General features: G+C 36.3%; 93 protein-coding genes (2 of these 93 cut by a window edge). 72 read left to right on the top strand and 21 right to left on the bottom strand.

The genetic code is table 11. The features are described from left to right. On the bottom strand, positions 1–742 hold the 5' portion of the coding sequence (locus EZV73_RS07645) for a methyl-accepting chemotaxis protein (RefSeq protein WP_240839665.1). Its footprint begins 737 nt before the window's first position; only the first 742 of its 1,479 coding nucleotides appear in the window; its start codon is at positions 740–742; its stop codon lies off the left edge, out of view. Between the two features lie 169 nt (positions 743–911). Here EZV73_RS07645 and EZV73_RS07650 point away from each other — a divergent pair, with 169 nt between their 5' ends. The 3 genes from EZV73_RS07650 to EZV73_RS07660 are packed head-to-tail and all read left to right on the top strand — an operon-like array spanning position 912 to position 4,049. Beyond that, the gene (locus tag EZV73_RS07650; RefSeq protein ID WP_240839666.1) at positions 912–2,207 is read left to right on the top strand and encodes an amidohydrolase family protein; all 1,296 of its coding nucleotides are present in this window, start codon (positions 912–914) and stop codon (positions 2,205–2,207) included. 8 nt (positions 2,208–2,215) lie between these two features. Next, positions 2,216–3,481 carry an MFS transporter gene (locus EZV73_RS07655; protein ID WP_240839667.1) on the top strand — a complete coding sequence of 422 codons (1,266 nt, stop codon included), beginning with the start codon at positions 2,216–2,218 and terminating at the stop codon, positions 3,479–3,481. A gap of 19 nt (positions 3,482–3,500) precedes the next feature. Then, complete coding sequence (locus EZV73_RS07660) at positions 3,501–4,049, top strand: TetR/AcrR family transcriptional regulator (RefSeq protein ID WP_240839668.1); 549 nt, start codon at positions 3,501–3,503, stop codon at positions 4,047–4,049. A 45-nt stretch (positions 4,050–4,094) separates the two neighbouring features. On the opposite strand, the gene EZV73_RS07665 is transcribed toward EZV73_RS07660, so the two are convergent. After that, positions 4,095–4,826, bottom strand: coding sequence for a type II toxin-antitoxin system prevent-host-death family antitoxin (locus tag EZV73_RS07665; RefSeq protein WP_240839669.1), 732 nt, complete (start codon positions 4,824–4,826; stop codon positions 4,095–4,097). Between the two features lie 381 nt (positions 4,827–5,207). On the opposite strand from EZV73_RS07665, the gene EZV73_RS07670 reads away from it, so the two are divergent. The 10 genes from EZV73_RS07670 to flgL (EZV73_RS07715) all read left to right on the top strand — a co-directional run bounded on the left by EZV73_RS07670 (position 5,208) and on the right by flgL (EZV73_RS07715) (position 16,003). Beyond that, positions 5,208–5,630, top strand: a complete 423-nt coding sequence (locus EZV73_RS07670; RefSeq protein WP_240839670.1) for a hypothetical protein — start codon at positions 5,208–5,210, stop codon at positions 5,628–5,630. Between the two features lie 152 nt (positions 5,631–5,782). Then, positions 5,783–6,196, top strand: coding sequence for a flagellar hook capping FlgD N-terminal domain-containing protein (locus EZV73_RS07675; RefSeq protein ID WP_240839671.1), 414 nt, complete (start codon positions 5,783–5,785; stop codon positions 6,194–6,196). Further along, positions 6,193–7,530, top strand: a complete 1,338-nt coding sequence (locus EZV73_RS07680) for a flagellar hook protein FlgE (protein WP_240839672.1) — start codon at positions 6,193–6,195, stop codon at positions 7,528–7,530. The genes EZV73_RS07675 and EZV73_RS07680 overlap by 4 nt, the downstream gene beginning before the upstream one ends. 2 nt (positions 7,531–7,532) lie before the next feature. After that, positions 7,533–8,912 carry a flagellar hook-associated protein FlgK gene (gene flgK / locus EZV73_RS07685; protein ID WP_240839673.1) on the top strand — a complete coding sequence of 460 codons (1,380 nt, stop codon included), beginning with the start codon at positions 7,533–7,535 and terminating at the stop codon, positions 8,910–8,912. Positions 8,913–8,916: 4 nt separating this feature from the next. Then, a complete protein-coding gene (flgK, locus tag EZV73_RS07690; protein WP_240839674.1) occupies positions 8,917–10,341 on the top strand; it encodes a flagellar hook-associated protein FlgK in 1,425 nt (474 codons plus the stop codon). Position 10,342: 1 nt separating this feature from the next. Next, complete coding sequence (gene flgL, locus EZV73_RS07695) at positions 10,343–11,374, top strand: flagellar hook-associated protein FlgL (protein ID WP_240839675.1); 1,032 nt, start codon at positions 10,343–10,345, stop codon at positions 11,372–11,374. Between the two features lie 130 nt (positions 11,375–11,504). After that, positions 11,505–12,179: a response regulator transcription factor gene (locus EZV73_RS07700; protein WP_240839676.1), complete on the top strand. Its 675-nt coding sequence runs from the start codon at positions 11,505–11,507 to the stop codon at positions 12,177–12,179. A 10-nt stretch (positions 12,180–12,189) separates the two neighbouring features. Then, a complete protein-coding gene (gene fliD, locus EZV73_RS07705) occupies positions 12,190–14,052 on the top strand; it encodes a flagellar filament capping protein FliD (protein WP_240839677.1) in 1,863 nt (620 codons plus the stop codon). An 8-nt stretch (positions 14,053–14,060) separates the two neighbouring features. Next, on the top strand, positions 14,061–14,384 hold the full coding sequence (locus EZV73_RS07710) for a hypothetical protein (protein ID WP_240839678.1): 324 nt from the start codon (positions 14,061–14,063) through the stop codon (positions 14,382–14,384). 245 nt (positions 14,385–14,629) lie between these two features. Then, positions 14,630–16,003: a flagellar hook-associated protein FlgL gene (gene flgL, locus EZV73_RS07715; RefSeq protein WP_240839679.1), complete on the top strand. Its 1,374-nt coding sequence runs from the start codon at positions 14,630–14,632 to the stop codon at positions 16,001–16,003. Positions 16,004–16,092: 89 nt separating this feature from the next. Here flgL (EZV73_RS07715) and EZV73_RS07720 read toward each other — a convergent pair whose 3' ends face one another. Further along, complete coding sequence (locus EZV73_RS07720; protein WP_240839680.1) at positions 16,093–16,743, bottom strand: response regulator transcription factor; 651 nt, start codon at positions 16,741–16,743, stop codon at positions 16,093–16,095. Positions 16,744–16,873: 130 nt separating this feature from the next. On the opposite strand from EZV73_RS07720, the gene EZV73_RS07725 reads away from it, so the two are divergent. The 3 genes from EZV73_RS07725 to EZV73_RS07735 all read left to right on the top strand — a co-directional run bounded on the left by EZV73_RS07725 (position 16,874) and on the right by EZV73_RS07735 (position 19,633). Beyond that, on the top strand, positions 16,874–17,107 hold the full coding sequence (locus tag EZV73_RS07725) for an immunity 17 family protein (protein ID WP_240839681.1): 234 nt from the start codon (positions 16,874–16,876) through the stop codon (positions 17,105–17,107). A gap of 88 nt (positions 17,108–17,195) precedes the next feature. Further along, entirely contained in the window at positions 17,196–18,713 is a 1,518-nt protein-coding gene (locus EZV73_RS07730; protein ID WP_240839682.1) for a diguanylate cyclase, read from the top strand. 26 nt (positions 18,714–18,739) lie between these two features. Next, complete coding sequence (locus EZV73_RS07735; protein ID WP_240839683.1) at positions 18,740–19,633, top strand: HD-GYP domain-containing protein; 894 nt, start codon at positions 18,740–18,742, stop codon at positions 19,631–19,633. A gap of 37 nt (positions 19,634–19,670) precedes the next feature. On the opposite strand, the gene alr (EZV73_RS07740) is transcribed toward EZV73_RS07735, so the two are convergent. Genes alr (EZV73_RS07740) through lysA (EZV73_RS07755) form a run of 4 tightly spaced genes read right to left on the bottom strand, consistent with a single transcriptional unit; the run spans position 19,671 to position 23,783 of the window. Continuing rightward, positions 19,671–20,783 (bottom strand): alanine racemase, encoded by a 1,113-nt coding sequence (alr, locus tag EZV73_RS07740; protein WP_240839684.1) that lies wholly within the window; start codon positions 20,781–20,783, stop codon positions 19,671–19,673. Further along, positions 20,777–21,592, bottom strand: a complete 816-nt coding sequence (locus tag EZV73_RS07745; protein WP_240839685.1) for a serine hydrolase — start codon at positions 21,590–21,592, stop codon at positions 20,777–20,779. The genes alr (EZV73_RS07740) and EZV73_RS07745 overlap by 7 nt, the downstream gene beginning before the upstream one ends. Next, positions 21,589–22,506, bottom strand: coding sequence for an LD-carboxypeptidase (locus EZV73_RS07750; RefSeq protein WP_240839686.1), 918 nt, complete (start codon positions 22,504–22,506; stop codon positions 21,589–21,591). Before EZV73_RS07750 ends, EZV73_RS07745 begins: the two co-directional genes overlap by 4 nt. Further along, positions 22,506–23,783 carry a diaminopimelate decarboxylase gene (lysA, locus tag EZV73_RS07755; protein ID WP_240839687.1) on the bottom strand — a complete coding sequence of 426 codons (1,278 nt, stop codon included), beginning with the start codon at positions 23,781–23,783 and terminating at the stop codon, positions 22,506–22,508. Before lysA (EZV73_RS07755) ends, EZV73_RS07750 begins: the two co-directional genes overlap by 1 nt. A gap of 98 nt (positions 23,784–23,881) precedes the next feature. Here lysA (EZV73_RS07755) and EZV73_RS07760 point away from each other — a divergent pair, with 98 nt between their 5' ends. The 9 genes from EZV73_RS07760 to EZV73_RS07800 all read left to right on the top strand — a co-directional run bounded on the left by EZV73_RS07760 (position 23,882) and on the right by EZV73_RS07800 (position 35,170). Further along, complete coding sequence (locus EZV73_RS07760; protein ID WP_240839688.1) at positions 23,882–25,747, top strand: sigma-54-dependent Fis family transcriptional regulator; 1,866 nt, start codon at positions 23,882–23,884, stop codon at positions 25,745–25,747. 292 nt (positions 25,748–26,039) lie between these two features. After that, positions 26,040–27,980 (top strand): peptide ABC transporter substrate-binding protein, encoded by a 1,941-nt coding sequence (locus EZV73_RS07765; protein ID WP_240839689.1) that lies wholly within the window; start codon positions 26,040–26,042, stop codon positions 27,978–27,980. A gap of 93 nt (positions 27,981–28,073) precedes the next feature. After that, positions 28,074–29,021 (top strand): ABC transporter permease, encoded by a 948-nt coding sequence (locus EZV73_RS07770; protein ID WP_240839690.1) that lies wholly within the window; start codon positions 28,074–28,076, stop codon positions 29,019–29,021. After that, entirely contained in the window at positions 29,021–30,085 is a 1,065-nt protein-coding gene (locus EZV73_RS07775) for an ABC transporter permease (RefSeq protein ID WP_240839691.1), read from the top strand. The genes EZV73_RS07770 and EZV73_RS07775 overlap by 1 nt, the downstream gene beginning before the upstream one ends. An 8-nt stretch (positions 30,086–30,093) precedes the next feature. Beyond that, positions 30,094–31,158, top strand: a complete 1,065-nt coding sequence (locus EZV73_RS07780; RefSeq protein ID WP_240839692.1) for an ABC transporter ATP-binding protein — start codon at positions 30,094–30,096, stop codon at positions 31,156–31,158. Beyond that, a complete protein-coding gene (locus EZV73_RS07785; RefSeq protein ID WP_240839693.1) occupies positions 31,151–32,086 on the top strand; it encodes an ATP-binding cassette domain-containing protein in 936 nt (311 codons plus the stop codon). The genes EZV73_RS07780 and EZV73_RS07785 overlap by 8 nt, the downstream gene beginning before the upstream one ends. A gap of 1 nt (position 32,087) precedes the next feature. After that, positions 32,088–33,032, top strand: coding sequence for a C39 family peptidase (locus EZV73_RS07790; RefSeq protein ID WP_240839694.1), 945 nt, complete (start codon positions 32,088–32,090; stop codon positions 33,030–33,032). Continuing rightward, complete coding sequence (locus tag EZV73_RS07795) at positions 33,029–33,976, top strand: dipeptidase (protein WP_240839695.1); 948 nt, start codon at positions 33,029–33,031, stop codon at positions 33,974–33,976. The genes EZV73_RS07790 and EZV73_RS07795 overlap by 4 nt, the downstream gene beginning before the upstream one ends. A 15-nt stretch (positions 33,977–33,991) precedes the next feature. Then, a complete protein-coding gene (locus EZV73_RS07800) occupies positions 33,992–35,170 on the top strand; it encodes a C39 family peptidase (protein WP_240839696.1) in 1,179 nt (392 codons plus the stop codon). Positions 35,171–35,237: 67 nt separating this feature from the next. Here the strand turns inward: EZV73_RS07800 and EZV73_RS07805 are convergent, their stop codons facing one another. From EZV73_RS07805 to lysA (EZV73_RS07825), 5 genes are read right to left on the bottom strand one after another with little or no spacing between them, the layout of a single operon-like run. Next, a complete protein-coding gene (locus EZV73_RS07805) occupies positions 35,238–36,374 on the bottom strand; it encodes a M20 family metallopeptidase (RefSeq protein ID WP_240839697.1) in 1,137 nt (378 codons plus the stop codon). Further along, the gene (gene alr / locus EZV73_RS07810; protein ID WP_240839698.1) at positions 36,371–37,483 is read right to left on the bottom strand and encodes an alanine racemase; all 1,113 of its coding nucleotides are present in this window, start codon (positions 37,481–37,483) and stop codon (positions 36,371–36,373) included. The genes EZV73_RS07805 and alr (EZV73_RS07810) overlap by 4 nt, the downstream gene beginning before the upstream one ends. Continuing rightward, positions 37,477–38,304 (bottom strand): serine hydrolase, encoded by an 828-nt coding sequence (locus EZV73_RS07815; RefSeq protein ID WP_240839699.1) that lies wholly within the window; start codon positions 38,302–38,304, stop codon positions 37,477–37,479. The genes alr (EZV73_RS07810) and EZV73_RS07815 overlap by 7 nt, the downstream gene beginning before the upstream one ends. After that, positions 38,301–39,212, bottom strand: a complete 912-nt coding sequence (locus tag EZV73_RS07820; protein ID WP_240839700.1) for an LD-carboxypeptidase — start codon at positions 39,210–39,212, stop codon at positions 38,301–38,303. The genes EZV73_RS07815 and EZV73_RS07820 overlap by 4 nt, the downstream gene beginning before the upstream one ends. Beyond that, positions 39,212–40,486, bottom strand: a complete 1,275-nt coding sequence (lysA, locus tag EZV73_RS07825; protein WP_240839701.1) for a diaminopimelate decarboxylase — start codon at positions 40,484–40,486, stop codon at positions 39,212–39,214. The genes EZV73_RS07820 and lysA (EZV73_RS07825) overlap by 1 nt, the downstream gene beginning before the upstream one ends. A 107-nt stretch (positions 40,487–40,593) precedes the next feature. Here lysA (EZV73_RS07825) and EZV73_RS07830 point away from each other — a divergent pair, with 107 nt between their 5' ends. The 33 genes from EZV73_RS07830 to EZV73_RS07990 all read left to right on the top strand — a co-directional run bounded on the left by EZV73_RS07830 (position 40,594) and on the right by EZV73_RS07990 (position 93,396). Continuing rightward, positions 40,594–42,453, top strand: a complete 1,860-nt coding sequence (locus tag EZV73_RS07830) for a sigma 54-interacting transcriptional regulator (protein WP_240839702.1) — start codon at positions 40,594–40,596, stop codon at positions 42,451–42,453. A 242-nt stretch (positions 42,454–42,695) separates the two neighbouring features. Then, entirely contained in the window at positions 42,696–43,661 is a 966-nt protein-coding gene (locus EZV73_RS07835; protein ID WP_240839703.1) for a C39 family peptidase, read from the top strand. Next, positions 43,627–44,610: a dipeptidase gene (locus EZV73_RS07840; RefSeq protein WP_240839704.1), complete on the top strand. Its 984-nt coding sequence runs from the start codon at positions 43,627–43,629 to the stop codon at positions 44,608–44,610. Before EZV73_RS07835 ends, EZV73_RS07840 begins: the two co-directional genes overlap by 35 nt. A gap of 39 nt (positions 44,611–44,649) precedes the next feature. Next, entirely contained in the window at positions 44,650–46,191 is a 1,542-nt protein-coding gene (locus EZV73_RS07845; protein WP_240839705.1) for an amidohydrolase family protein, read from the top strand. Between the two features lie 56 nt (positions 46,192–46,247). After that, entirely contained in the window at positions 46,248–47,009 is a 762-nt protein-coding gene (locus EZV73_RS07850) for a PHP domain-containing protein (protein WP_240839706.1), read from the top strand. Continuing rightward, positions 46,985–47,827 (top strand): serine hydrolase, encoded by an 843-nt coding sequence (locus EZV73_RS07855; RefSeq protein ID WP_240839707.1) that lies wholly within the window; start codon positions 46,985–46,987, stop codon positions 47,825–47,827. Before EZV73_RS07850 ends, EZV73_RS07855 begins: the two co-directional genes overlap by 25 nt. A 49-nt stretch (positions 47,828–47,876) precedes the next feature. After that, positions 47,877–49,613, top strand: coding sequence for an ABC transporter substrate-binding protein (locus EZV73_RS07860; protein WP_240839708.1), 1,737 nt, complete (start codon positions 47,877–47,879; stop codon positions 49,611–49,613). A 133-nt stretch (positions 49,614–49,746) separates the two neighbouring features. Next, complete coding sequence (locus tag EZV73_RS07865) at positions 49,747–50,715, top strand: ABC transporter permease (protein WP_240839709.1); 969 nt, start codon at positions 49,747–49,749, stop codon at positions 50,713–50,715. A gap of 8 nt (positions 50,716–50,723) precedes the next feature. Next, on the top strand, positions 50,724–51,617 hold the full coding sequence (locus tag EZV73_RS07870) for an ABC transporter permease (RefSeq protein WP_240839710.1): 894 nt from the start codon (positions 50,724–50,726) through the stop codon (positions 51,615–51,617). A gap of 1 nt (position 51,618) precedes the next feature. Then, positions 51,619–52,596: an ABC transporter ATP-binding protein gene (locus EZV73_RS07875; RefSeq protein WP_240839711.1), complete on the top strand. Its 978-nt coding sequence runs from the start codon at positions 51,619–51,621 to the stop codon at positions 52,594–52,596. Further along, a complete protein-coding gene (locus tag EZV73_RS07880) occupies positions 52,589–53,596 on the top strand; it encodes an ABC transporter ATP-binding protein (protein ID WP_240839712.1) in 1,008 nt (335 codons plus the stop codon). The genes EZV73_RS07875 and EZV73_RS07880 overlap by 8 nt, the downstream gene beginning before the upstream one ends. Positions 53,597–53,602: 6 nt before the next feature. After that, entirely contained in the window at positions 53,603–54,598 is a 996-nt protein-coding gene (locus tag EZV73_RS07885) for a serine hydrolase (RefSeq protein ID WP_240839713.1), read from the top strand. A gap of 2 nt (positions 54,599–54,600) precedes the next feature. Further along, positions 54,601–56,019, top strand: coding sequence for a beta-N-acetylhexosaminidase (gene nagZ / locus EZV73_RS07890; protein WP_240839714.1), 1,419 nt, complete (start codon positions 54,601–54,603; stop codon positions 56,017–56,019). Next, positions 56,016–56,888 (top strand): N-acetylmuramic acid 6-phosphate etherase, encoded by an 873-nt coding sequence (murQ, locus tag EZV73_RS07895; RefSeq protein ID WP_240839715.1) that lies wholly within the window; start codon positions 56,016–56,018, stop codon positions 56,886–56,888. Before nagZ ends, murQ begins: the two co-directional genes overlap by 4 nt. 4 nt (positions 56,889–56,892) lie before the next feature. Then, positions 56,893–57,714 (top strand): N-acetylglucosamine kinase, encoded by an 822-nt coding sequence (locus EZV73_RS07900; RefSeq protein WP_240839716.1) that lies wholly within the window; start codon positions 56,893–56,895, stop codon positions 57,712–57,714. After that, a complete protein-coding gene (anmK, locus tag EZV73_RS07905) occupies positions 57,707–58,798 on the top strand; it encodes an anhydro-N-acetylmuramic acid kinase AnmK (protein WP_255813004.1) in 1,092 nt (363 codons plus the stop codon). Before EZV73_RS07900 ends, anmK begins: the two co-directional genes overlap by 8 nt. Before the next feature lie 400 nt (positions 58,799–59,198). After that, positions 59,199–60,707, top strand: a complete 1,509-nt coding sequence (locus EZV73_RS07910; RefSeq protein WP_240839717.1) for a sodium-dependent transporter — start codon at positions 59,199–59,201, stop codon at positions 60,705–60,707. Further along, positions 60,707–60,805, top strand: coding sequence for a MetS family NSS transporter small subunit (locus tag EZV73_RS07915; protein ID WP_240839718.1), 99 nt, complete (start codon positions 60,707–60,709; stop codon positions 60,803–60,805). Before EZV73_RS07910 ends, EZV73_RS07915 begins: the two co-directional genes overlap by 1 nt. Before the next feature lie 454 nt (positions 60,806–61,259). Beyond that, a complete protein-coding gene (locus EZV73_RS07920) occupies positions 61,260–63,257 on the top strand; it encodes a sigma-54-dependent Fis family transcriptional regulator (RefSeq protein WP_240839719.1) in 1,998 nt (665 codons plus the stop codon). 143 nt (positions 63,258–63,400) lie between these two features. Continuing rightward, positions 63,401–65,125, top strand: a complete 1,725-nt coding sequence (locus tag EZV73_RS07925) for an ABC transporter substrate-binding protein (RefSeq protein WP_240839720.1) — start codon at positions 63,401–63,403, stop codon at positions 65,123–65,125. An 83-nt stretch (positions 65,126–65,208) separates the two neighbouring features. After that, entirely contained in the window at positions 65,209–66,186 is a 978-nt protein-coding gene (locus tag EZV73_RS07930; protein WP_240839721.1) for an ABC transporter permease, read from the top strand. 10 nt (positions 66,187–66,196) lie between these two features. Continuing rightward, complete coding sequence (locus EZV73_RS07935) at positions 66,197–67,048, top strand: ABC transporter permease (protein ID WP_240839722.1); 852 nt, start codon at positions 66,197–66,199, stop codon at positions 67,046–67,048. Positions 67,049–67,050: 2 nt separating this feature from the next. Next, positions 67,051–68,052 carry an ABC transporter ATP-binding protein gene (locus EZV73_RS07940; protein WP_240839723.1) on the top strand — a complete coding sequence of 334 codons (1,002 nt, stop codon included), beginning with the start codon at positions 67,051–67,053 and terminating at the stop codon, positions 68,050–68,052. Further along, the gene (locus EZV73_RS07945) at positions 68,052–69,047 is read left to right on the top strand and encodes an ABC transporter ATP-binding protein (RefSeq protein ID WP_240839724.1); all 996 of its coding nucleotides are present in this window, start codon (positions 68,052–68,054) and stop codon (positions 69,045–69,047) included. The genes EZV73_RS07940 and EZV73_RS07945 overlap by 1 nt, the downstream gene beginning before the upstream one ends. Continuing rightward, positions 69,047–69,811, top strand: a complete 765-nt coding sequence (locus EZV73_RS07950; RefSeq protein WP_240839725.1) for a creatininase family protein — start codon at positions 69,047–69,049, stop codon at positions 69,809–69,811. Before EZV73_RS07945 ends, EZV73_RS07950 begins: the two co-directional genes overlap by 1 nt. Positions 69,812–69,814: 3 nt before the next feature. After that, the gene (gene ggt / locus EZV73_RS07955; protein ID WP_240839726.1) at positions 69,815–71,377 is read left to right on the top strand and encodes a gamma-glutamyltransferase; all 1,563 of its coding nucleotides are present in this window, start codon (positions 69,815–69,817) and stop codon (positions 71,375–71,377) included. Positions 71,378–71,387: 10 nt separating this feature from the next. Continuing rightward, entirely contained in the window at positions 71,388–72,986 is a 1,599-nt protein-coding gene (gene ggt / locus EZV73_RS07960; RefSeq protein ID WP_240839727.1) for a gamma-glutamyltransferase, read from the top strand. An 8-nt stretch (positions 72,987–72,994) separates the two neighbouring features. Further along, positions 72,995–74,128, top strand: a complete 1,134-nt coding sequence (gene alr / locus EZV73_RS07965) for an alanine racemase (RefSeq protein WP_240839728.1) — start codon at positions 72,995–72,997, stop codon at positions 74,126–74,128. A 1-nt stretch (position 74,129) separates the two neighbouring features. After that, positions 74,130–75,299, top strand: a complete 1,170-nt coding sequence (locus tag EZV73_RS07970; RefSeq protein WP_240839729.1) for a M20 family metallopeptidase — start codon at positions 74,130–74,132, stop codon at positions 75,297–75,299. Positions 75,300–75,486: 187 nt separating this feature from the next. Next, the gene (locus EZV73_RS07975) at positions 75,487–76,029 is read left to right on the top strand and encodes a hypothetical protein (protein WP_240839730.1); all 543 of its coding nucleotides are present in this window, start codon (positions 75,487–75,489) and stop codon (positions 76,027–76,029) included. Between the two features lie 58 nt (positions 76,030–76,087). Further along, positions 76,088–76,456: a zinc-ribbon domain-containing protein gene (locus EZV73_RS07980; RefSeq protein WP_240839731.1), complete on the top strand. Its 369-nt coding sequence runs from the start codon at positions 76,088–76,090 to the stop codon at positions 76,454–76,456. A gap of 254 nt (positions 76,457–76,710) precedes the next feature. Beyond that, positions 76,711–78,321 (top strand): hypothetical protein, encoded by a 1,611-nt coding sequence (locus EZV73_RS07985; protein ID WP_240839732.1) that lies wholly within the window; start codon positions 76,711–76,713, stop codon positions 78,319–78,321. A 330-nt stretch (positions 78,322–78,651) separates the two neighbouring features. Then, positions 78,652–93,396, top strand: coding sequence for an S-layer homology domain-containing protein (locus tag EZV73_RS07990; RefSeq protein WP_240839733.1), 14,745 nt, complete (start codon positions 78,652–78,654; stop codon positions 93,394–93,396). A 23-nt stretch (positions 93,397–93,419) separates the two neighbouring features. On the opposite strand, the gene EZV73_RS07995 is transcribed toward EZV73_RS07990, so the two are convergent. The 9 genes from EZV73_RS07995 to EZV73_RS08025 form a co-directional block, all read right to left on the bottom strand. Next, positions 93,420–94,220 (bottom strand): DUF3825 domain-containing protein, encoded by an 801-nt coding sequence (locus EZV73_RS07995; RefSeq protein WP_240839734.1) that lies wholly within the window; start codon positions 94,218–94,220, stop codon positions 93,420–93,422. A 443-nt stretch (positions 94,221–94,663) separates the two neighbouring features. Continuing rightward, a complete protein-coding gene (locus EZV73_RS08000; protein WP_240839735.1) occupies positions 94,664–96,145 on the bottom strand; it encodes a Na+/H+ antiporter NhaC family protein in 1,482 nt (493 codons plus the stop codon). Positions 96,146–96,183: 38 nt separating this feature from the next. After that, entirely contained in the window at positions 96,184–96,927 is a 744-nt protein-coding gene (locus tag EZV73_RS08005) for a sulfite exporter TauE/SafE family protein (RefSeq protein WP_240839736.1), read from the bottom strand. A 4-nt stretch (positions 96,928–96,931) separates the two neighbouring features. After that, positions 96,932–98,140: an aminotransferase class V-fold PLP-dependent enzyme gene (locus tag EZV73_RS08010; RefSeq protein WP_240839737.1), complete on the bottom strand. Its 1,209-nt coding sequence runs from the start codon at positions 98,138–98,140 to the stop codon at positions 96,932–96,934. A 131-nt stretch (positions 98,141–98,271) separates the two neighbouring features. Beyond that, complete coding sequence (locus tag EZV73_RS08015; RefSeq protein ID WP_240839738.1) at positions 98,272–98,640, bottom strand: helix-turn-helix transcriptional regulator; 369 nt, start codon at positions 98,638–98,640, stop codon at positions 98,272–98,274. 97 nt (positions 98,641–98,737) lie between these two features. After that, positions 98,738–98,869, bottom strand: a complete 132-nt coding sequence (locus EZV73_RS28630; RefSeq protein ID WP_255813010.1) for a hypothetical protein — start codon at positions 98,867–98,869, stop codon at positions 98,738–98,740. A 45-nt stretch (positions 98,870–98,914) separates the two neighbouring features. Next, entirely contained in the window at positions 98,915–99,049 is a 135-nt protein-coding gene (locus EZV73_RS28635; RefSeq protein ID WP_255813012.1) for a hypothetical protein, read from the bottom strand. 10 nt (positions 99,050–99,059) lie between these two features. Further along, the gene (locus tag EZV73_RS08020; protein ID WP_240839739.1) at positions 99,060–100,025 is read right to left on the bottom strand and encodes a permease; all 966 of its coding nucleotides are present in this window, start codon (positions 100,023–100,025) and stop codon (positions 99,060–99,062) included. 77 nt (positions 100,026–100,102) lie between these two features. Then, entirely contained in the window at positions 100,103–100,573 is a 471-nt protein-coding gene (locus tag EZV73_RS08025) for a MarR family winged helix-turn-helix transcriptional regulator (RefSeq protein WP_240839740.1), read from the bottom strand. A gap of 270 nt (positions 100,574–100,843) precedes the next feature. Here EZV73_RS08025 and EZV73_RS08030 point away from each other — a divergent pair, with 270 nt between their 5' ends. The 14 genes from EZV73_RS08030 to EZV73_RS08095 all read left to right on the top strand — a co-directional run. Continuing rightward, on the top strand, positions 100,844–102,139 hold the full coding sequence (locus EZV73_RS08030; RefSeq protein ID WP_240839741.1) for an ABC transporter substrate-binding protein: 1,296 nt from the start codon (positions 100,844–100,846) through the stop codon (positions 102,137–102,139). A gap of 50 nt (positions 102,140–102,189) precedes the next feature. Next, a complete protein-coding gene (locus EZV73_RS08035) occupies positions 102,190–103,086 on the top strand; it encodes a carbohydrate ABC transporter permease (RefSeq protein WP_240839742.1) in 897 nt (298 codons plus the stop codon). Between the two features lie 8 nt (positions 103,087–103,094). Then, positions 103,095–103,913: a carbohydrate ABC transporter permease gene (locus EZV73_RS08040; protein WP_240839743.1), complete on the top strand. Its 819-nt coding sequence runs from the start codon at positions 103,095–103,097 to the stop codon at positions 103,911–103,913. Between the two features lie 119 nt (positions 103,914–104,032). Then, positions 104,033–104,986 (top strand): alpha/beta fold hydrolase, encoded by a 954-nt coding sequence (locus EZV73_RS08045; RefSeq protein ID WP_240839744.1) that lies wholly within the window; start codon positions 104,033–104,035, stop codon positions 104,984–104,986. Further along, positions 104,979–105,803: a GTP-binding protein gene (locus EZV73_RS08050; protein WP_240839745.1), complete on the top strand. Its 825-nt coding sequence runs from the start codon at positions 104,979–104,981 to the stop codon at positions 105,801–105,803. The genes EZV73_RS08045 and EZV73_RS08050 overlap by 8 nt, the downstream gene beginning before the upstream one ends. After that, positions 105,781–106,761, top strand: coding sequence for an SGNH/GDSL hydrolase family protein (locus EZV73_RS08055; RefSeq protein WP_240839746.1), 981 nt, complete (start codon positions 105,781–105,783; stop codon positions 106,759–106,761). The genes EZV73_RS08050 and EZV73_RS08055 overlap by 23 nt, the downstream gene beginning before the upstream one ends. Further along, positions 106,745–108,322 (top strand): FAD-binding protein, encoded by a 1,578-nt coding sequence (locus tag EZV73_RS08060; protein WP_240839747.1) that lies wholly within the window; start codon positions 106,745–106,747, stop codon positions 108,320–108,322. Before EZV73_RS08055 ends, EZV73_RS08060 begins: the two co-directional genes overlap by 17 nt. A 279-nt stretch (positions 108,323–108,601) precedes the next feature. Beyond that, on the top strand, positions 108,602–110,314 hold the full coding sequence (locus EZV73_RS08065) for an ABC transporter substrate-binding protein (RefSeq protein WP_240839748.1): 1,713 nt from the start codon (positions 108,602–108,604) through the stop codon (positions 110,312–110,314). A gap of 50 nt (positions 110,315–110,364) precedes the next feature. Then, positions 110,365–111,324, top strand: a complete 960-nt coding sequence (locus tag EZV73_RS08070; protein WP_240839749.1) for an ABC transporter permease — start codon at positions 110,365–110,367, stop codon at positions 111,322–111,324. Positions 111,325–111,333: 9 nt separating this feature from the next. Further along, entirely contained in the window at positions 111,334–112,248 is a 915-nt protein-coding gene (locus EZV73_RS08075) for an ABC transporter permease (RefSeq protein WP_240839750.1), read from the top strand. A 9-nt stretch (positions 112,249–112,257) separates the two neighbouring features. Next, on the top strand, positions 112,258–113,259 hold the full coding sequence (locus tag EZV73_RS08080; RefSeq protein ID WP_240839751.1) for an ABC transporter ATP-binding protein: 1,002 nt from the start codon (positions 112,258–112,260) through the stop codon (positions 113,257–113,259). After that, positions 113,252–114,262 carry an ABC transporter ATP-binding protein gene (locus EZV73_RS08085; RefSeq protein WP_240839752.1) on the top strand — a complete coding sequence of 337 codons (1,011 nt, stop codon included), beginning with the start codon at positions 113,252–113,254 and terminating at the stop codon, positions 114,260–114,262. The genes EZV73_RS08080 and EZV73_RS08085 overlap by 8 nt, the downstream gene beginning before the upstream one ends. An 8-nt stretch (positions 114,263–114,270) precedes the next feature. Then, the gene (locus EZV73_RS08090; protein ID WP_240839753.1) at positions 114,271–115,197 is read left to right on the top strand and encodes a dihydrodipicolinate synthase family protein; all 927 of its coding nucleotides are present in this window, start codon (positions 114,271–114,273) and stop codon (positions 115,195–115,197) included. A gap of 72 nt (positions 115,198–115,269) precedes the next feature. Continuing rightward, a protein-coding gene (locus tag EZV73_RS08095; RefSeq protein WP_240839754.1) for a MurR/RpiR family transcriptional regulator crosses the window boundary here: on the top strand, positions 115,270–115,343 show its start. The gene runs 763 nt beyond the window's last position; the window shows 74 of its 837 coding nt (coding positions 1–74); the start codon lies at positions 115,270–115,272; the stop codon falls past the right edge of the window.

Genomic DNA, 115,343 nt, shown 5'->3' on the forward strand with positions numbered 1-115,343 from the left:
CATGCCATAGGTCTGTGATATGACTAGCACTGTCTTTGAGACCTACATTTGCTTCTGTTACTATGTGGACCAATTTGTCATTACTGGTATTAAGATCTGTAAAAGCATCGTCCATATAAGCGCTTTCTATGTTTAATGTATTGGCCGTTTCCAAAAGTGCTTGGTTTAGTTGAGTAGTCTTAGCAAGCGAATCATTTGTAAGTTGTGTTTGTGTTTCTGCTTCAACAATGAGTTTACTACCCCAAGAAACCTGAAAAAACATCAAAAGTGTGATGGTGTTTATGATGGTAATTAAGATTGTAAATACCAGCGGGGTAGGTGCTAAAAGATGAAAACCGTGAGGATTGATTATGTATATAGAAATCAATCCTAAATTGAAGATGACAGTGTGTATGATGCTTAGTGTTTTGTTGTAGTAAAGAGTAACCATTACAAAATAGATCAACAGCATGAAGACAACGATTAAATGAACATCACCCTGATACTGTGTATAAAAAAAATTAAGTAGAGGTATCAGGATGATTGAGTAAGCTTTTAAATAAAGTCTATTATTATCTACTTTTATGAAGTAGATGATAGTGATAATGAGTGAAGGCCCTATTAAGTTTAAAAAAGCTGTAGCCATCTGAGAACCTAATGATAATCCCATCATTTGGCTTCCAATTAGTAAATTAAAGATTAATACAAGTATGTAGTTTACTTTAATGGCTTTTTTTAAGGATGTTATTTTTTTTGGACTCATTTGACCTCCACCTATCACTAAAGAATATGAGTTGACTTATATTTTCATTATACACATGTTTTTTAGCTTGTAAAGGAATTTTTGAGTCAACTCAAAAATATCTTGTAATTTCAGAAGTGACCATATACAATAAAATTGAGTCGACTCAAATAAATGACTGGAGGAAAGAATGAAAAGAGCATATATCAATGCAAATATTATTACAGGTGATGCATCTGATGAAGTAATTAGAGATGGGTGTATCATTGTTAATGGCTTAGGTAAGCTGGCTTTTGTTGGTAGGACAAATGAAGCTGCATTAGGACAACTTGAAACCATTGATTTAAAGGGCAGGTATGTTATGCCAGGGCTAATCAACGCCCACATCCATATGTTTACACAGGGTGGACCTGTTAAAAATATGGATTCTAAACAAGCAGCAAAGTTTATGAAATTCTTAAAAACCCGTATAGGTCAGAGAGTGATGAAGAAACTTTATGCCTACAACACAAGTGCATTTATCAATGCAGGTGTCACCACAGTAAGAGATGTGGGATCTTTTATGAATTACGACTTGATGATGAAAGAACTTATTGAAAAGGGTGAAGTCGTTGGCCCTAGAATAATATGTTCTGGTGGCATCATTACACCAACAGGAGGACATGGTTGTGAAATGCCGGGTACTGTCGTTTGTGATGGTCCTATCGAGTTTGCCAAAGCAGTGAGACATCATTATCACTTAAAAACAGACTGGATAAAAATTTGTAATACCGGTGGGGTATCTGATGCTAAATATGTAGGTGAAGCTGGTATGCCGCATATGACCTTTGAAGAAATTCAAGCTGCATGCACAGAGGCTCATAAGAGAAACATGATGGTCGCCTCGCATTGTGAGAGTACAGAAGGCATCATTGATGCTTTAAGAGCTGGTGTTGATACCATTGAACATGGTGCAGATTTTGATGAAGAAATTGCCGAGATGTTTAAAAATAACAGGAAGGCCTTAAGAGGCTATACATCTTTGATTCCAACTTTAGCTGCTGCAGGTGGACTGGTTAATAACAAGGAAAAGTTTATTGATAACGAAGGCAACAGAATAGTGCTTGGCAATGCAGAAAGAATCAGTCAAGGATGTATTGATGGTTTTCAGAAGGCCCTAAAGTACGGTGTTAAGCTTGGTATGGGTACAGATGTTTCAGTTCCCAATGTTACCGCCTATAATACCTATCAAGAACTTCTCTTGTATAAGGACAACTCAGATTTGACCAATCTTGAAATCATTGAACTGGCAACCAAGGCCAATGCCGAAGTACTAGACATAGACCATCTTACAGGTTGTCTTAAGGTTGATTTGGATGCAGATTTTATTGTCCTTAAAGGCAACCCTTTAAAGGACTTAAACAACATAAAGGATCCTGTTCATGTAGTCACAAGAGGATACTTTATTGAAAAGCCAACTTACAAAACCGTTGAAGGTGTAGATTAGGGGGAATCATGAAAAAAAGATATTATGGATGGAATATAGCACTTGTATGTTTGGGATTGTTTTTAATTGGTGCTACACTTACGGTTACTTTAGGCGTATTCTTCCCTGCTATAACAGCCACACATGGCTTTACACAGGCTGAAGTCAGTCTGATTGTTTCTTTCTTTACATTGGGATCACTTGCTTCAGCAGCCATCTATAAAAAAGTTGTTTCAAAGATGAATCTGAAAGTAGCAGTCTTGCTATTTACATTATTCCAAGCAGCTGCAGTTGTTGGTATGTCAATGGCTGATAGCCTTCAAGGACTTTACTTGCTTGGATTTATAGCAGGCTTCTTCGGGTCCAACCTACCAATGTTTGGTCAGCTTCTAGTGACCAACTGGTTTGACAAGAAAAGAGGAACAGCTATGGCTGTTGTTATTTCTGGTGTAGGTATCAATCAAATAATAATCATGCCAATCCTTGTTAATTTAATTGCAGGATTTGATTATAAACTCGCCTTTTTATTTTATGCAGGACTCATGGTTGTTATAGGCGTGATAGGATTTCTTGTAATAAAAGAATCGCCTAAGGTCTTTGGTCTTGAAAAAGATGGTGTCATCAAGTTTGGTGGTAATGTTTCTAATGAAAAGAAACATAGTGATTCCATCAGTGTGCCATTAAAAAAAGCGATTTTTCATAAGTCATTTTTCTCTATCCAAATCATGCATCAATTGATAAATGTGGTTGGTATGGCAATTGGTCTTCAATTGACGACTTATTTGACAAATATTCAACTTACTACAACTGAGATTGCATCCTTTTTTGCCTTGCTTGGTGTGATTTCTTTCTTCTCTAGATTCCTTGTAGGTATCTTATTAGATGTACTAGGTCTAAAGAAATCCAACATCATTTGGGGAATCTCTGGTATCATAGCCATTGTATCGCTACTTCTTTTACCGATAAATCCAACTATGAAGTTTGTTTATATGATTTTCTCTGGTGGTGGTTTGGCTTATACACAAATTATGACGGCTATTGCCTATGCTAGATTCTATGGTGATGAAACATTTCCTCAAATACAGGCCGTTAGTAAGGTGATATCAAGTCTTTGTACGGCAGTAGGTGTTGTTGCTTCTGGTGTTTTAATTGACCAGTTAGGTTTTGCAAAGTTGTATCAGTTTGCCTTAATAGGTTTTGTTATTGCTGTCATCTTTGGTCATATCGCTATGACATCTGGTACAAATCTTCAAAAGAAGCTAAAGGCAGAAGGCAAGTTAAGAAAGATTGCTTAATTAGAATGTAGAGGTGACCATGGGTACAAGTTGTAAAAAAGCATTGATTTACGATACAACCCTTAAGATGTTAAAAAACAAAGATTACATGTCCATCACCATTAGAAAGATATGCGAATCAGCGGGTATCTCTGTTGGCACCTTCTACATCTACTACAAGTCAAAAGATGAGATTATAGAAGAACTTTTTGAAGAGATGACACATGAAATGAATTTTGATGTAACGTGTCAGCAAGTGAATCTTAGTGGCTTAAACCAAGTTTGTCACCAACTTATAGAAGTGATTATACAGAACAAGATTTTAGTTAAGGCCTTTTTTGTTTCAAAGTTATTTTATGAGAAAGAAGCATGCAAGGACCATATACAGGTCCTCATTGAACCTTTTATTATCAAGCATTTTAGTGAAGAGCTTGTCGACCTAGCAGTAAACTCTTTATCGCAACTGATAAAAGGACTTATTTATGAGTGGATAGTCTCTTATTGTGATGACGATATACTTTTAAGGGGAAAAGAAACCATAGACGACTATATATTATTTCTCTTAGATCGAAAAAATGTATCTGATTGAAAGTTGTGTGATATTGAAATACTTTTAGCCTAATAAACCTATCCATCAGGATAGGTTTAATAGTTTATCTGTATGAATGATCAAATCCTTGAAGTAAAAAGAATTAAATGATTGTCCAAACTCATGAACCTTTGCAAAAGTTGTTTCTTCTAATGTAAGATCATATTGTAAAATACTTTGTGCTTTTAAATCAACAATCCAATACTCCTTTACACCTGATTTTGCATATAACTGAGATTTGATGTAAATATCTTTTCTTCGAGTAGAAGGTGATAATACTTCAATGACAAGTGTAGGGATGCCTTCGTATCTATTATTGATGATGTTTTCTTGATCACAAATGACTAACAGATCAGGCTGTACTACGTTTGGATCATCTTTAAAGCATTCAGAATCATTGTAGAGTTTTACATCATATGGTGATGTTAAAGCGGTACACGATTTATCTTCAAAATACCGATATAACTGAACCAGTAGTTCAGTAACTGCTATCTGATGACTATGACTTGGTGCTGCAAGAAGATAGATGACACCATCAATTAATTCGTATCTTGCATCTGAGTTTTCACATATCTTTTGAAATTCTTCATAGGAAATGCGTTTATTCACAAAATAATCTGCAGCTTCTTCCTTTATTGATGATGGATACACTTCAGTGTATCTTTTAAGTTTGGCGACACCTTTTCCATTTTTAGTAATGATGACCTCGTTGCCTTCTAATGCTACATTTAGATACTTGCCAAATGCGTTTTTAAATTTTGTTGACGGTACTCTCATAAAACACCTCCTTAGCTCAATTGTATATCCAAAACAGCTGTTTGTAAAATTAAATAAGCTATAATTGATATAAAAATGGCTTGTTTGGTGTGTAACTCTTTTATAAAGTAGTTAAAGACGATTATGCGCTATAATATATGTATAAAAGTTTTACCTTGGCTTTTGCAGGTATAAGTATTTTGTATAAGTATTATGTTCAATTTTGTGTTTGATGTTTATCATGATTGGATCAATTATAGCTGAAGCTATAGAGTATTGAATATAAATAACCATTTAGTTAAATGAAAGCATTAATGGACTTGAATGTATGGTGTAAAGTGAATAGTTATGTGGATAAATAAGATATTTTAAACCTTGTCCACATGGAGAAAGGGACTTGTTATGGATATGTTAAAAAAAAGAGTAGAAAGAGCATTTCAGTTGACTTATGACTTAATTGATCATTTGGATCAAGAAGCACTGGGACTTCGTTTAGGAAGTTTACCTTCTAATAGCATTGGAGAACAGGCTTGGTGCATAATTGGTGCGAGAGAATCTTATTTAAAAGCAGTTGAGTTAGGTCAGTGGTCTGGTTTTTCATGCTCCTTAAAAGATACAAAAAATAAAAATCAGGTACTGGCTTCTTTAGAAAGGACCAATAAGTCTGCCTTAGAAATGATGGCCTTAGATTTAAAAGACAATCAACTAGAGTATCTTCTGGACCTTCTAGAACATGAAATACAACATCATGGTCAGCTTATTAGGTTTGTTTATGGTAATAAGCTGTCATTTCCAGAATCTTGGCATGGCCGTTATACAGTTTAAGTTTTAAGAAAATCCTTTGGGTTTTCTTTTTTTATGCATATTATTCTCATTTTTTCTTCATGATTTCACATACTTTATCACAGATTTCATAGATTTTAAGGCAGAATTTTCATAATTGATTCGTAAACTTGTATTAAAACAAGGAGGCGATTATGAGTAATGTAACTAATATTTCAAACGATTATATAATTCAACCGACCAATACAAAACCGGTCAATGACCCATCAACACTGAATTCACAAGACTTTATGGATCTGATGATCACACAGCTGCAGAACCAAAATCCTATGGAACCCATGGATAACAATGACTATATAGCCCAGATGGCAGAGTTTTCTGCATTAGAAGAAATGCAGAGCATGAACAATTCCATTAATACCATGTATGCATTTGGCTTAATGGGAAAAGAAGTGACCATTAATAATGCGGATGGGACGACCGTAACAGGTATTGTTGATTCTGTATCTATGAAAAATGGCGTTAACTATTTAGAAGTAGATGGTGTTCAGTACAACTCTCTGTTAGTTATTAGTGCTGGTGAACCTTCAGAGGAGGTTTCGTCATGATGTCTTCACTTTATACAGGAGTTTCGTCACTGTCTTCTAATCAAACCAAGATAGATGTGATATCAAATAATATAGCAAATGCTTCTACAATAGGTTATAAGTATCAAACAGTCACTTTCCAAGATACCATGTATCAGACGGTTAATGCTGCAACCGCTCCAACTGAATCAGTGGGGGGAATGGACCCTAAGCAGGTAGGTTTAGGTGTGACAGTGGCATCTATGACGACCATAAACACCATGGGTTCTTTACAGTATACAGGTAATCCAACAGATATGGCCATCAGTGGAGATGGTTACTTCGTAGTGAAAAATCCAAATGGTGAGTATAACTTCACACGTGCAGGCAACTTCGGCATTGATTCTTACGGCAACTTAGTGACAGCTGATGGTTATCAGGTATGTGGTTGGCAAGAGACAGAAATTCAACCAGACGGTTCTTATGTTTTTACAACATCTACAGAGCCTGAACCGATTAACATCTACAATATCGGTGGTGAATCTTCTTCCACAGTATCACCATCTGTTACAACCAAAGCGACATTAGCAGGTAACTTAAATGCTGCCAATGAAGCTCAAGGTGTTGGTATGCTTGATATTGGAACTGGCGATTTAGAAGCTGATTATATCATGCCAATGACAGTTTACGATTCTTTAGGTGCTGCTTATCAAGTCAATACAGAGTTTTATGAGTGCTACTCTGAAGTGAATGGTGATGGTGATATAGAAACGTCTTACTATTATAAGACTGTCGACGAAGATGGTAATGAGTTAAGCTCAGGCTACCTTAAATTTGATTCTGAGGGGCAATTGGTCACAGATGACACTGATTTTCCTGTTGAAAACTCTGTTACTTTGGACCCTGGTGCTACAACAGGGGCGAGTGAGTTTTCTTTTAATATGGATTTTTCAGGTCTTACCATGTATGGTGCTGAATCCAATGTTCAACCGACTTATGTAGATGGTAATGCAGCAGGTTCTTTACTAAACTTTTCTATTGATGCCAATGGCGTGGTTATGGGAACTTATTCAAATGGCGAGCAGCATCCACTTGGCATACTGTCTTTAGCTAATTTCGATAATCCTGCAGGTCTTCAAAAGACAGGTTCCAACCTATATGCTGCAACACCGAACTCAGGTGACTTTACAACTGGAAATCCAGCAGGAACGGGTGGTACTGGTCAGTTAAGTGTCGGCACACTTGAGATGTCCAATGTGGACTTATCTCGTGAATACAGTGAATTGATTGTTGCCCAGCGTGGCTACCAGGCTTCGTCATCGATTATCTCTACTGTGGATGAACTTTTACAAGAACTGATCAATCTTAAGAGGTAGTTATGAGTCTAAATTCCAGTTTATATACTTCTTATAGCGGTGTTTCTGCAAGTCAGGCATCCTTAACTGTAACAACCAATAATATGACCAATGCATCTACAAAAGGTTATACAAGACAACAGGCCATTCATACATCTATAAATCCGCCTCAATCATATACACTTTCTAGTGCGGGTTACGGTGTGAAAATCGGCCAAGTAAGACGTGTCAATGATCAATTTTTAAGGGAAAACTGCAGGGCTGGATACAATGAACTCTCTTACTTTGAAACCACAAAGAATTATCTTTATGAAGTGGAAACAGCCTTTGGAGATTTGTACGGTTACAATATGCAGACTTCCACAGACGAATTTTTTAATGCATGGGAGGAACTGGCTAAGAGTCCATCTGACCAGGCTGCGCGTGCTTTGGTTTATGAGAGTGGTGTTTCTTTTGTAGACACTTTAAACCAATATGATCATCAACTCGACGCCATTGAAGATTCTGTGATTATGGAAATTCAGAACACCGTATCAAGCATCAACAGCTTGTCGAATGAGCTTGCAAATGTGAATGCAAAAATCGCATCTTCAGTGGACCCACCAAATGAGCTTTTAGATTATCAGGATATGCTTTTAGATGACCTATCTAAGCTTGTTACATGTACATTTACGTATCAGCATGACGGAACGGTCGATGTGACGACCAAAAATGGCATATTAGTTGGGGGAAATTCAGCATATGAAATTGCATGTGTGAGTAAACCACCTAATGGTCTTCCTGAAGCAGAATGGGCTAATGGACAAGCCTTTGATAATCAAGGAGGTTCGCTTGGTGCATTAAACGATCTTTTGTACAATACATTACCAGAAGTGAAGGGTGTTATCAACGATGGCATGATGCAAGTAATTGACAAAGTCAATGAATTACATGCTTCTGGAACTGGATTAGATGGTTCTACTGGTCTAGACTTCTTTGTAGCGATTAATCCGAATGAAGCCTTTGAAATTGGCAATCTACAAGTCAATCCAGACTTGTCTGACTTCAATAAGATAGGAGCTTCTGTGACTGGAGAGCTTGGTGATGGCACTTTAGCAGATGAGATATCTCTTGTTCAAAATGAATCCTTTATCACATCGGGGGATGAAGAAGTCACCATAGATCAATATATTGCTGCTTATACTCAGTGGCTTGGAATCATTTCATCGGATGCACAGTTTGAATATGAAAACCAGCAAACACTCAGTTTGCAACTTGAAACTCAGTTGAGTGCTGTTTCGTCGGTATCTGTTGATGAAGAAATGGCAAACATGATGATGTTTCAGCAAGCCTACAATGCCAACATCAATGTGATGAACACAGTAGATGAACTTTTAGAAAACTTAATTAGAGAATTGGGGTGATATGATGGCATCAACTTTTGGAGGTATTTCACTTTGCTCTACAGGTCTTTATACATCTCAGACCAACTTATATACAACAAACAATAATATCAGTAATGCAGACACTGTAGGTTACACCAAACAGGCGGTTAATCAGAATCCAGGTTATACGACCACATTATCTGATGGTGGTATGGTAGTAGTTATCAATCCTGATGCAATGAGCATAGAGCAGGAACGATCTAAGTATTTGGATTTAAGATATTGGGAGTCCATGCCCTCTTATGGTGAGTGGCAGGTAAAATCAGACGGATTAAACCAGATGGAAACAATCTTAGGGGAACTAGATGAAACCGGCATTGTCAGTCAGTTAGATAGCCTTTTGACTTCAATGGAAGCTTTATCAACAGAACCTCAAAGTTCGGCACCATCTACAGCTGTTATTCAAGATGTCATAGCATTGTGTGACACCTTAAACAACACTGCAAAACAACTTTATGATATGCAAACCAGTGTTGAAGAGGAAATCTTTTACGAAGTCAATCAAATCAATCAAATCTCTGCTGAAATAGCTGGGCTAAATGACGAAATCTTAAATCTCTCTTTAAGTGGTGGCAATGCAAGTGTTTTGATAGATCAAAGAAACTTATTGGTGGATGAACTCTCTTCCATGATGGATATCACAGTTTCTGAAGTTGTTGTGGGAAGTGTGGATGGTGAAAACATCACAAGTTATAACATTATTTGCGACAATAACCTTTTGGTTAATGAAGGAGATTATCAAACGATTCATGCCAAGGAAGTAACTGTCGATGGCATCAGAAATGTTGAATTAGCTTGGTCTGGAGGACAAGTCTACGAACCCGCTAGTGGGAGTCTAAAGGGGCATATGGACTTAATGAATGATTCTGAGTATAAAGGGATTCCTTATTACATGAAATCTCTGGATGAGTTTACAGAAACACTTGTTTCAAATATGAATGCTGTTCATGAATCGGGTTATGGTCTAGATGGTTCTACAGGCATCCCGATGTTTGATCCAAATAAAACAGATGCAATGACCATTTCATTATCAGATGATTTACTAGAGCATCCTGAAAAACTTGCCATGTCTTCTAGTCCTGGTGAGGCAGGAAATGTTGAGAACCTATTTTCTATGATTGATGCCTTAAATGATCCGGATGCATTTTCTGAAGCTTCTTATAAAGATTACATCAGTAAGCTGTCAACGGAACTTCGTTCAGAAACGTCCTATGCAAACAATCAGGTGGAAGGCACGGGAAGTTTGTGCATGCAAATTGATTTGAACAGGATGTCAATCTCTGGTGTATCCATAGATGAGGAAATGACCACCCTTGTATATCAACAACAGATCTATGATGCTACAGCTAAAATGATGAATATATGGAGCGAAATCATTGCGACAACCATATCTCAGCTAGGAGGTTAATGTGCGAGTAACCAGTTCAATGATGATAAAGACCATGAATTATAATTTACAGAAGAATTTGACCAATATGAATGACATGTATAATCAGATGTCTACTGGCAAATCATTTAATGAGGCATCACAAAATCCAGTGGGTGCTGCTAAGTCAATTAAGTATACATCATACCTTATGGAGATAGAGCAGTATCAAGCCAATGCAAATGATGCAGTTTCAAGGTTGAGTGTGACTGAATCGTCCATCAACAGTGTCGAAGAGTTATTAGAAAAAACAAGGGAGTTAACAGTACAAGCTGCAAATGAAACCTTATCAGATGAAGATCGTTTGGCTATTTTATCAGAAATTGGTGAAATTCAGGAACAGCTATTAGAAGTGGGTAATGCCACCTATGCAGGAGAATCTTTATTTGGTGGCTACAACATCGGATCGCAGCCGTTTACTCATGATTCTGACAATCTTTTGATGTATAACGATGGCTATATAAATTTGGAAGGTCCTTATGATGCGTCTATGTCAGATGCTGATATAGAAGCATTATATACTTTACATGCCGGTGAGGCCATTTTAGATGACAGCTCCTCAGAAAATATGATTTACCATATTGGTGAGAATTCGGAGGTTGATGTCAATGTAGAAGGCCATGAGCTCTTTGGTGTGGGAGAATCTTCTGTTTTTTCAGTCGTGGATAAGATAGCGATGGCCCTAGAAGGAAAAGAGACCTATAAAGTCGTAGAAAATGGTGTGGTTGTTGAAAAAACATTAGATCTTTCGGATTTAATAGGTGAGATTGATGATTCTTTGGAGGCTGTACGTTCTACAAAAGCAGAGGTGGGAGCAAAATCTGGATACGTCAATATGTCACTCAATAGACTCAATCAAGATCATTATACCTATACAGCATTGCTTTCTTCCAATGAAGATGCAGATATAGCTCAGGTGTCTATGTATCTTGCAAATGCAGAGACTGTTTATAGTGCTTCTTTATCGGCAGGCTCTAAAATAATCATGCCTTCCCTAGTAGATTTTATTGGATAAACATAATTTCACACATTTCATACACATTTTCATAAAATTTGTTTGATATGCTATCTATAATAATTGAAATGGATTTCAGACTCATGCAGGTATAGAAGGAGCTAGTTAACCTGTAGTTATGGGGGGAATAATGAATTATACTGTTTATTTGGTTTCAAAGGATGAGACCATGAGCCGAATTGTGGCTTTATATGTTCAAAAGGAAGGATGGAATCTTAAGTTACTACCAAATATGGATAGAGCTAAGTTGTGTGTACATGAATCACCTTCTTTATGGATCTTTGATTTAGAACGCATTGATTTGATGAAGTTTGAAGTGATTCATATGATTAAATTACATAATCCAAAAACACCAGTTATTTTGGTTTCGTCTAATGTAGATTCTTCTGACAGATTGATGACCTTAGAGCTTGGTGTGGACGATATATTAGAAAAACCATTTTCGCCTAAGGAGTTAATCATTAAGTCTTTGAGGTTAATGGATAGATCTTATACACCACTTTTTCAACCTGAAAGGTATGAAGTTCTTAGACTACAAGACTATGTTATCAATGAAGGAACCAGAAGAGTTAAAGGATCTATAGATCCAGTCCACTTAACTTCTAAAGAATTTGATCTTCTAACACTTTTCGCAAGAAATTCTGGACAAGCCCTTTCTAGAGAACAAATACTCAACAACATATGGGGCATGAGTGAATATTGCAACGACCGTGTGGTTGATGATTTGGTAAGACGACTCAGAAAGAAAATGGATCAGTTAAGAATAGAAACGATTTACGGCTTTGGTTATCGTGCATGTGTTTAAGGAGGCATAGATGTATATCAGTGGCGGTTCAAGCGGGAATTATATAACAGGCATGGCATCCGGGATGGATGTGGATACAATGGTCAAAGAACTCATGGATGCAGAGAGAATCCCATACGACAACTATGAGATTGAAAAGCAGTATTATGAATGGCAACTAGAAGCTTATCAGGAATCTGCTGGCACAATTTCGGATTTTCAGACGACCTACTTTGATTTTTTAAATCCGAGTACCAACATGTTAAGCTCTAGTACATATGAGTCTTATAATTATGTCTATTCATCAGATGGTGTAAGTGCTGTCGTCACTAATTCGAATATTTCTAATAGTCATTACAGTCTTGAGGTTGACCAGCTTGCGACATCTGCGGTTGCATCAAGTGATCAAAGTGTTTCAGCCAGCATAAATGCTGCAAATACAGTGGATTACGGTGGCCTTGACAATCAAATGATAACGGTGACATTGGATGGCTATGAAAAAGAGGTGACCATCATGGACATGGACGGTTCAACTGATATAAGCCTTAATGATATTCAATTGGTAATGGATGAGGCGTTTGGTAGTGGAAAAATATTAGTGGAAGAAAATGGTGGAAAGCTTGGATTTGATACTGCAACGGACAGCGGATGTCATGAACTCATTTTAGAGGGGGATTTGACCGCCTTGGGTTTTGTGACAGACAAGGTGTCCAACCGATTGGATGTTACAGATAGTCTGAAGGATTTGAACCTTAAAACACCAATGACTTTTGATGAGGATGGTATGGTCAATATGAAGATCAACGGTGTGGACTTAGAGTTTTCAGAAGACGCTTCATTGGACTATGTCATGAAAACCATTTCGGAAAAAGCGGATGTAAAAATGACTTACAATGCACTCAGTGATGAAATTATGATAGAAACAAACCAGACGGGTTCTGGTAAGACGCTGAGTTTTTCTGAAACAGGCAGCAACCTGTTGGATGCATTTTCAATGACAACAGTTCAAGCTGGGCAGGACCTTACTTGTTATGTAGATGGCGAAAAACTTGTAAGGAGTGAAAATACTTTTGAAACGGATGGCGTTGTTTTTTCTGTGACTGAAGTTGGTTCTGTGGATGTGGACATTTCCTTTGATTCAGATCAACTCTTTGATACAATTGTTAAGTTTGTAGATGACTACAATACCATGGTCACGGATTTTCAGGATACACTCAAAGAGGAAAGGGACTATGATTACAAACCCTTGACTTATGCTCAAAAGGAATCTATGTCGGATGAAGAAATCGAATTATGGGAATCGCAGGCAAAAGTTGGACTATTAGATAGCGATGACCTGTTAGAGGATATGCTGGAAGAGATGAGGCGAGCATTATATATGCCTGTGGAAGGCTGTTCTTTGACCCTTGCCGAAATTGGTATTACAACAGATGGATATGAAAGTGGCAGCAAACTTGTAATTGATGAAGACAAGTTAAAATCAGCCATCGAAACCTCTTCAGATGAAATTGTAGAACTTTTTACAAAACCTTCTGAATCTTACCCTGGAACAACATCTGCCAGGAGTCTGACGAGTGATGAAAAAGCAGTAAGACAAAGTGAAGAAGGCCTGATGTATAGGCTTTATGATGTGACTGAAAAATATATTTCTTCCACATCTGATTCAATGGGTAATAAGGGTATACTTATAGAAAAGTGCGGCTATAAAGATGATTACTCCGAACTAAACAGTACCATGTATCAGCAACTTCAGGGTATGGAAGACAATCTACTTCGGATGGAAGAAGACCTAGAAGAAAAGGAAACCAACTATTATATGGAGTTCTCTGCCATGGAAACTTATATATCGAGTATGAACAGTCAACTTCAGATGATACAGTCTTGGTTTGTGTAGGTGGTGTAATGAACGAAAAGGAAAGATTAATCAGACTTTTAGAACTGATAGACCAATTGGATGAAGTCGTTAATTTAAAAGATTATGATAAGATGGAAAACATCATCAGCAGGATAGAACACCATTTAAAGGGTGTAAGTTTATCTGATGAAGAGATGGATTTAAAGAAGGATTTCCACATTAAATATAAAAAGATTCTAGAGCGTTTGATTCTTACAAAGAACCAAATGAAGCTAGATCAAAATAAGTTAAAGAAACAAATGCATCAAGTAATGACAGGTTATTTTTCAAAGAATGCCATAAGAAAAAGTCATTACAATCATTTGGGATAAATACTATCAATGCTGTTGGTAGTATTTTTTTTATAGATGACGAGCAATTTGTTGAAGCTGAGTTGCATATTTCACATTGTCCCACAATTCACATATTTTCATAGAGTTTTTCATAATCTAACTTGAAAATACAGAAGTTTTTACTTTTTTCAGGACTAATCTTAAGTTAGTAGAAGTTTCAAAAGCTTTATCCATGGAAATGAAACTTATTCAAAAGGATTTGATCGACTATTCAAGGAGGAATTATGAGAATCAATAACAATTTAATGGCGTTAAACACCTATAACCAGATGACAACCAATAATGCCAATGCTTCAAAATCAATTGAAAAACTATCTAGTGGTTTAAGAATTAACTCAGCTGCAGATGATGCTGCAGGTCTTGCGATTTCAGAGAAAATGAGATCTCAGATCAGAGGTCTTGATCAAGCGTCAAGGAATGCTCAGGACGGTATTTCAATGATTCAAACAGCAGAAGGTGCATTAGATGAAACAGAAGCCATTCTACAAAGAATGCGTGAGTTATCTGTACAATCTTCGAACGATACTTATACAGATGAAGATAGAACTGCCATTCAAGACGAAATCAACCAGTTAACAAGTGAAATTGATAGAATTTCAAATGATACTGAGTTTAATAACAAGACCCTTTTAAATGGTAACCTTGAGAACAATGCTCAAGTAACAAATAACAATACCAATGTCTCTAATGTAGAAGTTGAAGACGATTCGATGGCTGAAGGAGACTATGTTTTAACAGTATCAAGTTCTTCAATGGCCTATGATGGGACAAGTGGTGTAAATGAAACCAATGTAGACAGTGTTTCTAATGCTGGTACAGGAGCAACTGAACCGGGTGAATATACATTAGAACTTGTTGAAACTGAAACAGCTAATGAGTTTGATGTATATCTAAAGGATTCAGAAGGTAATGTTGTTGCTGAGTTAAAATCAGAAGAAATCGATAATGGTGGACAAAATGATACCATTGATATCGGAGGCCTTCAAATTCAGTTTGATGATACAACAGGTGCTAGTGATGTTGCTGAAGGAAAAACAGAGATCACTGTTAAAGCTACCGCGACATATGAGTTGACTAAAGATGGTAAAACAGTAGATTCTACAACCATTACAGGCTCAATTTCTAATGAAGTTGAGTTGGGTGGTTTATCGTTTGAAATCGATGATACACTTGCTGATAATACAACCAACATAGCAGTGGATAACAATGCTGTAACTTTCCAAATTGGTGCGAATGCAGGCCAAACTACTGACATGACTGTATCAGAAATGTCATCTTCAGCACTTGGTATCGACGAGTTGGATCTAACAACTTCTGAAGGTGCGACATCTGCAATTGATTCATTAGATGATGCTATTAACTCAGTATCGTCAGAAAGATCTAAACTGGGTGCTATGCAAAATCGTTTGGAACATACCATCAACAATCTAAACACATCGTCTGAGAATCTGACTGCCGCAGAATCTAGAATTAGAGATGTTGATATGGCAAAGGAAATGATGGAGATGACAAAGTGGACAACACTTCAGCAATCAGCAAATGCTATGCTTGCTCAAGCAAACCAACAGCCGTCTCAAGTACTTTCTTTACTAAGATAACCATTAAGTTAATTTTTATAATATTTCTTCGGGATAGTTTATCTATCCCACTTTTTTTATTAAAAAAGAAGTTCTGAATGAACTTCCCTTTACCCTGACTCAAATTTATAACCCTTACCCCATACAGTTTTGATCAATTGTGATGATGGATCAATTTTGTCTCTTATTTTTTTAATATGGGAATCAACCGTCCTGGTTTCACCTTCATAATCATAACCCCAAACTGTATCTAAAAGAGATTCTCTAGTAAACACAATGTTTTGGTTGAGCATGAGGTGTTCTAATAAATCGTATTCACGCCTTGAAAACATCAATCTTTCCTTGCCAATATAGACTTCTCTGGAATTCTTGTTTAGAGATAAATGTCCAACTCTGATTAAGGAGTTAACTTTGGGTCTATGTCTTCTTAAGGCAACACGAATTCTTGCAGACAATTCTAGTTCATCTGCAGGTTTTAAAATATAGTCATCTACACCAAACCAAAAACACTGAAGCTTATGATTGTTGCATGTATTCGCCGTGTGTATCAGTACTGGAATAGAATATGTAAGGATACTTTTTAATAAGCGCCAATCATCACCTTGTAGCTTGGTATCCATCAGTACCAAATCGATCTTATGATCATCTAGTACCTTTAGTGCATCCTTGCAATTATTGGTCTCATAAATAAGGAATCCGTCCCTTATTAAACTTTCAGACATTGACGTATCAATATCTAGAATGAGAATGGATTTTTTCATAATTTCACTCCTTATAATTGCACGTAAGAATTATCGTCACCTTAGATGTGTTACTTTACAAGATGTCTTTTTCTTAATAAAAAGTTTAATAAATAGTAAATTTTTGGTATAGTTTTGTATGGGAGGTAACATGAATAAATTAATAGGTCGATTATTTTTAGAGTTTCAACTTGAACAACTCTTCTTTTTAGGTGTCGGTTTCCTTTGTATGATGGCAAGTATATTGGACTGGGACTGGTGGTTTGAAAATAGAAAAATAGGCTATTTAGTAAAAGCCATTGGTCGTAGAGGGGCAGGAATTTTTTATTTTCTTCTTGGACTAGGCTTTGCTGGTTATGGAGTATATAGTATTTACTTTCTTTAAGACAGTCTTTGACTGTCTTTTCGCTTTATGTGAAGAATGCGGTTATAGTCTCTTAAAAGAGGTATAATATAAGCATAAGGAGAAGCCTGTGAAATTAAATAATAAATTAAGGATTATGGTCCTATCTTTTATCATCCTATCACTGGTGATAATTGGTGGCTATGTACGATGGGTAACGAAAGACAACTATATGAGAGTGGAAACAGCTTTGTTTGAAGATGAGATAGAGCTTATTAAGCGAGGGTTGATGTCGGAAATACAGAATTTTCGTACCATTTTAATAGACTGGGCTGAATGGGATCAGACTTATAATTATGTAGAATCAAGAGATGAAACTTTTATAGAAGAAAACTTTGTTGCAGATTCTTATAATCTATTAAACTTTGATTATGCTATGATTTTGGATGAGAATTTAGATATAGCATATGATGGATACTATGATGGAAAGAACTTGATATCTATAGATCAGACTTTGATAGGTGTCCTTAAAGGCTATCAGGGAAACTCTGGTTTAATCAGATTAGGTGATGACACGGTCTTATATGTTTCTACACCGATAAAGACTAGTGATGGCATGTCTGAAGACAAGGGTGTCTTAATTTTTGCTAGGATAATGGATGAAGAACAGTTAGAGAAGTTGAGATATCATTTAAATCATGATTTTACCATTCAAGCAGACATTATAGAAAAGCCACTTGAATCAGACAATCCATATGGTATCATGAGCGAATTAAAACATTTTGAAGGTGATTATAGTGAAGCCATTCTGTGGTTACCCCTTTTAGATGGTAAGACTTATTATTCAATGACCTTTAAACTTAAAAATCGTGTTCAGATACTTGGCAACGAAAACATAAGAAGAAATATCATCAGTCTAGTGATGGTTATGGTGATCTTTGGGGTGCTTTTGGATTTAGCTCTTAAACATTTGGTGATCAATAGGGTAATTCGTTTAAATGATCAAATCAATGAAATAGAATCTTTAGATAAACTAGATAGTCGTGTTTCTGTAAATGGTGGAGATGAAATTGCAGAGCTTGCCTACAGTATAAATGAAATGTTAGATGAAATTGATGATATGCACAGACAAGTTGTCAAGTATGCAGATTATGATTCAATGACTGGCGCTTTAAGTCGTAAGAAAGGATTTGACTTACTTGAAAGAGACTTTGAAGATGCTAAGTCTGATAAACTTGATTTAACGGTTGTCTACTTTGACGTGGATGGTTTAAAGAGAATTAATGATAGCTTCGGTCATTCAATGGGTGATAAACTGATTACCGATGCTGTTCATTTGATAAGAAATATGACAGATGAAAATTCCTATATTATTAGGTTGGGTGGCGATGAATTTCTATTGGTTCTTAGAAACTCAGATGAAGAAAGCGCAAAAGACTTGATAGATGAGTTGTTTGGAAACATAAATATGTTTAACAAGACAATTTCAAGACCGTATATAATCAGTTTGAGTTATGGTGTTTCTGAATACAAGGAGCATAAACATCTAGATGATTTGGTAGAAGCAGCAGACAATTCCATGTATACTTTTAAAAGATATAGAAAGCAAACAAGAGATTATGAACTCTTAGATAAAGAGAATTCTTAGTATTATTAATAGAATAGGAGTCATGCATGACACAAGTACAATTTCACAAAAATAGTAAGCATATCTCTAGGTATCCTGATATTATCCCTAATATAACTAAACTTAGTCATTCAAGTAAGCTTCAAATGCATCAAATTGAGCTTACAAAAGGGAATTTCCTTTTTATTCATCCCGTAAAGGACCCAGAATTCTATGAATTTCTTTATATCGTAGAAGGAAAGTTAGGTGTTGGTGATCAGATTTATGATAAGTACGATTATTATATAGTCGATAAGTCGCAAGAAGAAGTTATTATCGATATACTAGAAGACACGATTCTTCTTAGCTCTATACCAAGTGGTAAAAAAGCTTATGACACCAATCGCTTTAAAGAGCTTGCTGAGATTATGGAAGCCATACAAGAAAAAGACCATTATACTCTAAATCACTGCAAAAGAGTTAAAAGTATCTCCAAGTTAATTGCTGATGAGTTGAAGCTTCATCCTAAAGATAAAATGAACTTATTAAAGGCAGCCTTTTTTCATGATGTAGGAAAGATCATGGTAGAGGACCAAATTCTAAATAAGGTAGGAAAATACACGCCTGATGAATATTTGTTGATGAAAAAACATGTCACTTTTTCTAGTGAAATATTAGGAAGTAAGTATCCAGGTCTTGTTCATGAAATCGTGCTTGAACATCATGAAAGATTAGATGGCAGTGGTTATCCAAATGGCATAAAAGACATATCATTGTTAGGAAGAATTCTAGCAATAGCTGATACCTTTGATGCCATGACCACTGATAGAGTCTATAAAAAAGGCAAAACATTTTCTGTGGCAATAGAAGAGTTAAAAAGTCTGTCTGACCAATATGACCTAGATATAATCATGCTATTGGAAAAGATTATTCAAGAAAAGTCAGAGTTACTTATGAAATAATAAACCGTGTTTTTACACGGTTTATTTAATGGAAAGATTATTTGATTAGCTCGTTTTCAGTATGAATGACTTGATTGTTTTTAATATATACACGTGGGACGCGTGATGTAAAACGTGATACGATTTCGTTCTTGTTTGTACCTGCTAAAGAAGCTAAATCTGCAACGCTTATTTTTTGATTGATAATATGAACCTCATCTTCTAAAGTAACACTTTCATCAACATGAACCATACATTGGTCCATGCAGATGACACCGATGATAGGATAGGATTTTCCTTTGATTTCAACTTGTCCTTTGCCGTACATGTTTCTTGGATAACCATCTGAATATCCAAAAGGTAAGGTTGCAATAAAACTGTCGTCTCCCGCAACCCACCTGTTACCATATGAAACGGTTTCCCCTTTTTTTATGGTTTTTATATGAGAGGGCTTGGTATGAAAACTCAAAATAGGTTTGATATCTAAAACCCCTTTTTCTTCTGATTCAAGACCATAAAGTAAGGCACCAACTCTGACCATATCTAGATGAAAATCAGGGTATAGAACCATACCGATGCTGTCGCAGACATGTTTGACGGGTATTTGAATGCCTACAGTTTCTAGCTGATTCATAAGTTCCATAAACTTGTTAAACTGTCTTAAGTCGCTGTCTTTACTTTCAAGCGATAGATGGGTAAAGGCGCCTTCTATCATGATATTTTCTAAGTTTGATATCTGCTTGATCTCTTTTACAGTATCTTCGTTAATCTGCATGCCAAGCCTGTTAAAGCCTGTCTCAATTTTTATATGAACCTTCACAGGTTCATAAGCTAGATCATTTAATAGTTTTGCCTGGTCATAGGTAAAGATGGTTTGAGTGATATTTTTATCAATGACTTCTTTTAAATACTTATCTGGTGTATGGCCCATGATGATCACATGGTAGTTATCATTTTCATTCTTTAATTCAAGGGCTTCTAATAAGGTTGCAACTAAAAAAGTGTTTATCCCAATATTATAGAGTGACTTAGCCATGTACTTAGCGCCATGGCCATAAGCATTTGATTTTAGTACCGCACCTACTTTTGTATCTTTACAGTGGTTTTGTATGGATTTGATGTTGTCTTCCAAATAACCAATGTTAATTTTTAAATGTGTATCTCTTAACATGTATTATCCCTCATAAGATTAAATATTTCGCAACCGATATCTCTAAAATTTTGTTTGGTTATTTCGTTATCTTCTTGTTTGTAAGTAAACATAGTAAAATATACAGTTTTTCCACTGTATTTAAATATTGCAGCATCATGTACATGACCATTGATTTCACCCGATTTAGAGAAAATTTCAACTTCATCTACTTGAGCACCTGGATGGTCCATACACATATTTTCTTTGAAGACTCTACCACAAGTTTTGCATACGTTTAGGCCCATAGCAAAGTTTTTAAACTGTTGGCGCTTTAAGATATCCATAGCAAGTATCTGTGAATCTTGTGTAAGGCCAATACCTAAATCGAATGCTTTTAGGAGCAAGTTGGTATCTTTGGTTGTCGCTTCATTAAAAACACCTGGTATCATATGATAAAGTTTCCTTCTTGGATAGGTTCCTCTGGTCCCTAAATGTTCTATGATACGCTGAATATCCTCTAGTCCAATGTAATCCATCAGAATATTGGTAGCTGAGTTGTCACTTAATGTGATCATAAGCATCAAAAGATCTTTTAAAGACATCAGTCTATAGCTTAAATCTTTTAGGCTACCTGCTCCCATGACTAAGTCACCATCTGAGTACGGAATCATATCATCTAAAGAGATTAAACCTTTATCTATTTTTATAAGTCCAGCATATAGAACCGATAGTTTTATAACGCTTGCAGGGTTTATACCAATGTTTTCTTGATGATGACAATTAATGAAGCCATCGACAGAAAAAGAGACATGTTTTCCCATAATTTCTAATATGGTTTCTTTATTCACTTTACACCTTCTTCCAGTATAATCAGTTGATCTTCATCTATTTCTACATGAAGTCCAAAAGGTAGGGTCACTTGTGGATAGTTATGACCTGCTCTGACATTCATAATGGTTGCCTTGTTAAAAGGTCCTATGATTTCTTGGAATATCGTTATCAAGTCAAGATCGGTTTTCTTACCTATAACAACTTCTGGCTCACATTGACTGAAGGTACCTAGGACAATACCGTTTGCATCATCAAATTTTCCAGCAAGCATAAGGCTTGTTAACATTCTGTCGACTCTGTAGCTGGCTTCACCAACTTCTTCAATAAAGAGAATTTTACCTTTTGTGTCTATTTCGTAGGGCGAACCAAGGGTGCTGACAAGGAGACTGAGATTGCCACCTACTAGAATACCTTGTGCTCGGCCTTTAACAAAAGATTCAATGCTTTCTTTTGGGGGATTTTCAATAGGACCTAACATACCATCAAAAATTTGATTCTTGAGACTTAATAGAGAAAAATCGTCCATATTACTTATAGCCATAGGACCATGGAAGGTTACCAGTCCAGTCATTTTTTGAATGGCAGTATGTAGGCCTGTGATATCCGAAAATCCCACAAAAACTTTTGGATTATTTTTTATAAGGTCATAATCAATGTTTTTTAGCAGTCGAGGTGTGCCGTAGCCACCCTTTAAACAGATAATCCCCTTGTAAGAATCGTTTTTAAATGCCTCATGAAGATCATTCAGCCTTATATCGTCACGGCCAGCAAAATGTCCGTGGCTTTTAAAGCAGCTTGGTAACATGTCATATTCTAAATTCAATTTTTCCATGTAGGCTTTTACATTATCTAATTGTGACTGGCTTGCAGGAGAAGAAGGCGCAATAACTGCAACTTTATCTCCTTGCTTGAGTTTTCTTGCTTTAATCATTATACCTCCAGATATTTTGGAATTAGATTGTTTATAATCAGATCATCGTAAGTTTGTCCCTTAACAATAAGGTGGTCTTGTCCCTTATTTACTAGAACAACAGGTGGAATGGGTTGCCCATTGTAATTGCTGGCCATCGAATAAGTATAAGCGCCTGTTGCATAAACTGCTAAGAGGTCACCTGTAGCTATTTTAGGTAACTTGATATCTTTTATAAGAATATCTGAAGACTCACAAAACTTGCCAGACAGGGTGATGATTTCATCTGGGCTTTGGTCTATTTTATTGGCAAGACATGCTGCATATTTCGCTTGGTAAAGAGAAGGTCTGATATTGTCTGTCATACCCCCGTCAATGGCTGCGTATTTAGTCTGTCCATTTTCTTTAATGGAACCTATGGTATAGAGGGTCATACCAGCTTCGCCAATAATCCACCTGCCAGGCTCTGTGATAATCATAGGTCTTTCTAGCCTATGATCAAGACAAAAGCTGTCTATTAAGTTCATAATAGGATCGATAAAATATTCAATAGGCTTAACTGGATCTTCATCGGTATATTTGATTCCAAAGCCGCCACCAATATTGAGTTCTTCAATATCATACCCATATTTCATCTTGATATCCTTGATAAGATGAAGTGTTTTTCTGGTAGCGTTAAGATGACTTTTATTATCGTGTAGTTGAGAACCTATATGAAAGTGGATCCCTTTTATATTTATGTTATTTGATTTCATGACTTGTTCAAATGTGTTAAAGAAAAAGTTGTTTTCAAGAGTAATGCCAAATTTAGATGATTTATGGCCTGTAGATATATAATCATGTGTATCTGTTTCAATGTCAGGTACAATCCTAAATAAAATATAGGTCTTTTTATTGTACTTGTTACTGAGTTCTTCTATCCATTTGATTTCAAGAAGATTATCAACGATGATGCGGCCAACATCATTTTTTATGGCAAGTTCTAACTCCTTATAGTTTTTATTGTTGCCGTTGAATTCTATCATCTTAGGGTCAAAACCTGACTTCAAGGCAATATAAAGCTCGCCTCCAGAAACAACATCTAAACCCAAACCTCCTCTTTGAATGATCTTACACATAGCCATGGGTAAGAAGGCTTTGCTGGCATAAACGGCTTTGGTGTTTGGGTATTTCTTCAGGAAATTTTGTTGAATGCTTTCAATCCTTTCATTGATTGTACTTTGGCTAATAATGTAAAGTGGTGTACCGTATTTTTTTGCTAATAGGGTTGTATCACAACCATCAAATATCATATTCATAATTAATACCTCCATGAAAACAATATGCAATATTGATGCCAAAAATACTTTGCTTTTTTATAATTTTGATGCATTATAAATATAATAGGGGGGCACAAATGAACTACAAAATTGGACTCAATGATTTCTTAGACGACTTAAATGAAGGTATTATTTCAATCAATAAAGAGGGACTCATTCAGGTATACAACACCAAGGCAAAGGATATACTTGGTGCCTCTAGACACTGCCATTTAACACATGAAGCTGGTAAGTTAGAAAAAGGTGATATGGTCATCCTTGCCTTTACTTCTTTTGGTCAGGACACAGGTGGTATTGACCACAAGGACTTGAAGGTGCTTGGCATTGATATCATGGCTTTAGAAAAGGGCACGACACTTCTAGCTGTTGGCCAATATAAGACCGGTAAATCTGGGAAAATTAAGCTAAAAGGTCCAGACCATTCGATGGACTCTATTGCCATGGAGGATGTGTTTCTTGGAGAGAATTTTAAGACTAAAATAGACTATATCAATCGCTATGTAGAAATATCTATATATGATGAAAACTACAGGTACTACTACAACAATTATTTCAATCATATGGTTATCGTTAATCCTAAAAAAAGACGTGTTAAGTTTTATCAGATGGGCGGTTATACTCTTTGGAAAGAAGATCTTAAGGATTTGCTTAAGGGTGGTGCTTTTAAAGAAAAACATTTGGGTCTAAATGAAATGGACCTTGTAAATGCACACTTAAGTAAATTTCATCAAGAAGATGAGATTATCACTGACTTTCTTGCTTGTGCAAGAGGGGAACAAGATGGTTATAATGGTAAGTCTGGCACTATAAATGGCATCAATATCATCAGTACATTAAAGCCAATTCTTCGAGAAAATCAAGTTGTTGGTGCCATACTTTTGATGCATGATATCAGAAGATTACAAATGGCAGAAAATCAGAGAAATATTGCTTATAGGAAACTAAAAGAGGCAACCAATGCCTTAGAAGATGTAAAGAAATATCAGGTGTCTTTTCAAAATATAATTGGTTCTAGTCAAAAAATTATGGACATCAAGAAATTGGCTTATAAGGCCAGTCAGTTCAAGTCTACAGTTTTGATTCTTGGTGAAAGTGGTACAGGTAAATCAGTCCTTGCCAAAGCCATCCATCAAGCATCTAGCAGAAAGGCCATGCCTTTTATTGAAGTCAATCTTAACTCTATACCGAGTACCTTGATAGAAAGTGAACTCTTTGGCTATGAAAAAGGGGCATTTACAGGAGCAAGTGCTAGAGGTAAAAAAGGCTATTTCGAACTGGCACATGGCGGTACCATCTTTCTAGATGAGATTGGTGATCTGAAAAAGGAAATGCAGGTCAAACTCTTACATGTTATTCAAAACAGGACTTTCTACAAAGTCGGAGGTGACAAAGAGGTAAAAGTAGATGTTCGCATCATTGTAGCAACCAATAGAAAGCTTGAAAAAGATGTGAAACAGGGTTTGTTTAGGGAAGATTTGTATTATAGGATTAATGTATTTCCTATTAAACAACCACCTCTAAGAGAACGCATCGATGACATATATGAACTGGTCAACTACATACTACCTAAGGTCTGTTACAACATAGGTACTGATGATAAGGCTGTATCTGCAGAGGCTTATGAAAAAATGAAACTTTATCACTGGCCTGGTAATATTAGAGAACTTGAAAATGTACTTGAAAGGGCCATTACTCTTTGTGACGGTAAGACAATTCTAAGTGAACACATTCAAGTAAAAATCACCAATAAAAACATGTTTTCAGAAGAAGTACTTTTAAGGCCTTTAAAGGAGACTATGAAAGATGTGGAACTGGATGTTATCAATAAGGTTTTGATTCATACGGATGGCAACAAAAGAAAGACAATGGACATATTAGCTATTAAGAAGACCAAGCTATATGACAGTATAAAAGAAATCGAAAAACGCGAGATTCCGAAATAACGGAATCTTTTTTTTATGTTTAAATGCTTGGTTTGACTTAGTTTTTTATAAAATTTTCAGAATGTTTGAATTAATTCCATGATTATTCTGAAAATCTTCCGAAATTACGGAATATAGTATTTTCAAGCTTTATGTAATCTTAGCGAATAAAAATGTCCGAAAAAACGGAAAGTGTCAAAAACCTAAGTTCCAGTAATTAGTGAAAGGGTAGTGATTCTAATAATCCTTTGTGTTGGCATTGTCTTTGCTATATGGAGTCATGACAAGTCGCGTAAAATAATAAGGAGGAAGTATGAAACGAATTTTAATTTTGTTGTTAGTAGTGGTTATGGCTCTCACTTCATGTACAAGTGGTAATAATGCTACAGCTAATAACAATGGGCAAGTTGAGGCTACAGCAAGTGAAAATAATTCAAGTGCTACTGAAGCTGCAAGTACAGAAACAGAAAGCAGTTCAACTGATGAAGGATCAGGTGGTATTCAATACTCAGATGACCAAGTTTATAAAACCGTTTATTCAGGTGAAGTTAAAACATTAAACTATCTTGTGACTTCTTCAACTAATGAATTTGGTTTTGCAGCCAACTTTATAGATACATTGGTTGATTATGATAAGTACGGTAAGTTGATCCCAAGTTTGGCAACCGATTGGGAAGTATCGGATGACGGTTTAGTTTGGACCTTCCATATCAGAGAAGGTGTGAACTGGTATACATATGATGGGCAAGTTTATGCTGAAACAGTCGCACAGGATTTTGTAGATGCCATAGAGTATACATTTAATCCTGATAATGCATCAAAAACTGCAAATATTGCCTACAAGGCACTTATGAACGGTGAAGCTTACTACAATGGTGAAATTACAGATTTCAGTCAAGTAGGTGTAAAAGCGGTAGATAAGTATACACTTGAGTATACTTTGGCAGAACCACTACCTTACTTTGAATCTATGTTGACATATGTATCATTTTTCCCTGTAAATGGTGACTTCCTTAAGGAACAAGGAGAAATGTTTGGTACTTCAAGAGAATCATTGCTTTACAATGGTGCTTATATCATGACTTCTTTTGAGCCACAAAATAGAAGAGTTTTATCTGCAAATCAAAACTATTGGGACAAGGCAAATGTCTATATAGAAGAAATCAATTATAAGTACAACAAAGAAGCTGCTACTGTAGCTCAAGAGTTGTTCTTGAGAAACGAAGTGTCTCATGTTGAAGTTGGTTCAGATTCAATAGATGCTTGGATGATGGATCCTAACTTAAGTAAGATGATTAGACCTGCAACAGCAAGTTACTATACTTATTTCTATGCATTAAACTTTGATCCTCAATATGATGAGGCATATGAACCTGAAAACTGGAAAGTAGCAGTAAACAACTTAAACTTTAGAAAAGCTTTCTATTATGGTTTTGATAGAATGGCAGCGCTTACAGTTGATGAACCTTTTAATCCGCAAAACAAGGTAGGCAATACAATTACACCTGCTGGCTTTGTAAACATCAAGGGTCAAGATTTTGTTGATTTAGGACACTTACATGACCATGCCTTAGATCAAAAGTTTGATGACGGCATGGCAAAGGATTATATGAGTAAAGCTGTTGCAGAATTAGGTGATACAGTAGAATGGCCTGTAAAGGTCGTTATGCCTTACAATACAGGTGGTTCAAATAATGCTATGAAGGCACAAGTTATTGAGCAACAACTAGAAAACTTATTTGGTAGTGATGTAATTGATGTATTTATCGTACCATATCCACCATCAGGCTACTTATCAAATACAAGACGTGCTGGTAAATACTCGTTTATGGAAGTAAACTGGGGACCTGACTATGCAGATCCACATACTTATACAGATATGTTTATTGACAGTAACTACAACTTCCCAGAAATGACAGTAGAAGTTGATGCAGACGGTAACAATAAATATCAAGTTTATGAGAATATGGTTGAAATGGCTTCGCAAGAAAAAGTTGATCTTGAAAAGCGTTATGAAATGTATGCTGATGCTGAAGCTTATCTTCTTGACAATGCATGGGTAATCCCATACAGAAAGGGTGGCGGTGGCTATGTTGCATCACTTTTAAATCCATATGAAGCACCGTTCTCACCATTTGGTGTTGCAAGTGAAAGATGGAAAGGTATGCACATTTTATCACAGCCAATGAGCACAGAGCAGTTTAAAGCTGAAAAGGCTGCATGGGAAGCGGCAAGAGAAGAAGCACTTAAATAATCTATAAGCCAGGTTTATTCCTGGCTTAATTCTAGACATTATAAGGGATGACATTAACACATTATTTTGAAACATCGAGGGGGGCATATCTGTATGCTTAAGTATTTCGTAAAAAGATTCCTTAGGTCTGTGTTGACATTATTCATTGTTATAACCGTGGTATTTCTCTTAATGAGATTGATGCCGGAAGAAGGTTACTTCGGAGAAATGGGCACAGATAAATTGGACGAAGCACAACAAGAGGCAATATTAAAAAGTATGGGACTGAGAGATCCTATGCACATTCAGCTAAAGAACTTTTATGCAGATTTACTAAGAGGAGACTTTGGCGAATCACTTATTTTTAGACCCAATGTACCAATTGCTGAAATCATAAAACAAAAAATTCCTTACTCATTATGGTTTGGATTATTTGCTTTAGGTTTGTCTTTAGTGGTTGGTATAAGCATGGGCATTGGTATGGCAAGACATAAAGGAAAGTTCTTTGATAAATTGGGAACATCCTATGTTGTCTTTATATCTGCTGTACCAGCCATAATCTATTATTTATTTATCCAAATATATGTTACAGGGGTGCTTAAACTACCACTTCTATTTGAAGTAGAAGATCCGAAAAGTTGGATTATACCTGGTGTTGCCATGTCTTTGGGATCTATTTCTGGTTATGCCATGTGGATGAGACGTTACATGGTAGATGAACTCAATAAAGATTATATTAAATTAGCAACTGCTAAAGGTTTATCCAAAAAACGAATCATGTACTTACATGTAATGAGAAATGCACTGGTACCAATGGTTCAGTATTTGCCGTCATCAATACTCTTTACAATAGCAGGTTCTATTTACGTAGAATCACTCTTCTCTATTCCTGGTATGGGCGGTCTACTGGTTTCTGCTATTCAGTTACAAGATAATACCCTTGTACAGGCTCTTGTATTAATATTTTCATCAATAGGTATTATTGGATTGTTCCTAGGCGATGTGCTTATGGCAATATTTGATCCAAGAATTAAGCTGCAAAAAGCAGGAGGTGGACGCTAATGGGTTTAAGCAGTATTGAAAAAGTCATTGAAATAGAAGCGACAGCAGAAATAGAGGATTCGAAGTTTGAGTTTGCTGAGTACAATGAAGAAGAAGCTGAAAAAACAGGATACTCAAACTATTCTTATTGGCATTCAACTTGGAAGTCTTTTCTTAAAAATAAAACAGCAGTAGTTCTAATGATATTGGTTGTAGGCCTTTTAACATTTACCCTAATTCAGCCATACTTACCAAACCAGTATGACCCAACAGTTGTCAATACAAGTGAAACAACTGGTAGACAGTTAAGAAATATGCCGCCAAGAGTTGCTTTTTTAGAGAGTATTGGTGCCATTGATCTTGATAAAACAGGTTTCAATCCCTATAAGTTGAATCAAGTTGAGGACAAGTATTTCTGGTTCGGAACCAATGCCATTGGACAAGATTTATGGTCAAGAATATGGTCTGGTACAAGAACATCGCTTTTCATCGGTCTTATAGTTGGTTTGTCTGAACTTGTCATAGGTATACTGATAGGTTCGCTTTGGGGGTATGTTAGAAAATTAGATGGTTTGATTACTGAAGTCTATAATGTAATCAACAACATTCCTAGAACCATTATCTTGCTATTATTTGCCTATATTATGAAGCCTGGTTTATTTACAATCATATTTGCCATGGCTATTACAAGATGGACCCAGATGGCAAGATTCGTAAGAAACTTAATCATTATCATTCGAGATAGAGAATATAATCTGGCATCTAGATGTTTGGGAACACCAACTTCTAGAATCATAAAGAAAAACTTGTTACCTTACTTGGTATCAGTCATCATGTTGAGATTGGCTTTAGCCATTCCGCTTGCTATTGGCTCAGAAGTTTTCTTAACTTATATCGGTATAGGTTTACCTGTAGACATTCCTTCTTTGGGTAACTTGATCAATGAAGGTAGAGTATTCATTATGGTGCCAGCTTTAAGATATCAACTTTTATTCCCAGCAGCTGTTTTATCAGTGATTACAATATCATTCTATGTTATCGGCAACGCATTTGCTGATGCAGCAGATCCGAAGAACCATATTTAGGAGGGACAATGAATCAAATAAATTATACTCAAGATAATATCGTCCTTTCAGCTAAGGATGTGGTTATAAAGTTTGAACTAAGAGGTAAAGTCTTAACGGCTATTCGTAAAATCTCTCTGGATTTATACAAGGGTGAGAGTTTAGCCATCGTTGGAGAATCTGGATCAGGAAAATCTGTTTTTACCAAGTCGTTTATGGGGCTTCTTGACGCCAATGGTTGGATTGACAATGGTCAAATCTTTTTTGATGGTGAGGATATCTCTAAATACAAAAAAGAAAAGGATTGGCTCGGGATCAGAGGCTCTAAAATTGCCATGGTATTTCAAGATCCAATGACTTCTTTAAATCCATTAAAAACCATAGGTAAACAGGTTCAAGAAGCCATAGAACTTCATCAAGGTTTAAAAGGTGAAGAAGCCAAGAAGAAAACATTAGAGTACTTAGAAGATGTAGGTATTCCAATGCCTGAGAAGAGATACAAACAATATCCGCATGAGTTCTCAGGTGGTATGAGACAGCGTGTGGTTATTGCCATTGCAGTTGCATGCAATCCAAATGTTTTGATTTGTGATGAGCCAACAACGGCATTAGATGTGACCATTCAAGCACAAATTTTACAACTTTTAAAAAATATGCAGGTTAAGTACAAGCTGACCATTATTTATATTACCCATGATTTAGGTGTTGTTGCCAATGTAGCTGATAGGATTGCAGTTATGTATGCAGGGGACATTGTTGAAATTGGAAAATCACATGAGGTGTTTTATAATTCTCAACATCCATATACCTGGGCACTCTTATCTTCTTTGCCTCAGTTAGGTGTAAAAGGAGAAGACTTATTTGCCATTAAAGGGACACCACCAAGCTTGTTTAAAGAAATAGTAGGAGATGCTTTTGCACCTAGAAATCCAAAAGCACTTAAAATTGACTTTGAAGAACGACCACCTTACTTTGAGCTTTCAGAAACACATAAAGCAAGAACTTGGCTGTTACATCCAAAAGCACCTAAAGTAGAAAGACCTGAGGCACTTCAAAATCTTAGAAAAAATATGGAGGGCTATCGTTATGAGTAGAGAAGTTTTACTTGAAGTAAAGAATCTATCTGTAGACTTTGGTAAAGGTAAAAAAACTTTTAGAGCGGTTGATAATGTAAGCTTTAATATATATAAGGGTGAGACATTTGGTTTAGTTGGCGAATCCGGGTCAGGAAAAACGACCATAGGAAGAGCCATTGTAAGAATCAATGAAGCCAGCGAAGGTGAGATTATTTTTGATGGCAACAAGATCAATGGTAAATTAAGCAAGGATCAAGACCGTGATGTGACATCTAGAGTTCAAATGATCTTTCAAGATCCCATGGCATCCTTAAATGAACGTGCCAAAGTAGATTATATTGTTTCGGAAGGACTTTATAATCTGAAGAAGTTTAAAACTGAAGAGGAAAGAAAAAAGAAAGTAGAAACAGCACTTCTTGATGTTGGTTTACTACCAGAGTTTGCCTCACGCTTTCCTCATGAGTTTTCAGGTGGTCAAAGACAGAGAATCGGCATCGCGAGAACACTTGTGATGGAACCGGAGTTAATTATTGCAGATGAACCCATCTCTGCACTCGATGTTTCTATACGTGCTCAGGTTTTGAATATACTTTCTCAACTGAAAAGAGAAAAAGAACTGACTTATATGTTTGTGGCTCATGACTTATCAGTCGTGAGGTTTATAACTGATAGGATTGCTGTCATTCATAAGGGCAAAATTGTGGAAATGGCAGAATCAGAAGAGTTATTCAGTAATCCTCTGCATCCATATACCAGAGCTTTATTATCGGCGATTCCACTTCCTGATCCTATAGCAGAAAGAAACAAGGTATTAGAAGTATATGATCCATCATGTCATCATTATGAAACAGACAAGCCTAAGTGGTTTGAAATTAAGAAAGATCATTTTATTTTAGGAAATAACCAAGAAATCGCCTTATATAAGACACAATTGAAAGAAGGTTAATATGATGTATCATTTTACAAAAGACGACTTTGCAGACAACCAGCTAGACGATGTGACTTTGTGTGATGATGGCATTACTTCTTCAAATGGGGTGATGACTTCTAAGATTATTGAGGCTCAAGCTTTTAACAGATTGCTAGCGTCATGGAACACTTTTACAGAGGGATTTGTTGAAGTGGAAATAAGAGTTTTAAGTCATACGTGGTCTAATTGGTTGACTTATGGCAAATGGTCGGATCAAGGCAGAAATGAAGGCAGTGTATCCAATCAAAATGATGGTGACTTTAGGATTTCAATTGATGAAGTTATTTCCAGTGACATGTGTGAGGCATTTCAATACAGGATTTGGTTTAGTGATGGTCCATCGACTTTAAATAAGTTGTCTGTATCAACGACAAATCAACCTCAAGTTTCCTTACAGCCAGTTGTCAGTATGGATATTGAAGTGCCTAAGATTTCCCAAATGACCATACCTGAAATTGGTAACATCATATGTTCTCCAGCTTCTCTTGCCATGGTAATGAACTATTATGGAGCAGAAGTAGATGTTATTGATACATCTCAAGGAAGTTTTGACAATGGGGCAAGCATTTATGGCAACTGGGCCTACAATGTGGCTTATGCTGGTGAAAGAGGATTCGATGCATTTGTGGAATACTGTTATGATACTCAAACATTGGTAAAGTACATTCAACAAGGTATGCCTATAGTGGCATCCATAAAAACAAGAGAGAAAGAAGAATTAGCAGGAGCACCACAAGCTTATCCAGCAGGACATCTAGTTGTTATACGGGGGTTTGAAAAAGCAGATGACAACTACATATTGGTAAATGATCCTGCTTCTAAAACAGAAGAAAGTGTTTTTAGAAAGTATAAGTTAAATGAGTTTTTAAAATCATGGAATAATGTGATATATGTGGTGAAACCTCAAAAGGTGGCCTTATGAGATATAATATTGATATGCATTTTGACTTGGGTGGCATTGTTTTAAACAGAAGGCGAGATGGCCAAACAAGAGTATTAGAGTCCTTTTATGATTCCTTTAAAAAAGGTGAGTTCAAGTTGATTGTTGCTGCCATATTTATTGAAACAATAATGGCGGATGTTTCTTTAAGAGAAGCGCTTTTACAGATTCAAGCTTTGAAAGATGATATAAAAGAATCTGATCATTTCAAATTGGTTTCTAAGAGTGAAGATTTGAAGGATGATAAAATCGGTATATTACTTTCTTTAGAAGGTGCAGAGCCTATACTGAGAGAAAAATCTTTACTTAAGATATTTTATGATTTAGATGTAAGAGGGCTGGGGCTTGTTTGGAGTCGAAGAAATTTTGTTGCTGATGGTTCCTATTTTAGATCGCCTGAAGAAGGTATTCTGGGTGGTTTAACACCATTTGGTATAGAAGTTGTAAGAGAAGCAGAAAGAATTGGCTATTTTATTGATGTGAGTCATTTGAATGATACTGGTTTTGAAGATGTTTTAAAGTACACAGACAATGCCTTTATTGCAAGCCACTCAAATACAAGAATGGTTAATGAGATGCCTAGAAATTTAAGTGATGATCAAATAAAGGCAATTGGACTTAGAGGCGGCATCATCGGCATCAACGCCTATACTTCAGTTGTACAACTGAATCAAGAAAAGCAGTCTGTTCAAACTTTATGTGATCATATAGAGCATATTATTAATGTTGCTGGTGATCATGTACCTTGTATTGGTTTTGACTTATGTACACCTTATTATGACAATGGTAAAATGCTTGATGTTATAGATGGTCATCATGATTTACATAAAATTGAGCTTGAACTAAAAAAAAGGGATTTCTCTCAAGAGACCATTAATAAGGTTTTTGGCAAGAATGCATATAACTATTTAAGTAAAGTACTGTAATTATGGGAGCATGAAATGAAAAAGGTATTGATGATATTAATGTTTGTACTACTCTTTTCTTGTGAAGAAAGTCAAGTAAATAACCAGGCTGTTCAAAATGAAGTTCTTCCTGCTGAAGAAGTGGTAGAAGCAGTTGAAGAAACACCATCTGAAGACGTTGACTTAGAAGAGGAAACAAAGGATGTTGAAATGCTCTCTGATAATCCTCTTGAGCTAGAATCAGACTTCTTTGGTACTTATATAATTGATGGTGAAGATCTTACAGGAGATTTTGAACATCTGATTAAGGAAAATGATTCTGTTATGTTAGAAGACAGTCAGATTGAAGGTACTTTTGTATCACCTGTGTTTAAAGCACATGATTTTATAGAAGGTGTTGTATCTTGGAATGTAAATACAAATCTTGATAACTATGTTGAAGTGTTTATTAAAGTTGGAACTGAACATGGCTTTTCTGATTGGATGTCTTACGGCAAGTGGTCTACAGACGGGAGAAACAAAGGCCGAGTGAGTGGACAATCAGATGATTATTCTCAAATGGTAATTGATACGGTTAAACTGTCACAATGGTTTCCTGGAAAGCAATTTCAGCTAAAGGTTGTTATGTCTAGAAAAGATGCATCAGTTGATTCCCCTAAATTAAATCAATTGACCTTCACCACTCAAACCTTAGAAAAAATCAAAGCTCAAATTGAACCTAAGGATTTTGAAATAGATGTACCCGAACTCAGTCAAATGGGCGTTGAAAAAATCGGATCTAGAATATGTAGTCCTACATCTTTGACCATGCTTTTAAATTACTATGGTATTGAGTTAACGCCTGAGATAACTGCCAATGCAGTTTATGACAATGGAGCAGACATTTATGGCAATTGGTCTTACAATATGGCCTTTGCATCTGAACAAGGTTTAAGTGCTCATGTTCAAAGATGCAACAACTTTAAAGAAGTTATGGATATTGTTGAATCTAAAATACCAGTGGCCATATCCATCGAATCAGATTTTCAGATTGAAAATTCACCTATGGCTTATCCGGCAGGCCACTTGTTGGTGGTTAGGGGTTTTACAAAAGATAATTTTGTCATAGTAAACGATCCTGCATCTCCAGTAGGAGAGGAAGTAAGAAGGATGTATCCTTTAAGCCAACTGAAGAATGCTTGGACTGGCTATATATATTATTTAACAAATGAATAAATCGTCTAAGACTTGTCATAAAATTTAACTCCTTTTAGAAGCTTCTAAAAGGAGTTAATTATTTTGCTTATTTCATGTTTAATACCAACATGACTTGACTTAAAATACCTGATTTGATGCAGTTTTCATCTACATCAAAATCATTTTGATGTAAGGAATCAGAACGATGATTGCTACAGCCTAAATGATAAAAGGCACCAGGCACTCTATTGGAGAAGTAAGAAAAATCTTCCACACCTAAACTTGGTTTGTCTTTATAGACAATATCAAAGTCCTTTTCTAAGGTGTCTTCTATATAATCCACAAGGTCATTGTTATTAACAAGTGGCTCGTAGCCATCGAGGATAGTCACCCTGCAATCAGCACCATGTGCTTTAGCGATGTGTTCAGTAATCTCTTGAATACGTTTAATGGAAAAAGCCCTAGATTCCTTGGAAAGCGTTCTTAAAGTACCTGATAAAGTGACTTCATCACAAATGATATTTGACTTAGAACCACCATGAATGGTACCAAAGGATAGGACTGTCGAATCCAGTGGTGATGTGTTTCTACTCACAATTGTTTGTAAACTTGTGAGTAAGTTTGCAGAAACCATGATACTATCCACACCCTTTTCAGGGTAAGCACCATGTCCTGTCTTACCAATTAGTTTAATCTCCACACCATTACTAGAAGCATTCAGTTGACCATGTTTGACTTCAATTTGCCCAACTTCTAAATATGGCATTACATGAAGACCAAAGACATAATCAACACCCTCTAGTGCACCATCTTCAATCATTGGTAAAGCGCCGCCAGTGGTTTCTTCTGCAGGTTGGAAAAAGAGTTTGACGCTATTTTCTAGTTCATCTTCCATTTCTTTAAGTATTTTAGCTGTTCCCAGTAAGATAGTAGTATGGACATCATGTCCACATGCATGCATAACCCCTTGATGTTTTGATTTATAATCGACTTGGTTTATTTCTTGAATAGGCAGTGCATCAATATCAGCTCGAATGCCGATGCATGGTTTTTTAGAACCTATAGATGCTATGACGCCGGTTTTAGCACAAGGCTTGCAATCGATGTTTAAGTCATTGAGAAAGCTCATGATATAGGCCTGAGTCTTAAACTCTTCATTACTAAGTTCTGGATGCATATGCAGGTGTCTTCTTACAGTTACCATTTGGTCAAATATCTGGTTGATTCTCTCTTTTACATTCATTTTATTAATCCGTTCTCTACATAGATTATCTGTTTATTTTTTATGTATACTCTGGGTACACGTGGTGTGAATCGTGATACAACTTCGTTCTTGTTTGTTTCAGCCATAGCTGCGATATCAGAGACTGTCATGTTTTCATTGATGATATCAACTTCATCATCAAGGGTCACATCTTTATCTACATGAGCCATACATTGGTCCATACATATGACGCCAATGATAGGGTAGAACTTGCCTTTGATTTGAACTTGTCCTTTGCCGTACATATTTCTAGGATAGCCATCAGAATAGCCAAAAGGTAGGGTAGCGATGATGCTGTCTTCTCCCGCGATCCACCTGTTGCCATAAGAAATGGTCTCTCCTTTTTTGATGGTCTTTATATGAGAGGGCTTGGTATGAAAACTCAAAATAGGTTTGATATCTAAAACACCTTTTTCTTCTGATTCAAGGCCATAAAGTAAGGCGCCAACCCTGACCATATCTAAATGAAAATCTGGATGAAGGACCATACTGATGCTGTCACAAACATGTTTGATTGGAATCTTTACCCCCATCTTTTCGACTTCATTCATTAAGTCCATAAATTTGTTAAACTGTTTTAAATCAGAGGCCCTGTTTTCAAGAGATAAATGTGTAAAGGCACCTTCTATTATAATCTTGTCTAAATCAGCTATTTTCTTGATTGTAGAAGCAGTATCTTCAGTGATCTGCATGCCAAGCCTGTTAAAGCCTGTTTCTATTTTTACATGAACCTTTACAGGTTGTTCTGCTAGATCGTTTAAAAGTTTTGCCTGGTCATAGGTAAAGACGGTTTGAGTAATCTTTTTATCAATGACTTGATTTAAATACTTATCAGGTGTATGGCCCATGATGATCACATTGTAATCATCGTTTTCATTTTTTAGTTCCATCGCCTCAAGGAGGGTGGCCACTAAAAAAGTGGTGATGCCCATATCGTATAAGGCCTTGGCCATATACTTAGAACCATGACCATAGGCATTTGATTTAAGAACAGCACCCACTCTTGTTCCTTTACAGTAATCCCTGATAGACGTGATGTTATTTTCTAAGTGGTCTATGTTTATCTTTATGTGTGTATCTCTTAACATAAGACCTCCTTGTAATGATTGTATATCATAAGGCCAATCTTACCTAATTTTTCTTTGGTTTCAAGATTGTTCTTTTGTCTACTAGTTAGGATGGTCACGTAGATCGGCTGACCTTGTATGTCTATGATACAGGCATCATGTACATGACCTGTGATTTCACCAGACTTTGAATAAACTGGAACCATAATAGGATCGACATCACCTATGTAAAGACCGCAGGTGCAGGTATTGTCTGAGATGATCTTTTTACATCTGGCACAGGTCAACAGCTTTGCACCAATGTTTTTGTATTGCTGTTTTTTCATGATTTCTTTGCCATAGTCAGATAAGTCTTTACTGATGCCTATACCTTCGTAAATGTGATGCAAAATGATGTTTAAATCACTTGCTGAAGAGGCGTTAAAGACTCCAGGAATCATGTGATAGAGTTTTCTTCTTACAAAGGTTTCTTTTAAACCTAAAGACTCAACGATACTTTGTATATAGTCGATAGACAAGACATCCAACATGACATTGGTTGCTGTGTTGTCACTATAGGCAATCATCAGTGTTAAAAGGTCATCAAGAGTATACTTTCTAGCAGATAAATACTGAATAACCCCAGCACCAGGAACAATTTCTTTAGCTTTTATCTCTATGGTGTCGTCTTTATGAATCTTTTTAGTCTCCATAGCGACAAGACCTGCATAGAGGATATAGAGTTTGATGGTCGATGCAGGATTGAATGACTCGTGTTCATTGATGGCTATGTAGTCAGGTCCATCAATGACTATGGCATAGTCCTGGTCCAGCTCTCTTTCGATTTTCTCAATTAGCTTCATACAGTTGCCCCTTCTTCAAATGTTAGTTTTGTCATCTTGGTATCTAGAGTGGCCATAACATTAAAAGGTATCGTTGGTTGAGGGAAGTTATGGCCAGCTCTTAGATTGATAATGGTTGGTTTCTTGTAGGGAATGATAATTTCCTCAATGACTTGATCAAACCTTAAGTCTTCTTTATCCTTATCTGATACACAGCCTGTAAAGGTGCCGAGTATGACACCAACACAGTCTCTGAACTTACCTGCAAGATTCAGACTTGTTAACATCCTGTCTATGACGTAAATGGGTTCATTGATTTCCTCAATAAAGAGGATCTTTCCCCTTGTATCTATTTCGTAGGGAGAGCCTAGGGTAGAAGCCAAGAGCGAAAGATTACCGCCAACGATTTTTCCTTGACACTTGCCTTCTACCAGGACCTTAATTTGTTCGTCTTGGGGATTTTCTATACATAAAGGCTTATCATCTAAAAGAACCTTTTTCATATGGTCTAGTGTATAGTCATCTTCAAGTTTAGATGATGCCATTGGACCGTGAAAGGTTACAAGTCCTATATTGTTAAATGCCACATGAAGGGCAGTAATATCTGAATAACCGATAAAGGGTTTGAAGTTGCTTTTTATCAAATCCATATCCAGTTTTTCTAGAAGTCTTGGTGTGCCGTAACCACCTTTTAAACAGATGATGCCTTTGTATGCTTGATTTTCAAATGCTTCATGAAGATCTCTTAATCTCTCGTCATCGCTTCCGGCAAAGTGACCGTGGCTTAAAAAGCATGTGGGAAGAAGCTCTGCTTCAAAGCCAAGTGCTTGTATATTAGCCTTGATACGGTCATAATCATCATGTGCATAAGGTGAAGCTGGTGCAATGACGGCCAGTTTGTCACCCACTTTAAGTTTATTAGGTTTCATTATTCCTCCAAATGACTTGGTATACATTCGTTTCTGATTAAATCTGAGAAAGTTTGCTTCTTGACCAGGACATAATCCTTACCCTCACAGGCTAGGACAACACCTGGAATAGGTTGCTTGTTGTAGTTGCAAGCCATAGAGTAAGTATAAGCGCCCGTTGAATAAACGGCCAAGATATCACCAGACTGAGCCTTTGGCAAATAAATGTCTCTAATGAGCAGATCAGATGATTCGCAGAACTTGCCTGAAACAGTCACAAGGTCTGTTTTGTCCTCATCCAATCTGTTACATATATCTGCATGGTACTTAGCTTGATAAAGAGACGGTCTGATATTGTCACTCATGCCTCCGTCAATGCTGATGTATTTTTTATCACCATTGGTTTTTATGGCACCTACTGTGTATAAGGTAATGCCGGCTTCACCAATGATCCAACGACCTGGTTCAATGATGATCATAGGCCTTTCTAGATCATTTTCTTGACAGTAGTCTTCTATAATCTTCATGGAAGGCTCTAAGAAATAAGCAAGTGGTTTTACTTGGTCATCATCTGTGTAGTGAATACCGAAGCCGCCACCTATATTCATATCTTCAACTGTAATATTTTGATCCTTTAGATCCTTTATTAAGTGAAGTGTCTTAGAAATTGCATTTAAATGACTCTTATTGTCATGAAGCTGGGAACCTACATGGAAATGTATGCCCTTGAAGTTGACATAGTCAGAATCTACAGCTCTCTTTATAATTGAGAAAATCGTTTCAGGTAGTAAGTTGATGCCGAATTTAGAGGATTTATGTCCAGTAGAAATATATTCGTGTGTATCTGTATCGGCTTCAGGGACAATTCTAAACAAGATATCCATGACCTTGTTCTTTTCTTTACAGATCTTTTCTAAAAGGTCCAGCTCGTAGGCATTGTCCACAATGATTCTTCCAATTTCATGGTTTACAGCAAGTTCAAGTTCGTCAATGGTTTTGTTGTTGCCATTAAATTCAACCATAGCCATCGGAAAGCCTGCTTGAATGGCTGTATAAAGTTCACCACCAGAAACCACATCAAGTCCTAAACCTTCTTTTTCAATAATTTTGCACATGGCAGTTGTTAAGAAAGCCTTTGAAGCATAAACGGCCTTGGTATTGTCGTATTTTTTTAGAAAATCATCTTGGATGATTCTACACCTTTCTCTTATCTTCGTTTCTGATAAGACATAAAGTGGTGTGCCGTATTTTTTAGCCAGTTCTAATGTGTCACATTTATCCCATAATAAGTTCATTGTCATTCTCCTTAATATTTTTTTTAATATTAATGCAAGTACCGTGCCAATCATTGGGCTGGCGAATCTGATTATTTAGTGCTATATTTTATCTAGGGGGTGGCAAAATGAACAGACTAGAAATTGAAGACTTTGTAGATGAAATGAGTGAAGGATTAATTGCCATCGATGAAGACGGTATCATTATGAAATACAATGCCAAGGCCAGACAGATGCTTGGTGCTAAAAGAAACTGCTTGTGGGATCATCCAGCAGGAAGATTGAATGAAGGTGATATTGTTATTATGGCTTATACAGCCTTTGGAGCTGATAAAGGCGGTATCGACAGAGAGGATTTAAAAGCTTTTGGCATTGATCTTCTTTCTATAGAAAAAGGTACTTCTCTTTTAGCTGTAGGCCAGTATAAAACAGGAGTTAGGGGAAAATCAAAGCTCAAGCATCCCGATAGAACTTTGGATACTTTTGTAATGGAAGATTCTTTTTTAGGTGTGGACTTTGTCTCTAAAATTGATTACCTAGAACGCTTTGTTGAAATTTCTGTTTATGGAGAAAACTACAGGTATTACTTTAACAATTTTTTTAACCATATTGTTATATTAGATAGTAAAAGTAAAGCTTTTAAGTTTTATCAAATGGGTGGTTATACCATTTGGAAGGAAGATTTAAAAGATTTGATGACTGGCAAGACTTATTATGAAAAGGTCAAAGGCAGTCAGGAAATGACCATAGAGAAAAACCATATCAGATATTATCATGAAGAGGAAGAAATTGTTCATGATCTTTTGGTTTGTGCTAGGGGTGAAGAGATTTCTTATCAAAGAAAAAATGGGACTATCAATGGCATAGGCATCTTGTCTACACTTAATCCAATTGTCAGAAACAATAAGACCGTTGGCGCTTATCTTTTGATGAACGATATGTCAAGGATACAAATTGCAGAAAACCAACGTAACATGGCCTTTAAGAAGCTAAAAATGGCCAATGCTAGGTTGGATGATATGAAAAAATACGATTACCTCTTTACCACCATCATTGGTTCTAGTAAACGGATGATGAAGGTTAAAGAACTTGCATATAAGGCTTCTTGCTTTAAATCCAATGTTTTGATTCTTGGTGAAAGTGGGACGGGCAAGTCCATTCTTGCAAAGGCCATCCATGAGGCTTCAGAGCTCTGTGATCAGCCCTTTATTCAGGTTAACTTAAACTCTATTCCAGAAACACTTATAGAAAGTGAAATGTTTGGTTACGACAAGGGGGCCTTTACAGGTGCTAGTAACAAGGGCAAGAAGGGATACTTTGAACTAGCAGATGGCGGCACTCTCTTTTTAGATGAGATAGGTGACCTTTCGAAGAGCATGCAAGTCAAGCTTTTACAGGCTATACAGAACAAGTCCTTCTTTAGAGTCGGCGGTGATAGAGAGATTCAGGTTAACGTAAGAATCATTGTAGCCACCAATAGAAATCTAGAAAAAGACGTAAAGGATGGGGCGTTTAGAGAAGACTTATATTACAGAATCAATGTTTTTCCTATTAAACAACCGCCTTTAAGAGAAAGGATTGAAGACATCTACGAACTGGTTTCATACCTATTACCAAAGGTCTGTAAAAATGTAGGTGTTAAAGAAAAGAAATTGTCTCAAGATGCTTATGAAAAACTAAGGCTTTATACTTGGCCTGGTAATGTTAGAGAGCTTGAAAACGTTCTGGAAAGGGCAGTTAACCTGTGTGAAGACCATTTGATTTTAAGTGATCATATTCACATCAAAGTGGTTAAACGTAACTATATGAACAAGGATTTCTTTTTAAAACCTCTCAATCAAGTTTTATGGGACACGGAGTTAGATATTATTGAACAGGTACTTTTATATACCGGTGGTGATAAAGAAGCAGCAATGGAAATTCTTGATATCAAAAAAACCAAGCTTTATCAGAGACTAAAAATCATAAAAGAACGGAAAATTCCGTAGTTGCGGAATTCTTATAAAGTAGTTATCATGAGCATTTGAATCATTCGTATTCAAATGCTTTTTATTTTTTTGTGTAGTTCCGCATATGCGGAATAGGCTGTTTCAAGGCTTTTGTAGGTTTGAGTTTGATTTTTTTCCGCGAATGCGGAGTAATATTTGAAAAAGTCAGAAAATTCTGTTGCAATAAGGAACTTTTAAATTGTGGCACGCATTTTGCAAATAATAACGATGAGGGGATAAATATGTTAGTTTATAGTTTAAAAGATATGATAGAAAATGCCCATCTTGAAAACCTAGAGTATGAAGATGGTTATCGTTTGATAGATGAAAAATCTCTTGGAAGATTTGAATCACAAGCCTTAGAAGTGCCAGAGACTCATAGAATGGTGGTTTCATGGAATGCCTTAGTTGAGTTTGGTGGCTACGTAGAAGTATTTATAAGGGTTCAGACAAGTGGGGCCTGGTCACCTTGGATGACCTATGGCAAATGGTGTAAGTCTTACTCAAGAGGGTCCATTACAGATCAGGTTTATGGTCATGTAAGACTAGACATCGATGAAGTGGTTTCTAAAGAGCCCATAAACATGTGTCAACTTGCCTTTGAGATTACCTGCGATTCATATAAGCCTCATATGAGAGATCTTTTTCTTGCCGTTGAAGATGTTAAGGATATAAAGACGCCTGAGGTTTTAAACATCGACTTGGAGGTTCCCATGGTATCACAGATGCTGATTCATGATATTGGAACAATTGCCTGTTCGCCGACGGCTTTAACCATGGTATTAAATTATTATGGCTTTGAGATGAAAGCATTAGACGTGGCAAGAAACTCTTATGACAGTGGTTCTGATATGTATGGTAACTGGGCTTATAATGTTGCTTTTGCTGGTTCTTGTAATTTTGAAGCTTACGTAGATTACTGCTATGATATTTCAAGCTTGATGACCTACATCCAAAGTGGGATACCAATAGTTGCATCCGTTAAAACACCTGAAGTCATATCTGGTGCACCACAAGCTTATCCTGAAGGACATTTGATGGTGATAAGAGGGTTTTTACAGGAAGATGATGAAGCTTATATTATCGTCAACGACTCGGCTTCCAAAACAGAAAGAGACGTTAAAAGGTATTACAAATTAGAAGACTTTTTGAAGATATGGAGACACGTAATCTATGTTGTTAGAACCAAAGGAAAAGACGTTATATAATTTTTCAATTGATGCCCATTTGGATTTAGGTGGCATCGTCCATAATCTAAGAAAAAAAGGACAACGTCAGATACTGGATACCTACTTTTTAGATGATTTCAGAAAAGCAAAGTTAAAGCTGGTTATTGCAGCTATATTTATAGAATCTGATAGAGTTGAAATGGCTTTATCAGAAGCCTTGCAGCAAATACAAGCCATTAAAAACGACATCAGTTCATCTTTTCGAATGGTATATTCAAGGGCTGATCTAGACCAGGTCATGGCAACTGATGAGATTGGTATACTCCTGTCTTTAGAAGGACTTGAGCCTATTATGAACCATATTGAATTTTTAGATGTGTTTTACGATTTAGGTGTAAGGGCAGTTGGCCTGACATGGTCAAGAAGAAATTTTGTGGCAGATGGTTCTTACTTTAGAAATCCTAGACAAGGTATCAAAGGTGGTTTAACACCTTTTGGTATAGAGGTTGTTGAACATGCTGAGAAACTTGGTATGCTGGTGGATGTCAGTCATCTAAACGATCAAGGTTTTGATGATGTGATCAAGTATACAAGTGGCTCACTTATCGCTTCACATTCTAATTCAAGAGTCTTAAATCCCATTCCTAGAAATCTGACAGATGAACAGATTAAGTTCATTGCAGACAGAAAAGGTGTGATTGGTGTAAATGGTTATACCTTCATCGTGGATGAAAAAAACCATACCTTAGAAAGACTTTGTGACCATATTGATCACTTTATAAAAGTTGGCGGAGAGGACTGTGTTGGCTTCGGTTTTGACCTGTGTGATTTGTATTACAACGATGGAAAAAAACATGATGTTGTGACTTATGGGGACCTAGATAAAATTGAGAACAACCTTTTAACAAGAGGTTATGATAAAGAAGTAATAGATAAAGTATTTGGCGGTAATTTTTATAGACTTTTAAAGGAAAAATTACCTGAGTAGGAAATTGGTATGCATCTTGCATAAATATAAGGTGAGGCAATGTTTGATTTAGTAATAAAAAATGGAGAAGTCATCACAGACAATCAAGTTCATTATCTAGATATCGGGATTAAAGACGGGATGATTCGAGCAATGAAACCTGACTTAGATGGAGAAAAGGTTATCGATGCTGGAGGTTTAGTGGTATCACCTGGCTTTATAGATATGCATACTCATTCGGATGTGTCGTTTATTATGCATCCTACTAATGACAGTAAGCTCTATCAAGGGGTGACAACAGAAGTGACAGGTTGTTGTGGCTTTTCATATTTTCCTTATACACAAAAGGGCATGGCCCTTCAGGAAAAAAACAATGATTTAACTGAGTACGATTCTAGGTCTATAGATGATTTTGCTAAGAAGTTTTCTAGAGATATGTCTCTTAACTGGGCAGGCCTTGTCGGTCATGGTCCTTTAAGACTATCGGTAGTAGGTGATCTAGACCTTGAAGCGACTGATGATCAAATTGATCAAATGAAAGCCTTACTTCATGAGGAACTAAAAGCGGGCGCCTTTGGTTTGTCTCTGGGTGTTGCTTATGCGCCTGGTATGTTTGCAAACACAAAAGAGTTTATCGAACTTGCCAAGGTCGTAAAAAAATATGATAAGATTGTATCTTCTCATATCAGAAATGAAAATGTTGATGTTTTTGAATCTGTAGAGGAGCTAATAGAGATTGGAAGAAAGTCTTCAGCTCATGTTCATATATCTCATTTAAAACTGGGATATGGATCTTGGCATAGAGCGGATGAACTTTTAAAACTTATAGATGATGCAAGCAAAGAAGGCGTTCATATTACTTTTGAGCAGTATCCCTATATAGCATCAGCCACAGGGCTTTCAGCCGTACTTCCGAACTGGGTACATGATGGTGGTACAGAAAAGATGATGTATCGTTTCAAATATGAAAGAGAGAGGGTCATAAAAGGCATAGAGTCAGACAACTCCTATAAGATGGGCCTAGACAGAGTGGTAGTGGTAACGACTAGGGGATTCTTTGATCAGGGAGATGGTAAATCGATTCGTGAGATCAGTGGGCTTTTAAACAAGTCTGAGGCAGAAACAGTGATCTATTTACTAGAAAACCTCAATTGTGATGTGCCGACTATTCGTTTTACCATGACTGAAGAAGATGTCTTTAAGATAGCTTCTAGACCAGATTGTGCTGTCATCAGCGATGGTTCGGCCTATAGTTTAGATAAAAGCTTGGTAAAAGGCATGCCGCATCCTAGGTCTTTTGGTACATTTCCTAGATACTTAAGCTTAAATAGAAAACATGGTTGGATGAGATTAGATCAAGCACTTTACAAGATGACTGGTCTACCAGCAGACTTGATGGGACTAAAAAAGAGAGGTTCGATTAAAGTCGGTTACCATGCAGATATAACTATTTTTGATAAAGATAAGATTACAGATCAAGCAAGATATGATGATTCCATACAAGCCCCACTTGGCATCTCTTATGTCATTGTCGGCGGTAAACTTGCCCTTGAAAATGGACAAGTAAGAGAAAGTGCTGGTGAGATGTTATTAAGTTTATAAAACATAGAAAAGGTAATGTCCATGTCCATACCAAACGAACTGATGGTGAGTTTGAAGTGGATACTTTAGCAGAGCTTTACAAGCGTCATGGTTATGATTTTGTAGCCATTACAGACCACAGACTTTATTACAAGACAGATGATGCTAATCTTAATGGCTGTGAGTACAACTGCTATTTAGATTTAGATAAGAGGTATCATTTTCATTTACTGACTTTAGATAATGGACAGTCAACAATCGACCATAATGACAATACATACAAAAGTCTTTTTTATACATCATTAGACCAGGTTCAAGATTTCATTGATTTACTGAAGTCAAAGGGCAACATGGTTTTTATAGCCCATCCTAAAAACATCATGATTCCTCTGGATATGATGCTTAAGCTAAAAAACTATGATGGTATAGAAGTTTATAATTCAAAAGCGGACTCGGATGCTTCTGATTATTATGAGAGACTTTTAGAAGATAGAGACCTATTGTGTCTTTCGGTAGATGATTCCCATGCTTATGAAGTGGATGGTAAAATCATGTACTTTAGAGGTTATATTGTTATAGAAGATGACTTAGAACCTTTAGAAGCCATAAAATCAGGAGCTTATTATGCTTCTACTGGTGCAAGGATTGATGAAATCATTGTTAATGATTTTATAGAAATCATCAGTCCAGGAAGAATTGAAATAACTGTTTACAATAAGCTAAGACAAGCAAGACTTTACAAATCAAATAAGATCAAGCTACCAAAAGAAGGTGTATCTTTTAGAGCGGTATCTTATGAGGGAGACAAGAAGGCATGGACCAATCTAATAAGACTTTAAATCGCATTGAACATATCATGGCAGGTTTTTCAGGAGAATACGCTCTTTACTGGTCACATGGTAATCAAGTCATTGCAAAAGATGAAGACCTACTTTATGAAACCGCATCTTGCATTAAAGCTTTCATCTTACTGGTCATCGCAAAGAAGGTTCAAGATGGTCACTTAGACAAGAAAGAAATCATATCGATAAGGGAAGAGCATTATATTGGTGGTTCTGGTATTTTAAAAGACTTGTCTTTAAATGTATCACTGACATTAGAAGACCTGTCAACACTTATGATCATTGTTAGTGATAATACAGCGACCAACTGTCTGATTGATTTATTGGGTATGGATGCTATTAATGAATCGATTTCAAAGTTTGGATTTAAAAGTACCAAACTTCTAAATATACTGGACTTTGATCAATATGACACGTTGGGCCAAACTACTGCCTTAGAATACGGCAGGTTATTTGAAGGTCTTTTAAATGAACGTTTTTTAAATCATGATATGAACACTTGGGTTTTAGACATACTTTCTAAGCAGAAGTATCAGTCTATGTTTACAAAATCAATGCCGCCTTCACTTTTAGATGAGGATTATCTCAGTGATGAAAAAGCAGTGGTGATTATGTCAAAGAGTGGTTCTTTTGACCATGTTAGAAATGATGGTGGCATAGTAAGGACGGATATTGGTGATTATGTGCTGATCTTATTTACAAGAGACTTTAAAGATCACTTTTATCATCCCGAACATGAATCATATGTATATGGTTCTAAGCTAACAAATATGTTATTTAATCATTTTATATCAAGAAATGGTTCTTTGATATAAATGAATTATATAAAATTGGATGTCATTGAATATTACAGGGGGTAATTAAATGAAAAAATTTATGAGTTTATTACTTGTTCTTGTATTAGTATTTAGTTTTGTAGGATGTAATTCTACAGCAACTGAACCTGCAAATACAGGATCTAGTAACACAGGCACAGAAACAAGTACTTCTACAAGTACAGAAACAAACGAGCCGGAAGAAGTATATGTTGTTAACTTAGGTATTACTGGTTATCCAACAAATACAAACCCATTTACACAAACTCAACAAGTAGACCACAATGCACTTCGTATGTATGAAACGCTTTTAACTCAAGATGCTCATTCTTTGGAGTATGTTGGTAAATTAGCTGAGTCATGGACAGTATCAGACGATGGTACAGTTTGGGTTATCAAGCTTAGAGAAGGCGTTACTTGGACAGATGGTGAAACATTTGATGCTGATGATGTTGTTTTCACATATGGCGCTATTTTAGATAATATGGAAGATGAAAATGCAACATTTGCAAGAAAAGCAGACGTTAAGATGATTGACAAGATTGAAAAGACTGGTGACTATGAAGTAACCATTACAACTAAGTCATCTGTTGCTAACTTTGTTGATACACCACTTTCTTCTTTAAGAATTTTACCAGAGCATATCTGGGGTCAGATGTCAGTTCAAGAGATGTTAGACTTTACTAACCCAACACCGGTTGGTACTGGTCCTTGGAAATTAATTGGTGAGTTTAACCCACAAAACACTGATTTAGAATATGAAAGAAACGACAATTACTGGGGTCAAGTACCACATGTAAATGGTTTACTTTACATCTTATTTGAAAACTCAGATACAATGTTCCAAGCTTTCAGAGCTGGTACACTTGACATGTTCAGTCCATCAGGTACACAAGCAACAGCTTTAGAAACAGAAGCCAATGTTGTGGTTCTTAAGAATATGCAGCCTAAGCTTACTGAGTTAGGTATCAACTCTTGGGACGATCCAGCTTCTAAAGGTAATCCACTTCTTTTAAATCCAAATATCAGAAGAGCGGTAGACTTTGCACTTGATAAGCAAGTTTTAGTTGATAACGTACTTAAGGGTGTTGGCTATGCAGGTTCTACATTAGTACCTAAGTCAGCTGGTAAGTGGCATTTAGATATTCCACATGACTACAACCCAGAAAAAGCGATCGAACTATTAGAAGCTGAAGGTTTTACTAAGTTTGAAACAGTTGACATTTCAGGTCGTGAAGTTCAAGTTAGAGTAAATGACAAGGGTGAAAAATTATTATTCAGATTTGCCTTATTAACAAACGGTTATGCATGGCACTACAGAGATTCAATGCCTTTTATCGTTAAATGGTTAGAAGATGTTGGTGTTGGTCTTACAATCGAACCTATGGATTCTGCTACTTTAGGTGCTACTATGAAGTTAGATTCAGAAACATTCTCTGATTTCGACATGTACATTTGGGGTTGGACACCTGGTTATGATCCTGGATTTATCTTAACAGTACTTCATACAGATCAAATTGGTGGTCGTCAAGAGGTTATGTATTCGAATCCAGAATACGATGCATTGGTTGATTTACAAATTACACAAGTTAAAGATGAAGAGCGTATGAAGACAGTTTATGAAGCTCAACAAATCATCTACAATGATGCACCATACATCCCACTTTACTATCAAGGATACTATGATGCATACAGAGACGATAAATATGAAGGTTTTGTACAGTTTGCTGGTGATGGTACCATCTTTAATGATGCAACTTACCTTAACTTAAAGCCAATTCAATAATAAGAAAGTTAATCTTTCTAAACTGAAAGGATGTTCTACTTCGGTAGACATCCCTTTCTTAGTACTGATTGTGAAAATCAGAAGTGCTAAAGATCACTTTAGCGTTTGACTAGAATCTATTTGGGGGCGTCACATGAATTTTAGGTATTTTTCAAAAAAAATATTTCAAAGCTTAATTACCATTTGGATTGTTTTAACGATTTCTTTTATTTTATTTAGAGTTATGCCTGGTGACCCGACGTCTATGTACGTAAAAAGTGGTATAGACCCAGAGGTTGCAGAACAGATAAAAGAAAACTATGGTTTAAATCTGCCGCTTTATCAACAGTATTTTGTTTACTTAAAAAATATTGTTGTAGGCGATTTCGGACAATCCTTTTCATTTAGAAAGCCAGTCATGGAAGTTATCGGTACAAGACTTCCTAACACCATTTTATTAGCCTTATGTGCTCAGACACTTGCGATTGGCTTTGGTATCTTATTCGGAACCATCGCAGCTTCGCATCGTGGTAAAAAAATTGATGTTGGCTTACTGGGTTTATCACTGTTTATTTACGCAATTCCAGCCTTTTGGTTTGGTATGGTTTTACTGGTTATATTCGGTGTCAATCTCGGCTGGGTACCATTATTCGGTATGGAAACACCAGGTTTAAGAGGCATCACTATGTGGCAGCACATCTTAGATGTTCTTCACCATTTAATTGTACCGACCATAACACTTGGGCTGGCTATATTCGGTTCATACGTTATGATCATGAGATCTTCTTTACTGGATGTGTTTACAGAAGACTATATCAATACAGCAAGGGCTAAAGGTTTTGATAGAAAGTATATCATTAGAAAACATGCGCTTCCAAACGCTATGCTTCCAATGGTAACTGTTATTGCAACGTCTTTAGGATTTATTGTTTCTGGTGCTATTCAAACGGAAACAGTATTTACGTGGCCTGGCGTAGGTACTTTATTACTAAAGGCTTTAACAGCTAGAGACTATCCACTGTTACAAGGGTCATTTATCATTACAAGTTTTGCAGTTGTTACTGCTAACTTCTTAGCTGATATTGTCTACATGTACATCGATCCAAGAATCAAGTATGAATAGGAGGTCACATGGTAGATAAGAAAAGTTTAAGAAAAGACAAAAGAGAAGTTAGAATTCGTAACTTAAAAAGAGTCACGAAAACCTTCTTTTCCAATAAAATAGGTACACTTGGTTTTATTATGCTGGTTGTATTTTTTATCATCGCATTTGTAGGACCAAAGGTATTCCCATATTCAGCTATAGATGTAGCCAAAGGCCCCATGTTAGAAGGGCCTAGTAAAGACTTTTGGTTTGGTACAGACCATCTAGGTAGAGACTTGTTCGGTGCCATTATAAACGGTACCAAAACCTCTTTGATTGTTGGTTTTTCAGCAGCCTTTATTTCCATATTTTTAGGCACAGCCATTGGTTTAACATCAGGTTTTGTAGGCGGTAGACTAGACCATATTCTTATGAGATTTACAGACGGTATGATGGTTTTACCAAAGCTACCATTGATTATGGTGCTTTCAGCACTTTTAGGTACCAACTTAAGAAACATCATTTTAGTCATCGGTTTTACAGGTTGGACAGGTACAGCGAGACTGGTTAGATCTCAGGCCTTGTCTATAAGAGAAAGACCTTATATTGAAAGAGCAAGATCTATTGGCGCAGGCAATGTTTATATCATGTATAAACATGTGCTTCCAAATGTGTTTCCAGTTATATTTGCTAGAACCATACTTGCAACGTCTAGTGGTATACTAGCTGAAGCATCTTTAAGCTTCTTAGGCCTTGGTGATCCCTTATCAGTATCTTGGGGTCAAGTATTAAATGGGGCATTTGTTAATGGTGCTGTTAGTATAGGCGCGTGGTGGTACTTTGTTCCACCAGGACTTGCAATTATTATACTTGTTCTGAGCTTTACATTTGTGGGCTATTCATTTGATGAAATTCTGAATCCAAAGTTAAGAGGTAGATAGTATGGAAAGAAAAAAAGTATTAGAAATAACAGATTTAAATATCTTCTTTGATATCAGCCTTGGAACTGTAAAAGCCGTTGAAAATGTTAGCTTTAACTTATATGAAGGTGAATCACTTGGCCTAGTAGGAGAATCTGGTTGTGGTAAAACGACCACTGCCTTATCGACTATGGGCATGTTGCCAGATAACGGTTATTTAGATAATGGCTCTATCCTTTATGAAGACAAAGATATCGCAAAAAATTCAGAGACTGATTGGCAGCTTTACAGATGGAACGATATATCTATGGTATTTCAAGGAGCTATGAATGCCCTTAATCCAGTAAAGAAAATCAGTTTTCAAATAGCCGAGGCTATCTTGCTCCATAATCCAGGTATGAAGGATGATGACGTTAGAGCAAGAATTGTAGAACTTTTTAAAGTAGTTGGCTTAGATGAGAAACGCGTAGACGATTACCCGCATGAATTCTCAGGTGGTATGAGACAGCGTGTTATGATTGCTATGGCACTAGCCTGTGATCCAAAAGTTTTAATTGCAGATGAACCAACCACTGCCCTGGATGTTATGGTCCAAGCTCAGATTATTGATTTAATCAATGAACTGAGAGGTAAGATGCATATGTCTATGATGATCATCACACATGATTTATCCATCATATCAGAAACATGTGATAGGATTGCTGTTATGTATGCTGGTAACATTGTTGAAATCGGTTCAGTAAGAAGCGTTATAAAGGAATCGAAACATCCATACACGCAAAAGTTAATTGCGGCATTTCCAAATATATATGGTAAGAAGACTTTGATAGAGTCTATCCCTGGTTCGCCTCCTAATCTATTGGAACCACCATCTGGTTGCAGATTCCATTTAAGATGTGATAAGGCTATGGATGTGTGTAAAAGAGAAGTACCAGTCCCAATTGATTTTGGAAATGGTCACTTTGCTGCTTGTCATTTGTTAGGAGGCCATCATGAATAATGCTTTGTTTGAAGTCAACGATTTAAAAGTTCACTTTAAAATACGTCAGAAGTTCTTTAAAGACCTAATCGGTAAAGACCTCAACTATGTAAGAGCTGTAGATGGTGTCGACTTTAAAATCAACAAGGGCGAAATCCTATCTTTAGTTGGTGAGTCTGGTTCTGGTAAAACAACAACTGGAAGAGCTCTTTTGAATCTTGTTCACCATGAAGGTCAGATTAAGTTTGATGGTGAAGACTATCAGGGTGAAGATAAAAAGTGGATGAGATCATTTAGAGAACGTGCTCAAATGATTTTCCAAGATCCTTATCAATCACTCAATCCAAAGTATATGATTGTTGATATTGTATCTGAGCCTTTAAGACTTATTGAAAAGAACTTAAAAGAATCTGAAATAAAAGAAAAAACTGTTCAAGCTTTAGAGTTTGCAGGTTTAAAACCTGGTGAAGATTACTTGTATCGTTATCCTCATGAGTTAAGTGGTGGTCAGCGTCAGCGTGTGGCAATTGCTGCAGTCTTTATTGTATCACCAGAGTTTATTGTTGCAGATGAACCTGTTTCTATGTTAGATGCATCTATCAGAGCGGATATCGTTCGTTTGATGTACAATATGAAAGAAGAAAAAGGCACCTCTTATCTTTTTATCACACATGACTTATCTTTAGCTTGGTTGATATCAGATAGGATTGCCATTATGTATCTAGGAAAGGTCGTCGAGATAGGCCCTTCTGAGATTATTTCAGGTGATTGTAGACATCCTTATACTCAGGCCCTTGTCAGTGTACTGGCCAATGTGGATGTTGACCATAAAAGAGAAAAAATCGTTTTAAAGGGTGAGACACCGTCACCGACAAATTTACCAAGCGGCTGTCGATTCCATCCTAGGTGTCCTGTAGCTAAAGAGTTATGTATGACCCAGGAACCAGAACTGAAAGAAATAGCAGAAAATCATTCTGTTGCCTGTCACTTCCCAGAACGTATTTTAAAGTTTGTAGAGTAGGTGACCATGGATAAATTAAATGATTTAAATGATCTTATGCAAAAAGGCGTTCTTGAGGGGGTTTATCCAGGTGCGACCTACTGTTTGATAGAAGATGGTAAGCGTCACTTTGGTTATGTTGGCTATAAGGCGCTTTATCCAGAAAAAGAAGAAAATAAGCTTGATACAGTTTATGATGTGGCATCTTTGTCTAAGGTTGTGGCTACAACTATGGCTATTTTGATTTTATGTGAAGAAGGTAAACTGTCTTTAGAAGATAAGATAAAAACTTATCTGCCATATATCAAGTATGACCATGTAACCATCAAAGACTTACTGGTTCATTCTTCAGGTTATCCTGCCTTGACTGAGGGAACAACAGAAATGACGACTCTAGAACCTTTAATGGATGACTTGATGACATGCGACTTGGCGTATGAGACAGGCTCAAAAGTCGTTTATTCTGATGTGGGCTTCATGTATCTTGGCTTTTTAGTTGAGAAACTGACAGGCTCATTGCCTGACTATCTGAAAACCCGTGTTTTCAAACCATTAGGCATGGATGATACCAGATACAACCATAAGGAGATCCTTAGGATTGCACCCACAGAAGAGTTTGGCTTTAGAGGCATGATTCGTGGCTTTGTTCATGATGAAAAAGCCTTTTTACTAGACGGTGTTGCAGGTCATGCTGGTATTTATTCAACAGCTGAAGACCTTGCGAAATTTGCTGGCATGCTTTTAAATGGCGGACAGGAGATTCTTAAAGAAGATACTGTCAATAGACTTATGGTAAAGGAAATGCCTTTTGATGAAGATTACAGATCACTAGGCTGGATTGTAAAAGACATTGATGGTGGTGACGTCCTTTATCATACGGGTTATACAGGTACGCATATGATTGTGGATATAAAAAGGCAAAAGGCTTTTATCATGTTATCTAACCGTGTGCATCCTAGCAGAGAAAATACAAAAATAATAAAATTTAGAAAACGAATAGAGAAGATCATATATGGAGAATGAATATGAACCTATCTGAATTATCTTTAAGAGAAAAGATTGGTCAGATGTTCATTGTAGGAGTCATGGATGATAAACATTTGCAGAAAGTACTTTTAGACTATCATGTAGGTGGTATCATCCATTTTTCTCGTAATGGACAGACTGCAAAAGAGGCCTTTGATTTTTTTTCAAGAGCAAGAGCCCTATCAAAACATCCCTTGATAAGAACCATAGACCAAGAGGGTGGCATTGTTACAAGAATAAAAGAAGGCATTACCCCTATCAGTGGCAACATGGCCATTGCAGCAACTGGGGATACTAAAAATGCTGAGATAGCTTCTCATATTTTATCAAAAGAACTGACTGCTATTGGTGCAAATATGAACCTAGCACCCGTTGTAGATGTCAACAACAACGCAAAGAATCCTGTGATAGGTGTCAGATCATTTGGTGAAAATCCAGATAGGGTAGCAGATTTTTCTAGTGCTGCTCTCAAGGGATATAAAGAAAACAATATGCTAGCCGTTGCCAAGCATTTTCCTGGCCATGGCGATACATCTACAGATTCGCACTTTAATCTACCTAGGGTAGACCATGACCTTGAAAGACTTCATCAAGTAGAATTGAAACCATTTAAGAGAATGATTGATGAAAACATTGACGGTATCATGATCTCTCATGTTATGTTTAAGGCCATAGACGACAAGAGACCGGCAACACTTTCTAAAAGAGTCATCACTGACCTTCTAAGAGATGAACTGGATTATCAAGGTTTGATTATGACCGATTGTATGGAAATGCATGCAGTTTCTAAGTTTGTTGATCCTAAAATGGCAGCTGTTGAAGCGATTTTATCTGGTGTAGACATGGTTATGTATTCCAGTGATCTTGATGTTCAAGTAGCCTGCATGGAAGCGGTTTATGAAGCCGTAAAGTCAGGTCTTATTTCAGAAGAAATAATTGATAAAGCTGTTAAAAGGATTATCAGACACAAATCTTATATGAGTCAGGTAGACATGTCATGGGATGAAGCTAGAAAACTCATTATGACAGAAGAAGCTATGGGTGCTACTGTAAAAATAGCCCTATCATCTATCACACAAAAAGGCAGACTGCCATTTGATTTATCAGAGTGTCAAAACTACTACATTCCTGATAGTGATTTGCTTAAAGAAACTTTCGAAGACGCAAAGTCTTATGACATGATAAATAAAGACAAAGCCCTTGTTTTTTATAGAAACAAGGCCGATTTGGAAAGTTATATAGACAAGCTTGATCCAGGTAAGGTTGTTTTAGTAAATCTAAAATCACCTTATGAAGTTTTCGGTGGCTTTACAACCTTATTTACCTATGAGCTTTCGAGATTGTCATTAACAGGATTACAAGCTGTTTTAGAGGGGGATGCTGCGCTTGGCAAGCTGCCAGTAAGTGAGGTTATATGAGTACAGAAGGAAGAAATATAAGAACCATGGACTTAGACCATATGTCTACACTTGAGTTTTTAAAAGTTATGAACGAAGAAGATCAGTTGGTACCTGTAAGAATTTCTGAAGTCTTAGAGGATATTGAAGAAATGGTATCTAGCCTGGTTGAAACTTTTAAACAGGGTGGCCGCCTTATATACATTGGTGCTGGTACAAGTGGGCGACTGGGCGTTTTAGATGCAGTAGAATGTGTACCGACCTTTTCTACACCACCTGAAATGGTGCAAGGTTTGATAGCCGGCGGTGAAAGGGCCTTTGTTAGAGCAGTAGAAGGTGCAGAGGACTCCAAAGAGCTTGCAGAACAGGATTTGGAAGAAATCAACTTATCAGCTTATGACATGGTGATTGGTATAGCAGCTTCAGGCAGAACACCTTATGTGATTGGTGGACTGGACTATGCCAATCAAGTAGGGGCGAGAACAGGTGCTATTTCTTGTAATCAAAAGAGTCTTATTTCAAAACACGCAGATACTTTTGTTGAAGTGAATTTGGGACCAGAGGTATTAACCGGTTCAACTAGATTAAAGGCTGGATCTGCTCAGAAGATGATATTAAACATGATTTCTACAGCATCAATGATTGCTATTGGTAAGACTTATGGCAACCTTATGGTAGATGTGATGGCGACTAATGAAAAATTGGTGGATAGGGCCAAAAGAATCATAGTGGAAGCTACAGGTGTCTCTTATGAAATCGCTGAGAAATTCTATGAAGCATCTGGTGGAAAACCTAAGGTAGCCATCGTTATGATTATCAGAAATTGTAGTCTTGAGGAGGCAATAAAGAGACTGGAGAGTGGCTTTGTTTCAAAGGCCATAGAGGATTAGTAAAATGATGATATCTATAGATGCTGGTGGTAGTAAATGTGTGGGCGCTCTAATAGAAAAGGGCGTGAAGATAAAAACTGCCACAAGTGGTTTTGGTAATATCTTGGTCCATAAAGAAAAGGCCCTGAATAACATCTTAGAGCTTATAGAGATGCTATATGAGCCTAAGGTAGACAAAATCGTCATCGGTATGGCCGGTGCAAAGACCAGGGATACAAATGAGATCAAAACCCTAATTGAATCTAGGTTTGATTTAGAGCTTATTGTTATTACAGATGCTGAACTGGCCTATTATGACCTTTTGCCTCAAGGTGGTTTGCTTGTGATAGCAGGCACAGGATCCGTTGTATTATACAAGGGGCCACATGGTTTTATACAAGCCGGTGGTTGGGGGCATTTGTTTGGAGATGAAGGTTCTGGTTACAGCCTGTCTGTAGAGGCTATAAAGAAGGTCATACTTTGTGATAGTCTTGGCATCTCAACAATACTTAAGGATATCATTTTAGATCATTATAAGCTTTCTGACTTAGAGGAAGTTAAGTTTTTATATAAAGAACCTAAAGCCAGGATAGCTGAACTGGCCTCGGTACTAGCTGCTTATGATTTTCATACGATTGATGATCTATTTATTGAAGAAAGTAAGAAACTGGGTCAAACTGTTTTAAATATGATAAAAAAATATGATTTGAAAGTAAATAAAATAGGTTTAACAGGTGGTATGATCAAACACCCACTTTATTTAGAAGCTTTAAAAGCATCTATTGGGCACTATGATTATGTCATAAATACAGAAGATCATACTTTAGGAGGATCTTATTTTGAGTAAACTTGCAGTAGGGCTTATGTCTGGTACATCACTTGATGGTATAGACGCCGCTTTGGTTTCTATTGATGAAGATAAGAAGATGACTTTAATAGACTTTGAAACACTTCCTATAGATCATGAAATGAAAGCTAAGCTTAAAGATGCTATGGATATAGGTGCGTCCAGTAACGAACTCTTATGTAGTTTGAACTTTGAACTGGGATACTTATTTTCTCAAGCGGTTAAGCTTGTTTGTGAAAAAAGTCATACAAAGCTGAGTCAATTAGATTTTATAGCCTCACATGGTCAAACCATTTTTCATATTCCAGATGGTAAGTTTAAGTCAACCATGCAACTTGGTGAACCAGCGGTGATAGCCTATGAAACAGGTGTGCCTGTTGTGTCAAACTTCAGAAGTATGGATATGGCCGCAGGAGGACAAGGTGCGCCATTGGTACCTTATTTTGACTATGTGAACTACCTAAGTGATGAGACCATTTGTTTATTAAATATCGGCGGTATATCAAATGTAACCATCATTCCAAAAAATGCTTCAATAGATGATTTGGTTGCCTTTGATACGGGACCGGGCAATATGATTATCAATGGCCTAATGGAAGCTTTTTATGACCTTCCATATGATAAAGATGGTCAGATAGCTGCCTTAGGACAGGTAAATCTAGAGCTTTTAGAAGAACTTTTAAGTGATGAATATATACACAGAAGCCCACCAAAATCTACAGGTAGAGAAAAATACGGCGGATTCTTTGTAGAGGATTTAATAAAGAAGTCAAAACTACCGAAGGAAGACTTAATTGCCACTCTTACCAAGTTTACGGCTTTAGCGATTGTGTGTAACATAAAAGCTTTTGGTGTTTCAAAGATCATAGCAAATGGCGGTGGCGTTTATAACAAGACTCTGATGAAGTATATAAGCGAGTCATTTGATGGACAAGTAGAAATTGGCGAATATCCAGATGCAAAAGAAGCCATGGCCTTTGCTTTATTAGGTTATGAAACCCTTCATAAAAGAACATCCAATGTACCGAGTGCAACAGGCGCAAGAAAACATGTCATACAGGGATCGATTACCTATCCCTCATAGCTTAACTCGAAAAAAAGGAAATAGATCCTATTATTTTAGAAATAAAAAGGATTTCATTCCTTTTTTTTGACTTAAGGAATAGATGGGTTCAAAGGAGAGTATGAGTTTTAAACTGAAGTGAATTATCCATATTTTTGCAATTTCTCTTCTGCATAATTATAAGTTTTGTGACCCGTTTAAGACAGAAGTTAATCGATATTATGGATATTATCAAAAAAGTTTGAAAATTCTTGAATTTTTTTGTATGTTTATTCATGTTTGCTCATTAATTATTTACATTTTTGTAACATTGCTTTAAAATGGTCAATGTTGTTATTATACATCACACTTATTGAGAATATGACTGTAAATGATATTTATTTGTATTGCAGTCATGGTTAGTATTAAGGAGGCAAAAAAAATGAGTACAGAAAGAGGACAGTGGGGCTCAAGAATGGGCTTCGTTGTAGCGGCTATTGGTTCAGCCATTGGCCTTGGTAACATATGGCGTTTTCCATATGTAGCGGCAAGTAACGGAGGCGGTGCGTTTCTAATTCCATATTTATTCGCACTTTTAACAGCAGGTATTCCAATTCTTATTTTAGAATTCTCGGTAGCACACCGTATAAAGAAAGCAGCGCCAGGTTGCTTTGGTAAGATCAGCAAGAAGATGGAAGTCTTAGGTTGGGCTCAAACTTTGATTTCGTTTAGTATTGTTGTTTACTACATGGCTATTATCGGTTGGACAATCAATTATTTATCATTCTCATTATCAGGTGCATGGGGTGCTGATACAAAATCATTCTTCTTTAATGATTTCTTACATATTACTGATGGTCCCTTTGCTATTGGTGGTTTAAATACAACCATGCTAATAGGACTTGCTTTGGTATGGGTAATCAATTTTGTAGTTTTAAATGGTGGTATCAAGGCAGGTATCGAGAAGGCGAATAAGATTTTCATGCCATTATTAATCGTCTGTCTATTGGTTATTACAGTAAGAGGTTTAACACTAGAAGGTGCATCTGCAGGTCTTGATTACTTCTTCAAGCCAGATTTTTCTGTTTTAGGCAATCCTAAGGTATGGTTGGCTGCTTATGGACAAATCTTCTTCTCGTTAAGTATTGCATTCGGTATTATGATCACTTATGCATCATATTTACCTGAGAAGACAGACATCGTTAACAATGCCTTCTTAACAGGTCTTGGTAACTGTTCATTCTCAATTCTTTCGGGTGTTGCTGTATTCTCAGTATTAGGTTATATGGCTGCACAGCAAGGTGTTCCAGTTGAAGAAGTTTCAAGTGCAGGTGTTGGTCTTGCATTTATCGTATTCCCACAGGCAATTAATGCTTTACCAGGTATGAATGGCATCATGGGCGCCTTATTCTTTATCTGTTTATTATTTGCAGGTTTATCATCTTCTATGTCAATTCTAGAAGTAATTGTTTCAAGTTTTGTTGATAAGTTCAATGCTTCTCGTACAAAGGTACTTATCATTGTTACAGTAAGTGGTTTCTTAGTATCATTACTATTTGTTACTGGTGCTGGTTTATACATTCTTGATATCGTTGATCACTTTGTTAACCAATATGCAATCACTGCATCGGGTCTTGTAGAGATTATATTTATTGCATGGTTCTTCAACCTTGAAGGTGTAAGAAAATATGCAAACGGTATGTCTGATTTTGCTGTAGGCAAATGGTGGAACTTCACTTTAAAGTTCATGACGCCAGCTATCTTAACAGTAATTTTCATCTTCAATGCTTACACTGACTTTACAAAAGGTTATGAAGGCTATCCTGTATCTGCACTAGTTGCATTCGGAGGCGGTACACTTCTATTAATTGCTGTTGTATCTTACATCCTTACAGGTATTAAAGGTTCTAAAGAACATGAAGAAGATGTAATGGAAGGAGTTGAGATGTAATGAGTTTAAGTGCTATTATTACAGCTGTTATTGCTCTAGGTATTACATGGGGCGGTTTCGCATACTGTTTATCAATTGCAGTAAAAAACAATCAATAAAAACATCACTTTAAATAGTGATTAAAAAGTCTGACTAGCCTTATTTAACAAGAGTTAAATAGGCTAGTCATTTTATTTATCCTTTTGAATTTTGAACACGATATTTTTCTACTGGCAATATAAAAAATCATAGTTTTTGTAAATAATTCGACTGACAGTCTGAAAAATATTTTGTTCAATCAAAATAAAATTTGATAATTGGAAAATATTTTGTTTTATCAAAATAAAAATCAATAATCGAAAAACGTTTTGTTTTTTAAAAAATAATTAATTTCACTTTCTAATAAAGTATGAGTCTTGCTTTTAGCTGAGATAACAATATGAAGCAAAATAACACTAATATCATCATAATGCAGTTTCATGTCATTCATGGCACCGAAATTGCATTATTTTTAGTATAATTTAATTGTATCAACTGTAAAGTGGGTACAATTGATACAGAAAGGGATGGAATATGAACAAATTATTAGTTGTTTCTAAAGCAGAAGGTATTGGGAAATATTATTGTGATGAACTGAGAAAGTTTTTTGACGACGCCATTGTCATTGATTACATAGCCATGAATTATGAGAATGTCAATGTGGTAGAAGACTATGACTTAATCTTAATTACAACTCATACCATTGTAGAACATATTATGCAGTATGTAAGAAAGGATTCTCGTATATTAAAGGTGATTAAGACCCTTGACCCTGAAGGAATTAGAAAAATTGACTCTATTCCTTATGGTTCTGAAGCCCTAGTGGTCAATGTTGGTCCTAAGACAGTATCTGAGAGTATTTATTTAATTTATGCTCTAGGCAGAAGTGATCTGGAGCTTCATCCTTACTATCCAGGTATCGAGAAGTATAAGGATTTAGACTATGTTATTACTCAAGGTGAGTTAAGTATCCTACCTGAAACGACTGGCACCATAGTTGATATTAAGAACACCATGCTTGACAGTAAAACACTACTTGAAATCATTTCTTATTTTAAGTTGGATAAGAAAAAGTTTTTAGGTAAGCTCATGGCTCGTGGTCGTATGAGAGATTCTACCAATGATGGTATGAGTTTGGTTATTAATGAAAGATTTATGTTTGAAGAAATCATTAACGTGATGTTTGAGAATCTAAATGAAGGTGTTTTGATTTATGATTCTACTGGCCTTGTCACTTCAAACTCAAGATCGACAGAGTCTTTTTTACACAAGTCTTCTTATAATATATTAGGCAAGAAAATTACAGACCTTATTCCTGTTAAAGACCGCGTCGTTTTCGGGGATACTTTAACTGAAATGGTCATTAGAATCAACAATGTCCCTCTAATATGTAACATCATGCCAGAATTAACCCTAGGTAGTGTGGACTATGGTTTGGTCATCTTAAAGAAGTACAACGATGAAGAAGTAAAAATGCATCGCTTCAGAAAAGCACTTATAGAAAGAGGTCATACAACCAAGTACAGTATTCATGATATTGTGGGTTCCAGTGAAGAAATGACTAAGATCAAAGACATTGCTCTAAGGATGTCTGGTTCTGATTCTACAGTCTTGATTATTGGAGAATCCGGTACCGGTAAGGAGTTGTTTGCTCATGTCATTCACAACAATTCTAAGAGAAGTCACGAACAGTTTGTAGCTGTTAACTGTTCAGCAATTCCAGAAAATTTATTAGAAAGTGAACTCTTTGGTTATGAAGAAGGTGCTTTTACCGGCGCTAAAAAGGGTGGTAAAACTGGCCTGTTTGAAATTGCCAATGGGGGTACCTTATTTCTAGATGAGATAGGTGAGATTCCTCTTCACTTACAATCAAGGCTCTTGCGTGTGTTGCAGGAAAAAGAGATTATGCGTGTAGGGTCTAATGAGATTGTATCTATTGATGTGAGAATCATAGCTGCGACTAACATAGATATGAAAAAGCAGGTGGAACTCGGTCGTTTTAGAAAGGACCTGTATTACAGACTGAGCGTCTTACCTCTACATATTCCACCACTTAGAAAGCGTGGTAGAGATGTCTTAGAGATCTTTAATAAGATGAACAAGGACCAAGGATCACAACTTTACTTTGATGATCAAGCAGAAAATTTTATGACGACTTACTACTGGGATGGTAACGTAAGAGAACTTTCTAACTGCTTTGAATACTTGTTAAACCTTGGTAAGAATAAAATTGAGTTATCAGACCTGCCGGAGCGTATGAAACATACTGAAGACATTAAGCCTATAACACAATCAACGCCAATGGCCATACTTAATATCGTTTATACAAACAATGCTGAAAACAAGCGAGTGGGTAGAAAGTCCATATCAGATCAACTGGCTTATCTTAATATCTATATGGGTGAGCAAGAGGTCAGACAGATCCTACTGGATCTCCAGTCCAAGGGCTACGTTTCTATTGGCAAAGGGCGTGGTGGTACAAGAATTACTAAAGAAGGTATTGATCACCTAATGACTTCTAAATTGTATTAACTGTATACTGTATGTACAATTAATACAATTTAAACACTTGAATTGTCTAAAAATTCTATGAAATCAGCCAATTTAGACTTGGCATACTATTTGCGTTATAAGGAAAGTGGAAAACGTAAAATATAAATTGGAGGGGAAAAGTAATGAAAAAAAGTTATAAGATAATTGCTCTTTTAACAGTTATGTGTTTACTTTTAAGCATGTTTGTAGGATGTGCAAAGAATGAACCTACAGAAACTGCTGCAGCAGCTGGGGAAGAAGTACAAGTAACACCAACAGAAGAATTAGATCCAAACGATAGAGTTCCTGCAATTGAATTTTGGATTCAAACACAAACAAAAGACCCGATTCGTTATGAAGCAGGTTTGATGATTGCAGACAAATGGAGAGAACTTGGCTTTGAAGTTGATGCTCAAACAAGAGAATGGGCTACTATGTCAGCTGAGGGTATGAAGGCTCATGAACACCAGGCATTTATGGTTAAGTGGGGCGGTAAGCCAGAGCGTGTAGATCCATACCACTGGTTGTATTCGATGCACCATTCAGCAGAAGATGTAGAGGGTGGCTACAACATTACAGGTTATGTCAATCCTGAATACGATGCATTAGCAGATGAGTTTGCTACAAACTTAGATATGGCTGCTAGACAAGAAGCTGCAAAAGGTATGCAGGCTTTACTTGCTAGAGACGTACCTCAACCACCAATGTTTAAATTAAAGCTTAAAAATGCTTATGATAAATCTAAATTCACAAATGTAACACCAGGTATTGGTTTAGGTGTTTATTCATTCTGGAACTTTATGAACATCACACCACTTACTGATGACACGACTTTAAACTTAGGTCAGGTTAATGATATCAATCTTTTAAACCCATTAGCAACTAAGACGGGTCAAGATATCTACATGTTAAAGAATATCTACGACCCACTGGTAAGATTAGATGTCAATGGTGATGTTGTTAACTGGTTGGCAACAGATATCAATAAGATTGATGATACAACTATTGAAGTAACAATTAGAGACGGCGTTAAGTTCCATGATGGTGAAGATTTAACTGTAGATGATGTTAAGTTTACATTTGACTTTGCCAAAGAAGTGTCATCACCAACATACAATGCTCATGTAAGAGCCATTGAATCTGTAGAGATTACAGGTGACAACACAGTAACATTTAAGTTAACAGCACCATATGCACCGTTTTTATCAAACACATTATCTCAATGTTTGATATTACCTGAGCATATCTGGTCTAAAGCATTAGAAGAAAAAGGCGCTGAAGGCGTTTTAACATGGGAAAACTTGCCGGCAATCGGTTCTGGTCCATTTATCTTTGATTACTGGAGACCAAACGAAGAGTTTGCATTAAAGGCTAACAAAGATCACTTTATGGTACCAAAGATTGATGCCATTGTAAGAACACCATATACACAATCAATGGGTCTTATCCAAGGTTTGGTAGCAGGTGAAATTGAATTAACATCTTACAACATGATGCCTATGGACTTAGAAGAAGTAAAGAACAATCCTAACATTGAAATCGTAGAATTACCTGATATGGGTTCTTACGTGATTCACTACAATATGAGAAAAGCACCATTTGATGATGTTTATGCAAGACGTGCATTAACAATGGCTATTCCAAGACAAACAATCTTAGATGTTGTCTTTGATGGTGGCGCTTTAAAATCATTCTCACTTGTATCTGATGACAACACTTTCTGGTACAACCCAGATATTGAAATGTTAGACTTTGATATGGCTAAAGCGAGACAAGAGTTAGAAGATGCTGGTTACAGATGGGACGTTGAAGGCAACATTTATTATCCTGAGAACTATACTGTAACACCATATTTACCAAGTAATTAGTAGAATTTGATATGTGTAGACTCTTTGAGTCTACACAACTTATGTTTGTCGAAGGAAACTTCGAATTATGAAATGGAGATTTTATGAGGTTATCAAAATACATATTAAAAAGAGTCATCATCGCCTTTTTTACTTTGATGATATTGATATCCATAGTGTTCTTTATGTTTAGAGTCGTGCCAGGCGATCCAGTAAGTATGTATATAGATTCGGGACTTGATCAAGAGTCTCAAGAGTTAATGATGAAGATGTATGGACTTGATAAGTCTATACCTGAACAGTATTTCATTTACATCAAGGGTCTATTTCAAGGTGACCTTGGAAACTCATTTACCTATGGTAAATCAGTAACGGAAGTTATTGGTGAAAGATTTTTAAACACTTTGGTTTTAACTACAACATCATTGATTATTGCCTTTACAATCGGTATTATCGGGGGTTCAATCCTAGCTTGGCATAGAAATACTAAGTTGGATTTAATCGGTACGGTTGCCGCACTCATCATTAGATGTGCACCTGTTTTCTGGACAGGTATGATTTTACTATCCATATTTGCCTTTAAACTCAGATGGCTGCCACTTGGTGGTATGACAACTGTTGGTAATGATTATACAAGTTTCTTGGATAAGGTTCTAAGTTTGGATTTTCTAAGACACTTGATCTTACCTGCTATAACTTCAGCACTTTACTCAATGGCAACCCCTACTTTGTTAATGAGAACATCTATGCTTGAAGTTATAAAAGAAGACTACATTGAACTTGCTTTTGCTAAGGGTATTCCTGAAAGAAAAGTAAGAATGAAACATGCTATGAGAACAGCTCTTTTACCTGTTGTAACCATCTTTGCTGTACAGGCTGGTTTGGCAATTGGTGGATCTGTTTTAGTTGAAACGGTATTTAGATGGCCTGGTATGGGGCGTGAGATAGTATTGGCTGTAAGTTCTAGAGACTACCCGCTGGCTCAAGGTGCTTTCTTATTTATAGGATTTACAACCATTACATTTAACTTACTTGCGGATATCTTGTATGCATATCTAGACCCAAGAGTTTCGTTGGATTAGGAGGCCTAGAGTGAAAAACGTATTGAAAATGTTTAGAAAAAATAAATTAGGTGTCATTGGCCTTGTCATCTTTGTATTCTTTGTACTTGTTGCAATCTTTGCAGATGCTATTGCACCTTATGATCCAATGGAAATTCAGTTCTTTGCTGAAGGCGGCGTAAAGAGATTACAACCGCCATCTGTAGAACACTGGTTGGGTACAACTTACATGGGTAGAGATGTCTTCTCGCAAATGGTGATCGGTTCAAGAGTAGCCGTTCTAGTTGGATGTATTTCAGCAGTCTGTGTTGCCTTTATAGGTACAAATGTTGGCCTAATTGCAGGTTATTTCGGCGGTAAAGTTGACAGAATCCTTATGGGTATTGTTGATGTGATGTATGGTTTACCATTTCTGCCATTCGCACTTATTTTGGTATCGGTTTTAGGGCCTGGTGTCCAAAACGTTATACTAGCCATTGTTTTGATTACCTGGAGAAACTCTTCAAGGGTTATCAGATCACAAGTATTATCACTTAAGAACAGAACCTTTATAGAAGCTGCAAAATTAAGTGGTGCAAGTGATGGCAGAGTGCTGTATAAACACATAGCGCCAAATGTTGTGCCGGTATCTTTAATTTATGTATCAACATCAATGGCGTCAGCAATCATGTCAGAATCATCTATCTCTTTTCTTGGCTTAGGTGATCCTATGCAAGTAAGTTGGGGAAGAATTTTATTTACTTGTTATTCCTCTCAGGCAATGTTTAAAGCGCCATGGTGGATATTACCACCGGGTATTGCAATCACAATGCTTGTATTATCAGGTTATATGATGGGTAGAGCATTTGAAGAAATTGCAAATCCAAGATTGAAGGAGAGATAGGTATGGCATTATTAGAATTAAAAAACGTCTCAGTTGAATATAAGTTGTCTGAAGGTAAATTAAGAGCCGTTGATAATGTATCTATGAAACTTGAAAATGGTGATGTACTTGGACTTGTAGGTGAATCAGGATGTGGTAAAAGTACACTGATCAAAGGTATTATCAATTTGCTGCCTTCAAACGGTAAGGTTTTAGATGGCAACATTCTCTTTAATGGATCGGATTTAACTCAGATATCTGTTGAAGAAATGAGAAAGAAAAGATGGAAAGAGATATCACTCATAACACAAAGTGCTATGAACTCTCTAAATCCTGTTTATAAAGTGGGTACTCAGATTATAGAACCCATCCTTGAGCACAATGGTGGTACAAAAGCTGAGGCTATGGAAAAAGCAAAGGAACTCTTTGATTTAGTTGGTCTTGAAAGAGGTCGTTTAGACGATTATCCACATTCTTATTCTGGCGGTATGAAGCAGCGTGCCATTATAGCCATGAGTTTAGCCTTAGATCCTAAGCTGATTATAGCGGATGAACCAACAACAGCGCTAGATGTAATTGTACAATCGCAGATACTTGAGAGAATCAACGCCTTATTAGACCAATACGACGGATCAATGATTCTTGTTACTCATGATATATCTGTTGTTGCTCAAACATGTACCAAGGTTGCGGTTATGTATGGTGGAAAAATCATTGAGTATGGTGATGTGGTTCAAGTCTTAAAAAGACCGAATCATCCATATACAATGGGGCTTAAAAATGCCTTCCCATCACTTGTTGGAGAGAAAAAAGAACTGGTTTCTATTCAAGGAACACCGCCTGATTTATCTAAGGAAATCTCGGGCTGTAGATTCTATGAAAGATGTCCATTTAGACAAGATAAATGTAAAGAAGAACTAGAAATAACAAATGTGGAAAATGGTTATTTTTATTGTGCTAGAAGTAATGAACGAGATGAACTTCGTAAATTGGCGGATATTGCAGATACATGGGAGAGAATGTGATGACTGAAAACAAAAGAGTAATAGAAGCCATCAATCTACGAAAAGAGTTTAACGTCAAAGTCAGAACAGATGGCAAAGTAAAGGAAAGAAAAACATTAAAAGCCGTTGATGGCATCAACATATTTGTCAACAAGGGTGAAACACTAGGTATTGTTGGTGAATCTGGTTGTGGTAAAACGACAACAGCCAAGTTGCTTCTTGGTCTTCATGAACCGACAGATGGATCTATTGTGATTGGAGATACCAAGCTGACACATATGAATCGAAAGGATATGAAAGCCTTTAGAAGACAAGCTCAAATGGTTTTTCAAGATCCATATGAATCTTTAAACCCAAGATTTAGAATCAAAGATACCATCATGGAACCCCTTGAAATTCATAAGATTGGTAAAGACAAGGCTGAGCGCTATGAAATGGCCAAGCAGATATTAGAAGAATCTGGGCTTAAACCTGCTGAACAGTTTATGGAGAGATTTCCTCATGAAATGTCAGGTGGACAGCGTCAACGTGTTGCTATAGCCAGGGCTTTGGTTTTACAACCGGATTTTCTAATTGCTGATGAGCCAGTTTCTATGCTGGACGTTTCAATCAGAGCAGGTGTTTTAAAACTCCTTAGAAAGATGATAACAACAAGAGATCTAGCAGGTATTGTTATTTCACATGATATTTCCTTGGTAAGGTACATCAGTGATAGAACTGCCGTTATGTATCTGGGTAAAGTTGTAGAACAAGGACCTACAGAGTCGTTAATAGAAAAAAGATACCATCCTTATACAGATGCTTTAATGGAAGCGGCACCAAATCCTGATCCGGAGTTAAAGTTTTCTTTATCAAAGATCAAGGGTGAAGCGCCAAATCCAGTGGATTTACCGTGTGGATGTAGATTCCATACAAGGTGTCCAAAAGCCATGGATGTATGTAAGAAGGATGAACCAATAGAAGTAGACATGGGTGGTGGCCATATGGTGGCTTGTCACTTATACGGAGGAAAGTAATGATGAATGCCTTGATACTTGAAGAGATGACATGGGTAGAACTAGATGCTGTTAAAGATGACATTGAGTTGGTGATTATACCACTGGGCTCCACAGAACAGCATGGTCCAAATACAACTTTAGCAACTGACACCGTTCGTGCTAGGGCTATGGGCAGGTTAATAGGAGAGAAGTTCGGATCAAAGGTCTTAATCGGTCCAACACTGCCAATTGGTCTTTCTTATCATCATATGAAGTTTCCAGGCACACTTACATTTTCTTTAGAAACCTACATTAAAATGACCAGAGACATTTGTTGGTCTTTAAAACAACATGGTTTTAACAAGGTGCTCTTTATTACAGGTCATGGTGGTAATAAAAGACCTGTTCATGAGTTTGCAACAGAGGCTAAAAAGGAATTAGATATGGATGTTTATATTTCTTCCATGGGCGGTTCTTTGGTAAAGGAACTTGCTGCAAAAGAAGATTTTACAGACTTTAAGGGCCATGCTTGTGAAGTAGAAACTTCTCAGACCATGTTTTTAGCACCTGACCATGTAAGATACCATGCACTTGAAGCTGCCAAGTTTACAGACCATACCCTATATTTAGACAAAAAATATGCTTATGACGGGGGTGTTTTCTGGGACTATAAAGAGGTCAGTGAAAATGGTGCATTAGGTGATGCGACAAGAGCCAGCCTAGAGTTTGGTGAAAAGATGAATGCTTTAGTCGTAGAAAAAATTTCGGATTTTATTTCAGAAATAATTCTGAAGAGGGGATAGATTATGATAAGAGCCTCAGGTGGTATGGTTTCAACGGCAAGAAAAGAAGCAACGGATATAGGCGTTGAAATCATAAAAAAAGGCGGCAACGCCATTGATGCTGCTGTTGCAGTAGGCTTTGCACTCGGTGTATGTGAACCCAATGCCTCTGGTTTAGGAGGCGGTGGCTTTATGACCTTGTACCATAAAGGTCAGGTATCATTTATTGATTTTAGAGAAATTGCACCTAAAAGCGCAAGACCGTCTATGTGGTCTTTAGATGAAAAGGGCAATATCATCGATGATGCCAAAAGTGAAGGTGGCAGGTCTATATGTGTCCCTGGTGAGGTACCTGGTTTGCTTTATGCACTTGAAAAACATGGTTCAATGTCCATAAAGGAAGTCATTCAACCAGCCATTGATTTATGCAGAAATGGCTTTGTGGTCAGTAAAATCCTTAAAAAGGATATGACCCTTTGTTCAGGTAAACTTGAGAAGTTTAAAGAAGAGGGTAATCCTTACTTAAAAGCGTATCAAGTTGGCGATATCTTTTACAATGAACCTTTAGCTCAGACTCTTGAAATCATTAGAGACCAAGGTCTAGAAGGCTTTAACAATATCATAGGAAAGAAGATATCAGAGTCTGTTAACAAACATTCAGGTCATATGACTGTAGAGGATATTAAAAACTTTAAGGTAAATGAAGTTAAACCCATTAAAGGCACTTATAGGGGTTATGACATTTTATCGTCACCACCGCCATCATCAGGTGGGACTCATATTATTGAGATTTTAAACATACTTGAGAATTATGATTTTAAGACCATGGATGTCAACTCTGAAGACTATATTCATATACTCTCAGAAGCTTTTAAGCTTGCCTTTGCAGATAGACAGACCTATATGGGGGACCCTAACTTTTGCAAGGTGCCTCTTGAGGGTTTGACATCAAAGGCATATGGTAAGTCGCTTGCTGATAAGATTACACCGTTATCAGGGTCCTACAGCCCAGGTAATGTTTATGATTATGAACCAAAGGACACCACACATTATTCCATTGGTGATTCAGATGGCAATATGGTTTCTGTGACAAAAACCATCAGTGCTTTCTTTGGTTCAGGTGTAGTACCTGAGAATACAGGTATTGTACTTAATTGTCAGATGAGAGGTTTTATCTTAGGTGAAGGAAAAGCCAACTCTGTTGGACCTCATAAGAAACCCCTATCTTCTATGAGCCCAACCATCATACTTAAAGACAAGAAGCCTTTTGCCATTTTAGGTTCGCCTGGTGGCAACAGGATCATACCAATTGTTTCTCAGCTGATAGTTAAGCTGATTGATTATCAAATGAATATCAAGGAGGCCATTGATTCTCCACGTATATCGGATGATATGACAGAAACAGTTTACTTAGAAGGAAGAATTTCAAACGATATCCAGGAGGCACTCAAAAAACGTGGCCACAAGGTTGAGAGACTTTTAGACTACGACCGAAAACTAGGTGGCGTACAGGGTGTTAGGTATAAAGATAACGAACTTGAGGGTGCAGCTGATCCAAGAAGGGATGGCGTAGCAAGAGGTTATTAAGGGTGAATATATGATTTCAAATAGAAGAAGTACAAGTAAAGAAGCCATGGTCTCCTCAGGTAAGGAGAAGGCATCTGAGATAGGTGCAAAAATTCTAAAAGAAGGTGGTAATGCCATAGATGCAGCTGTTGCAGTTGGCTTTGCCATGGGTGTCTGTGAACCAGCCACATCAGGCCTTGGTGGTGGTGGTTTTATGACCATTAAGACGGCTGATATGACAGAGCCTGTATTCTTAGATTTTAGAGAATTTGCACCTGAAGCCGCATCTACATGCATGTGGCAACTGGGTCAAGACGGTAAAGTTATTAATAAAGAAAATGCCATTGGTGCTAAGTCTGTTAGTGTGCCAGGTGAAGTGGCTGGTATGGTATACGCCTTAGAAAACTATGGTAGCCTCTCTTTAGAAGAAGTCATTATGCCGTCGGTAGACCTTGCAGAAAAAGGCATTGAAGTCACTGAAATGATGAAGAAGATGCTAGAAACTTACAGCAAGTATTTAAAGGATTGCAGATCTGCAAGCCAAGTTTACTTAAGAGGTGATCGACCTTATCAAGTCGGTGAAATGTTTATAAATCCAAGTCTTGGTAAGTCTTTAAGGCTGATCGCCAGTAAGGGGCCAGATGTTTTTTATAAGGGCCAGATTGGTGATGCCATTGTTAAGACTGTAAAAGAAAAGGGTGGTATTTTAACAAAAAAAGACTTGCTAGATTATAAGGTGGATATAAAAAAGCCTGTGATTGGCCATTATAGAGGCTATGATATCATTTCATCACCACCACCATCATCAGGTGGTACCCATATCATTCAGACTTTAAATATTTTAGAGAATTTTGAAGTGAAAGATTTACAAGTGAATTCTCCTGAATATATTCACTTATTTGCAGAAGCCTTTAAGCTTGCCTATGAAGACAGGGCTAAGTTTATGGGGGACACAGATTTTGTAGATGTGCCTTTGAACGGCTTAAGATCAAAGGCTTACGCAAAAATATTAGCAGAAAAAATAGATCTTAATAAGGCAACCAATACAGCCTATTACGATCCTTGGACTTATGAACACGATGATACGACTCATTATTCTATAGCAGACAAAGAGGGCAATGTGGTTTCAGTAACCAAGACCATCAACCATTTCTTTGGTTCTTGCATGGTTGCAGAAGGCACAGGTATATTACTCAATGATACCATGGCAGATTTTTCTACTAAGAAATATGATATCAATTCTGTGGATACAAGAAAAAAGCCTTTAAGTACAATGGCACCAACCATTATTCTTAAAGATGGTAAGCCGGTTGCGGTACTAGGCTCACCAGGAGGCAACAGGATCATCAATGCAGTTGTTCAAGTTATATCTAAAATAATAGACCATGATATGGATGTACAAGAAGCTATTGATTCACCTAGAATCACACAGAACTTCTCAAACTCACTTTGTTATGAGGACAGAATTCCTGAAGAGACTGTTCAAGCACTTTCTGAAATGGGACATGAGATGCTGGTTCGTGATGCTTTTGATAAGAGAATGGGTGGCGTTAATGGTGTCTGCTACAAGGATGGACAAATCATTGGTGGTGCTGACTCTAGAAGAGACGGCGTAGCCATAGGTTTATAGGAGAGGATATGTATAGAGATACCTATGTTGAGATTAATTTAGACAATTTGGCTTTTAATTTAAAATCTATCAAGGATTATGTGGGAAAAGATGTATGTGTAGCAGCAGTTGTTAAGGCTAATGCCTATGGGCATGGTGCTGTAGAAATAGTCAGAACAGCCATAGAAAACCAAGTAGAGGTTATCGCTGTTGCGACCCTTACGGAGGCATTAGAACTTAGAAGGCACTTTGATGTAGATATATTCATTATGGGTTATACGCCAAGTGAGTACCTAGACCAGGTGGTTAAAGAAGGGATTACTCAGTGTATCTTTTCTTATGAACAAGCAGTCAAGTTAGCTGAACTCGGTAAAGTTTATCAAGTAAGACCTAAGGTTCATATCAAATATGATACTGGTTTTAACAGACTGGGCTTTAGAGACTGTGATGAAAGTATAGAGACCATTAAGAAAATCCTTGAGCTTGATTTAGATGTAGAGGGCATTTTTTCTCACTTTGCCTTGGCAGGACATGAAGAAAATGTTTTACAAGTTAAAAGACTGAATGAAGCCATAGAAAAGATAGATTACAATTTTAAATACAAACACATCTGTGATTCTATTGCTGCAGTAGAGTATCCTGAGTTCCATATGGATATGGTAAGGGTAGGAGCACTTATATATGGTTTGAGTTCTTTCAGAACTAAGACCATACCACTTAAGCAAGTCATGCAGTTTAAAAGTAAAGTATATTATGTCAAAGATATAGAAGAAGGCGAAGGTATAAGCTACAATTATAAGTGGCAGGCTAAAAGAAAGAGCCGTATAGCGACCTTGCCACTAGGTTATTCTGATGGTTATCCAAGGAATATGTTTGAAAAAGGCATGGTAACCATTAAAGGACACAGGGTACCAGTTGTAGGCGTTATCTGTATGGATCAGTGCATGGTTGATATTACAGACTATCCTGATATCAAAGAAGGTGATGAAGTTGTCATTTATGGTGATGGTTCAGATAGTTCTTTGTCAATTGCAGAAGCAGCTTTACTGGGCCAAACCAATAAAAATGAACTGATTTCAAGAATCACTAGAAGAACACCAAGAATATATATTAAAGAAGGTAAAGTTTATAAGGAGTTAGACTACCTGCTTGAAGGAGTATAATATGGCGTTAAAAGAAAAGATTGAATCGATATTCGATGAATTGGTCGAGATCAGAAGAGACCTTCATAAACATCCCGAACTCAGTGGTAAGGAGTTAAGAACAGGTAGGAAGATTTGTGAGTACCTGGATGCTTGGAATATAGAATTTGAAACAGGTATTGCAGAAACAGGTATTGTTGCTATTATAAGAGGCCAGTCAGGTGGCAAGACCATTGGTATCAGAGCAGATATCGATGCCCTTCCAATACAAGAGCCTGATGAACTGGATTTTCATTCTATCAATGATGGTGTCATGCATGCATGTGGACATGATGTACATACAACCATTATGTTGGGTGCTGCTAAGGTTTTAAAGTCGATGGAAAGTGAATTAGTGGGTAATGTGAAGTTTTTCTTTCAACCAGCTGAAGAAGCCATTGGTGGAGCAGACAGAATGATCAAAGATGGTTGTTTAAAGAATCCTGATGTAGACCACGTTATCGGCCTGCATGTTATGCCTAACATTAAGACAGGACAAGTTGAGCTTAAATACGGTAAATTAAATGGTAATTCTGGCAGCGTTAAGGTAGAAGTAGTCGGAGAATCTGGCCATGCTGCTTATCCAGATAAATCCATTGATGCCATTGTAATGGCAAGTGCTATTGTAACCAACCTTCAGACCATTGTATCTAGAAATGTATCACCCCTAAATTCTACCGTCTTAACATTCGGTAAAATCTATGGTGGTGAAAAATCCAATATCATTACTGACAGGGTTATGTTAGAAGGTACTTTAAGAGCTCTTGATACAGAATCAAGAGAGTTTGCCAAAAATCGTATCAAGACCATGGCTGAATCTGTAGCTGAGGGTTTTGGTGGTAAAGCCAATGTAACCTTTAAGGATGGGTATATAGCCCTTATTAACGATGATTTTGTAACGGATATAGTTAAATCATCTGCTATAGAGGTTGTTGGCGAAGAAAATATTGTTTATAAGGAATTTCCTTCTATGGGTGGAGAAGATTTCTCTTATTTCTCAGATCAAGTACCATCTGCCTTTTTCCATTTAGGGTGTGGTCATGATGGTGAAAACTTCCCACTACACAGCAAACACTTTGTTGTGAATGAGGCGTGTATGAAAATTGGTGTTCAAGTAGAAGTAAATGCTGTACTCAAATTATTAAAATTATAAAAGAGTAGTTTATCAAGTGGTCTATCTGGCCACTTTTTTTCGGTATAAGGGAACTTTTTTATACTCCTTCCGTCTAATGAGAGGATACTGTAAGGTAATTGGGAATATTTTGTAAATTCTATTGCTATTAATTGAGAAAAATTGGTATAATAGAATATGTAAGGAATATTACCACTCGGAGGTAGTGATGAAAGGGACATATAAGATTGACAGAAGTGACGAAAAACTAGAAATCACCATCAAACATGGTAGCTCTTTGAGTCAGATTGCCTATAAAGTATTTCTTCTCTTATTTTACATGACTGTCTTTTTAGGAGCTTTTTATTTTTTATGTGAGTCTTTAATGGTTAACCACTACCTATGTTGGTTGATTCCATGTGGAGCTACTCTGATCATTTTCACAGCAAATACCTTATGGAGTTATAAGGGCGTTGAAAAAATTACTGCCACTAAAAGAACATGGACATTGGAAAAGGTTGCTTTTGGCATGAAGATGTCAAAGGAATACAAACTTTTGGAGGTTAAGAACTTACGTCTAGCAGAAGCTGGAGATAAGAAGTCGTCACATTTAATCGATTATTTAACTTATCAAAAGGGCAAGATTTGCTTTGATTATATGGAAAAAACCATCTTGTTTGCAGATGCCCTTACAATTGCAGATGCAGATAGGTTGATTGAAGAACTCGAGCAGATTTACGAAAAAGAAATTAAAATTTTAAGTATAAAATAGATAATACTTTGTATAACCATCGAAAGATGGTTATACTATTTTAAAGGGGGATTTTATAATGAGAAATATGAGACAAGATAATAGATCACCAGTTGTTAAAATGCTGAGTGCGGCTTTTGGTATTGTGTTCGCATTCTTTTGGACAGGAACAGCAGTAAGAATGGGCGCACCAAAGTTTTTTGTATTGTTTGGTGTTTTCTTCATCGGTATGTCAATCTATCAGTTTGTGACTCAAATAAAGCATTTAACTAAGAAAAGACATAAGGTTTCGGAGTCTTTAGATGATGATAACAGACAAGTAGAAGCTTTATTAGAACGTGATGTGAAATCACCTGTTGAGACTAAAAGTTATAACTTTTGTCCTGAATGTGGCGAGCAGCTTAAAAAGAAATATAAGCGTTGTCCAGCTTGTGGTGATAAGTTATAGACCTATCATTACAATGTGCTTATAAGTGCTATTTGACTATTGCCCTAGATGAAGCAATAGCTTATAATATAAGTAGTAAATAACTGTTAAAATGTAAAATGACGGGACACGGGTCCCGTTTTATCATGCAAGAATTTATCTAGTTTATTAAAGACATTTGGCCTAGAAGCCAGTTTATAGCCTATTGTGTGTAGAATGATACTTTATTATAAGTGGTATATGCTATATACTTATAGGTGAAGGAGTGACAAATAATGACAAAACATAAGTGGTTTTTCGACGTTTTACGACAGATGATTGAACACAATAATTTATCGATAAATGAGTTCAGTAAATTGACATCAATATCTTATGTTTCATTACACCGTATGTTATCGGGTGATCAAAATATCACTGAAAAAGATTACAAGAAGATAATAGATAGCGGCGTTTTTTCTGATGCGCAATTAGATATATTAGATGAGATGAATAGCAAGTTTAATATTGATAAAAGCGAAAGACTGAGTATCGATTATGTGATGAAGATGTTAAATAAACTTGAGGAACTGAGTCAAGATACATCTTATGAGATTTCTGTTTATTCTTCTGAGGAACCGACGAATCAGGTGCTTCATTCTTATGATAGAATCAAGAGATACATCACTTACAATATCACAAAGCTTGTAAATACAAAAAAATCTTTGGTTAAAGCTAGATTCTTTATTTTAGCTGACGAAACCTTAATCAATGATATTTTCCATGCATTAAACAATCTTTCAAGAACAATTGGTCCAGATAAGTTAGATGTAGAATTCTTATTTTTATTCGACAGCTCTAACAAATTTGATTCCAAAGAACAGACACTAAAAAAGTTTGCATCTTTTATTAAGTTGATTGGTTTGTCCGATTTCGTCAGACTCAAGTATATATCTATTCAAGGGGCCAACCAGTTTGAAAAAATGTCGATTTATCCATATTACATTATTTTGGATGAAGAGGTTATACAGTTTGATAAAAATTTAAGTCACGCACTGGTTCTTAATGATGTAAAAGATGCTTCTAAAATATTCTTGGATGCTTATGAAGCACTAGAAAATAAAAAGAATTTACTATTAAAGTATGATGCTAGAGAACTTAATGATTATATTATGGGTCTTGTAAGGAGTCCAAAGTATTTACAGAGTCACAATTATACTTTAAGATACAGTTTTTCTACAATGAATATCACGACTAAGATGTTTTCAGATAGAATGGCTTATACTTTTAAGAAATTGGCTGTAAAGAACTTTAGCACAAGAGACCTAAGACTTATTAAAGATTATAAGGAAAGATTAGATAAAGAAGAAGAAAAGATAAAGACCGATGGCTTGGTTACTCAGTTTATTCTTGAAACAGGCATCAAGGATTTTTTAGAAACGGGTGTTTTAAGTGACTATCTTGAAATTGGTGGTATCTTCTCAGAACATGACCGTGCAAGAATTGCCTTAGAGGCCTTAAAGAATATAAAAAGAGGTTATAAGCTTAGACTAATAAGTCAAGAAAACTCTGATAAGTATGCTTTAGACCAGTTTACAAGGGCATTTGAAATTTACTTTGATTGTAATGAAGTGATGATTGCAAGAAATTTAAGTGTTGAAGAAGCCAATATACCGCCTGATCGAACCGTTAGATTAAGTGGTGATGCCATTAAGTATGCATCAGTGGTGGATTTACCTGAAATCACATCGAGTTTTGAACTCTATTATAACCGGTTCTTAAAGCAAATTAGTTCTGATCCTAAAGACACATTTTATAAGATCCAGGAGATTGTCTTAGAGAATTTTGAAGCTACAGATAATAAAAACATCAACGATATTTTAGCTATTATTGAAAATATAACTTATTAACGAATAACCCATCACAAGTGGGTTATTTTTTTAACGGTTTGTGAACGTAAAAATATATGCAATTATCCATAAAAAACTATGGATAAAAGTGATGTAAAGTGCTACAATATAGGTGTTGAGGTAGATTTGATAGATAAGGGGGCATATTAATACATAGACCTATGTGTATACACAGGGTTGTTTTTGGCATACCGAAAAATATCGTTTGCTTGATTCAGCCAGGTGTATTTTTTATGTTTTTGTTGAAATGTCTTTATATCCACAGTGGAAACTATGTGCGGAATAAATTGAATATTCTAACATAGTTAGAGTTGTATAAGGAGGTAAATTTTGAAAAGTGCGCTGAGAAGAGTTGTTGCGTGGGTATTGATTTTTGTAATGATATTACCTAACTTTACTTTTGCAGCAACACTAGACAACGGTACTGTTACACTTAACTTCTTGTTACCGAGTAAAGAAAGTGCTAGTAGTCTAGAAAATTTGGAACTGGAATTAACTGATACTGTTAATCCAGAAAGTATCTATAGAGTGGATGTCACAGGACTATCTTCCATTACTCTAGATACTTCAAATACAACTACGATTCCAGATGGAACCTATAGCATTGCGCTTAATGCAAGTGGCTATGATGCATCTGAAAAAGTAGTAGTTGAGTTAGGTTCAGGTCAAACTGGTTTTACAGCTGATTTAACATTAAAAGCTGTAGAAGAACCAGTAGTTGAAGAACCAGTAGTTGAAGAACCAGTAGTTGAAGAACCAGTAGTTGAAGAACCAGTAGTTGAAGAACCAGTAGCTGAAGAACCAGTAGTTGAAGATCCATTAGGTGGAGAACCAGAATCTGAAGAATCAGTAGTTGGAGAAGCAGAAGCTGAAGAATCAGTAGGTGGAGAAGCAGAAGCTGAAGAATCAGTAGGTGGAGAAGCAGAAKCTGAAGAATCAGTAGGTGGAGAAGCAGAAGCTGAAGAATCAGTAGKTGGAGAAGCAGAAGCTGAAGAATCAGTAGGTGGAGAAGCAGAAGCTGAAGAATCAGTAGGTGGAGAAGCAGAAGCTGAAGAATCAGTAGGTGGAGAAGCAGAAGCTGAAGAATCAGTAAGTGGAGAAGCAGAAACTGAAGAAGAAATTGTACAAACGACAGCTATAGTTACACAGGAAGTGATACCTGAAGGTGCGATTGCTGCATTTGAAATTTTTGACTCTACTGGTACTGAATATTCTTCATATAGGATTTCTAGACACACATTAAGTGGTGGACCGTATGATGATGAGTTTTCAGAAGGTATCTATTATATTAAAGGATCGTCTGTGGTTGGTGAGTATTTAATAATGGCAGCAGCTAAGACAGGAACTGACTCTTTTAGTCCAACGCAAGCATTTAGTGTGGTACAAAACGGAGAAAATGTTATTGCAAAAATAGGTGAAACTGTTTTAGATCCGGCTACCCCATATCCAATACATATTCAAAAGGGTATCGAAGCAGGGAAAGTCTTAGATACATCAAATAGTGTTCTCCCAAATTTAGAGTTGCGATTCTTTTTAGAAGAAAATGAGGGTAGAACATGGTTGGCAAACGCTGAACCTCGTGCAGATGGTACTTTCTATTTACCAGCAAACAATGACGGTGGAATAGATGGAAACTACCACGTTGAAGCCGATGTTTTCTCATTTGATGTGATTAATTGGCAAGATGATTATATTATCTCAGGTGGTAATCTTACACCAAAGAATCTTATAATGCCAGATTGTAATGTCTATGGTTATATCAAAGATGAAAATGGCGACCCATTAAATAATGTTGATTATTATGTAGATATTCGTGATAGTAATGGTAATGGTTATGATGTTGGTCATTATAACAGTAACAGTCAAGACTACTTTAAAGTTGGTCATCTACCAAAAGGTGATTACACAATATATGTAGTGCCACAAGGTGAGACTGCTAATACTTATGCATCTTCTTTACCTGTATCGGTAACAATTGATGCCGATACTGTACAAAAAGATTTACAGTTTAGACTAAAAAGTGATATTCCATTAAATATATTAATAAATGAGTGTCAGGTCTTACGTACAAATGATGATCATTTCTATTTTGATGTAACTCTTGAGGGTACAGTTGATGAGGATGAGAGCAATTACTCATTAAGAATTCTTGATACGGATGATTCATCAGTTGTTTTAGATGTGAGTGATTATCACTGGAGAGAAGCCTATATCAAAGAAGGTAACTTAAGGCTTAAAGGTGAAATAAATCTCAATAAGAATGCTATTGCACCAAAAGATTACGAACTAGAAATTACACATGATGGTAAAGTCACTAAAACAGATGTCAAGGTAACTGACCAAGTGGTCTTAAATGGCAATTTTTATCTTGGTAGTGGCACAGAGAATGAAGATGGAAATGATATAACATATCATTATTTCGTAATTCATACAGATGGTTATCAAGATGCTAATGTTACTGCACACCAAATTGGCAATGCAGATGTAGGTTCTGGTGAAACCTTTGAGCTTGTAGAAGGAATGAGTCGTGAAAGACTTATGAAAATCAAGTTTACCGAAGAACCGGATTATGTTTTAATAGATAATTATGAGTATAAAGCTCCATTTGTTAAAGATGTAAAGCTAAGTACATATAAAGAAGCTTTAATGACAGTAGAAAATATTGCTACTGGTATTAGAGTCAAGTTTTATAGTGATAATTTAAATGAAGGAGATATTACTGATTTACTTATCAGAACAAACGAAGAAAACGCACAGTTTGTTAGTGTTATAGATGCTGCAACTGAGTCTAAAATGACTGATAGCTTCGTTGATTATATCCAGTTTGATATTCCTTATGATGATTCATTTGCAAATGCAGATTACAAATTTAGATGGGAAATAGGTAATGACAGTTGGGAACATGGATATTTTTACCTTAACTTTGAGTCGCCACTACTAGTACTAAATGTTGTTGATACTGATGGTGAATCAGTAGATCGTTACAGGTATTCTAGAAGTCACATGACTGGTGATAATTTGGAAACATATGATAGTGGCAACCAGATTTTTGTAAGTAAGACGTCTGGCCTAGGAACCTATGCTTTGATGGCATCAGCCAAAGAAGGTACTAATTCATTGAGTGAATTATTCAAGTTTGAAATTTACATGGATGGAGATGATAAAAAGGTTAAGTACATTGATGGTAATGATATTACGTCCGCACAAGATCTTGTAATTCAGAAAGGTGTTCTTGCTGGTACAGCAAAAGATTATACTGGTAGAGTGCTGAATGAAGATGCAGAAGTAAGGTATCATCTGATAAATGGCGATGACCATAGTTGGATTGGTAATGCAGCAGTAAGAGCTGATGGTTCTTTCTATTTGCCAGCGGATATAAATGGAAATCCAATTAATGGCACTTACGAAGTAGAATTGGATGAGTATTCAATGACTGCTGTTAATGGCTATCATATTTATGAAGTTGTAAACAATGCTTTTACACAAGCAGATCTTATTATGGAAAAATGTATGATCTTTGGTTTCATTGAAAGACCGAATGGAGATGTTTTAAATTACAATGACTATGAGATTGTAGTGAAAGATGAAAATGGGAAACATTATGATGTAGGTCATTATAACAGTAATGGTAATGCTTACTATAAGCTTGCTCATGTTGAAAACAAGATTTTGACAATTCGACTTTATCCCAAAAATGGAACGATTGATGAAGGTTATGCATTATCTGAAGAATATCAGGTAGAGGTGTTAACATCAAGAGTCAATCAAAACTTACGCTTTAGAAATGCAGGAGATGTAGAGACAACTATTATAGAAAACAAAGTTGAAATTGTTGCTTCAAACAATGATCACTTTAGATTTGATATGGTTCTTGCAGCAACTGACGATAAAGATCCTGCAAACTATACAATAAAAATTAAGAACGATAGTGGGGCGATAATCTTTACTGCTGACACAATCGATCATGATTTCCATTGGTTCGATATTCATGATTATGAGACGGGTATTAGAGCTAAGGGTGAAATTAGACTAAATGGTACATTAGTTGAACCAGGCAATTATACACTTGAAATAACCAATAATGATGGTAGTGATAGTGTTGATGTAGTGGTTACTGATCTTTCGGTTATAGAAGGGAATAATTATGTTGGTAGTGAGACTGTTGAAGAGGATGGTCAACCTGTCACATATTATTACTTCAAAGTATATATTTCCAACTATAAAGAGATGAATGTTGATGTCTTTGATTCAGAAGGCAACGACATTGGTGATGGAAGTACATTTGAGTTCAGAGAAGGTCACAACCATGAGTACTTAATGAAAATAAAGTTTAACGGCGATGCAGAATATGTTGAGTTAAATGACTGTTTGCTAATGGATGAAGAAGCCAATAAAATTCATGTTGGTGAAGGTATTGATCCAATTCTTACAGTACAAAATACAGCTCATGGCAATGTAATTCGTTTGTATAATGACAACTTGAGTGTCAATGATATAGACGAGCTAAAGATTAAGAGCAATGAAGGCAATGCTGAATATGTACAGATATTAGATAAGGTAACAGCTACTAATGAAACAGATAGTTTTGTAGATTATATTCAGTTTGTATTACCATTTGGCAATGAATTTGAAAACGGCAAGTATAGAATAAAATGGGTAGTAAACAATGACTCATGGTCATCAGGAGATTATCCTCTTAACTTTACTGCGCCGTATTATGTGTTCAAAGTAACTGATGCCTCAGATACAATGCTAAAGGACTATGATGTCGCATTTTCTAATCAATCTGAAGGAGCGGATATCTCTTATTCTGTAACAGATGATGAGATTATAATTAATGCTGACACTAGTGATGGAGATTACGCATTTACAATTGCACCTAGAACAGGTGATGAAGCGTTTAGTGAAACTCTCAAGTTTAGAATTATTGGTGGGAAAGCATGTGAGCGAGATGAATCAAATACGCCACTTGCAGAAAATATAGTAGTTAAATCAAGACCAGGTGTTGAAGCGGGTCAAATGCTTGGTATTGACGGTAACATTGCTAAGAATGCTTATGTGAATATTCACTATAAGCCATTAGATGGACAATATGACTGGGTTGCCAACTTCGAAGTTAGAGAAGATGGTAAGTTTTACTTACCAAATGAACATGGTGAGTATGAGCTTAAACTTGAGTCGAATGACAAGTATTCAAGCTTTAGAGATATTGATTATTATACGGTAGATGAAAACGGTTTGGATCAAGCGAGAAATTTACAATTACAAACGCTAAATTTAGCAGGTATTTTAAGAGACCCTAATGGCGAACCGCTTAAGCAAGACGATTTGTACATAACATTAAGAGATAGTAAAGGTATATCTTATCATGTAGATACACATCATATGTATGATGAATCATTAGGTTACGACATTGTCCACTATTTTGCAGGTGGGTTAGATGCAGATACTTATACAGTGACTCTTATACCTCGAAGCTATTTTACTGAGAAGGGATATGGATCATCACTGACAAAATCTGTATCATTGGGACAGAATTTAATTGAAGAAGATCTTCAGTTTAGAAACATAAGTGATGTACCATTTGGATTGGTTACAAACTATGCTAAAGTACTTTCTAGTCAAGATGACAGAATCTACTATGATGTTGTTTTAGAAGGTACAGCAAGTACAAATACTGACGATTATACAGTAAAAATCAAAAATGGTAATGATATTATCGAACCTAGTGATTTCGAATTTGTAGATGCATTTAATTACAATGGTCCAATTCGTTTAAAAGGTAAGATGATGATTGATACAAAGTTAGGTAATGGCAACTATGAGTTACTTGTTACTTACAATAATGAAACTATCAATGTGCCATTTGAGTTAACAGATGAACTGATTTTAGATGGTTCTGAATACCTTGGTTATGCAGGTGGTAAACATTATACTCATATTCATTTAGCCAATGCCGATGGTAATGACATTCAGGTAAAGCTGTTTGATAAAGATAATCAAGAGTTAGGTACTGTGACTGCGACTGTTCTAGAATCTAGGTTCAGAGATTATTATATGTCTTACACCTATGACAATGTAGATTACATGGTTATAGACGGTGCTAGATTACAGTCAGATGGTAGAAATAGAGTTTATACAAGTGATCAAATCCATGATGTGCTTATAAAAGTAGAAACGCTAGATGATGGAAATCACATAAAACTTTATAACAGTATGCTAAAAGTAGATCAGCTCAAATCTTTCAAAATCAAAAATGATAAGGGACAAGATGAGCTAATAGGTGATTCTAACTATGAAATCAAAACACATACCGACTTATGTGGTGGTATTGAAATTATTGTTCCTTTCGATGATGCAAAAGAAAGTGGATACTATGGCTTCTATTTCAATATAGAACAAGCATTAGATAACAATGATGTACATCAATATCAAACTGATAGAGGTGATTACTATTTAGCTTATTCAGCGCCAATATTTAAAATTAATGTCAAGGATTCGAACAATAATCCAATTAGCAATTATTATGCTATGACATCATATGAATCTGATGATGCAGAACTTAAGTTGACTCGCATGGAAGATATCGTAACAATTTATGAAGATTCTAAAGATGGAACGTATACCAGTGTTATGGCGCCAAGAACAGGTGATGAAGTTTACTCAGAAAGATTTGAGTATAAAGTTGAAAGTGGCGTAGTTGTTAACCTAGAAGGTAATCCTATTCAAGGTCCTATAACCATGAACACTCGAGAAGCTCTTGTTGTAGGTACAGCTCATAATGCTGATGGTTCTTCGATCAGTCAAGCATTCGGTTCTGTTGATCGTATCATAGAAAATGAAGATGATAAGTGGGATGGATCAATATTCTTTGACGAAAACAACAATATTAAACTGCCAACAGTCGATGGTAAATATAGAGTAAGTTTGAAACCTTACTATGGTAGACATGACGTTGTAGTAACAAATGCTGAGTATGAAATCTCAGGTGGACAATTAGTCGGTGATACCACTAATATTACTATGAATAAGACACAAATTGGTGGTGAAGTACTTGCACCAGATGGTTCTTCTGTAGAACACGGTGATTATAGAGTTATTCTAAAGAATTCAGATGGTGACGAGTTTGAAGCTGATTCTTATGAAGTAGACGGAAAGCACTACTATAGAGCTGGTGGTTTACAAGCTGGTGATTATGAAGTGACTTTAAGGGCTGATGGTGCTTATCATGAGTTGAGATATACTGGCTCTGTTCCAACGACAGTTACAATCAGTGATAGCAAAGTTGAAAAAGATTTGAAATTCAGAAACATTGATGATGTTAAGGTTCTTACAATCAAGCTGGTACAGGAAGATGGACAAACACCTTATGAAGGACACCTATTTGCTCACGCAAGATGGAATCCACTTCACTTTGAGTACTCGATCGTTAATAGTGATGTGATATTCAGCCACTTTGATAATGGTTCTTATGACATGCTCATTATGAATAATGATGATTTAGAAACAGCTTTTATTTCAACTAAGAAAATTACTATAGAAGCTGAGAATGGTCTGGTAAAAGTAGATGGTCAAGTTCAAACAGAGATAACACTTGTAGTTAAGGAAAGACCATTACAAATTGCTGCAAAAGTATTAATGCCTGATGGCTCTGACGTTGGTGATTTGCAGGTTGCATCATTATTAAGAACAGACACAGGTAAGAGTGTTGATTTCTTCCATGGTGAATCCATCAATGGTCATGATGCATACTTTATGCTAGAACCAGGTGACTATATTATGAGATTAATTCCGTGGTCAAATGCAACTTATGCAATGCCAGAGGCAATAGCATTTACAATAGATGCAAACGGTGAATCTTCATTAACTGATAAGTATATAACGAAGAACCTAAAGACGCCAAATGTTACAGGTACTATATTCCATTCAGACAATACACCTGTAAATACAAGAACGTACTTTGTTGAAGCGACATCTACAGATGGCCAAGGCATTTCATATATGTCAAAAGCAGAACAAGATGGTAACTACAGCTTTAACTTACCTCAAGGCACATATTCATTAATCGCTTATGATGTTCAAATGGAAATTGCATCAATAGATTATTATGAAGTAATAGTAGGTTCTGAGAATGTAACAGGTCCTGATTTGGAAATGACAAATGCTCAAGGAACACTTGAACATTTAAAGACTGAGGCAAATAATATAGGTACTGATGGCTTTACAGTCGATAGCAAGACTACATTCGAAGATGCACGTGATGCAGCAAATGCTATAAACGATGAAACATCTAATCTTGACAAGTTAAATGTACTTTATGATTTAAGAGATGGCATGAATGGACTTAAGTTAACTGATCCAACAGTATCTGTCTCTACAGATAGTTTGACAAATGAAGATGTTATCGTAACTGTGGACAAGCACTTTACGACAAGTGATTCTAATTACAAGACACTTTATGATGATGGTGAAAATTGGGTTGAGTTCACAAACACACTTACTATTAAAAAGAATCAAACTGTAAAGATTATGACAGCTTATGACAATGGCTCTATGCAGTTTGTATCTGAGGTAGTTGAAAAAGAAATAAATAATATTGATAAAGAAAAACCTTTACTAACACTTGTTGGCGATCGTCAAGTAGAGATTAGGTATAACACTGTATATACTGACGCTGGTAAAGTTGTAGAAGAGGGGATTGTACCAAGTGTCGAAAACACAGTAGATACCTCTAAGCTAGGAGACTATATTTACAAGTACACGGCTACAGATGCTGCAGGTAATGTATCAACTCAAACACGTATAGTTAAAGTTATTGATGATGTAGATCCTATAATTTCTATTACTGATACAAGCGGCAACGCGCTTTCTGAAACAGAAAATGTGATTGGTACAAATGTTGAATTCAAAGTAACTGGATCTGATGAATACGATCAGGATCCAACTATAGAAGTTGTTGCAAATGGTTCTGTTGTGAATCTTGCAGATGGTAAATATGTTGTTCCAATGCTTTCTGGAGACAACTTCATCCTTGCTAAGATTACAGACGAATCAGGCAATACAGCACAGTCAGTTATAAAAGTTGTTAACCATGAAATGGTACTAACGCCTTCAACTGATGACTTAACGAATCAAAGTGTAGATGTCACAGCAACAGTCGTTGGTGTTGATGGTGAAGTATATACCAATAATGCCGGACAAACGTCAAATGTTTCAACTGCTGATGAAAATGGTGATGTAACCTTTGTTGCTAAGATAGATGGTTTGACTACTAATTCAAAGGTTTACACTTATTCAGTAGACAATATTGATAAGATTGCACCTGAGAAACCTTCTATAGCAGCTGATTCGATGGATTTAACAAATGAAGGTACATTCTTACAAATGACTGGTACAGAAAATCTTATGTATCAAGTTAATGCAGGTAGCTGGACTGATTATCCTGGTTCGATTTACTTAGATGCCAATGCTACTGTAAATATTAAAGCAGTAGATGATGCAGGTAATGAAACTTCTGGCGATCCGATTACAGTTGATTGGATTGACAAGGAAGCGCCTACTGCGTCAGATGACCCAGTTATTAAAGTTGATGGTAAAGAATACGACGACAATGACTATATCGTTTCTGGTAATGTTGTTACTTTAGAATTAACACTTACTGATAACAATGAAAATTTAAAAGTTTATACCAGATTTAATGATGAAGATGTTGTTGTTGCAGATGCATTAAAAGACACACCATTTATCCATACAATCACTTTACCTAATGTATCATCCGATACTAATAAAGTGAAAGTTTGGGCATATGATCAAGCTGGCAATAGAGTTGATTTTGGACTGAATGAATATGTACAGTCATTTAATTTAAAGATTGATGTGCATGCACCAGTTATGATCATGAATGGCGGACATGCGACAGTTATGCTTAAGGGTGTTTATAAAGATCCTGGCGTAGTTGCATATGATGATTTAGATACAAACTTAAGTGTAAGTGTTACTGATGGCGTTAACTTAGGTGCTGTTGGTGATTATACAATCAAGTACAATGTAAGTGATGCTGCTGGCAATGTAGCAACAGAACTTATAAGAAATGTATCTGTTGTTGATACAGTAAAACCTATGATTACGACAGATTTAGAAGATAAAACAGTCAATAAATCAGCATTTGAATTTGCCGCAAGTGCTGAAGACAATGATGCTGTTACAAGTTGGACAGTGACTCATGATGGACAAACTCTAACGGGTACAAATGATGTTTACTCAGTTACATTAAATGTAGGTGAAAATACACTTGTACTTACAGGTTCAGATGCTTCGAACAATGTATCTACAGAAACTTATGTAGTGACATTTGAACAACCTGATACAGACAATCCATATATGACTCAAAATATTACTGTTCCGACAAATAAAACAATCACGGTAGAAGTGACATATCCTGATGGTGCTAGTATCAAGAAGTATGCAGTTTTAGATGTAGCTGGTCTTACTGATATTAATGCAATCACATGGAGTGATTATTCAGATGCTATTGAACTTACTGCAAACAAGGTGATTTATGCATATTCTCAAATGGATAATGATAGTTTACCTTCAGAATTGGTTTCGTTGGTCGTAGATAACTATGATGCTACTGCGCCAAACACACCAGTTCTAACACCTACAACGACTGAACCAACGAATCAAACGCTTGGTATCACAGTTCAAGGTGAAGGTACGATTTATTATCAAATAGGTCAAACATTTGATAAAGATGCAGTAGAACTGACTAAACTGTCTGTTTACTCATCACAGATTACAGTGGATCAAAATACGACTATTTATGCGATAGCAGTTGATGAAGCTGGTAATAGATCTGATCTTGCTGAACTTGTTGTTAGTAACATAGATACGCTACCTCCTGTAGGTGAAGTTGTTTATTCAACTAAAGCCGCTACAAGTAGTGATGTTATTGCAACCTTAATCGTTAAGAATGGTGAAGCATACGAGATTGCAAATGATGGTCCAAGATACCATACTTTCAAAACAAATGGTAATTATACATTTAACTTTAGTGACCTAGCTGGTAATACAAGTTCTGTAACTGCAACCGTTGACAATATTGACAAGGCGAATCCTGTTATCAATAGCAAGAGTGTAACAGTGAATGGCCAAGCAGTAGACTTTGTTAAAGGTGGCGACTTAGTGAAAGTTACTTATCAGGTAGCTGACGCTAAAGAAGTCTCTGGAACAGTAGATTTAGGAAACTTAGTAGTAGGTACACCATTTAAGGTGTCAAACACAAATAATATATATACTTTAGAGGCTAACTTACAAGTACCAGGTGATTTTAATGGTACAGTAGCTGTTAATGCAGTGATTAAAGACGCTGCAAATAACAAGGTAAGTGATGTTTCTCAAGAAACACTCATCATCGACAATGTTGATCCAGTATTTAATGTAAGATTTAACAACACAATCAACAATGGTTATATCACAGATGATGTTATAGATACAGTCATTACAAATGATGGTTCATCAATCTTCTATGGCTTCAGTCAAGCTAATGTAGATGAGGCAATCACTAACTTAGATACAGCTCTAAACAATGCTGAGTTTAAAGATGGTGAATCACACACAGTTTACTTCAAGGGTGTAGACAAAGCCGGTAATGAATCAGATGTTACTAGCTTAACATTTAAGTGGGATCCAGTTGAGCCTGCAGCACCGACAGTGAACTTTGAAGATAAAGATGTAACAAACTTAGAATTATTCCCAATCAGTGGTTTTGCTGAACCAGGCAAAATAACAATAATGCGTGGTGAAGAATTACTATTTAATGGGGCAACAAGTGATTATATTGCAGGTATAGACATCAGTCTAAGACCTGGTGATAATGTATTAACACTTAAGGCAACAGATTTAGCTGGTAATGTAACGGTAACACCTCTAGTAACAACCTTGAAATTAGACGTTGAAGCACCAGTTATTGATGTAACATTAAGAGAAAGTGATGACAAAATTGTTATCACAAGTGATGAAAAAGTTTATAATGCAACATACATGTTAGATGGTAATGCACCAGTAGCAATTAATCTTGAAGATATGTCAGAAGTTCTAGAAGCGATTACAGATGATGGCGAACACTTCTTGTATATTTCAGGTGAAGATGAAGCTGGAAATACAGGTGTAGGTAGATTATCATTCGTAACTGTTGCAGCTGAAACATCAGAGCAAGAACTTTCAGAAGGCATTACCATGAACTCAGGTTCGTTCTCTGATTCAAGTCAGATGGTTGTTAGAACATTTGAAGTGGATGCAGGTACAGACATGGGCTTCGTTGGTGAAGCAATCGACTTCGAACTTGATGAAGGCGTTACAGTTGGTAATAATGGTGTTGTAGTTGACGTCTATGTAGGACTTGGTTATCCAGAAAATACAAAGCTTAACTATTACCAAGAATCAACTGGGACATGGTTACCACTAGACAACAGTGCAGCAGATGGTGATTCATACTATAACTTCAATGACGGTGAAAAGTATGTAGAGTTTAATATCAATGCAGACGTTGCTGGTGGCGAAAAGATTATTACAGTCTATGATGCTGATGATGTCGGTCAAACTAGAACACTGGTTGAAGCAGGACATATTGTTGGTATTTTAAAACACTTCTCTGGTTATGCAGCAATTGAAGATACAACACCACCAGAGTTAACAATTTCAGTTGAAAATGAAGTTGAGTATACAACAGCAGCTACTTATACAGTGACTGCTACAGTTTCAGAAGCAGCGACAATAACTCTTTATAAGGCGGATGGCAGGACTGAAATCGAGTCTAAAGTTAAAAATTCAGCGGGTAGCGTTACTTTTGATCTACCGTTAACAGATGATGAAGCTGAGAATACCTTTAAGTTTAAGGCAGTAGACTTGGCAAGTAAAGAGTCGCCAGTTCAAACTTTCAGTATTAAGAGAGACTCTTCTGCACCTGTCTTTGCAACAGCTACTATTACAGGCACATACAAATCAGGTTCAGTAAGTAAGACAAAAGGTGATACTGATGCATTGACAGTGACTGATGCTAACTTAGATATCAGCGTAGAAGTAACAGAAACATACTTCAAGCAAGCGACCATTAATGATGTAGTCTTTGACAGTGAAAATGTAGATACTTCAATTACATTGGTTGAAGGTTCAAACAATATTAAGATTATTGCTGAAGATCAAGTCGGCAATGAGATAACAAAAGACTTTACAGTTGTACTAGACACAACAGGCCCAGAGGTCGTTATTTCAAGTATTGGAGATGGTGATGTACTAGGAGGTAAGATCTTTACTGAAATCAATGGTACAGGCTTAGATCATTATGTGGCGACTTTAACATCTACATCTGTTGATAAAACATTTACGGATGTTGATGTAGACTATGATGTTCCGAATGGCTCTAAGGATGACTACACGCTTACAGTAGACGGTTATGATGAGCATGATAATGTAACAAGAGTTAGTATAGACTTCACAGTTGATCAATCTGCACCATCAATTACATTTGGTGATGTGGAAAATAACTCTAATCGTACTCAGTCTGTTGAAATAAAAGTAACACCTGAAGATGCTGATACAGAAATTAAGATTTATAAGAATGATGTAAGAGTTACATCTATTACACCTACAGATCAGTTAGATGCTGATGACAACACAATCAGAGTTTATAACTTTGATGCTGAAGACTCTGGTACATACAGAGTAGAAGTTAATGCAATCAATGGCGCAAGTGCATCCAATAAGACTTTAACATTTACAATTGATAAAGATGCACCAACAATTAATGTAAGTGGTGTAGAGGATGATAAAACTTATTCAGCTCATCCGACAATCACATTCTCTTCATCTGATCCTGTAACTGCAACACTTGATGGTAATCCAATAGCGTCAGGTTATAAGGTTACGACAAATGGAGACTATACACTAGTTGTAACAGCAACAGACGCAGCTGGTAACGAAACTGTTGAATCAATTGACTTTACAGTTAACGTTGTACAGAATCCAAATACTGGTGATGAACCAAAAGATGACGATGATTCGAGTTCTGGTTCTGGTGGATATGTTCCTCCAAGTAACACTAAAACTACTAAGCCAACTGAAAAGGCTGAAGTAATGAAATTTACTGTTGAAGTCAAAGAACTTGCATTTGAAGATACAGGTATTGTTTTCGATATGAATAAGGTAGAAGTACCAGAAGGTACTGAGTTCTCAGTAGAGGAGATTGAAACCGAAACAACGCCTGAACCTGATGATAAGAGACTTCAAGTTGCTGTTGTTTCAAAAGTATATGAGTTTACAGCAAGTGAAACATTCAAGGGTAAGATCGAAATTAGTATTCCATATGATCCAGAGCAAGTAGAAAAACCTAACAAGCTTGTAGCTTCATATTATGATGAGGAAAAAGGCAAGTGGGTTGTACTCGGTGGTAGAGTGGATACAGTTAACCATATGGTTATCTTTAAGACCAACCACTTCTCTAAGTATGCAGTTATGGAAAGATCAAGAACCTTTGATGATTTGAGTGGTTATGGTTGGGCTAAGAATGCCGTTGATACACTGGCATCACGTGGTGTTATTTCTGGCTATGCAGGCAATGTAGAGTTTAGACCAGCTAACGAAATAACAAGAGCAGAATTTGCAACGATGGTTGTTAAATCACTGAACTTGTTTATGGAAGATTCTAATAAAACATTTACAGATATTCAAGGTAAGTGGTATGAAGAGATGATTCTTATTGCAGCATCAAATAACATTATGTCAGGTTATAACAATCAAGCTAAGCCAAATGATTTAATCACTAGAGAGCAAATGGCTGTCATGGTGATGAATGCATACAAGCTTGTTGATGAAAAGAACCTAGCAGCAGTAAGTGCTACATTTGATGACAGCAAAGACATTAGCTCATGGGCAAGTAAGTCTGTAGCGAATGCACATAAATATGGTATTATTTCTGGTAAGGGTAGCAACAAGTTTGCACCTGCAGATAATGCAACTCGTGCTGAAGCGGCAGCAATGATTTACAACTTATTAAAAGCTCTTGACTATATCAAGTAAAATAACGGACCTTCGGGTCCGTTTTACTTTAGCCAATCTACATCTGGCTTGACTATTCTTCTTGAGTTAGCATAAGCCCACTGGATAGGAAGAATGGTTTTTCCTATGTATTTGTAATTATCCTTATCAACTACAAGTGCTAGGTCAGCCTTGTTTCTTTTCTGCATATATAAAGGCATTAGAAGCTGTATTTTAGATTCGCCAGTTTGCTTGTCCGTATAGAACTGTGGAATAGCAAGCTTGTAGTTTCTCTTTACTTTTTCTAAGATACGTTTGACCGCATTTTCTAAAAGACCTTGAATCATATATTTGTCGTCGAGGCCGATTTCTTGAAATCTTTCATAGTTATCATCTATGATGTGGTCGTAATCTATTGCAAGTGGCATATTTCTGTTATAAATAAAATCTTCCGGCTGTGTGAAATAATCTGCTATATCTGGGAAGTGTCTAAATTCTTGCATTTCTCTGTCAGTTTTCTTTTTAAAGCCGTAAAGGTACCATTTCTGGTCTTCATGAGCAAAGTCATTTTTATTTAGGTCAAATAAGGCGTAGATATCTGATCCGTTATGGGTCAGTAGTCCGGTGTTAAAACACATGTGTTGACCATCCTCTGAGATTTCAATTTTGTCCTCTTGAACGAGTCTGTCGTATGAATAGCAAAGATAATTATAAAGTATTTGCTTTTCATAAGTGCCTTTATAGTCCCAAGTCTCTTCTTGGGCCATGTTAGCAAGATAGTCTAGTTTAGATTGCAAAGAGGTTCTAGACCCCAGATAGGCGTCTTTTAGTAGTTTAAATTCTGGTGTATAGGTTGCTTCAATCATTAGTAACTCCTTTCAAAATATAAATCTAATTACAGTATATGTTAAATTGTAATAATTGGCAATACCGATTTGTTGAATATACGACAAAAAACGACATCGCCATAAAATAACATAATTAGGACATAATTTTGACACATTTATCTTGTACCATGTACTTAGATCATATCAATCCCTTTATCATACTCAAATCAACCAAACAACAACAAACCCTATGTTTTACAATGAAAAACTTTTGATATGATTATTATAAGAAAATCAAGAAAAGAAACTAACTGATAAAAGGTTGTTTCTTTTTTTGTTGCGTTTAACCCTGATATTAGAAATTATAAAGGTGATTGTTAGCTTTTAACAAAGGAGAATGAAAAGATTTCAATAGAAAAAAGAACCACAAAATGTGATTCTTTGAATGGGGTTATCCCAATTAGACTTCGCAAATATATTATTTATTGAGCGATGTCTAATGGTACGTCGTTTGAATAATATGCTTTGATAACCGAACCATCTTCTTTCTCAAAGATTCGTCCCCAACCTGTGATTGCAACTACAAGCATTACAAGAGGTAGTAACCATGGATGAATACAGTATAAGAAGTAGTCTGTTGTTGCGATGTTAGGGATAAACGGGAATGTTCCCTGCATGGAAGTAATAAATCCTGTGAGAACAAACAATTGGCTACTCCATGGTACAAAGTGGCATATTGAGGCTGTACATGTACTTAAGAAATTGGCTCTCCTATAAGGATGAATATTTTTTTCTTTGCCTATGGCATCTACGAATGGTCCCGCTACTGCAATTCCCATGACAGAAAAACCGCCCAATAAACCCATAGTTGAAGACAATAACACCATAACTATTTCAGCGCTTCTTGGTGTTTTTGTTAATTTGCCGAGTTTCTCCATAATTGAATGCATAACACCTGAGTTTAAGAGGAGTTGTCCAGATCCCATGAGTAAATTCATTATAATGATGATTTTAATCATCTTTACAACGCCTTTTGGAATGATACCAGAAATTACGACTTTAGAGTTGACAAGCTCAAAACCTACAATGTCTGAAGGCACTAATAAGCCAAATGCTAATGCAATACCAGCACCTACGAAAATACCATATGATAAACACTGAGCGATAGGTTTGCCGTTTACCGATAAATAAATAATAATAAGTACAGGAATAAGCATTAATAGACCCTTTGCGTAGGAATGTTCTGCAATGAGGGCATTTGCCTGTTCCGGACTTAAATAACTACCACCGCCACCAATGAGCATAAATATACCTAAAGTTAAGATTCCTGCAACTACAGCATATTTAAACCTCTTTTTAACGGTTTGGCCAATTTCGACAGGATTGCCAGATTTTTTATAAAATTGACCACCTGTAGCCGCAATCGTAGCATCTGATACAGGTGCTAGGGTATCACCGAAGTTTGCACCACTTACGAGTGCTCCTGCCAATATAAATGGGTTGGCACCTAATATGATACCAGCAGGATATAATGCAGGTCCTAATGTCAATACAGTTGCCATTGATGAACCTGAACCTGTTGAAAGCACAGCAGCAGCCAAGAATGTAAAGCCGACAAATAAGGAACCTTTGATATGTAGAATTGATGCCAACCAGATGATGCCACCTGCGACTTTACCAGCACTTAGGAGTGTAGCAAATATACCTACCAGAGTAAAAATCAGTGTAAATATAGCTACAGATTTTTTTGTCATACCTAGATATAAAGTGTTCCAAAACTCATGTTTGTCTTTTGCAAAAACAGCTGTTACACAGATTGCAAGAAGGGTAACCCCCATTAATAAATCCTGTGAACTGGCTCTATTAACAGCTAGAGCTAGAAGTGTGACAACAAAGACGATAAATGGTAGTGTGGATATCCATTTTGTACCATAGAATTGAATGGTCTTTTGATTCTTATTCATTTTTCCCCCTTAAAATATGTACTTATAATAAACAAATACTAAATAAAAATAGCTATTAGCCCCATAGCTTTTTTAGTTGCTACAGCAAGTAGTACAAAACCTACAAGGTATTTAACCTGTTTTGATTTTAGTTTTTCAGTCATAAGCCATGAACCTAGAAATCCTCCAGCTAGTGCTGCGAGTGCTGTGATAGATACAAGCCCAGTATCTACACTGCCACCACCTAGATGGCCTAAAAAACCAGAAAGTGATGAAAAGATGACGATAAATGCTGTCGTTGCAGATGCTTTTTTTGAATCGTATCCTAAGCTGATGAGTACTGGCAAGATAAGATTTCCACCACCTATACCTAAAAGTCCAGCCAAGAATCCTGCAATTGCACCCATTAGAATGCCAAATCTATAAGATGCTTCTTTATGAACTGATTTTTCTTTCTTTGTTAAGAAGATTTTTGACGATGCATAGAGTAAAAACAATACAAACAGACTGTTTAAAACCGTTGAAGACAGGTTTTTACTAACCATAGCTCCTAATTGTGAAAACACAGTGGCCACAACAATGATTGGTACAGCTATCTTAAACATAATTAGTTTACGCTTATAATACCTGATGCTGGCAATTATCATTGCAAGTGCGTTTAGTAGAAGTGCAGTTGACATGGCGACATGTATATCAAACCCTAGCGCTTGGTATGTTGGAATTAAAATGATAGCTGCACCTTCGCCAGCAATCGTCAGAAGTGTAGTAAAGATAAAAGTAATAATACCTGCAAATATAACCATCGAATTACCTTTCCATAACCTTATTGACAATAATTTCTTCTAACGCTTTTGAAAACTGATTTAACTCATCTTCAGTCAAATAAAAGCCAAGTGAGATTCTAACTGGTGCTGGTGCATGTTGCTTAGGAACCGGTCTGACCATAAAATTCTTTTCGTTTAGCTTTTGACTTAGTTGTACTGGATTCCAACCCTTAACCAAAAAGTGGATAAATCCTGCTTCTGTGCCTTTTGGAGTGACTATCTGAACGCCTGGGAAAACTTCAATTAAACTTCTGACATAGCCTGACAAGTGCTTAATGCGTTCTGTAGCCCAGTTGATGCCTACTTCATCAATCATAAATTCCAATGAGGCTTTAAAACCCTTCAGAATAGGTGAATACATGGCTGTTGCAGTATGATATCTAGCTGCAAAAGGTGCTGGTAAGTAAAATGGTGAATTCAGATCGATTTCGTGTCTGTTCTTAACAGAAGCAGGAGAAACAAATGTAGGATCTAGATTCGAAATTCTGTTTTTTTTGATATATAAAGCGCCAACGCCTTCTGGCCCTAGTAACCACTTTCTACCTGCAATTGCATAGTAGTCGACATCAAGATCATAAATATCAGTATCAAGAGCACCGAGTCCTTGAGCGCCGTCTACTAAAAGCTGTATATCGTATTTCCTGCATATTTTAGAGATTTCCTTGATTGGAAAGGTCATTCCTGTTGCAAAAGAAACATGAGGTAAAACGATAAGCTTTGTTTTATTTGTTATCTGAGATTCTAATTCCTTTAAGAAATTCTCCTCTACATACCGTTCGCTGTGTTCTACTGATATGTACTTAACTGCAATACCTTGTCTTGACTTTAAAAGAGCGAGAGGAGCAAGTACAGATGTATGATCGATCGTAGTTGTAATCACCTCATCGCCTGGATGCCACTTGAACCCCCAAAGTACTATGTTGATAGCTTCTGTTGTGCTTTGTGTGAGGGCTACTTCTTCATATGAACACTTGAGAATGTTTGCAAGTAGTCTTCTTGTTTGATCCATGTCCTCATAAAGTTCTTTGATGAATGGTAAATAGCGGCCTTGATAATATTCCTTATCGGCTTCCTCTTTCATTGCCTCATATGAGATACGAGGGAGTGGCCCGTTAGTTCCATTATTGAAATAATGGACTTTAGATAGAGCAGGAAACTCTTTTCTAAGTAATTCTAATTTCTTATGTTCCAAATTATTGACTCCTTTCATAACTATATACCCATATGCGCATATTGGTACTTTGAGAATATCATAACTAGATTTATCTGAATTGTCAAGAAATTTTGCAAAAAAGAAAAACCCAGTATAAAACTGGATTTTGTTTAGTGATTGTTTTTGACTCTTACAATTTCAGGACCACACTTATCAAATTGAACTGATTTTGTTTCAAGTCTTAGTTTATCATTTTCTAGAATTGGATATGCATTTACATTTGCAATAATATCATCGATTAGGTTGCAAAGTGGAGGATCCATTAACCGAGGTGAGTAGAATACAAAGTTTTCTACACGGTCTCCAACCACCATACCAAGGTCACGTAAGCGAGCGAGATGTTTTGAAACCTTAGGTTGGGGCAAATCGAGTATAGAACATATTTCACAAACGCTAAGCTGTTCTTGTTTTAATAATACAATAATTCTAAGACGTGTTTCGTCAGATAATAATTTGAATACTGTTGTGAGTCTGTCCACTTTAATTCCTTCCTGTTAGATAACTATCCTAACGTTAATTTTATCAAAGTGGTTTGTTGATTGTCAAATTATAAAGAAATATCCATCATGTTATGAATTAACAGCAATCAGATTCAGAACCGCAGCAACCAGAAGTTTTTTCATCTTTCTTTTCTTCTTGGTCGTTACAATTGCACATTATGCTTTTCTCAAGATTTTCCTTTATTTTTTCCTTAAGATCTTTAAACATGTTTTTCTCCTTTCTTTTATTTCATTGAACTTAAGTTCAAATGATTTAACAACATACATCACTGGCCTTGTAAGGCAGGCAACACCTACCATTACTAGGTTTATAAGCTGGACATTTTTCGCCAAAAACAAAACCTGGACATTCTGTATTGTGTGTTTTGATTAATTTTTTTATGAACATATTAACCTCCTTATACTATGTTTGTTAGAAAAATATTGAATAGATAACCGACGAGTATGATACTTGAGCTGGTTATTAAGACAAATATTCTGACAAGCTTTGCTTTTAGTACCTTTCTTAACATAATCATTTCTGGTAGTGACAGTGCTGATGCAGCCATCATAAAGGCCAGAGCAGTACCGATGCCCATGCCTTTTCCAATGAGTGTTTCAACAATTGGTATCAACATGATATTGCTGGTGTAGATCGGTACACCAATGATAACACCTAAGATAACTGCAAATGGATTGTTTGGACCTGCATATGTTGCCAAGAACTGGTCTGGTGTCCAACCGTGTATAAATGCTCCGATAAAAAGTCCTATAAAGATATATTTCCAGACCTTTGAAATAATTACTTTGGTTTCAGACCATGCAAATGTAAACCTTGATTTCATATCTGTAAATTTGATGGCACCCAGTTCTTTAGAAGATAACTGAATATAATCTTCTAATAGGTGTTCGAGTCCCATTTTTTCTATGACCAAACCACCGATGATGCCGATTAATATACCTGTAAGTGTATAAATTACAGCCACCTTCCAACCAAAGGCAACCCATAGTAATGCTAAGGCAGCCTCGTTGACAATAGGGGATGTGATTAAGAAGGAGAAGGTCGCACCTAGGGGGATGCCAGATTCAATAAAGCCTATAAAAATTGGGACTGATGAACATGAGCAAAATGGAGTAACCGCACCAAGAAGAGATGCCAATACATGACTGCCCACTATACCTGTTTTTGATAATAATCTCTTAATTTTAGTTGGATCAATTAGGCTTCGAAGTAAACCAATAGATAGTGTGATGAGTGTCATCATACCAAAAATTTCAATGGATGCGGTGATAAAAAAGCTTAAAAATGATCCTAAAGCTGAAGTCGCTTCCAATCCTATTAGGTTAAATAATAACCAATTAACTAAAATACTTATCCATTTCATATTAAACCTCCATAATTAGTCTATACATTAATTGTATAATACAAATATAATCTATTTTTAAATCCTGCATAGCAGGATTAACAACAATTTGGATTTGCCTTTTCAAATGCATCCATTAAAAGAGAAACGGCCTCTAGTACTTCATCCACTCTGTTTTTAGGTAGGTGTTTGGTGATGTCCTTGTAGTAGTCATTAATTTTGGCGCGTACTTTTTCAGCTGAATCATGACCACTTTCTGATAAACTTACTACAACAATTCTTCTATCAGAAGCATCTCTGGTCCTTATGATAAGGTCATCTCTAACCAGTTTATCGACAATACGTGTCATAGTAGAAGAGTTTAAGTTCATCTTAGTACTCAGTTCATGCATGGTTAGAGGACTCTTTAAGAGTTCTATCATGCAGTAGCACTGCGTTGTAGTAAAACCGAGGGGTTTTATTTGATCTCTCTCCATCATTTGAAAGTTGCGGACAATTCTTTTTACAGTTTCACCAACTTCGTCGACACAGCAAAGATAGTCTTCTTCGTTAAATATTTTTTTAGTCATAAGTGCTCCTTTCAAAATAATTGTATGATACAAATAAAAAGATGTCAAGCGTTAATTTGTATTATACAAATAATATGTATAGCTATATATTACATCAAGGTTATAATTTTCTATAGAATGAGAATATATGGATAAAATTTTCTGGAATCTCTTGACAGTAACCGAAATTTTGGATTAAAGTGGATATATAATCCGATATACAAGTAATATTAGAAAAATATTTTCGGATTGCAAATTTATCTAATAGGGGTCTATTTTGAAGGAGGAGTCATGAAGAAGTTTATAAGTTTGATATTGGTGTTGACATTAATGTGTTCTTTATTTGTAGGGTGTGCAAGTAAAGATGAAGAGGCAAATACTGGTTCAGGAGAATCCAGTGTTGTAGAAATTGATTTTTGGAATTTTCCAAACTACACAGTTATTGATGAGCAACCTGGTAAATACGAAGAACAACTCGTAGCAGCTTTTGAAGCTAAGAACCCTGGTATTAAAGTAAATGTTCAGATGATTGACTTTAAATCTGGTCCTGAAAAGATCAATACGGCAATTGCTGCGGGTACAGCGCCAGACGTCTTATACGATGCACCAGGTAGAATTATATCTTGGGGTAAAGATGGTGCTTTAGCAAGACTTAACGATATGATTGATGAAGGTGTGAAATCAAATGTTTCAGAATCTATTTTAAGAGCATCTAGAGATGGCGACAATTACTATATGTATCCGACTCATCATGCACCATTTATGATGGCTTTTAACAAGACGAAGCTAGAAGAACTTGGTTTAATGGATATGGTCAATCTTGAAGGCAATCGTGCTTGGACTGTAGATGAATTTGAAGCGCTTTTAAAAGCATTAAATGATGCAGGCGAGAGAGGTCCAATAGTATTTGCATCTTCTCAAGGTGGTGACCAAGGTACGAGAGCATTTATTGCAAATCTTTATGATTCTCCGATTACCAATGATGATTTGACTGCTTATACAGTAAACAGTGACAATGGGGCAAAATCATTACAGTGGATGAAAGATATGATTGAAGCAGGTTATTTAGAAAATGGTTCTGCTTATGATGCGGGTACTGCAATAGATGAGTTTGTTGCTGGTAGAGTTGCAGGTACATTACTATGGTCTCCAGGCTTACAGAAAATTTATGCTGAAAAGTACGATTTTGAAACAGTATTCTTACCATATCCAAACTCTGCTGATCCAAAACTTGAATTCTTAGTTGGTGGTTTATGTGTCTTAAATAATGGTGATGATGCAAAAATTGAAGCATCTAAGAAGTTTGTTGACTTCATTGCCAATGATCCTGAGTGGGGAGCTAAAAACATTGAATCTACAGGTTCATTCCCAGTAGATAAGAGAATCAAAGTAAATTATGAAGGTGCTCATATGGATTACAATTCTTCTATGAGTGATTTCTACAGTACATACTACAACACAATTCCTGGTTTTGTTGAAATGAGAACTTACTGGTTCCCAACATTACAAGCTGTTATCAATGGTGATAAAGAAGCTCAGGAAGCATTAGACGACTTTGTTGAAAAATCAAATGCAACAATTAAATAGGGATAAGGTGGCTTTCGAGCCACTTTATTTTGCACATAAATGAGGTTTATATGGAAAAATCATTAAAAAAACGAATTCTTAACAAGGAAGACTTAGTGGCATATGCATTTTTACTGCCTGCTATCCTCTTTTTTGGCACTTTTGTCTTTTTTCCAATCCTCAAGGGACTCTACAACAGTTTCTTTAATTATACTTGGAGAGAGTTTACTTTTATAGGATTGGATAACTATAAGGCATTGATTCAAGATGAAATATTTCTTAAATCACTAAAAAATACCCTGTTGATAGTAGCGGTCGCTGTACCCTTTATCATCGTATTTTCTCTATCGGTATCCCTATTGATTTATCGATTAAGATCTGGCACACGATCTTTTTTCAGAGCGGTCTTTTATCTACCTGTTGTTACAGGTTCAGTAGCAGTTACAGTTGTTTGGCGCTGGATATATGACCCTTACAGTGGTGTTCTTAATTATATATTAAAGACTTTAGGCATCATTGATGATAACATCATCTGGCTGGGAGATTCTAAGTTTGCTATATTCTGTATCATAGCTGTTTTACTAACAACATCAGTAGGTCAGCCCATCATACTTTATATTGCATCACTTGGCAATATCGATAAGAGTTACATAGAAGCAGCAAAGGTTGATGGTGCTAATTCATGGCAAGTATTTAGAAATATAAAATGGCCACTTTTAATGCCAACAACTCTTTATATCGTAGTAATATCTACAATCAACTCATTTCAAATCTTTTCATTGATTCAACTTTTAACATCAGGTGGTCCAAATTACTCGACCTCAACTGTTATGTACTTGGTTTATGAGAAAGCCTTTAAGTTAGGTCAGTTTGGTTATGCAGCAGCAATGGGTGTTGTACTTGCCTTCTTTATAGGTTTATTCTCGATATTACAGTTTAAATTCTTCGGAAAAGAAGTCAGTTACTAGGAGGACGCATGAGAAAGAAATTATCAAAGCCCTTATCTCTAATTGTATTGGGATTTGTGGCAATTATATTTGTGTTTCCGTTTTACTGGATCATTACGGGAGCGTTTAAAATACAAGAAGTAACCATACTAGAAACACCACAGTGGTTTCCTCTAGATCCAACCTTTGATAACTGGATAAGCTTATTTAAGAATCCAGCTTTTGTTTGGCTTAGAAATTCATTTATTATTTCCTTGTCAACCATGATTCTTGTTTGCGTGACCGCTTCCTTAGCAGGCTATGCTCTTGCAAAAAAAGATTTCAAGGGTAAAGAACTTATCTTTGGTCTTTTAATAGCGGCTATGGCACTACCAAAGCAGGTAATACTTGTACCACTTGTACAAATTGTCAACTCATGGGGCTTGCATAATACCCTGTTGGCATGTATATTACCTGCTGTTGGTTTCCCCTTTGGTATATTCTTAATGAAGCAGTTTTCAGAAACGTTGCCAAAGGAACTCTTAGAAGCAGCCAAAATAGATGGTTGCAATGAAATTGGTATTTTTATAAAGATTGTTTTACCACTGATTAAGCCAGGTATAGGTGCTCTTGCCATATTTACTTTCATTTCATCTTGGAATGATTATTTCTTGCAGCTTGTTATGTTGGTAGAAAAGGAAAAACTGACCATGCCACTTGGTGTTGCCTTGATGCAACAGGAGTTCTCAACAAATTATGGTGTCCTAATGGCAGGTGCTACACTAGCCTGTATCCCTATTATCATTATATTTATCGTTTTCCAAAAGAACTTTACCCAAGGCATCACTATGGGGGCAGTCAAAGGTTAATCATACTAGAAAGAAACTACAATTGCGTAGTTTCTTTTTTATTAAGAAGAAAGTCTAGTAAAGGGAGAATGTTTTCTGTATAATTATATAAAAATGAAAATAATTTTCTAGGAGGGTATATGGCATTTATAGATTTAGAATATGATGAACTATTGGCTTATACAGGTATGAGTCCAAAAGCTGAGGATTTTGACGCATTCTGGAAAGAGAAGGTAAGTTCACTTACATATGACAATGCTGACTTGGTTGAGTCTGAATTTAAAGTTCCTTTTGCGACATGTTATGACTTGTATTTTAATTCACATGATGATGTGAAAATACATTCAAAGCTGGTAATTCCAAATAAACTAGGTCAAAGCCCAGCATTACTGAAATTTCATGGTTATGCTGGTTATTCTGGAGAATGGTCAGAACTTATTCACTACGCTGCATGTGGATTTACAATTGCGGCCATGGACTGTAGAGGTCAGGGGGGAGAGTCAAGTGATCAAGTTGATTGTGAAAGAACCCTATATGGTCATGTTATAAGAGGTGCTCATGAGGGAAGAGACCATCTTTATTACGTAAAGGTATTTTTAGATACCTTAGTCCTAGCACAAGTCGTTTCTAATTTGGAGGATGTTGATGAAAGTAATATCTCTGCATTTGGAGACAGTCAAGGTGGCGCTTTAGCACTTGTTTGTGCATCCTTGTTTCCTATAAAAAGAGTATCTGTTGCTTATCCATTTTTATGTGATTATAAAAGAGTTTGGTCTTTAAAGTTAGACACTTTTGCCTATAAAGGTTTAGGTGAACATTTTAGACGTTTTGATCCAAGACATGAAAATGAAGATGACTTCTTTGAAACTCTATCTTGTATAGATGTGCAAAACTTTGTGGGTAACATAAAAGGTAAGGCTCAGTTATTCACAGGACTAATAGATGATGTTTGTCCACCATCCACACAGTTTGCAGCTTTTAACAAGATAAAGACTGATAAGAAGCTAGAAGTGTATCCTGATTACGGTCATGAGAAATTAAAAGATCTTTTAGATTTAAGGCTTCAATTCTTTATGGAGGCTCTAGATGATTAAGATAAATGTAATTACTGGGTTTTTGGGAGCTGGTAAAACTACACTGATCAACAAGTTATTAGATGAACTTCTTGAAAAGGAAAAAGTGGCCATCGTAGAAAATGATTATGGCGATGTGGCAATCGATACAGAAAAACTTTCAAAAAAGGGTCTGACCGTTAAAGGCTTGAACTATGGTTGCATTTGCTGCAGTAACAAGATGGATTTTATAGAGACCCTAAATCAATTGTCAAAAGCATCTTATGACCGCATACTGGTAGAACCATCAGGCATATTTACAATGTCAGAAATTAAGTCAGTCTTTAATGAGTTGAAGTCTACATATGTATTAGAGTCTGTCATAACACTTGTCAATGTAGGCATGTACTTTAAGTTTATAGATAAGTTTAAGTTGTTTGTTGAAAACCAAATTGCCTATGCAGATACCATTGTACTCAATAGAATCGATGAATCAGTAGAAGAGGTATCAAAGCATATTGGCTTATTAAATCCTGATGCAGTATTTGTTCAAGATGAACTCTCTTATGATCTCTTGACAGCTAGTAGAAGAAAACCTTTCTTTGAAATGAACCATCATGTACACCCTGATGCTTCTACTAAAACCTATGAGTTAAATGGTGACTATACATTAGAAGACATAAAGGAAAGGTTATTATCTATAAGATTAAATGATCAAGTTATTAGGATCAAGGGCTATTTATCAGGTTATGAAATTCAATATGTATCAGGCGAGTTTGATATATATGAATCAGATGTTAAGGATAATAAACTCAGTGTAATAGGATGGGATTTGGATGATGACTTATTTAATGGATAACGTTTCTTTAAAAGGATTGGTTTATAAGGATGGCAGACTTCAGAGATTAAATGAAGAAGATAGGCTAAAAATGACTAAAGAGACACAGGACATGTTATTGATGCCAGCAGGTAATGAAATAAGGTTTTATATGGAAAAAGATACTGTTGAAATTACCCTATCGAGTAGTCAGGCTATGGCGGTTGTTTATTTAGGTGATTTTCAAGAATCCATACATAGGGTAGAAGGAACTTATAAGATTCAAATAAACATGCCTAAATACTTGGATGATTTACAAGACTATGACTCTTCTTTTCATCCTAGACTTGTAAGAATCATGCTCTTTGGCGGCATATTTAATATAGAAGGTATTAGTGGTTCTGTCAGAAAACCTAAACATGGTGAACAACCAGACAAGACCCTCCTCTTTTATGGAACTTCTATTACACATGGTAAGTATGCTTTAGATCCAAGTTTGACCTATCCTAAATTGACAGGACGTTTTTTAAAACAAGATGTCATCAATTTGGGGCTTGCAGGTACAGCGCTTATTGAACCTGAAATGGCAGAAACAATTGCAAGGTTAGACTATGATAGTCTTGTCTTGTGTTTATCTGTCAATATGTTTAACTTGGGTTATGATGAAGATGAATTTTTTAGAAGAAGCAAGTATTTACTGGACCAGGTTAGAATTCAAAAGCCGCATGTAGATATCTATTGCATCAGTATCATTAAGTCTTATTATGATCATGGCATTATCAAAGACAATGCTTGGCCTGTAACGAGTGTTGAAGCTTATAGAAGAACGCTAAAAACACTTGCCCATCAATATGACAATGTTCATTATATAGATGGAACGGATCTGTTGTCCACTTCAGGACTCAGTTCTGATTTACTACACCCAGGTAATATGGGCATGATTGAAATCGCACAAAATCTTAGTAAAATCATAGGAGAAAAAGATGAAAATCAAAACTAACTTAACAACTGATGTTCTTGTAGTTGGCGCCGGCCTAGCAGGTATCAATGCAGCTATAGAAGCCAGTAAAGCAGATGTAGATGTTATGCTGGTTTCATCTAAAAAAATCTGTTCTGGATCCAGTTTTTATCCTGGAACTTGGGGACTTGGAATGGTAGCACCAGCAGACAAGGATGATGAAAAACACTTTGTTGATACCATCACTAAAGTCGCCTGTAAGATGAATGATAGAAGATTAAGTGAAAAACTGATAGAAAATATCAGTAGTGATATTAAAGGTCTTGAAGATATAGGTGTTACATTTAAGAGACCTGAAAACACCAAGGATCAGACATTGATCCCTTGTTTTGATAATAAACATAGAAATTGGTATGGCTATTTGTTTGAAACTGCTAAGCCTGCTTTTCTTAGAGAAATAAAAAGACAAGAGATTAGAAAAGAAGAGGATACAGAAGTCATTCATGTAGAAAAAAATGCTGATTCTTATATTGTGTATGCCATTCAAAATAATCATCTGATTGCCATTACAACAAAAGCGCTTGTATTTGCCACAGGTGGTTTTGGTGGCCTTTACAAACATAGACTCAATACTTCAGACATTACAGGCGCAGGCCAGGCTCTGGCTTATAAACTGGGTTGTAAACTTATTAACATGGAGTTTATGCAGTTTATCCCTGGTTTTGTTTCTCCTGCTTATAAGACCATTGTCAACGAAAGAGCTTTTAAGTTGGCTACTTTTATTGATGAAAACAACCAAGAGATAGAAGTAAAAAAAGACATTATAGAAGAACGTTCAGGACATGGCCCTTTCACAACAAGACTGGAATCAAAGTCTTTTGATATTGAACTGTTTAAAGCCTATCTTTCTTCTAATAAAGACCAGTGTGTCCGAATGGTCTATAAGACCAATGATATGGATGCCGAGGGAGTGATGATTCGTGATTACTTTAAATGGCTCAAAGAAAATAAGAATATCAGCCCTGATGAGCAAATTTTTATTTTACCTTTTATGCATGCAGCCAATGGGGGTATAAAGATTGATGAGGATGCTAAAACATCATTAAAAGGTATTTATGCAGCTGGTGAAGTAACTGGTGGTATGCATGGAGCAGATCGTATTGGTGGTCTATCAACAGCCAATGCCTTGGTATTTGGAAAAATCGCAGGAAAAAATGCCGGTATCTATGCGAAAACTGTTCCAAGTCAATCTTTTGAAATTGATAATTTATCATATTCATTTTATGATGATCGTCATTTACCTTATGATATCTTATCAAGAATTCAAGAACTTATGTATGACCACGCCAGCGTCATCAGAACTGAAGAAGGTCTAAGATATGCTTATGATGAAATCCTTTTGATGGAAAAAGAAATGAAGAAAGAAAGAGCCAGTGATATAAAAAGAGCCAGCATCATTTCTCATGCTGTTACACTTTCAAAAGTCATCTTGTTGAGTATGATTGAAAGAAAAGAATCGCGCGGATCTCACTTTAGATTGGATTATCCTTCAAAGTCAAAGGACTATGATTATATCATTACATCGGGTATGAAAGTGGATTGATTTGTGCATGAAACTTGATTGTTTTGAAAAAAATATCCAAAACGAATAGCTCAATGGGTTGGAAATTGGTCATATGACATATATAACTAGAATAATTACACCATATATGTGTAATAAAAAGAAAATTTTCTCCAAAATCTATTGATTTACTTGGTATGGTATGTTACACTTGATTTGCAAGTTGGATGGAAATCACCAAAATTTTCAGAATTTATGGAAAAAATGTTCGAACAGTTTCTATCGACCTATGAGCGAGTGTAATTTAAAAGGGGGACAAAAATGAAAAAAATTATCAGTTTGTTATTGATAATGGTACTTCTAGTTTCTTTTGTAGGATGTAATAGTGCAGACAATACTGCAAATACAAGTACAGAAGAAGCTACTACAACAACTCAAAAAGAAGATACATCAAGCACAGATCCTGTGGACGCTGCACCAACTAACAACAATCCACTTAGTGATGTAAGAGTTAGACAAGCTATCGCCTATGCAATTGACATGGATGCATTAGCTGCAAGTTTGCTTGAAGGGAAAGCGATTCCAGCAAACAGTTTAACACCAAATGGAGACTGGAAGGCAAATGGTTTAAATAACTATACTTATAATCCAGAAAAAGCAAAAGAATTACTTAAAGAAGCAAACTGGGATTCAAACTATGAAATTGATGTAGTTTACTACTATGGGGACCAGTTAACAGTTGACCTAATGACTGCAATTCAAGCATACTTATCTGAAGTAGGTATGAAGATGAGCTTTAGAAAATTAGAAGGTGACTTGGCAACTCTTTTATGGACAACACCAGAAGATCCTATTAATGGTCCATCAGCAGTTGATTGGGATTTAGCATATGCTGGTAATGCAGCGCTTGCTATGCATGAATACTACAACAGATATCAAACAGGTGTTGCAAGTAACTCACATACACCTGGTGATGAAGAATTAGATGCCTTAATTGAAGCAACCAATGCTACAGCTAATATTCAAGCTCAAATGGAAGCTTTCAAAGCTTTACAAAAGTATGAAAATGCTAACTTATTTAGTATTCCACTATATTATCAACAAGTGTTTGTTTATGAGAACAGCAGAATTGATAGAAAAGGTGTGCCTTATGGTAATGAACAGTTTGCTTATGACTGGAGAATTATTGACTGGAACATTGAACCAGATGCAAATGGCGACAAGACAATGTACTCAAATTCTGGTCCTATCGAATTCTTTGAAGCACCATTTGTAAATCCATCTTACTCAATGCCTAACAAGTTCTTATTTGACCGTTTAATTGTAGCAGATGGTAACCTAACACCTTCAAAGGGTCAGTTAGCAGAATCGTATACAGTATCAGAAGATGGTTTAACAGTTGAGTTTGTATTAAGAGACGGCGTTACATGGCATGATGGAACACCATTTACAGCAGAAGATGTTCAGTTTACAGTAGAATATTCATCTAAAGTACCTCAACTTAACACAATGGCACATACAACTTATTCAAGCTTAGAAGGCTTTGAAGCTTACATCGATGGTTCGGCAGACTCTATTTCGGGTATTACTATTGATGGAAACAAGGTTACATTTAAGTTTGCAAAACTAGATCCAAATGCTTTAATGACATTCTCACAGTGGCCTCCACTACCAAAGCATTTATTAAAGGATACTGATCCTGTACAGACTCAGCAATCATCATTCTGGCAGTCACCTGTTGGTACTGGTCCATTCATGGTAGATGAAGTCAACATGAATGACTATGCAACATTTGTTCCATATGAAGGTTACTGGGAAGAGGGCACTGGTGATATCGAAAAGATTCAATTATATCCATCAGGTGATTCTGATGCAAACATCGTTATCAATGCTGAATCAGGTAGATTAGACTATGGTTTCAACAAGTCTGTTGCAGATGCAAAGGCTGTAGAAAGTATTGACTTTATGACTGTTCATCCAGTTGATATCAGATACACTAGACTATTCTATGTAAACAAGTTTGAAAGAGAATAATTAATGGGGCTTAATAGCCCCTTTTTAGAGAAATAGAAGGGAAGTAAAATATGGTTTCATATACTATAAGAAGACTGTTGATACTTATACCCATGCTGTTAGTGATAAGTTTTTTAATATTCTTAGGTATAGAATTAACACCGGGTGATGCAGTATCTTATATGGTTAGTCCAGAAGCAATAGCAAATATGTCACCTGAAGCCATTGATGCATTAAGAGAGAGTCTTGGTTTAAATGCTTCATTTTTAACAAGATACTTTAACTGGCTGGGTGGTGTGTTACAGGGTGATTTTGGTTATAGTTTATCAAGTGGTGTGCCTATTAAAAACATTGTTTTTGATAGACTACCGGCAACACTTGAATTGTCGATTATAGCTTTGGTTTTATCAAGTATATTCGGTTCTATTTTAGGCTTAATCAGTGCACTTAAAAAAGGTACAATAGCAGATAATACATTAACTGTATTTGGTATGATCGGGGTGTCGATTCCGCAGTTTTTCTTTGGTCTAGTTGCAATTTTAATATTCGCACTGAAATTAAAATGGTTGCCATCAGGTGGTAGAATACTACCAGGATATGAAACTTTTATGGACCGTTTACCTCATTTGATATTACCTTCATTGGTATTGGCCATTACTATGACAGCTGGTGTTATGAGATATGCTAGAGCCAGTATGCTAGATGTTATGAACAAAGAGTATATCAAAACAGCTAGAAGTAAAGGTCTACCTGAGTGGAAGGTCAATTTGGTACATGGCTTTAGAGTCGCCTTAACACCTGTTGTGGTTTTAATTGGTTTTAGATTGCCTATGCTTATAGGTGGTTCTGTAATCATAGAGTCCATTTTCCAGTGGCCAGGTATTGGTAAGGAATTTATAACAGCGGTTCAGGGTCAAAATATTCCACTAGTAATGATGATAGCGCTATTCTCAGTTGCAGCAGTACTGATTGCCAGTTTTGTTGTAGACTTGTTAACAGCACTATTGGATCCTAGAGTTAAATTGGATTAGGGGGATAGTTTGAAGAATAAAAGATTGTATAAAAAATTTGACAAAATAAAGGCTCAAGAAGAAGCTGGTTTATTAGGTAAGAAAAAAGTTAATCGTAAACTGAGAAAGTTCTTAAACAATAAACTTGCTGTATTCGGTTTGATAGTTTTTGCTCTTATCATGGTAGCGACTATATTCGCACCCTTATTTACATCTTATGAGCCTGGTAAGATTGATGTAATCAACAAATTACAAAGCCCTTCAACAAGCCATATATTTGGTACTGATAAGTTAGGTAGAGATATTTTTACCAGAATCCTATATGGTGGTAGAGTGTCTATCCTGGTAGGTTTAGGTTCTGCTGTCGGTGCTGCAATCATTGGTATTTTAATTGGTACCTATAGTGGTTACAAGGGTGGTTGGCTGGATAAGATTTTTATGAGAATATCTGAAATCTTTATGGCTTTCCCGCAAATTATATTGGTCCTTTTACTGGTATCTATAACAGGTCAAAGTTTATGGAACTTGATTGTTATTTTTATCATAACAGGTTGGGGTTCCGTTTACAGGATGACAAGAGCTCAAATGTTATCTATTAGAGAAGAAGAATATGTTCAAGCACTTCGTGCCTTTGGACTGAATGATATGATCATTTGTTACAAACACATGTTGCCAAATGCACTTGGACCACTACTTGTAAATGTAACCTTGTCTACGGCAATGTTTATATTACAGGAAACCGCTTTAAGTTTCTTAGGTTTAGGTGTACCACTTAATATCTCAACTTGGGGAAATATCTTAAATGTTGCACAAGATATTACAGTATTAAGAGAAAACTGGTGGATATGGTTGCCTGTTGGTTTGATCATTTCACTCTTTGTATTAAGTGTTAACTTCATTGGGGATGGTTTACGAGATTCGACAGACCCAACACAGCAAGGATAGGAGGACAGGATGCAAGAAACAATTGTATCAGTTAATAATTTAAAAACATACTTCTATACCAATCAAAGATGCAATAAAGCTGTTAATGGTGTGTCGTTTAACATAAAAAGAGGTAAAACGATTTGCATTGTTGGTGAAAGTGGATGTGGTAAAAGTGTAACTGCAACTTCTATTATGCAGTTACTGCCAAAACTTTCAAGAATAGAAGAAGGTGAAATCACTTATTACAGTGAAAGAGGACCTATAAGAATTGACCAGCTTGACAAAAATGGCAAAGAAATGCGTGCTATTAGAGGGTCTGAAATCGCTATGATTTTCCAAGATCCAATGACAGCTCTAAATCCTGTTTATACAGTTGGTTTTCAAATTGTTGAAAACCTTAGAACGCATATGAATATGACCAAGAAAGAAGCCAAGGAAAGAGCCATTGAGCTTCTAAAAGATATGGGTATTCCTATGCCTGAAAAAAGATTTAATCAATTTCCACACCAGTATTCTGGTGGTATGAGACAGCGTGCCATGATTGCTATGGCTATGTCGTGTAATCCAAAGGTTCTTATAGCAGATGAGCCGACGACAGCTTTGGATGTAACCATTCAAGCTCAAATATTTGAACTGATGGACAAATTGAAAAAGGAATACGACACAGCCATTATGATGATTACCCATGACATGGGTGTTGTGACAGAACTGGCCGATGAAGTCCAAGTTATGTACATGGGCAGTGTTGTAGAATCTGGTACAGCAGATGAAATTTTAAGATCACCTGCTCATCCTTACACAAAAGCTCTTCTTTCTTCCATTCCAGTACTGGGTAAAGGAAAATCTCAGATCATTGAACCAATCAAAGGCTCTACACCAGATCCTTTTAACAGACCGGAAGGCTGCCAGTTTGGACCAAGGTGTGATTATTTTACGAAGGAGTGTTTGAAAATGCCTGGTGATATTCATATTGATGGCATTCATTATACAAGATGTTGGCATTATAGGAAGGTGATGAATCATGAGTAATAAAGAAGTTCTTTTAAAACTGAGAAATGTTAAAACTCACTTTCCTATTAAAAAAGGTGTTTTTAAGCAAGTAGCCGGTCATGTAAAGGCCGTTGATGGTATTGATCTAGATGTTTACAGAGGAGAAACTCTTGGTCTTGTTGGTGAGTCTGGTTGTGGTAAAACAACTTTAGGAAAATCGATTTTACAGCTGGTGCATGCTACAGACGGTCAAATGATTTACTCATTTGAAGATGAAGAAAAAGATCTAAGAACCTTATCTAGACAAGAAATTGATCAGGCAAGACAGAAGTTACAGATTGTTTTTCAAGATCCACATTCATCTTTAAATCCTGCTTTTTCAATATTCGATTCGCTACAGGATCCTCTTAAAAAGTTCGGTGTTAAATCTAAAGAGGAAAGACGTCAGATTATTGGTGACTTACTAGAGGCTGTAAATCTTAGAAGAGAGTATATGGACAGATATCCACATGAGTTTTCAGGTGGACAAAGACAACGTATTGGTATTGCAAGAGCCTTAAGTGTCAATCCAGAATTGATTGTTTGTGATGAAGCAGTTTCTGCACTGGATGTATCTATACAAGCCCAAGTGCTGCAGTTGATGAAAAAGCTAAAGGAAGAAAGAAATCTAACATATATATTCATCACACATGATTTATCGGTTGTGGAATATATCAGTGATAGAATTGCAGTGATGTATTTAGGACGTGTTGTTGAACTGTCTAATGCAGAAGACTTATACAGTCACACGCTACATCCGTATACAAAAGCTTTACTGTCTGCGATACCTGTAGCAGATTTAGATCATAAAAAAGATAGAATTATTTTAGAGGGCGATGTACCGAGTCCTGTAGATCCACCAAGTGGCTGTACCTTCCATCCAAGATGTAAGGAATGCATGGAAATCTGCAAGAAAGAAGTCCCTAAATTAAAGAAATATATAGTCAATGATAAGGAACACTATGCAGCATGTCACAAGGTTGATATGCAGTATAAAAACTAGGAGGAAAGATGGCTAAATTTACAATTAAAGATATCAAGGGCGTTATACCAGCCTTGATGACAGCATTTGATGAGCATGAAGAAGTATATGAAAAGGGTATTAGAGAACTTGTTGACCACCTGATGAATGAAGGTGTAGAAGGTTTTTATTTAACAGGATCTACAGGTGAAGGCTTCTTAATGAATGAAGCTGAAAGAAAGCAAGTTGTTGAAATTGTCATTGATGAAGTAAAAGGCAGAGTGCCTGTTATCGTTCATGTAGGTGCAATTTCTACTAAGATTTCTATAGAGTTAGCAGAGCATGCAGAGAAGATGGGGGCAGATGCTATTTCATCAGTTCCACCATTCTACTGGAGATTCTCACCAGACCATATCTATAATTACTACAAAGATATTTCTGAATCAGTTGATATTCCAATGATTGTTTACAATGTGCCTTTAGCAGGCATTATGGGCTTTGACTTGATTAAGAGACTGGCATCAATAGAAAAGGTAGAAGGTATAAAGTTTACTGCAACTTCTCATCATGAAATCTCAATGATCAAAAAAGAAGTCGGACAGGACTTTATGATTTATTCTGGAGCAGATGAAATGGCTGTATCAGGTCTTATCAATGGTGCAGACGGTATTATTGGTTCATTCTATAACTTGATGCCTGAAATGTTTATTAAAATCAATGAACTTGTTAAGAAGGATAATGTAACAGAAGCCATGGCTGTTCAAAAAGATGCTATTGACTTAATTATGTATTCTGTACAAAAAGACTATTATTCAGTGATGAAAGTAGCACTTAAATGGATGGGTGTAGATGCTGGGTATGTAAGAAGACCATTTATCAATATTCAGGGTCAAGAAGAAGAGGCTTTGAAAGAAGGCTTCAAAGCATTAAAGAAAGCGGGCAATATCAAGGATGTAAAGTTCTTAGATGCCCTGTAAATATTTGATTTAATATTTAATAAATGATACCATATCACTAGATAACAGTTACTAGTAAACACGGAGGATTATATGATACAGATTAGTAAAATGAGATCAAAAATAGAAAGTTATTATCCGTCGCTGACGAAATCTGAAAAAAAGGT

Source organism: Acidaminobacter sp. JC074, from assembly GCF_022496765.1.
Taxonomy (GTDB): domain Bacteria; phylum Bacillota; class Clostridia; order Peptostreptococcales; family Acidaminobacteraceae; genus JABXKX01.

Coding starts and splice junctions, on each gene's coding strand:
- EZV73_RS07650 (WP_240839666.1), top strand. CDS start 912: ATGAAAAGAGCATATATCAATGCAAATATTATTACAGGTGATGCATCT.
- EZV73_RS07655 (WP_240839667.1), top strand. CDS start 2,216: ATGAAAAAAAGATATTATGGATGGAATATAGCACTTGTATGTTTGGGA.
- EZV73_RS07660 (WP_240839668.1), top strand. CDS start 3,501: ATGGGTACAAGTTGTAAAAAAGCATTGATTTACGATACAACCCTTAAG.
- EZV73_RS07665 (WP_240839669.1), bottom strand. CDS start 4,826: ATGAGAGTACCGTCAACAAAATTTAAAAACGCATTTGGCAAGTATCTA.
- EZV73_RS07670 (WP_240839670.1), top strand. CDS start 5,208: ATGGATATGTTAAAAAAAAGAGTAGAAAGAGCATTTCAGTTGACTTAT.
- EZV73_RS07675 (WP_240839671.1), top strand. CDS start 5,783: ATGAGTAATGTAACTAATATTTCAAACGATTATATAATTCAACCGACC.
- EZV73_RS07680 (WP_240839672.1), top strand. CDS start 6,193: ATGATGTCTTCACTTTATACAGGAGTTTCGTCACTGTCTTCTAATCAA.
- flgK (WP_240839673.1), top strand. CDS start 7,533: ATGAGTCTAAATTCCAGTTTATATACTTCTTATAGCGGTGTTTCTGCA.
- flgK (WP_240839674.1), top strand. CDS start 8,917: ATGGCATCAACTTTTGGAGGTATTTCACTTTGCTCTACAGGTCTTTAT.
- EZV73_RS07700 (WP_240839676.1), top strand. CDS start 11,505: ATGAATTATACTGTTTATTTGGTTTCAAAGGATGAGACCATGAGCCGA.
- fliD (WP_240839677.1), top strand. CDS start 12,190: ATGTATATCAGTGGCGGTTCAAGCGGGAATTATATAACAGGCATGGCA.
- EZV73_RS07710 (WP_240839678.1), top strand. CDS start 14,061: ATGAACGAAAAGGAAAGATTAATCAGACTTTTAGAACTGATAGACCAA.
- flgL (WP_240839679.1), top strand. CDS start 14,630: ATGAGAATCAATAACAATTTAATGGCGTTAAACACCTATAACCAGATG.
- EZV73_RS07720 (WP_240839680.1), bottom strand. CDS start 16,743: ATGAAAAAATCCATTCTCATTCTAGATATTGATACGTCAATGTCTGAA.
- EZV73_RS07725 (WP_240839681.1), top strand. CDS start 16,874: ATGAATAAATTAATAGGTCGATTATTTTTAGAGTTTCAACTTGAACAA.
- EZV73_RS07735 (WP_240839683.1), top strand. CDS start 18,740: ATGACACAAGTACAATTTCACAAAAATAGTAAGCATATCTCTAGGTAT.
- alr (WP_240839684.1), bottom strand. CDS start 20,783: ATGTTAAGAGATACACATTTAAAAATTAACATTGGTTATTTGGAAGAC.
- EZV73_RS07750 (WP_240839686.1), bottom strand. CDS start 22,506: ATGATTAAAGCAAGAAAACTCAAGCAAGGAGATAAAGTTGCAGTTATT.
- lysA (WP_240839687.1), bottom strand. CDS start 23,783: ATGAATATGATATTTGATGGTTGTGATACAACCCTATTAGCAAAAAAA.
- EZV73_RS07760 (WP_240839688.1), top strand. CDS start 23,882: ATGAACTACAAAATTGGACTCAATGATTTCTTAGACGACTTAAATGAA.
- EZV73_RS07765 (WP_240839689.1), top strand. CDS start 26,040: ATGAAACGAATTTTAATTTTGTTGTTAGTAGTGGTTATGGCTCTCACT.
- EZV73_RS07770 (WP_240839690.1), top strand. CDS start 28,074: ATGCTTAAGTATTTCGTAAAAAGATTCCTTAGGTCTGTGTTGACATTA.
- EZV73_RS07775 (WP_240839691.1), top strand. CDS start 29,021: ATGGGTTTAAGCAGTATTGAAAAAGTCATTGAAATAGAAGCGACAGCA.
- EZV73_RS07780 (WP_240839692.1), top strand. CDS start 30,094: ATGAATCAAATAAATTATACTCAAGATAATATCGTCCTTTCAGCTAAG.
- EZV73_RS07785 (WP_240839693.1), top strand. CDS start 31,151: ATGAGTAGAGAAGTTTTACTTGAAGTAAAGAATCTATCTGTAGACTTT.
- EZV73_RS07790 (WP_240839694.1), top strand. CDS start 32,088: ATGATGTATCATTTTACAAAAGACGACTTTGCAGACAACCAGCTAGAC.
- EZV73_RS07795 (WP_240839695.1), top strand. CDS start 33,029: ATGAGATATAATATTGATATGCATTTTGACTTGGGTGGCATTGTTTTA.
- EZV73_RS07800 (WP_240839696.1), top strand. CDS start 33,992: ATGAAAAAGGTATTGATGATATTAATGTTTGTACTACTCTTTTCTTGT.
- EZV73_RS07805 (WP_240839697.1), bottom strand. CDS start 36,374: ATGAATGTAAAAGAGAGAATCAACCAGATATTTGACCAAATGGTAACT.
- alr (WP_240839698.1), bottom strand. CDS start 37,483: ATGTTAAGAGATACACACATAAAGATAAACATAGACCACTTAGAAAAT.
- EZV73_RS07815 (WP_240839699.1), bottom strand. CDS start 38,304: ATGAAGCTAATTGAGAAAATCGAAAGAGAGCTGGACCAGGACTATGCC.
- EZV73_RS07820 (WP_240839700.1), bottom strand. CDS start 39,212: ATGAAACCTAATAAACTTAAAGTGGGTGACAAACTGGCCGTCATTGCA.
- lysA (WP_240839701.1), bottom strand. CDS start 40,486: ATGAACTTATTATGGGATAAATGTGACACATTAGAACTGGCTAAAAAA.
- EZV73_RS07830 (WP_240839702.1), top strand. CDS start 40,594: ATGAACAGACTAGAAATTGAAGACTTTGTAGATGAAATGAGTGAAGGA.
- EZV73_RS07835 (WP_240839703.1), top strand. CDS start 42,696: ATGTTAGTTTATAGTTTAAAAGATATGATAGAAAATGCCCATCTTGAA.
- EZV73_RS07840 (WP_240839704.1), top strand. CDS start 43,627: ATGTTGTTAGAACCAAAGGAAAAGACGTTATATAATTTTTCAATTGAT.
- EZV73_RS07845 (WP_240839705.1), top strand. CDS start 44,650: ATGTTTGATTTAGTAATAAAAAATGGAGAAGTCATCACAGACAATCAA.
- EZV73_RS07855 (WP_240839707.1), top strand. CDS start 46,985: ATGGACCAATCTAATAAGACTTTAAATCGCATTGAACATATCATGGCA.
- EZV73_RS07860 (WP_240839708.1), top strand. CDS start 47,877: ATGAAAAAATTTATGAGTTTATTACTTGTTCTTGTATTAGTATTTAGT.
- EZV73_RS07865 (WP_240839709.1), top strand. CDS start 49,747: ATGAATTTTAGGTATTTTTCAAAAAAAATATTTCAAAGCTTAATTACC.
- EZV73_RS07870 (WP_240839710.1), top strand. CDS start 50,724: ATGGTAGATAAGAAAAGTTTAAGAAAAGACAAAAGAGAAGTTAGAATT.
- EZV73_RS07875 (WP_240839711.1), top strand. CDS start 51,619: ATGGAAAGAAAAAAAGTATTAGAAATAACAGATTTAAATATCTTCTTT.
- EZV73_RS07880 (WP_240839712.1), top strand. CDS start 52,589: ATGAATAATGCTTTGTTTGAAGTCAACGATTTAAAAGTTCACTTTAAA.
- EZV73_RS07885 (WP_240839713.1), top strand. CDS start 53,603: ATGGATAAATTAAATGATTTAAATGATCTTATGCAAAAAGGCGTTCTT.
- nagZ (WP_240839714.1), top strand. CDS start 54,601: ATGAACCTATCTGAATTATCTTTAAGAGAAAAGATTGGTCAGATGTTC.
- murQ (WP_240839715.1), top strand. CDS start 56,016: ATGAGTACAGAAGGAAGAAATATAAGAACCATGGACTTAGACCATATG.
- EZV73_RS07900 (WP_240839716.1), top strand. CDS start 56,893: ATGATGATATCTATAGATGCTGGTGGTAGTAAATGTGTGGGCGCTCTA.
- EZV73_RS07910 (WP_240839717.1), top strand. CDS start 59,199: ATGAGTACAGAAAGAGGACAGTGGGGCTCAAGAATGGGCTTCGTTGTA.
- EZV73_RS07915 (WP_240839718.1), top strand. CDS start 60,707: ATGAGTTTAAGTGCTATTATTACAGCTGTTATTGCTCTAGGTATTACA.
- EZV73_RS07920 (WP_240839719.1), top strand. CDS start 61,260: ATGAACAAATTATTAGTTGTTTCTAAAGCAGAAGGTATTGGGAAATAT.
- EZV73_RS07925 (WP_240839720.1), top strand. CDS start 63,401: ATGAAAAAAAGTTATAAGATAATTGCTCTTTTAACAGTTATGTGTTTA.
- EZV73_RS07930 (WP_240839721.1), top strand. CDS start 65,209: ATGAGGTTATCAAAATACATATTAAAAAGAGTCATCATCGCCTTTTTT.
- EZV73_RS07940 (WP_240839723.1), top strand. CDS start 67,051: ATGGCATTATTAGAATTAAAAAACGTCTCAGTTGAATATAAGTTGTCT.
- EZV73_RS07945 (WP_240839724.1), top strand. CDS start 68,052: ATGACTGAAAACAAAAGAGTAATAGAAGCCATCAATCTACGAAAAGAG.
- EZV73_RS07950 (WP_240839725.1), top strand. CDS start 69,047: ATGATGAATGCCTTGATACTTGAAGAGATGACATGGGTAGAACTAGAT.
- ggt (WP_240839726.1), top strand. CDS start 69,815: ATGATAAGAGCCTCAGGTGGTATGGTTTCAACGGCAAGAAAAGAAGCA.
- ggt (WP_240839727.1), top strand. CDS start 71,388: ATGATTTCAAATAGAAGAAGTACAAGTAAAGAAGCCATGGTCTCCTCA.
- alr (WP_240839728.1), top strand. CDS start 72,995: ATGTATAGAGATACCTATGTTGAGATTAATTTAGACAATTTGGCTTTT.
- EZV73_RS07970 (WP_240839729.1), top strand. CDS start 74,130: ATGGCGTTAAAAGAAAAGATTGAATCGATATTCGATGAATTGGTCGAG.
- EZV73_RS07975 (WP_240839730.1), top strand. CDS start 75,487: ATGAAAGGGACATATAAGATTGACAGAAGTGACGAAAAACTAGAAATC.
- EZV73_RS07980 (WP_240839731.1), top strand. CDS start 76,088: ATGAGAAATATGAGACAAGATAATAGATCACCAGTTGTTAAAATGCTG.
- EZV73_RS07985 (WP_240839732.1), top strand. CDS start 76,711: ATGACAAAACATAAGTGGTTTTTCGACGTTTTACGACAGATGATTGAA.
- EZV73_RS07995 (WP_240839734.1), bottom strand. CDS start 94,220: ATGATTGAAGCAACCTATACACCAGAATTTAAACTACTAAAAGACGCC.
- EZV73_RS08000 (WP_240839735.1), bottom strand. CDS start 96,145: ATGAATAAGAATCAAAAGACCATTCAATTCTATGGTACAAAATGGATA.
- EZV73_RS08005 (WP_240839736.1), bottom strand. CDS start 96,927: ATGGTTATATTTGCAGGTATTATTACTTTTATCTTTACTACACTTCTG.
- EZV73_RS28630 (WP_255813010.1), bottom strand. CDS start 98,869: ATGTTTAAAGATCTTAAGGAAAAAATAAAGGAAAATCTTGAGAAAAGC.
- EZV73_RS28635 (WP_255813012.1), bottom strand. CDS start 99,049: ATGTTCATAAAAAAATTAATCAAAACACACAATACAGAATGTCCAGGT.
- EZV73_RS08020 (WP_240839739.1), bottom strand. CDS start 100,025: ATGAAATGGATAAGTATTTTAGTTAATTGGTTATTATTTAACCTAATA.
- EZV73_RS08025 (WP_240839740.1), bottom strand. CDS start 100,573: ATGACTAAAAAAATATTTAACGAAGAAGACTATCTTTGCTGTGTCGAC.
- EZV73_RS08030 (WP_240839741.1), top strand. CDS start 100,844: ATGAAGAAGTTTATAAGTTTGATATTGGTGTTGACATTAATGTGTTCT.
- EZV73_RS08035 (WP_240839742.1), top strand. CDS start 102,190: ATGGAAAAATCATTAAAAAAACGAATTCTTAACAAGGAAGACTTAGTG.
- EZV73_RS08040 (WP_240839743.1), top strand. CDS start 103,095: ATGAGAAAGAAATTATCAAAGCCCTTATCTCTAATTGTATTGGGATTT.
- EZV73_RS08045 (WP_240839744.1), top strand. CDS start 104,033: ATGGCATTTATAGATTTAGAATATGATGAACTATTGGCTTATACAGGT.
- EZV73_RS08050 (WP_240839745.1), top strand. CDS start 104,979: ATGATTAAGATAAATGTAATTACTGGGTTTTTGGGAGCTGGTAAAACT.
- EZV73_RS08055 (WP_240839746.1), top strand. CDS start 105,781: ATGATGACTTATTTAATGGATAACGTTTCTTTAAAAGGATTGGTTTAT.
- EZV73_RS08060 (WP_240839747.1), top strand. CDS start 106,745: ATGAAAATCAAAACTAACTTAACAACTGATGTTCTTGTAGTTGGCGCC.
- EZV73_RS08065 (WP_240839748.1), top strand. CDS start 108,602: ATGAAAAAAATTATCAGTTTGTTATTGATAATGGTACTTCTAGTTTCT.
- EZV73_RS08070 (WP_240839749.1), top strand. CDS start 110,365: ATGGTTTCATATACTATAAGAAGACTGTTGATACTTATACCCATGCTG.
- EZV73_RS08080 (WP_240839751.1), top strand. CDS start 112,258: ATGCAAGAAACAATTGTATCAGTTAATAATTTAAAAACATACTTCTAT.
- EZV73_RS08085 (WP_240839752.1), top strand. CDS start 113,252: ATGAGTAATAAAGAAGTTCTTTTAAAACTGAGAAATGTTAAAACTCAC.
- EZV73_RS08090 (WP_240839753.1), top strand. CDS start 114,271: ATGGCTAAATTTACAATTAAAGATATCAAGGGCGTTATACCAGCCTTG.